This window comes from Paraburkholderia sp. BR13444 (assembly GCF_040948755.1).
Classification (GTDB): domain Bacteria; phylum Pseudomonadota; class Gammaproteobacteria; order Burkholderiales; family Burkholderiaceae; genus Paraburkholderia; species Paraburkholderia youngii.
Genome location: NZ_JBFPKM010000005.1, coordinates 450,802 through 534,129 on the forward strand (window position 1 = coordinate 450,802; position 83,328 = coordinate 534,129).

Annotated in this window: 71 protein-coding genes (1 of these 71 only partly in view); 30 read left to right on the forward strand and 41 right to left on the reverse strand. The window is 64.8% G+C overall.

Features of this window, described 5'->3' with window-relative positions:
• The 13 genes from AB3X95_RS17935 to AB3X95_RS17995 all read left to right on the forward strand — a co-directional run.
• Positions 1 to 1,145, forward strand: the 3' portion of a protein-coding gene (locus AB3X95_RS17935; RefSeq protein WP_368622067.1) for a SulP family inorganic anion transporter. 568 nt of this gene lie to the left of the window's left edge; the window shows 1,145 of its 1,713 coding nt (coding positions 569-1,713); its start codon lies beyond the left edge, outside the window; it ends in the stop codon at positions 1,143 to 1,145.
• Between the two features lie 130 nt (positions 1,146 to 1,275).
• Entirely contained in the window at positions 1,276 to 1,968 is a 693-nt protein-coding gene (locus tag AB3X95_RS17940) for a phosphatase PAP2 family protein (protein WP_176124744.1), read from the forward strand.
• A 141-nt stretch (positions 1,969 to 2,109) separates the two neighbouring features.
• A complete protein-coding gene (locus tag AB3X95_RS17945) occupies positions 2,110 to 3,708 on the forward strand; it encodes a methyl-accepting chemotaxis protein (protein WP_368622068.1) in 1,599 nt (532 codons plus the stop codon).
• A 118-nt stretch (positions 3,709 to 3,826) separates the two neighbouring features.
• Entirely contained in the window at positions 3,827 to 3,991 is a 165-nt protein-coding gene (locus AB3X95_RS17950) for an FmdB family zinc ribbon protein (RefSeq protein ID WP_018433560.1), read from the forward strand.
• 473 nt (positions 3,992 to 4,464) lie between these two features.
• The gene (locus AB3X95_RS17955; protein ID WP_368622069.1) at positions 4,465 to 5,085 is read left to right on the forward strand and encodes a hypothetical protein; all 621 of its coding nucleotides are present in this window, start codon (positions 4,465 to 4,467) and stop codon (positions 5,083 to 5,085) included.
• Between the two features lie 136 nt (positions 5,086 to 5,221).
• Positions 5,222 to 5,584 carry a hypothetical protein gene (locus AB3X95_RS17960; protein WP_368622070.1) on the forward strand — a complete coding sequence of 121 codons (363 nt, stop codon included), beginning with the start codon at positions 5,222 to 5,224 and terminating at the stop codon, positions 5,582 to 5,584.
• 77 nt (positions 5,585 to 5,661) lie between these two features.
• A complete protein-coding gene (locus AB3X95_RS17965) occupies positions 5,662 to 6,828 on the forward strand; it encodes a radical SAM protein (RefSeq protein WP_368622071.1) in 1,167 nt (388 codons plus the stop codon).
• A gap of 190 nt (positions 6,829 to 7,018) precedes the next feature.
• The gene (locus tag AB3X95_RS17970; protein ID WP_368622072.1) at positions 7,019 to 7,930 is read left to right on the forward strand and encodes an alpha/beta fold hydrolase; all 912 of its coding nucleotides are present in this window, start codon (positions 7,019 to 7,021) and stop codon (positions 7,928 to 7,930) included.
• Positions 7,931 to 8,126: 196 nt separating this feature from the next.
• Positions 8,127 to 8,330, forward strand: coding sequence for a hypothetical protein (locus AB3X95_RS17975; protein WP_368622073.1), 204 nt, complete (start codon positions 8,127 to 8,129; stop codon positions 8,328 to 8,330).
• Between the two features lie 94 nt (positions 8,331 to 8,424).
• On the forward strand, positions 8,425 to 9,930 hold the full coding sequence (gene glnA, locus AB3X95_RS17980; RefSeq protein ID WP_368622074.1) for a type I glutamate--ammonia ligase: 1,506 nt from the start codon (positions 8,425 to 8,427) through the stop codon (positions 9,928 to 9,930).
• A gap of 180 nt (positions 9,931 to 10,110) precedes the next feature.
• Entirely contained in the window at positions 10,111 to 10,749 is a 639-nt protein-coding gene (locus tag AB3X95_RS17985) for a 2Fe-2S iron-sulfur cluster-binding protein (protein WP_368622075.1), read from the forward strand.
• A 15-nt stretch (positions 10,750 to 10,764) separates the two neighbouring features.
• Positions 10,765 to 12,414 (forward strand): FAD-binding protein, encoded by a 1,650-nt coding sequence (locus AB3X95_RS17990; RefSeq protein ID WP_368622076.1) that lies wholly within the window; start codon positions 10,765 to 10,767, stop codon positions 12,412 to 12,414.
• A 20-nt stretch (positions 12,415 to 12,434) separates the two neighbouring features.
• The gene (locus AB3X95_RS17995; RefSeq protein ID WP_368622077.1) at positions 12,435 to 13,679 is read left to right on the forward strand and encodes an NADH-quinone oxidoreductase subunit F; all 1,245 of its coding nucleotides are present in this window, start codon (positions 12,435 to 12,437) and stop codon (positions 13,677 to 13,679) included.
• Between the two features lie 23 nt (positions 13,680 to 13,702).
• On the opposite strand, the gene AB3X95_RS18000 is transcribed toward AB3X95_RS17995, so the two are convergent.
• The 7 genes from AB3X95_RS18000 to AB3X95_RS18030 all read right to left on the reverse strand — a co-directional run bounded on the left by AB3X95_RS18000 (position 13,703) and on the right by AB3X95_RS18030 (position 21,633).
• A complete protein-coding gene (locus AB3X95_RS18000) occupies positions 13,703 to 15,511 on the reverse strand; it encodes an SLC13 family permease (RefSeq protein WP_368622078.1) in 1,809 nt (602 codons plus the stop codon).
• 87 nt (positions 15,512 to 15,598) lie between these two features.
• Positions 15,599 to 17,260, reverse strand: a complete 1,662-nt coding sequence (gene ggt / locus AB3X95_RS18005; RefSeq protein WP_368622079.1) for a gamma-glutamyltransferase — start codon at positions 17,258 to 17,260, stop codon at positions 15,599 to 15,601.
• A 112-nt stretch (positions 17,261 to 17,372) separates the two neighbouring features.
• Positions 17,373 to 17,591 carry an EmrB/QacA subfamily drug resistance transporter gene (locus AB3X95_RS18010; protein WP_176124777.1) on the reverse strand — a complete coding sequence of 73 codons (219 nt, stop codon included), beginning with the start codon at positions 17,589 to 17,591 and terminating at the stop codon, positions 17,373 to 17,375.
• 10 nt (positions 17,592 to 17,601) lie between these two features.
• Positions 17,602 to 19,236: an L-lactate permease gene (locus tag AB3X95_RS18015; RefSeq protein ID WP_176366692.1), complete on the reverse strand. Its 1,635-nt coding sequence runs from the start codon at positions 19,234 to 19,236 to the stop codon at positions 17,602 to 17,604.
• Between the two features lie 245 nt (positions 19,237 to 19,481).
• Complete coding sequence (locus AB3X95_RS18020) at positions 19,482 to 19,832, reverse strand: hypothetical protein (protein ID WP_184227301.1); 351 nt, start codon at positions 19,830 to 19,832, stop codon at positions 19,482 to 19,484.
• A 99-nt stretch (positions 19,833 to 19,931) separates the two neighbouring features.
• Positions 19,932 to 20,570: a LysE family translocator gene (locus AB3X95_RS18025; RefSeq protein WP_176366694.1), complete on the reverse strand. Its 639-nt coding sequence runs from the start codon at positions 20,568 to 20,570 to the stop codon at positions 19,932 to 19,934.
• A gap of 187 nt (positions 20,571 to 20,757) precedes the next feature.
• Positions 20,758 to 21,633, reverse strand: a complete 876-nt coding sequence (locus AB3X95_RS18030) for a LysR family transcriptional regulator (RefSeq protein WP_368622080.1) — start codon at positions 21,631 to 21,633, stop codon at positions 20,758 to 20,760.
• Positions 21,634 to 21,792: 159 nt separating this feature from the next.
• Here AB3X95_RS18030 and AB3X95_RS18035 point away from each other — a divergent pair, with 159 nt between their 5' ends.
• From AB3X95_RS18035 to AB3X95_RS18060, 6 genes are all read left to right on the forward strand, one after another.
• A complete protein-coding gene (locus AB3X95_RS18035; RefSeq protein WP_176107805.1) occupies positions 21,793 to 22,227 on the forward strand; it encodes a VOC family protein in 435 nt (144 codons plus the stop codon).
• Between the two features lie 411 nt (positions 22,228 to 22,638).
• Positions 22,639 to 25,917, forward strand: coding sequence for an efflux RND transporter permease subunit (locus AB3X95_RS18040; RefSeq protein ID WP_368622081.1), 3,279 nt, complete (start codon positions 22,639 to 22,641; stop codon positions 25,915 to 25,917).
• 23 nt (positions 25,918 to 25,940) lie between these two features.
• Positions 25,941 to 27,167, forward strand: a complete 1,227-nt coding sequence (locus AB3X95_RS18045) for an efflux RND transporter periplasmic adaptor subunit (RefSeq protein WP_184227297.1) — start codon at positions 25,941 to 25,943, stop codon at positions 27,165 to 27,167.
• Positions 27,167 to 28,732: an efflux transporter outer membrane subunit gene (locus AB3X95_RS18050; RefSeq protein WP_176124790.1), complete on the forward strand. Its 1,566-nt coding sequence runs from the start codon at positions 27,167 to 27,169 to the stop codon at positions 28,730 to 28,732. The genes AB3X95_RS18045 and AB3X95_RS18050 overlap by 1 nt, the downstream gene beginning before the upstream one ends.
• 103 nt (positions 28,733 to 28,835) lie before the next feature.
• The gene (locus AB3X95_RS18055; protein ID WP_013091374.1) at positions 28,836 to 29,522 is read left to right on the forward strand and encodes a heavy metal response regulator transcription factor; all 687 of its coding nucleotides are present in this window, start codon (positions 28,836 to 28,838) and stop codon (positions 29,520 to 29,522) included.
• Positions 29,519 to 31,009, forward strand: a complete 1,491-nt coding sequence (locus tag AB3X95_RS18060) for a heavy metal sensor histidine kinase (protein WP_368622082.1) — start codon at positions 29,519 to 29,521, stop codon at positions 31,007 to 31,009. The genes AB3X95_RS18055 and AB3X95_RS18060 overlap by 4 nt, the downstream gene beginning before the upstream one ends.
• Here AB3X95_RS18060 and dinB read toward each other — a convergent pair.
• A complete protein-coding gene (gene dinB, locus AB3X95_RS18065; protein ID WP_176366699.1) occupies positions 30,976 to 32,142 on the reverse strand; it encodes a DNA polymerase IV in 1,167 nt (388 codons plus the stop codon). The genes AB3X95_RS18060 and dinB overlap by 34 nt on opposite strands.
• 277 nt (positions 32,143 to 32,419) lie before the next feature.
• Between dinB and AB3X95_RS18070 the strand changes: the two genes are divergently transcribed.
• Positions 32,420 to 34,000, forward strand: a complete 1,581-nt coding sequence (locus tag AB3X95_RS18070) for an EAL domain-containing protein (RefSeq protein ID WP_368622083.1) — start codon at positions 32,420 to 32,422, stop codon at positions 33,998 to 34,000.
• Between the two features lie 32 nt (positions 34,001 to 34,032).
• On the opposite strand, the gene AB3X95_RS18075 is transcribed toward AB3X95_RS18070, so the two are convergent.
• The 3 genes from AB3X95_RS18075 to AB3X95_RS18085 form a co-directional block, all read right to left on the reverse strand.
• A complete protein-coding gene (locus AB3X95_RS18075; protein WP_176107812.1) occupies positions 34,033 to 34,614 on the reverse strand; it encodes a YceI family protein in 582 nt (193 codons plus the stop codon).
• A gap of 48 nt (positions 34,615 to 34,662) precedes the next feature.
• A complete protein-coding gene (locus tag AB3X95_RS18080) occupies positions 34,663 to 35,238 on the reverse strand; it encodes a YceI family protein (RefSeq protein WP_176124806.1) in 576 nt (191 codons plus the stop codon).
• 116 nt (positions 35,239 to 35,354) lie between these two features.
• The gene (locus tag AB3X95_RS18085; RefSeq protein WP_176124808.1) at positions 35,355 to 35,918 is read right to left on the reverse strand and encodes a cytochrome b; all 564 of its coding nucleotides are present in this window, start codon (positions 35,916 to 35,918) and stop codon (positions 35,355 to 35,357) included.
• Between the two features lie 262 nt (positions 35,919 to 36,180).
• Between AB3X95_RS18085 and AB3X95_RS18090 the strand changes: the two genes are divergently transcribed.
• Complete coding sequence (locus AB3X95_RS18090) at positions 36,181 to 37,431, forward strand: arsenic transporter (RefSeq protein WP_176366703.1); 1,251 nt, start codon at positions 36,181 to 36,183, stop codon at positions 37,429 to 37,431.
• Here AB3X95_RS18090 and AB3X95_RS18095 read toward each other — a convergent pair.
• A complete protein-coding gene (locus AB3X95_RS18095) occupies positions 37,420 to 37,866 on the reverse strand; it encodes a hypothetical protein (protein WP_255215048.1) in 447 nt (148 codons plus the stop codon). The two genes, AB3X95_RS18090 and AB3X95_RS18095, sit on opposite strands and share 12 nt — an antisense overlap.
• 170 nt (positions 37,867 to 38,036) lie before the next feature.
• Entirely contained in the window at positions 38,037 to 38,375 is a 339-nt protein-coding gene (locus AB3X95_RS18100) for a hypothetical protein (protein ID WP_176366704.1), read from the reverse strand.
• Between the two features lie 247 nt (positions 38,376 to 38,622).
• Between AB3X95_RS18100 and AB3X95_RS18105 the strand changes: the two genes are divergently transcribed.
• The 3 genes from AB3X95_RS18105 to AB3X95_RS18115 are packed head-to-tail and all read left to right on the forward strand — an operon-like array spanning position 38,623 to position 41,024.
• Positions 38,623 to 38,916 carry an EF-hand domain-containing protein gene (locus tag AB3X95_RS18105; protein ID WP_176107818.1) on the forward strand — a complete coding sequence of 98 codons (294 nt, stop codon included), beginning with the start codon at positions 38,623 to 38,625 and terminating at the stop codon, positions 38,914 to 38,916.
• Between the two features lie 27 nt (positions 38,917 to 38,943).
• Positions 38,944 to 39,657: a response regulator gene (locus AB3X95_RS18110; RefSeq protein WP_368622084.1), complete on the forward strand. Its 714-nt coding sequence runs from the start codon at positions 38,944 to 38,946 to the stop codon at positions 39,655 to 39,657.
• Entirely contained in the window at positions 39,654 to 41,024 is a 1,371-nt protein-coding gene (locus AB3X95_RS18115) for an ATP-binding protein (RefSeq protein ID WP_368622085.1), read from the forward strand. The genes AB3X95_RS18110 and AB3X95_RS18115 overlap by 4 nt, the downstream gene beginning before the upstream one ends.
• A gap of 36 nt (positions 41,025 to 41,060) precedes the next feature.
• On the opposite strand, the gene AB3X95_RS18120 is transcribed toward AB3X95_RS18115, so the two are convergent.
• The 9 genes from AB3X95_RS18120 to bcsD form a co-directional block, all read right to left on the reverse strand.
• Positions 41,061 to 41,327 carry a hypothetical protein gene (locus AB3X95_RS18120; RefSeq protein ID WP_176124817.1) on the reverse strand — a complete coding sequence of 89 codons (267 nt, stop codon included), beginning with the start codon at positions 41,325 to 41,327 and terminating at the stop codon, positions 41,061 to 41,063.
• 265 nt (positions 41,328 to 41,592) lie between these two features.
• Entirely contained in the window at positions 41,593 to 44,253 is a 2,661-nt protein-coding gene (locus AB3X95_RS18125) for a response regulator (RefSeq protein WP_368622086.1), read from the reverse strand.
• A 320-nt stretch (positions 44,254 to 44,573) separates the two neighbouring features.
• Complete coding sequence (locus tag AB3X95_RS18130; protein ID WP_368622087.1) at positions 44,574 to 49,226, reverse strand: cellulose synthase subunit BcsC-related outer membrane protein; 4,653 nt, start codon at positions 49,224 to 49,226, stop codon at positions 44,574 to 44,576.
• Positions 49,217 to 50,404 (reverse strand): cellulose synthase complex periplasmic endoglucanase BcsZ, encoded by a 1,188-nt coding sequence (bcsZ, locus tag AB3X95_RS18135; protein ID WP_368622088.1) that lies wholly within the window; start codon positions 50,402 to 50,404, stop codon positions 49,217 to 49,219. The genes AB3X95_RS18130 and bcsZ overlap by 10 nt, the downstream gene beginning before the upstream one ends.
• 19 nt (positions 50,405 to 50,423) lie before the next feature.
• A complete protein-coding gene (gene bcsB, locus AB3X95_RS18140) occupies positions 50,424 to 52,997 on the reverse strand; it encodes a cellulose biosynthesis cyclic di-GMP-binding regulatory protein BcsB (RefSeq protein WP_368622089.1) in 2,574 nt (857 codons plus the stop codon).
• Between the two features lie 3 nt (positions 52,998 to 53,000).
• Positions 53,001 to 55,208: a UDP-forming cellulose synthase catalytic subunit gene (gene bcsA / locus AB3X95_RS18145; RefSeq protein ID WP_368622090.1), complete on the reverse strand. Its 2,208-nt coding sequence runs from the start codon at positions 55,206 to 55,208 to the stop codon at positions 53,001 to 53,003.
• Complete coding sequence (bcsQ, locus tag AB3X95_RS18150) at positions 55,205 to 55,993, reverse strand: cellulose biosynthesis protein BcsQ (RefSeq protein ID WP_368622091.1); 789 nt, start codon at positions 55,991 to 55,993, stop codon at positions 55,205 to 55,207. Before bcsQ ends, bcsA begins: the two co-directional genes overlap by 4 nt.
• A complete protein-coding gene (gene bcsP, locus AB3X95_RS18155; RefSeq protein ID WP_368622092.1) occupies positions 55,990 to 56,892 on the reverse strand; it encodes a cellulose biosynthesis protein BcsP in 903 nt (300 codons plus the stop codon). Before bcsP ends, bcsQ begins: the two co-directional genes overlap by 4 nt.
• Positions 56,893 to 57,066: 174 nt before the next feature.
• Positions 57,067 to 57,522: a cellulose biosynthesis protein BcsD gene (bcsD, locus tag AB3X95_RS18160; RefSeq protein WP_176124829.1), complete on the reverse strand. Its 456-nt coding sequence runs from the start codon at positions 57,520 to 57,522 to the stop codon at positions 57,067 to 57,069.
• Positions 57,523 to 58,020: 498 nt separating this feature from the next.
• Between bcsD and AB3X95_RS18165 the strand changes: the two genes are divergently transcribed.
• Positions 58,021 to 60,336, forward strand: a complete 2,316-nt coding sequence (locus tag AB3X95_RS18165) for an EAL domain-containing protein (protein ID WP_368622093.1) — start codon at positions 58,021 to 58,023, stop codon at positions 60,334 to 60,336.
• A gap of 56 nt (positions 60,337 to 60,392) precedes the next feature.
• Here AB3X95_RS18165 and hpaI read toward each other — a convergent pair whose 3' ends face one another.
• The 7 genes from hpaI to AB3X95_RS18200 are packed head-to-tail and all read right to left on the reverse strand — an operon-like array spanning position 60,393 to position 66,355.
• Positions 60,393 to 61,196, reverse strand: coding sequence for a 4-hydroxy-2-oxoheptanedioate aldolase (gene hpaI / locus AB3X95_RS18170; protein WP_368622094.1), 804 nt, complete (start codon positions 61,194 to 61,196; stop codon positions 60,393 to 60,395).
• Positions 61,197 to 61,206: 10 nt separating this feature from the next.
• Positions 61,207 to 62,010 carry a 2-oxo-hept-4-ene-1,7-dioate hydratase gene (gene hpaH, locus AB3X95_RS18175; protein WP_368622095.1) on the reverse strand — a complete coding sequence of 268 codons (804 nt, stop codon included), beginning with the start codon at positions 62,008 to 62,010 and terminating at the stop codon, positions 61,207 to 61,209.
• Between the two features lie 6 nt (positions 62,011 to 62,016).
• A complete protein-coding gene (locus tag AB3X95_RS18180; protein WP_368622096.1) occupies positions 62,017 to 62,415 on the reverse strand; it encodes a 5-carboxymethyl-2-hydroxymuconate Delta-isomerase in 399 nt (132 codons plus the stop codon).
• A 19-nt stretch (positions 62,416 to 62,434) separates the two neighbouring features.
• Complete coding sequence (hpaD, locus tag AB3X95_RS18185; RefSeq protein WP_176124834.1) at positions 62,435 to 63,298, reverse strand: 3,4-dihydroxyphenylacetate 2,3-dioxygenase; 864 nt, start codon at positions 63,296 to 63,298, stop codon at positions 62,435 to 62,437.
• 30 nt (positions 63,299 to 63,328) lie between these two features.
• Positions 63,329 to 64,786 (reverse strand): 5-carboxymethyl-2-hydroxymuconate semialdehyde dehydrogenase, encoded by a 1,458-nt coding sequence (hpaE, locus tag AB3X95_RS18190; protein ID WP_368622097.1) that lies wholly within the window; start codon positions 64,784 to 64,786, stop codon positions 63,329 to 63,331.
• Positions 64,787 to 64,826: 40 nt separating this feature from the next.
• The gene (locus AB3X95_RS18195) at positions 64,827 to 65,585 is read right to left on the reverse strand and encodes a fumarylacetoacetate hydrolase family protein (protein WP_368622098.1); all 759 of its coding nucleotides are present in this window, start codon (positions 65,583 to 65,585) and stop codon (positions 64,827 to 64,829) included.
• On the reverse strand, positions 65,582 to 66,355 hold the full coding sequence (locus AB3X95_RS18200) for a fumarylacetoacetate hydrolase family protein (RefSeq protein ID WP_368622099.1): 774 nt from the start codon (positions 66,353 to 66,355) through the stop codon (positions 65,582 to 65,584). The genes AB3X95_RS18195 and AB3X95_RS18200 overlap by 4 nt, the downstream gene beginning before the upstream one ends.
• Positions 66,356 to 66,556: 201 nt before the next feature.
• Between AB3X95_RS18200 and hpaR the strand changes: the two genes are divergently transcribed.
• Positions 66,557 to 66,964 carry a homoprotocatechuate degradation operon regulator HpaR gene (gene hpaR / locus AB3X95_RS18205; protein ID WP_368622100.1) on the forward strand — a complete coding sequence of 136 codons (408 nt, stop codon included), beginning with the start codon at positions 66,557 to 66,559 and terminating at the stop codon, positions 66,962 to 66,964.
• Between the two features lie 9 nt (positions 66,965 to 66,973).
• Here the strand turns inward: hpaR and AB3X95_RS18210 are convergent, their stop codons facing one another.
• From AB3X95_RS18210 to AB3X95_RS18220, 3 genes are all read right to left on the reverse strand, one after another.
• The gene (locus tag AB3X95_RS18210) at positions 66,974 to 68,122 is read right to left on the reverse strand and encodes a DSD1 family PLP-dependent enzyme (protein WP_176124840.1); all 1,149 of its coding nucleotides are present in this window, start codon (positions 68,120 to 68,122) and stop codon (positions 66,974 to 66,976) included.
• 34 nt (positions 68,123 to 68,156) lie between these two features.
• Entirely contained in the window at positions 68,157 to 68,831 is a 675-nt protein-coding gene (locus AB3X95_RS18215; RefSeq protein ID WP_176124842.1) for an HAD-IA family hydrolase, read from the reverse strand.
• Positions 68,832 to 68,931: 100 nt separating this feature from the next.
• Positions 68,932 to 69,837, reverse strand: a complete 906-nt coding sequence (locus tag AB3X95_RS18220) for a LysR family transcriptional regulator (protein ID WP_176124843.1) — start codon at positions 69,835 to 69,837, stop codon at positions 68,932 to 68,934.
• A 117-nt stretch (positions 69,838 to 69,954) separates the two neighbouring features.
• On the opposite strand from AB3X95_RS18220, the gene AB3X95_RS18225 reads away from it, so the two are divergent.
• On the forward strand, positions 69,955 to 71,034 hold the full coding sequence (locus tag AB3X95_RS18225; RefSeq protein WP_368622101.1) for a hypothetical protein: 1,080 nt from the start codon (positions 69,955 to 69,957) through the stop codon (positions 71,032 to 71,034).
• On the opposite strand, the gene aroQ is transcribed toward AB3X95_RS18225, so the two are convergent.
• The 3 genes from aroQ to AB3X95_RS18240 are packed head-to-tail and all read right to left on the reverse strand — an operon-like array spanning position 71,031 to position 74,045.
• Complete coding sequence (gene aroQ / locus AB3X95_RS18230; protein WP_368622102.1) at positions 71,031 to 71,468, reverse strand: type II 3-dehydroquinate dehydratase; 438 nt, start codon at positions 71,466 to 71,468, stop codon at positions 71,031 to 71,033. The genes AB3X95_RS18225 and aroQ overlap by 4 nt on opposite strands.
• Positions 71,469 to 71,520: 52 nt before the next feature.
• Entirely contained in the window at positions 71,521 to 72,591 is a 1,071-nt protein-coding gene (locus AB3X95_RS18235) for a Gfo/Idh/MocA family protein (protein ID WP_368622103.1), read from the reverse strand.
• 50 nt (positions 72,592 to 72,641) lie between these two features.
• A complete protein-coding gene (locus tag AB3X95_RS18240; protein ID WP_368622104.1) occupies positions 72,642 to 74,045 on the reverse strand; it encodes an MFS transporter in 1,404 nt (467 codons plus the stop codon).
• 283 nt (positions 74,046 to 74,328) lie between these two features.
• Between AB3X95_RS18240 and AB3X95_RS18245 the strand changes: the two genes are divergently transcribed.
• Positions 74,329 to 75,285 (forward strand): LysR family transcriptional regulator, encoded by a 957-nt coding sequence (locus tag AB3X95_RS18245; protein ID WP_176124848.1) that lies wholly within the window; start codon positions 74,329 to 74,331, stop codon positions 75,283 to 75,285.
• 39 nt (positions 75,286 to 75,324) lie between these two features.
• Here AB3X95_RS18245 and AB3X95_RS18250 read toward each other — a convergent pair whose 3' ends face one another.
• The 4 genes from AB3X95_RS18250 to AB3X95_RS18265 form a co-directional block, all read right to left on the reverse strand.
• Entirely contained in the window at positions 75,325 to 76,674 is a 1,350-nt protein-coding gene (locus AB3X95_RS18250) for an MFS transporter (RefSeq protein WP_368622105.1), read from the reverse strand.
• Positions 76,675 to 76,733: 59 nt separating this feature from the next.
• The gene (locus AB3X95_RS18255) at positions 76,734 to 77,300 is read right to left on the reverse strand and encodes an isochorismatase family protein (protein ID WP_176124851.1); all 567 of its coding nucleotides are present in this window, start codon (positions 77,298 to 77,300) and stop codon (positions 76,734 to 76,736) included.
• 45 nt (positions 77,301 to 77,345) lie between these two features.
• Positions 77,346 to 77,798: a MarR family winged helix-turn-helix transcriptional regulator gene (locus tag AB3X95_RS18260; protein WP_176380971.1), complete on the reverse strand. Its 453-nt coding sequence runs from the start codon at positions 77,796 to 77,798 to the stop codon at positions 77,346 to 77,348.
• A 120-nt stretch (positions 77,799 to 77,918) separates the two neighbouring features.
• The gene (locus AB3X95_RS18265) at positions 77,919 to 78,566 is read right to left on the reverse strand and encodes a VTT domain-containing protein (protein ID WP_176124853.1); all 648 of its coding nucleotides are present in this window, start codon (positions 78,564 to 78,566) and stop codon (positions 77,919 to 77,921) included.
• 151 nt (positions 78,567 to 78,717) lie between these two features.
• Here AB3X95_RS18265 and AB3X95_RS18270 point away from each other — a divergent pair, with 151 nt between their 5' ends.
• Positions 78,718 to 79,245 (forward strand): GNAT family N-acetyltransferase, encoded by a 528-nt coding sequence (locus AB3X95_RS18270; protein ID WP_368622106.1) that lies wholly within the window; start codon positions 78,718 to 78,720, stop codon positions 79,243 to 79,245.
• A 92-nt stretch (positions 79,246 to 79,337) separates the two neighbouring features.
• Here the strand turns inward: AB3X95_RS18270 and AB3X95_RS18275 are convergent, their stop codons facing one another.
• A complete protein-coding gene (locus tag AB3X95_RS18275) occupies positions 79,338 to 80,396 on the reverse strand; it encodes an alkene reductase (RefSeq protein ID WP_368622107.1) in 1,059 nt (352 codons plus the stop codon).
• An 83-nt stretch (positions 80,397 to 80,479) separates the two neighbouring features.
• Positions 80,480 to 80,782: a helix-turn-helix transcriptional regulator gene (locus AB3X95_RS18280; protein WP_176107853.1), complete on the reverse strand. Its 303-nt coding sequence runs from the start codon at positions 80,780 to 80,782 to the stop codon at positions 80,480 to 80,482.
• Positions 80,783 to 81,994: 1,212 nt separating this feature from the next.
• Between AB3X95_RS18280 and AB3X95_RS18285 the strand changes: the two genes are divergently transcribed.
• Positions 81,995 to 83,328, forward strand: a 1,334-nt coding sequence (locus AB3X95_RS18285; protein ID WP_368622108.1) for an ESPR-type extended signal peptide-containing protein, incomplete at its 3' end; no start/stop codon positions are given.

The window sequence follows — 83,328 nt, forward strand, 5'->3', positions numbered from 1 at the left end:
TCTCGCTCTTCGTGGTGGCTGCGATTCTCGTCTGCAAGCGTTTCTGGCCGCGTCTGCCGGTGCCGTTGATCGCGGTCGTCGGAGGCATTGCCGCAAGCGACCTGTTCGGATTCGCCGCGCACGGCATCTCGATTCTCGGTCCGGTGGAGGGCGGCTTGCCGCCGCTGCGGGTTCCGTCGGTGACGTGGCAGCAGATGCTCGATCTGGTGCCGGTCGCGGCGTCGTGCTTCGTGATGATCGTCGCGCAAAGCGCCGCCGCGAGCCGGGTGTTCGCCGAGCGCTATCACGAGGTGGTCGATACCAACGCGGACCTGCTCGGCATCGCGGCCGCCAACGCGGCGGCGGCGTTTTCCGGCGCGTTCGTCGTCAACGGCAGCCCGACGCAGACCGCGATGGCCGATCGAGCCGGCACACGCAGCCAGTTCGCGCAGCTCGTGTTCGCTGCGGTCGTGGTGATCGTGCTGCTGTTTTTCAGCCGCTATCTGCAGTATTTGCCCCACTGCATTCTCGCGAGCATCGTGTTTACGATCGCGGTCGGCCTGATCAACGTGCAGTCGCTCTTTTCGATTCGCCGCGAAAGTCCCGGCGAATTCGCGCTAGCGTTGTTCACGGCGGCGGCGGTCGTGCTGATCGGCGTCGAGCACGGCATTCTGGTCGCGGTCGCGTTGTCGTTGCTGCGCCACGTCCGACACAGCTACCGCCCGCACACGATGATGCTCGCGCCCAACGGCGACGGCATGTGGGTGCCGGTGCCGGCGGTGCCCGGCATCGAGACCGCGCCGGGGCTGATCGTCTATCGGTTCGGCGCCGACCTGTTCTACGCGAACGATCATTTTTTCGTCGACGATGCGCGCCGCCTGATCGAGCACGCACCGAATGCCGTGCGCTGGTTCGTCGTCGATGCGAGCGCGATAACGGATGTCGATTATTCGGCGGCGCGCTCGGTGGGCGAGTTGTGCTCGGCGCTCAAGCGCGATCGGATCGAAGTGGTCTTTGCGCGCGTGAATCGTTATTTGCGCTCGGATATGGATCGGCATGGCATCACGCCGATCGTCGAGGAGCGCTGCATTTTCGGCACGCTGCATGAGGCGCTGAGCATGGCGGGGGTGGAGAAGCCGCATGAGCAGGTGAAGGGGGCGCCATAACGGGGAGGGCCCGTGCGGTATCGGAACGAGCAAAAAGTTGGTAGCAAACGTTGTCTGCGCCTCATTTCTTGTCGCCTGGTTGGATTAGGCTGATGTTTCGCTGCAATTAGCAGATATTAATTACAAAAACATGAACAGCTTCGACTCGACCATCGAAACATATCTGTCCAGCATACGCTTCGGTCATTTCACGACCCAATCGATACAAGCCATTGCCGACCTGTACTCCTTTAAAGGCTTGGTATTGATTCCGGTGCTTTGGTGGATCTGGTTTCAACGAGACGAACGCGCCGCATGGCGGCGCGAAATCGTGCTCGCGACGCTTCTCAGCGGTGTCGTGGCGCTCTTCGTCGGAAGGCTGCTGGCGCACTGGTTGCCGTTTAGAGTGCGTCCCATCTATAACCCCGAACTTCATCTGCAGTTCGCAAGCGGCTCGACCAAGGCTGCGCAGTTGTCGGATTGGAGTTCGTTCCCGAGCGATCACGCGATGCTATGGATGGCAATCGCCACCGGCATCTTCCTCGTGTGGCGGGGCATCGGCGTGCTGGCGCTTCTCTATACCGCGCTGTTCATTTGCCTTCCGCGCGCCTATCTCGGCTTTCACTATCCGACCGATTTGCTGGTGGGCGCCGCGCTGGGAATCGGGATCACGTTGATCCTGACGCGCGATGCGATTCGCAAGCGCTACGCGACCCCGGTGCTGCGATGGATGGAACGCTATCGGGGACCTTCGGCAATACTCGCCTTCCTTCTGTGCCTTCAACTCGTCACGCAGTTCGAAGAGTTGCGTGCTCTGGCGAGCGGCGTGTTCAAGCATCTATGACCCGCCCGGCGCCTCACTTTCAGTGAGCTGAGATTAGCGAGCACCCTCTATTGCCATCTCATGCAATATTCTGTCTAATGAAATCAAAATAAAACGTCCGATTCATTCGAATCGCTGACACAGTCGACGGGGGTTCACTTCATGTACTCTCTGCTGCCGCTCAAGGCCCAGGTGTGTCGTCACGCGCGAACGCTCGCCGGGTATTTTCCAGCTCCATTTACACGCGACGAATCAAGCGGTGTCGACATCCTCGGTGTGATGACGCCGAGGCTGCTGAACGGGACCACGCTGCTGAACCTCAACTATGGCGAAGTTGACCGCTTCACCGACAAAACCCGCGCGACGGGCACCTTGTTCGTCGCGATAGGCGACGACTTCGTGCGCGTCGCCACTTCGGTCAAAAGGCAAACCGGCGAGCGGGCCGTGGGCACGGTACTCGACCGCTCGCACCCCGGCTATCGGATGCTGCGCAGCGGGCAGCCCTACACCGGTTACGCGACGCTATTCGGCAAGCAATACATGACACGGTACGAGCCGATCCGGGACAGTTCCGGCGACGTAATCGGCGCGCTATACGTCGGCCTCGATGTCAGCGAGGTGTGGAACCTGTCGATCGGAGCCAGGCTCGCGCTCCTGACCCTCGCCGCGAATACCGTACTCCTGCTGGGCTATGGTCGGCTGCTGCAGGCAGTGATCCTCCCGGACCAGGCGAGCCCCGTGGCGGCGTCGCCGCCTTTCCTGCCAACCGCGGTGATCGGCTTCGGGCTGCTCGGCGCGCTGCTGGTCAGCGCGCTGGTCTTCGTGACGACCCGGCGCGGTCTCGGCATGCAACTGCTCGAAGCGAAGGCCGCCGCGGAAAAATTGGCGGCCGGCGACCTGACCGCACAAGTGCATGTCAGCCGGCGCGACGAACTGGGCCAGTTGATGCAGGCGATGAACGGCATCAGTGTCGGCCTCGCCTCGGTAGTCGGCAACGTGCGACGCGCGTCGGATATGATCGCGCTGGGCGCGCGCGAGATTGCCGCCGGCAACGCGGAGCTGTCGTCCCGCACCGAGGCGCAGGCCGGCTCGCTCGAGCAAACCGCTTCGACGATGGAGCAATTGACTGCGATGGTCCGCGCCAATGCCGAACGCGCTTCGCACGCCAACCAGCACATCGCGTCGGCCTCCGATCTCGCGGTCAAAGGCGGCACCGTGGTGGGCCATGTGGTCACCACCATGTCGCTGATCCGCGGCAGTTCACACAAGATCGTCGACATCATCAGCATGATCGATTCGATCGCCTTTCAAACCAATATCCTGGCTTTGAACGCGGCCGTCGAGGCGGCGCGCGCCGGCGACCAGGGGCGCGGCTTTGCGGTCGTCGCCGCCGAAGTGCGCAGCCTGGCCCAACGCAGCGCGACGGCCGCCAAGGAAATCAAGGCGCTGATCACCGACTCGGTCGGCAACGTCAACGCAGGCGGAGAACTGGTCGACCAGGCTGGCCGGGACATGACCGAAATCGTTACGGCGGTCGATAGTGTGGTCACCTTGATGGGTGAGATCACCCACGCGAGCAACGAGCAAAGTACCGGCATCGGCGAAATCAATCGCGCGATCGGACACATGGACGAGATGACCCAGCAAAACGTTGCTCTGGTGGAGCAGGTGGCAGCCGCGGCGGCCAGCATGCAGGAACAGGCGTCCACGTTGGAGGATGCCGTGCAGGTTTTTCGGCTGGTAGGCGACGGGCCAAACTGATCATCGCGGTTAGTGCCGCAATCAGCGCCCGCACTTTCCTGCACTAGAATGGGTTATTGCCGACGTCGTAAACGCATCTGGTCGGCACGACGTGCAGGATTCTCGTTGGAGGAATGCCATGCCGACTTACCGGTACAGGTGCGAGAAGTGCGGTGAGATGTTCGAACATGCCGAGCATCTTGCTGAACATGAAAACGCTCATCCCGCTTGCCCGAAGTGCGGAAGCGAGAAGGTCCAGCACATACCCACGCCATTTGTGCCGAAAACGTCCCGAAAAAGCTGAGATCTGTCTTCGCGGTTCTCAGGGACGTTCGAACGTCGGTTCTCGCCTAACGACGGATCTTCGCTCGCCGATTCTCGCCGTCGCCTCGTGGAGATTGGGGGACCTGGCTGGGAGCGTGCAAATCTGGCAACAGCTGCGGTGTACGCGCGCAAGTATCGTGCCGCCGATCGCATGGAAGCCCGTAGCGGCCGCCCGGCAGAACTTGCTATGAATTGATCCCAGACTTTGCAGCCACAGTATCTGCTTACCGCTCAAGCCGCACGACCGTGGTGGCTGCCCCAGAGCCGCAAAGCGGAAGCAGTGCTTCAAATCCGAGGACCCGTTGAAATAGCCCTCGAATTGCCGAGGGTAGAAAAGAGTTCTGCACGAAAGCCCAACGGACGAAAAGAAATCACTTTCCCACTCCCGACCTTCTGCAGGGGGCTGGGCCGACGTATGCTGGAAATCCAGGTGACTCGACTCTAATACTCGCCATGGATACGCGAGATGCGTTCGATATATCGCTAAGCGAAGTCGATTCGGCGTTCGAGGCCTTGGAACTAGCCCGTGCGACCTCGGGCGAGGATTCATTCGCTTACACCGAGGCGTGCGAGCGGTATCGGATTACGATTCTCAGGTGGAAGTCAATTTACGCGTTGCTGGCTGCAAATGGAGCGCGAACCATGATGCCAAACGTTGGTAAGGGACGGCGCCTGCTCGTCCTCCGCAGAGGACATGAGCCGATTGCCGAATCCATCTTCGTGATCGCCCGGGTGCGAGGCTTCGTTTCCACGCTTGAGTCGTGCGCTGATGCGGTACGGGGGCAAATCGTGAGCGACGCGCAACTGACGGTGCTTGACGGCGACTGCCATCTTGCATCGAAGTTAAAAGCGATCGAGTTGATCAACAGGTACTGCCCGCAATGCCGCGTCGCGGTTCTGTCCAGTACGCTGTCTCCTTTCGCAGAGTGGCCGGGTGTCGATGCGGTCATCGACCGTGGCGCATCGCCAAAGCAGATGCTCGAGTGTTTCTGCCAACTGATTGATTCCTCCCGGCTCGACGACAGCGCTGTTCTTGCGCCCCCCCCCCCCGATATTGGCCTATGGTCGGCATGATTCATAGCGCGCTTGGCAAGCACGGATTCAGTCAGGCGTTTCGTGTGGTCCGCTGAAGTGACCACTTCGACTTGACCATGGCAATCGAGATGCGCTCGCCGTCGCAAAGCCGAAGAATGAGTCGGCGAGCGAGCCCGTGCATCACCACGCCAGCCTGCGAGCCATGCTTCCTCTGCTGGCGTTCACTGGGCTCTTCGTGCTGGTCTACGCTGGGGAGCCGGTGAAGTACGGATTCCTGCTGATCTATATGGAAGAGCACCTGAAGCTGAGTCCGGCCGTACGGGGAGCGGTCATCGGTGTGCAGCCATTCATCGAGCTACTCATCATGCCCTTCAGCATCGGACTGGGCCGCCGGCTCGGCAACGTGTGGTTGATGTGCATCGCGGCCGCCTTGGGAGTGTTTGCCAACCTTTGCTTTGCGCTGTGGCCGTCCGCAACGGGCATGTTCGCCGGACAGGTTCTGATGACGGCACGCACCGAAACCCGACGGCAGGCATAACAATGCATCACGCTCAGCAGGTTGAGCGTATTCTATGAAGCCTCGTGACGAATTCGTCGGCAGGTCGTGAGGGTCTCATGGATACGACAGAGCGAATCATCAAGTGGCGCAATCTGCGGCATGTAGGCGGCGCCGTCAGCGAACCGCGCAACCCGCTGCCCGCGGTGTGCGACGTATCGGTGACGAACGTTTGCAACGCCGCATGCGACTTCTGCGGGTTCTCTCGCGAGAAGAATCTGGCGGGCCCACGTCGCTATCTCGATCCTGAGGAATTCGCGCGCGCACTGCCGATCCTGCGCAGACGCCGGATTCGTTACATGACGCTGCAAGGGGGCGAGCCGCTGGTTCATCCCCAGATCGCATCGCTGGTGGCTTCGGCCACCAGGGCCGGCATTCAGTGCGGTGTAATCACGAACGGCTGGTTTCTGCCGCGCCACATCAAGCAACTAGCGGAGGCCGGCCTCAAGCGTCTGCTGATTTCCATCGATAGCGCGGACATGCGCGAGCATGAGCGCAATCGCGGCCTGCGCGGTCTCGAGGCCCGCATCCGAGAGGGCATCACTCAGGCCCATTGCTTCGGCATCGAGGTGTGCGCATCGATTACGGTGAGCCGTCTGGTCAATTACGAATTGCTTCCCGAGACGCTCGAGCGGCTTGGCTTCGATGCGGTCGTTTTTTCCTATCCGCGGCGCGAGGCGTTCGGATCGACATCGCTCGTGTACGACGAAGACTCGAAACTCGTCGACCTGAACACCGACGAACTACTCGAAGCGTTGAGCGCGATCGCGCGCCTGAAGAAGCACTTCCGTGTGATGGACCCGAGCGCCGCACTGGACGAGGTCGCGCGCTTCGTGCGCGGTGAACCGCAACTGGTTCCATGTATCGGTGGCAGCAAGTACTTTTATATCGACTGGAACCTCGATGTCTGGCGTTGCGAGGCGTGGCCCGAGCCGATGGGCTCCGTGTTCGACCTCGACCGTCTGCCCGATCAACGGGAGCCCTGCAATGCCTGCATGATGGGATGCTACCGGCATGCCAGCATTCTGATGCACGGCGCGATCGCCGTGACCGATTCGGTGTACGCGCTGGGCCGGGGGCAGCTTCGCGACGCTGTCAGCTTGTTGTTCCGGCGCAGTGTCGCGTATTCGCTGTGGGCGCTTTCGGTCGAGGAATTACCTCGAGCGTCGCTCATGTCGCTCGCAAGACGGACTGGCGGACGCCGTTTCACGCCGCAAAGTGGATAGGGCTCGCCCATTCGAACGCTGGTCCGCGTTACTCGAGCGGCGGAATCGTGCCTTCCGACAAGGTCTTCATCTGGCTCAAGCGACGCCGTTCGAGATCCGCGATCTGACGATCGATGGCTTCAAGGCGTTGCTGGCCGAGTTCGTCAGTTCCGTGTGGGGGGAATGACGCGCGCTTTCATGAGGACGAATCATGGCACCCGAAATCGAAAGAGTTGCCGCGGAGGACTTCTTTGCTGGCTTTGCGAGGCTCGACATCGAAACTGACGACGTCGCGTTTCGAGGCGTCATCGGCGGAACCGGATCGCCGGTGCTGCTGCTGCACGGCTATCCGCAGACCCACGTTGCATGGCGATTGATTGCTCCGACGCTCGCGAAATCTCACACCCTCGTCGTGCCCGACCTGCCGGGATACGGTGCCAGCCGGAGCCGCAACGATCAGCGGCGATGGACCAAACGCCGTATGGCCAGTGCGCTCGTCGCGTTGATGGCGCGGCTCGGGCACGAACGATTCGCCGTAGTCGGGCACGATCGAGGCGCTCGCGCCGGATACCGGCTTGCGCTCGACCACCCGCGGCGCGTCACTGCTTATGCATCGCTGTGCGTCGTGCCCACGCTCGATGCTTTCGCGACTGTCGATAAGACCTTTGCGCTCGACGCCTGGCACTGGTTTTTTCTGGCGCAGCCCGCGGACCTTCCAGAGCGAATGCTGGCGGCCGATCCTGACGCTTTCATCGACGCCGCGCTTGCGAAGATGGCCGGAGGACTCGAGCGAATCGATCCTCGGGCGCTCGATGCTTATCGAGCCGCATTCCGGAATCCCGGCGTGCGGCACGCGATTTGCGAAGACTATCGTGCCGCTGCTTCAGAGGATCTGGAACACGACGCGAGCGACGCAGCGGCGGGCCGAAAGCTTGCCTGTCCGGTGCTGGTGCTGTGGAGCGAGAAAGAGCAGAGGGCGAGGAAGGCTTCACCCACAGACACCTGGTCCAGGTGGGCAGAAAACGTGACCGGCAGGGGTCTGCCCGGTGGCCATCTGCTGCCCGAGGACGCGCCGAACGAGGTGTTGAACTCCCTGCAAGATTTCCTGATCGAACGGCTTTAACTGGCTGCTGGCACCGCGCTTTTGCGGCCGGACCCAGCGGCTGTGCTCGTCATCGGAAGCGAGAAAACCGTCAAAGGACCGATTCGATTGCCTAAGATCAAGGTACGCGCTCCGCGAGGAATGCACCGCGGCTCGCGAGCGTCTTAATCGTCGCGCAGCCGTTTCCCGCGCGCGACTTTTCCACAAGGAGGTCACGATGAAATCAAACGACAAGGGCGACGTGCGCGCTTTCGTGCAAACGGCGGAGCAGGGTGGCGAGCATGTCTGGGTAATCACGCTGGTCGACTTCGCGGCCCGTGAGGTCAGACGCTCGCTCGTTTCGGACGAGACATATGCGACCGCCGCCGCTGCCAGAGATGCGGGGCAGGCCCATTTGAAGGGTTTGGAGCAAGACCGCTAGGTCCACTCACCGCCGCCTTGTTTTCGCCCACGGAAGTACTAACGTTGGACTATAAGTAAACCGGTGGTAACGGGGGCGCAAGAGGGCAAAGCTCATGGCCAGTACGCAAGGAAGCACCGGATCGCCGTTTGCGGCGTCCGTCGAAGCGGGCAGCTATCGCGTCACGCGACCGCAGAACGCAAGCGATGTGATCGACCTGCTGCAAAAGCGCGATATTCAGATCGTCGATCTGAAATTCACCGATCTGCCCGGACTCTGGCAGCATTTTTCGATCACGCTCCCCGAAGTTCACGACGACCTGTTCAGCGCCGGCATCGGTTTCGACGGTTCATCGATCCGCGGCTTTCAGGAGATCCACGAATCGGACATGCTGCTGCGGCCCGACCCGGCAACCGCCTTCGTGGACCCGGCTTGCGGCACGCCGACGCTGTCGATCATTTGCGACGTGGTCGATCCAGTGCTGCGACAGCCCTATTCGCGCGATCCGCGCTACGTGGCGAAAAAGGCGGAGAACTACCTGCGGCAGACGGGCATCGCGACGACGTGCTATTTCGGGCCGGAGCTCGAATTCTTCATCTTCGACTCGATCCGCTTCGGCCAGGATCAGCACTGCGGCTATTACTACGTCGAGTCGGCCGAGGGCGACTGGACCACCGGCCGCGACGAGGGCGCCTACGGCGGCGGCAACCTCGGCTACAAGCAGCACTATAAGGAGGGCTATTTCCCGGTGCCTCCACATGACACGCTGCAGGAGATCCGCTCGGAAATCGCGCTGACGCTGCAGCAGGCGGGCGTGCAGATCGAAGTGCATCACCATGAAGTCGCGACCGCCGGACAGAACGAGATCGACATGCGCTTTGCAACGCTGACCCGCATGGCCGACAACGTGATGATCTACAAGTACATCTGCAAGAACGTCGCGCGTCGGCACGGCAAGGTTGCAACCTTCATGCCGAAGCCGCTGTTCGCCGACAACGCGAGCGGCATGCATTGTCACCAGAGCCTGTGGAAAGACGAGCAGAACCTCTTCTACGACGCGGGCGGCTGGGCGCTGACTTCCGACACGTGCCGCTGGTACATCGGCGGATTGCTCCAGCACGCGCCCGCGCTGATGGCCTTTTGCGCGCCGACGACGAATTCGTACAAGCGCCTCGTGCCGGGATACGAGGCGCCCGTCAATCTGGCGATGTCGCAGCGTAACCGCTCGGCCGCGGCGCGCATTCCGATGTATTCGGATTCGCCGAACGCGCGGCGCGTCGAGTTCCGCTGTCCGGACCCGTCGGCCAATGCGTATCTGGCTTTCGCCGCGATGCTGATGGCCGGCCTCGACGGCATCGAAAACAAGACCGATCCTGGCGAGCCGCTCGATCGCAACATCTATGATCTGCCGCCCGAAGAAGCGCGCAACATACGGCAGGTGCCGGGTTCCCTCGAAGCGGCGCTGGCGGCGCTCGAAACCGACAACACGTTCCTGCGCAAAGGCGATGTCTTTACCGACGACGTGATTCAGACATGGATCGACTACAAGCGCAGCCGCGAGATCGACACGATCAAATTGCGCCCACATCCGTGGGAGTTTTATCTGTACTTCGATATCTAGAAGACAGGCCTCAAACCTCAAAGCAGGATCGGCGCGCAAATCAATAGAAATGCCGCAGCCTTGCAGACAGTTTTCGTGCCATGACCCATTCTCATAACCGTCCTTGTGCTAAGGTTTATATGACCTTTTTTGCGCGTTCGCCAGTGAAGTGCTCACGGCATGCAAGGAGAGTACGAGGCCATGGTTCGCGTGAGTATCGAAGGGCGCGAGATTCAGGCGCCGGGCAATTGCTCGATTCTGCAGGCCATGGGGCATGCGGGGCAGACTCTCGTCGAGGGTGTCGGCTGCATGTCCCAGGGCGTGTGCGGCTCGTGCCGTGTGATGGTGCGGCGTAGCGGCGAGCAGGAAGTCAAAACCGCGCTCGCCTGCGAGACCCTCGTCGAAGAGGGCATGCAGGTCGCCTTCCTCGATTACTTCACCGAGTCGGAACGTCACCTGTATCGAATGGAAGAGATCAGCGACAGCTGGCAGGCGCTCGGCAAGATCGCCGAGATCTTCCCCGAAGCGGCGCATTGCCGTCATTGCAGCGGCTGCGATCGCGCCTGTCCGAAGGGGCTGGACGTGCAGCGCGGCGTGAACCTGGCGGTCGAGGGCAATCTGCCCGCATCGAGCCAGGTGTTCGACGAATGCGTGATGTGCAACCTGTGCACGCTCGCATGCCCCGAGCATATCCGGCCCAACCATCTGGGGGTGTTCGTGCGCCGGATGATCGCGTCGCTTTCGCTGCGTCCGGCCAATCTGATGCGACGGCTGCAGCAGATCGAGAGCGGCGAGATGAAGATCGACTTCGATGCGCCTGGCGCTCAACCGCCGCGCTGAGCGGAGCGAATCGTCATGTCCGCCGGCATACCCTACGAAACCGCGCGGCGGCGCTACCGCCCCGGGATGGCGGCCACGCTCCGCGGCGACGACGTTCCGGTCGATGAACTGCTGAAGGCTTATCACCCCGATCATGGGCCGCATGCGCGGGTCGCGCTGAGTGTCGGGGTCAATCGCGGCGAGCCGTGTCAGCCCGATCTCGCGCGGCATCTGCAGGCCAACGCGCTGATCGACGATGTCGATATCGCCGGCGCGCAGTTGATGACGACCGACGTGCTGGTAATCGGCGGCGGCGGTGGCGGCTGCGCCGCGGCGCTCACGGCGGCGAAGCAGGGCGCGCGCGTGATCCTCGCCACCAAGCTGCGTCTTGGCGACAGCAACACCGTGATGGCCGAAGGCGGAATCCAGGCGGCCATCGGCGAGGACGACAGTCCCCAACTGCACTTCGAGGACACGCTTCGCGCCGGACACTTCTGCGGCGAGCCCGAACTCGTGGCCCAGATGGTGATGGACGGCCCCGACGTGATTCGCTGGCTGATCCAGCTCGGCATGATGTTCGATCTGGAAGAGGACCAGCCGATCGGCGGCAATCTGCTGCGCAAGAAACCCGGGGGCGCGTCGGCGGCGCGCATTCTGTCGTATCGGGACTATACGGGCCTCGAAATGATGCGCGTGCTGCGCGAGGCGGTGGACCTCGACCCGGGCATCGAGTTGTGGAACCGCTGTCCGCTGGTAGAGCTGCTGTCCGACGAGCACGGCGGCTGCGCCGGCGCGGTGATCTACAACCTGGAATGGCGTAGCTTCGTGCTGGTGCGTGCGCGCGCGGTGATCCTCGCCACTGGCGGCTCGGGGCGACTGCACCTGAATTCGTTTCCGACCTCGAACCACTACGGCGCCACCGCCGACGGCCTCGTGCTCGCCTATCGGATCGGCGCGCGCCTGCGCGAGCTCGACTCGTTCCAGTACCATCCGACCGGCATCGCCTACCCGCACCATCTGTCGGGCGGCCTGATTTCCGAGGCGGCGCGCTCCGCGGGAGCGAGACTGCTGAACGGCGCAGGTGAACGTTTCGTCGACGAACTCAAGCCGCGCGACGTGGTCGCGTCGGCGGTCCTGCGTGAGTGCGCATTAGGCCGCGGGATCGAGCGCGACGGCCAGCTCGGGGTGTTCCTCGATACGCCGACACTCGAACTCGAGCACCCGGGCATTCTGGCCAAACGCCTGATCACGCTTCGCCATCTTTCAGACAAGTGCGGCATCGATGCGGCGCAGGAGCCCTTCCTCGTTTATCCCACGCTCCACTACCAGAACGGCGGCGTCGCGATCGACAAAAATGGCGCCACCAATGTCCCCGGCCTTTTCTGCGTCGGCGAGATGACGGGCGGCATCCACGGCCGCAACCGTCTGATGGGCAACGCGCTGCTCGACATTCTGAGCATCGGCCGCCGTGCCGGCGCGAAGGCCGCGCAATCGAGGGAGTGGGTGATGACGAACCGCGCCGGAATCGGTCATGTGCACGCGTGGCAGAGAGAGCTCACGCTGGCGGGACTGCCGCTTCACGTGAAGGCGCCGCAGCTCTTTCCCGCCTATGCCCATTTCGATCTGCGAGTCGATGCGGGATTGCGCACGAGCGCGCGGGGTCGCGTGATCGGCGGCATCCGGTGACGGGAACCACGGAGCACGCGATGCAAACGCTGAATCAGTGCTTGATGAGGGACGATTTCCGTGTCGGCGCCGACCTCGATGCATGGTTCGCGCGCGGCGGCGGCGAGGGACTCGCCAAAGCGCTCGACGAGCCGGAGGCGATTATCGCCGAGCTCGCCCAGGCCGACTTGCGTGGCATGGGCGGCGCTGGTTTCCCCACGCATCGAAAATGGGCGCCGGTTGCGGCCGCCCCTGACGGCGACAAGTACGTCATTTGCAATGGCAACGAAGACGAACCGGGCACCTTCAAGGATCGCTTTCTGCTCGAACACACGCCGCATCAGGTGATCGAGGGCGTGCTGATCGCCGCGGTGGCGACGCGGGCCAATCATGTCGTCTTGTACGTGAATCCGCATCAGACGGGCTCGCTCGCCGCGACTCGCGAGGCGGTCAAGCAGTGGTCGGGGCACGCGCAATTCGCCGCTATCGAGCGTTGGATTGGTGCGCCGCTGTCGCTTGCAGTCGTACCCAGCTCGGGCTTGTACATCGGCGGAGAGGAGACTGCGGTGATCGCCAGCGTCGAAGGCGGCTTTCCGTTTCCTCGGCGCAAACCGCCTTTCCCGGCCGAGCAGGGCGTGCACGGCGCGCCGACCATCGTCAACAACGTCGAGACGCTGGCGCACGTGCCCGGGATTCTGCGCCACGGCGCGCAGTGGTATCGCGACCTCGGAGCGGGGAGCGCGGCCGGAACCAAGCTCTATTCTCTTTCCGGCGACGTGCTGCGTCCCGGCCTGTACGAACTGCCAATGGGCACGAGCCTCGAGACGCTGGTGTTCCAGCACGGCGGCGGCATGCTGCAGGGCAAGGAGTTCAAGGCGGTCTTCACGGGCGGCCCATCGAACACGCTGCTGACGAAGCGCGATCTCGACGTGGCACTGGACTTCGACTCGGTGCGTCAACGCCGTTCGCGTCTGGGGACGGGCGCGATGATCGTCGTGTCGGAAGGCACCAGCATCGTGCGCAAGGTCGCGGACTACGTGAGCTTCTTCGCCCAGGGTTCGTGCGGGCAGTGCCCGCCTTGCAAGGGCGGAACGTTTCAGATGATGCGGCTTCTGAACCGGCTCGACACGGGCCGCGGCGTGCGTGCCGATCTGGATGCACTGGAGAATCTGTGCCGCGTTCTTCCCGGCAGCGGGCGTTGCGGTTTGATCGATGGCGCGGTGACGGTGGTGGAGAGTTCCATCGATCAGTTCCGCGCGGAATATGAAGCGCTGTTGATGGCGTAGGGGCAGGGCGGCCGATATCGCGGCTAGAACGGCCAATACAACGGCGCAATGAACACGACCACCGCCATGGACCACAACACGATCAGCAGGCCGATCTTCCAGTAGTCGCCGAACTCATACGCGCCCGGGCCGTACGTGACGAGGTTGACCGGCGTGCTCATCGGCGTCATGTGCGCCGCGCCCGCACCGAGCGCGACAGCGACCAGGAACGGCGTCGCCGACACGCCGAGTTCCTGCGCGGTGGCGACCGCGATCGGCACCGTCACGAGCGCCGCCGAGTTGTTCGAGATCACCTGGGTCAGCACCGCGGCCACGCAGAAGAGTCCCGCCAGTACCGCGCGCGGACCGCCCGAGCCGACCGCCTGGATCACGTAATCACCGATCTGATACGCGAGTCCGGTGTTCGACATCGCGGTGGCGAGAGGAATTAGCGCACCGACCAGCACGCAGGTATTCCAGTCGATCGTGTACAGCTGGTTCAGTGTGATCACGCGCGTCAATACCATCGCGGTCACGCAAATCAGCGTCGCCACCGCGGGCGGTACCGCGTTCGTCGCGAGCAGGATGACCAGCACCGCGAGGATCGCGAGCGCCTCGCGCGCGCCGCGACTCAGCGCGATGGTCTGGCGCCGTACCATCTGCGGAGAATCGACCATCAGTATCTGCGGGTCGGAGAAGTGTTTGTCGAGCGCTTCCCATGTTCCCCTGAACAGCAGATGGTCGCCCGCGAGCAGCGTGGTCGACGGCTCGGGCACGTTGTTGCCGCCGCGCTGTATTGCGAGCACGATCAGATCGCCTTCGTGCGTCGCCATGCCCGGAAACACGGTTTGTCCGATCAGCCCCGAGCGCGGTGGTATCACGACTTCGGCGAGACCCGACGAGCGATTGAACAGCGCATTCGTGACCGCCTGCGCTTCGGCGAGCGGCTCGCGAATCGCGAGATGCAAGTCGTTCGCGAGCCGGGCGATGCCTTGCGCGTCGCCGCGCACCAGCAGGTGATGGCCCTCGCTCGCCTCTTTCTGCGCGAGTTCGGCGCCTTCATCGTCGGTCAGGCCGAGCACGCTGACACCGGGGTATCGCGACAGATCGATGCTGTCGAGCGTCTTGCCGATCAACGGCGAGCCCGCGCGCACGCGCAGCCGGAACACGCCGTCCGCGAGCCGGTATTGCTCGACCAGCGTGTGCGCGTGCTGGCTGAAATCGGCCGGCAGCGAATTCGAGCTGCGCCTGGGCAACAACAGCGGGCCGAGTATCAGAATGATCGCAAGGGTGCCGGCGAACAACGGCAGACCCACGATCGACCATTCGAAGAAGCGGATCGGCGCGCCACCGAGCGCATCGGCCGCGCTCGATGCGATCACGTTGACCGGACTGCCGAGCAATGTGAGCTTCGCGCCGGTCAGGCACGCGATCGACACGGGCATCATCAGTTGCGACGGCGCGAGCTGGGTCCGCACGCAGATGATGACCGCGATCGGCAGCATCGCGACGACGGCGCCGTTCATGCCGATCAGCGCAGTGGATATCGCGGACAGGATCAGCAGCGACGCGATCAGTCGCTTGCGGCTGCTGCCCGAGTGGCGAATCAGCCACTGTCCCGCCCATGTGCCGACACCGGTCGTTTCGAGGCCAATGCCGATGCCGAGCAGCGCCGCGATGAAAACGATCAGCGGATCGCCGAAGCCGCTCAACGCCTCGCGCATCGTCAGCACGCCGGTCAGGTACAGCGCGATCAGCGACATCACCGCGACGACGGCGGCCGGCACCTTGTTCCAGATGAACAGCGCCATCGTCACGGCGAAGACCAGCGAGGTCACGATCATCGGGTTCATCTATTTTTTCCCGTCGTATGGAGCCGCGCTGCGCGAGCGCGGCAGCCCCAACTGTCGGCCGTTTGCGGGAGCCGATATCAGTCCTCCTCAGTACCCGAGCGCGGCCCCGTCGCCGCGCGGATCGGCGCCCCCTTCGTAAAAGCCCTGTTGCCGATCCACAGCGATCGCGTGCGCGTGCCCCATGTTGTCGTTCCAGTCGGTGACCATCTGCACCGGCTGGCCGCGGCGCTTCAATTCGCGCACGACCTCGTCGGAGATGCGCCCCTCGAGCGACATGTTGCGCGACTTGGTACCCCACGTGCGGCCCATCAGCCAGCGCGGCGCCTCGATCGCCTGCTGCACGTCGTAGCCGAAGTCGACGATGCGGGTGACCAGCGCGGCCTGGGTTTGCGGCTGACCTTCGCCGCCCATCGAGCCGAACGCGAGACAAGGCTTGCCGTCGCGGGTCATCAGTGCCGGAATCAGCGTGTGGAAAGTGCGCTTGCCAGGTTGCAGGCAGTTCGGGTGATGCTCGTCGAGCGAGAAAAACGCGCCGCGGTTCTGCATGATGATGCCGGTGTCCCCGCCGAGCACGCCGCTGCCGAAGTCGTGATAGATGGACTGGATCAGCGACACCACCATGCCGTCCTTGTCGGCCGCGCAGAAGTAGCAGGTGTCGCCGTCCGGCGCGCGGCGGTCGTGCGGATGCTGATAGGTGATGCCGGGCGGGACCGTCGAGATGTCGAGCGCGCGTTCGGGGTCGAGCAGCTTGCGGCGTTCGTCGCAGTAGGCCTTCGTGATCAACTGGTCGACCGGAATCGTGACGAAGCGCGGGTCCGTCAACCACTCTTCGCGATCGGCGAACGCGATCTTCACCGCTTCGGCGAGGTGGTGATAGTAGTCCGCGGTGCCTTCGCCCCACGCGGTCACGTCGTAGCCTTCGATCAGGTTCAGGATCTGCAAGGGCGTAAAGCCCTGCGTGTTAGGCGGTAGCTCGTAGACCGTATGACCGCGATACGTCGTGCTGATCGGCGTGACCCATTCCGCGCGGTACGCGGCGAAGTCGACCGTTTGCAGCGGCGAGCCGGCGGCACCGACGCCGTCGCAGATACGCGCCGCGAGATCGCCTTCGTAGAAGCCGGCGCGCGGGCCCTGATCGGCGAGTTGCTGCAACGATTGCGACAGCGCGGTTTGCACGAGCTTCTCGCCGTCGGCGGGCACGCGGCCGCCCGGCATGAAGATCGCGGCCGTTTCCGGGTAGCGCGCGAGGATCGGCACGTCCTGCACGGTCCAGTCCGCGAGCGAGCGGGAGACCGGCACGCCGTCGCGCGCATAGCCGATTGCCGCCGCAAACAGTTCCGCCCAGTGCAGGCGCCCGAAGCGCTCGTGAGCGAGACGCCAGCCGTCGATCGCGCCCGGCACGGTCAGCACCGCCTGCGGGCCGCGCGCCGCGATTTCGTTGTCGATGGCGATGCCGCGATAGTGGGCTAGTGTCGCGCCTTGCGCCGCCGGTCCGCTCGCATTGATCGCGTGAATCTGTTCGCTGTTGCCGTCGGCGATCAGCCAGAAGCCGTCGCCACCGAGCCCTGCCATGTGCGGATAGGCGACGCACAGCACCGCGTTCGCGGCGATCGCGGCATCGACCGCGGTTCCACCGCGTTGCAGCATCTCGACACCGGCCTGACTGGCCAGATAGTGCGGTGTGGCGACCATGCCATGCGGTGCGCGCGTGGGTGGGCGACCGGTACGAGGCCCATTAGGATGACTCATGGTGAAAAGCTCCCCTGAGGATGAGCCGCCACAGTGGCCCCGGCGCCTGATGCTTGCCGGGAGTGTGCGACGGCAAAGCAACTGCGGCGAAGGAACGGGCGCGCCGCTTCGATCAGGAAGCCCGATCGTCGAATTCGACGCCCGCGTCCCTGATCTTGTCGTTCGAGTGATCCATGAACCGCGTGATGATCGGCAACGCTCCGCCGGCGATCACGCAGAGCAGCCCCAGCCCCAACAGCAGCATGTTGCCGGTGACCGAGCCCCTGCTGGTGAGCGGAAAACCCGCGAACATCAGAAGCAGCGCCAGGGTTTCCGCAACGAGCTTGTCCATACGGGTCACCTCACGCGAATATGACGAGAAGGATCGTGCCGATGCCGGTCAGGATGGCGACGATGACCGTCCACGGAAGGGCGAGCTTCATCACAGCGCCCTCCTGTCCTTTGATGCCGCTGATGCTGGTGCCCAGCACGATATTGGCCGGGCCGATCGCGTTGCCATATGCGCTGCCGGCCGCCTGCGCGGCGATGATCGCTTCGGTCGGCAGCGAATGCAGTTGCGCGACATCGCTCTGCAGGCCGCCGAACAGTACGTTCGACGCGGTGCTGCTCGACGTCATGAAGGCACCCAACGCGCCGATCACGCTCGCGATGCCCGCATAGACGAGCGGCGGCGACACATCGGCGATACCGTGCGCGAGCACCTGGGTCTGGCCGCTATGGTCGAGCACCCGGCTGGTGACGAGGAAAGCGATGACCGGCACCGATGCGGGCACGCCGTCGACGATCAGCGAGCGCCCCAGATTCTCGCCGCCATGCCGCGATTGCCACGCGCCGTAGAAGCCGTTCACGCGGTACACGATCCACACGACGATCGCGGAGATCAGCAGCATCGTCCCCGGGTGGGTGAATGGCGAGAACGGCGCGTAACGCTCGACGGCCGCGTTTCGCACGCCAAAGCCCGTGGTCACTTCGGGGAACGGCAGGCCGATGCGGAATTGCCGCATCGCATCGTTCAATGGGCCAATAAGCAGAATGCCCAAGGTAACGACCGTCAGCACGACATACGGCAGGAATGCCATGCCGAGACTCATCACCGGCTCTTCGGTTTCGGTCTGCATGCCGACGGCGGCCGGGTCCATCGCGGGACGATCCGGGACCTCGGCGGCGGGAACCGGCTCCCTGAACCGACGCCAGCGCGAAAGCGGATACAGGGCGACCATCGCGACGGTTGCGGCGAGGAACGTCGACAGTTCAGGGCTCAGGAACGCGAAGATCAACTGGCCGAAGCCGAGGATCGTGCCGAGGATCAGGACCAGCGGCCATCCGTGGCGCACCGCTGCCCAGCGCCCGTATAGCCACACGATCAGCAGGCCACCGAAGTACGTCGGAATAAGCAGCAGCACACACGATTCGAAAGCGGCGCGTCCCACGTCCTGAATGTCGGCCACCTGCAACGTCGCGAGCCAGCCGACACCGAGGGTGCCGAAGAAGCGCGCCCACGCGTGCGCGATGATCGAGATGGCGGCGGCATGGACCGGTCTTACACCGATCGCGAGCAAAAGCGGGGCGACGACTGCAATTGGCGCGCCGAAACCCGCAATGCCTTGAAGAAACGACGAAAATACCCAGCCGAGGCCGAGAATGACGAATAAATCATTGCGGCTGAAACGGGAAATGCCGTGTCGAAGTGCGTCGTAGCCGCCGGCCTGTTTGGTGATCTGATAAAGCAGGAGCGCCGGCCACATTACATAGAGAATGAATATGGCATCCCATACGCCTTTGCCACTGGCGACAGCCAAAGTCGTGATCGGGGTGCGGAATGCGAATACGGCAATCAGGCCGGCAACGAACATCGCGCCAGGGCCTGCCTCGGGCGCCCGCCAACGCAGCGGAACGAGAAAGACAAGCAAGGCGATGATGGAAAGTGTTGCCAGAATCCAGTGAATTAGATCGACCGGAAGGGTGATTTCATTCATCGTTGTCCCTCTCGCAGTTGATACGCCTCGAATGCTGTGAGGGGGCACTATTCGGTATGGCCCGAACTAATAATAGTTCGTTTTCTTAATGCCGCAAGTTGACTGCAAAAGCGTGGATTTATTGCGCTGCGGAATTTATTGCTGGTCTATTGCGGCGGAATTCTGTCTGAAGGCGAGGCGCTGCATTTGAATAAACGATAATTAACGTTTTTAAATCGTCGTCGCGGATGCGATCGTTTCGGGGTTCAATCGTCGACCAAATAACGACCGATGAAGAAACAGCCGGCCGCCAGCGCAGCGCCCAGCGCCGCGACCGTATAGGCAAGCCTGACACCGTGCCACAAGCTATCGAACCATTGATGCAACTGCGCCATCAGCACTGCCGCGTTGCCGCCTATTTGCTGTAGCTCGATCAGATAGCGCGGATCGACGATGCCGTACATCGCGACCGCGCTATCGGGCGGCGGCACGCTGATGTAGATCAGCACCGCGGCGATCAGGCTGACGACCAGGATCGCCGCACCGCAGAGATAGAGCCGCTTTTGCAGCGGCGAGCGTTGGGTGGAGGAAGCTGCGTCGTGATCGTTGCCGTTCATCGTTGCGTGGGTGGGTGCGCTAGCAGCCGTCGTGGAGGAAGCCGAGCCGCCAGTATCGCAGAGCGTGGACCGGGGGCGGCCACGCGCGCCCGGGCCACGTCAGCTCTTCGACGTCAGCAACTTGATCCCGGCAATCCCGAACATTACCGCGAGCGAGCCATCGAGCCAGCGCCGGATCGCCGTATAAACGCGCCGCGCGGATGCCGTCGAAAACAGCATCGCGTAGCTGCTGAATACCGTCGCGCCGATCACCATGCAGCCCAGCACGACCGGCATCACATGCGCGGCGCCGTGTACCGGCGACATCGCGAGCGACACGATCGAAAGCCACACGAGGACCGCTTTCGGGTTGGTCAGATGCAGCAAAAGGCCACGCAGATAGAGCCGCCCGAGCGGTTCGTCGACGCGCGCCGCGCTCGCGGCCGGCTTGCCGGCGCTCAACGCCGAGCGCGCGGACTTGAAGCCGAGCCACAGCAGATACAGCCCGCCCGCGATCCGGATCGCCACGAGGCATTCCGAGTAGGTGGCGAGCACCGCCGACAGCCCGAGCGACGCGAGCAGCGCCCATGAGAACGAGCCCGATACCACCCCGAGCGCGAACACCAGCGCCGCGCGCCGGCCCGCGCTCATCGCGAGCGACATGATCGCGAGATTGCTCGGACCAGGACTCGCGGTGCCGACGAAATAGGCGCTGTAGGCGATCAGGACATCGGCGGTGAGCACAGGGCTGGCGATCATGGCGGGCAAATGTAAGGGCGGGGTGCGTGTTCGGCAATGCGATGCAACGCACCACACGGCCGGTTGAATGAAGCAACGATTCTGCGCGCCGTCGCGCGCCGCTCACAGATACAGTTGCGCGTCCGTATGGCAGCACACTCGGTTCGAAGCCGAATCGAACGTGCGTTGAACGCGCTGCGCCAAGCGCTCAACCGCGCGCCGCGCTCGCAATACACTCCGCCAACGCATCGGCGACCACCGGCCGGCTATGCCGCGGCCGCAGCACGAGTCCGATCTCACGCTCGAAAGTCGCATCGCCGAGTTCGAGTGCCACGACGCTCGCCGGCCATTTGCCGAGACTGGCCGTGTTCGGAATCAGCGCGACTCCCATGCCGCGCGCGACCAGTTGCACGATCGCCTGCAATTCGTCGAGCTCGACCGCATCGCGCACGCCAATGCGCGCGCGCCGCAGAAAACGATCGACGAGCCGCCCGCCAAACGACGCGCGGTCGTAGCGGATGAACGGCTCGCTGCGCAGCAGTTCGCGCCACGTGCGGCCGCCGCGCGCGAGCTTTTTCGGCGCGAGCAGCACGAACGGTTCGGCGACCAGCGTGCGCCATTCGAGCTCCGACGGCAGCGCGAACGGCGGTTTGATGATGACGGCCAGATCGAGTTCGCCCGCGTCGACCTGGCCGAGCAGCGCCAGCGACACGCCCGGCACCACGCGAATCCGCCAGCCGGGACGGTCGACGCGAAAGCGCGCGAGCGCGTCGGCCAGCAGCGCCACCTGCGCGGACGCGATCGCGCCGACCCGCAACATGCCGCTTTCGGCGGCGGCGCCGCTGCGCTCGGAGAGCCGCGCGTAGAGCGTCATCATTTCCTCGGCGAGCGCGAGCGTTTCGCGGCCCGCCTCGTTGAGCGTCGCCGAGCGGCCGGTGCGGTCGAACAGCGGGAAGCCGAGTTCCTGCTCGAGCCGCTGCATCTGCGCGCTGACCGCCGATTGCGTGAGCCCGATGCGCGCGCCCGCACCGGAAAACGTGCCGTACTGGCTGACGGCGATGAAGGTTTTCAACTCGCTGAGCATGATCGATCAATCGATTTTGGTGATGGTCAGGTCAAATATATATCGTTTCTCAACATTTTTATTCATGGTTAGACTTGGCTTTATCTGAGCCGATTGCCTGCCGTGCGAGTCATGCCAGTCGTAACCCAATCCCCACACCACCCAGCGAGTCTTCCTATCATGAGCGTTGCCGAAACCGCTTTGCCGCCGTTCCACCTGGCGTTTCCTGTTCATAGCCTCGCCGCCGCGCGCGAGTTTTACGGCGAATTGCTCGGCTGCCCGGAAGGGCGCAGCTCGGACGCGTGGGTCGATTTCAATTTCTACGGCCATCAGATCGTCGCGCATCTGGCGCCGGATGAAGTCGGTCACCGTCATACCAGTGCCGTGGATGGCGACGCGGTGCCGGTGCGCCACTTCGGCGCAGTGCTGTCGATGGAGCAATGGCAGGCCGCCGCGGATAAACTGCAGAAGGCCGGCGTCGAATTCATCATCGAACCGCATGTGCGCTTCAAGGGCGAGGTCGGCGAGCAGGCGACGATGTTCTTCCTCGATCCGTCGGGCAATGCGCTCGAGTTCAAGGCGTTCGCCGATATGTCGTCACTGTTCGCCAAATAAGCGTCGCTGGCGTTGACGCCGGCACACGGATAGCTGCAAATGAGAAGGCCGGTCGACCATTCAGGTTGACCGGCCTTTTTCGTTGAAGGGGAAGGACCGCGCGAAGCAGAATCGACTCGTGTTGCGAATAAAACTGAAAGCATGTTTCACAATATTTCGAACGAAAGCCCTGCCGTGAATCAGCAAACGTTCCATTAACTGCGCGTAAATTTATTCAACAAACGTTTGCCTGGCGCCTAATTCGCTGCAAATCCGGCGATTGCTTTTCGCCTTCAAAAATGGCGCATTTGCTTTCAACAAGCTTCCTGACAATTTCGCCATTCTCGCGCCATGCAGGCGTTGGTGCTACCGATCTAGCATAAGCGGAGATTCAATCCCTCCCTCCACCCGCATTTTCTCTGGCCCGTTTCAATGTGGATCGTCAACGTAGCGCTTAAGCGGCCATACACGTTCATCGTGATGGCGATTCTGATCGTGCTGGCGACGCCCTTCGTGCTGTTCACCACGCCCGTCGACGTGCTGCCGGAAATCAACATTCCGGTCGTCAGCATCATCTGGACGTACACCGGGCTGTCGGCCGAGGACATGGCCACACGCATCACGTCGGTCAACGAGCGCAGTTTGACCACGACGGTCAACGACATCGAACATATCGAATCGCAGTCGCTGCCCGGCATCGCGATCCTGAAGGTGTTTTTGCAGCCGAACGCGAACATCCAGACGGCCATCGCGCAGACGGTCGCCGTCGAGCAGGCGCAGTTGAAGCAGATGCCGCCGGGCGCCACCGCGCCGCTCGTCATCAGCTACTCGGCTTCGAGTATTCCGGTGATCCAACTCGGACTGTCGAGTCCGAAGCTCTCGGAGCAGGACCTGAACGACACCGCGCTGAACTTCCTGCGTCCGCAACTCGTGACGATTCCGGGCGCGGCCGTGCCGTACCCGTATGGCGGCAAATCGCGGCTGATCTCGGTCGACCTCGATACGCGCGCGATGCTGGCCAAGGGCCTGACGCCGGCCGATGTGGTCAACGCGTTCAACGCGCAAAACCTGATTCTGCCCACCGGCACGGCCAAAATCGGGCCGAAGGAATACACGATCGACATGAACGGTTCGCCGCCGACGCTGGAAGGCCTCAACGATATTCCGGTGCGTACCGTCAACGGCGCGACGACCTATCTGCGTGAAGTCGCGCATGTGCGCGACGGCTACTCGCCGCAGACCAACATCGTGCGGCAGAACGGCCATCGCGGCGTGCTGATGTCGGTGCTGAAGAACGGCAACGCGTCGACGCTGTCGATCGTCGATACGTTGAAAGGCCTGTTGCCGGCCGCGCGCGCCGCGCTGCCGCCGGATCTGCAGATCACCGCGCTGTTCGACCAGTCGGTGTTCGTGAAGGCGGCGGTGCAGGGCGTGGTGCGCGAGGCGCTGGTCGCGGCCGCGCTGACCGCCGCGATGATCCTGCTGTTCCTCGGCAATTGGCGCAGCACCTGCATCATCGCGATCTCGATTCCGCTGTCCATCCTGTCGTCGCTGATCGTGCTGCACGCGCTCGGGCAGACCATCAACATCATGACGCTGGGCGGCCTCGCGCTCGCGGTCGGTATCCTGGTGGACGACGCGACCGTGACGATCGAGAACATCGAGCGGCACCTGCACATGGGCACCAATCTGCACGACGCGATTCTCGACGGCGCCGGCGAAATCGCGGTGCCGGCGCTGGTGTCGACGCTGTGTATCTGTATCGTGTTCGTGCCGATGTTCTTCCTGACCGGCGTCGCGCGCTATCTGTTCGTGCCGCTCGCGGAAGCGGTGGTGTTCGCGATGCTCGCGTCGTACATCCTGTCGCGTACGCTGGTGCCGACGCTCGCGATGCTGCTGATGGGCCACGCGCACAAGCCGAAGGCGGGCGCGAAGCCGGGTCTGTTCATGCGTCTGTATCACCGCTTCGACGCTGGCTTCGAGCGCATGCGCGCGGCCTACATCATGATCCTGAGCAGCCTGCTCGTGCGCCGCAGGATGTTCGGCACGCTGTTCCTCGGTTTCTGCGTGCTGTCGATGGGCCTGTTTTTTGCGCTCGGCGAAGACTTCTTCCCGAGCGTCGACGCGGGCGACATCCGTCTGCACATGCGCGCGCCGACCGGCACGCGGATCGAGGAAACCGCGCGGCTCGCCGACGAGGTCGAGAAGGTGATCCGCGAAGTCGTGCCGCAGAAGGAGTTGGGCACGATTCTCGACAACCTCGGCGTGCCGTATAGCGGCATCAACCTGTCGTATAGCAATGCGGGCACGATGGGCACGCTCGACGGCGAGATCCAGATCGCGCTGAACGAAGGCCACGAGCCGTCGCAGATCTACATGGACAAGCTGCGCACGATCCTGCCGCAGCGTTTCCCGGGCGTCGAGTTCTTCTTTCAGCCCGCTGATATCGTCACGCAGATCCTGAACTTCGGCCTGCCCGCCGCGGTGGACGTGCAGATTGCCGGCGCGAATCAGCAGGGCAACCTCGATGTCGCGCGCAAGCTGTTGAAGCAGGTGCGCCTGATTCCCGGCACCGTCGACACGCATATCCAGCAGAAGCTCGACGAACCGGTGCTCGGTCTGAACATGGACCGTACCCGCCTGCAACAACTGAACCTGACCGCGAACGACGTCGCGCAGAACGTGCTCGTTTCGCTATCGGGCAGCTCGCAGACGTCGCCGGGCTTCTGGGTCAACAACAGGAACGGCGTCGAATACAGGGTCCAGGTGCAAACGCCGCAGTACCAGGTGTCGTCGATCGACGAACTGCTGCGCACCCCGGTGTCGGCCACGATGAACGGGCCGACGCAACTGCTCGGCAACCTCGTGCAGGTGTCGCCGAAGAGCCAGTTCGCGGAAGTCACGCATTACAACATCCGGCCGGTGATCGACCTTTTTGTGAGCGTTGAAAAGCGCGATCTGGGCAGCGTGGCGAATCAGGTCGACAGGATCGTCAACGAGGTGCGCGGTACGCTGCCGCGCGGCAGCACGATCACCGTGCGCGGCCAGGTACAGACGATGCGCAGTTCGTTCTTTGGGCTCGGCATCGGCGTCGCGATGGCGATCGTGCTCGTGTATCTGCTGATCGTCGTGAACTTCCAGTCGTGGGTCGATCCGCTGATCATCGTCAGCGCGTTGCCGGCGGCGCTCGCGGGCATCATGTGGATGCTGTTCCTGACCGGCACCCACTTGAGCGTGCCGGCGCTGACCGGCGCGATCATGACGATGGGCGTCGCGACCGCGAACAGTATTCTGATGGTCGCGTTCGCGCGCCAGCGGCTCTCGGCCGGCGCGCCGCCGCTCACGGCCGCGCTCGAAGCCGGCGCGAGCCGGATCCGTCCGGTGCTGATGACCGCGTTCGCGATGATCATCGGCATGATTCCGATGGCGCTCGGTCTCGGCGAGGGCGCCGAGCAGAATGCGCCGCTCGGCCGCGCGGTGATCGGCGGCTTGCTGTTCGCGACCGTATCGACGCTGTTTTTCGTGCCGCTCGTGTTCGCGGGCATTCACTCGTGGCTTGCGCGCCGTCATAGCAACGGCGGCGGCAACAACGGCCGCGATGGCGGTGGAACAGGCGGCAATGGCGGTGGAACAGGCGGTGATGGCGGTCGAAGCAGCGGCCATAGCGACAGCTCCGCGCCGGAACACAGCAGTGCGGCGACGCCCGCGTAAAAGTTAAACGATGGTTGACTGAGATGACCGAAAAAACTCATGCATCGCTAGCGATCCCCACGCGGGAAACCGAACAGGGGGAACACCTGCTGCCGCCGCGCCATCGCGAATGGAAGCGCGCGAAGATCGCGATCCTGATCGTGCTCGTGCTGCTCGCAATCGGCACGCTGCGCACGGTGATCGCGAACGTGATGCAAAACCGCGAAGTCACGGCGACCGCGCAGCAAAACGCCACGCAGTACGTGAACGTCGTCACGCCACAGCAGACCGACGGCGGCGGCAACACGCTGCTGCCGGGCACGTTGCGCGGCTATGTCGAATCGCCGATCTATGCGCGCGCGACCGGCTATCTGCTGCACTGGTACGTCGATATCGGCGCCCGCGTGAAGCAGGGGCAATTGCTCGCCGAGCTCGATACGCCGGAAATCGATCAGGAACTCGCGCAGGCGCTGGCGCAGCGTCAGCAGATCAATTCGAGCCTCGCGCTCGCGAAGAGCTCGCTGGAGCGCTGGCAGCAGCTTCGTCAGCGCGATGCGGTGTCGCAACAGGAACTCGACGAACGGCAAAGCACCTACACGCAGGACCTCGCGAATCTCGCCGCTGCCGACGCGAACGTCAAGCGTCTGCAGCAGCTCGAATCGTTCAAGCGGATCGTCGCGCCGTTTGCGGGCGTGGTCACGCAGCGCAACGTCGACGTCGGCGATCTGATCGACGCGGGCAGCGGCACGAGCCGGGCCCTGTTCGCGCTCGCGCAGTCGGACCCGTTGCGCGTCTATGTGCAGTTGCCGCAGGCCTACGCGCAGAACGTCGCGGTCGGGCAGAAGGTCGTGGTCACGCAGGCCGAGCTGCCGGGCCAGCAGTTCAACGGCACGATCACGCATATGTCAGGCGCGATCGACGTGCCCACGCGTTCGTTGCAGATCGAAGTGACGCTGCCGAATCCCGACGCCAGGCTGCGCCCCGGCGCCTACGTGCAGGTCGAGGTGCCGGCCGCCGCGCACGAGCGCCTGACGGTGCCGGGCAACGCATTGCTGTTTCGCGCGGAGGGTCCGCGCCTCGCGGTCGTCGATGCGAAGGGCAACGTGAGCCTGCACAAGGTCGTGATCGCGGTGGACCTCGGACAGCAGCTCGAAATCGAAAGCGGTATCTCGCCGACCGATCGCATCATCATCAATCCAAGCGACTCGATTGCCGACGGCGATCACGTTCAGGTGCAGCCGCTGCCGAAGAACGGCAAGGAGGCGTCTTGATGTTCGCGGCTTCCCGCCGGGCGCGCCCACGCTGCACCCCGTTCACCGCGCTGGGCGCTTGCGCCGGCGCGGCCTTGCTCGCCGCTTGCACGGTGGGTCCCGACTATCAGCGTCCGCAAGCCGAGGTGCCGCCCGAATGGCACACCGATTCGTTCTGGCGCGTCGCCGCGCCGTCGCATGCGCCGATTGCGCCGGACTGGTGGACGGGCTTCGCCGACCCGACGCTCGCGACGCTCGAAACCCAGGCGCTCGCGCAGAACCAGACGCTCGCCGCGGCGAGCGCGCACTATGAGCAGGCCAAGGCGACACTCGCGAACACCAGCGCGCAGCGCGTGCCGGAAGTCAATTTCTCGGCCCAGGCCTCGCGCTTTCGCATTTCGCACGACCGGCCGCTGACCAACTACGCGACGCCGACTCAATCGACGGTACAGAACAACATCCAGCTCGGACCGACGCTCAGCTACGACACCGATCTGTTCGGCCGCATCCGTCGTGAGGTCGAGGGCGCGCAGGCGTCGGCCGAACAGTCGGCGGACGATCTCGCGAACGCACGCCTCGTGCTGACGACCGATCTCGCCACCGACTACTTCTCGCTGCGTGAGCTCGACAACGAGATCGACGTGCTGAACCAGTCGGTGAAGCTGCAGCAGAAGGCGCTCGACTACGTGAACACCGAGCATGATCTCGGTTCGGTATCGGGCCTCGACGTGCTGCAGCAGAAATCGCAGCTCGATGCGACGCGCGTGCAGGCGCAACTGCTGCTGAATCAGCGCGCGCAATTCGAGCATGCGATCGCCGCGCTGGTCGGGGTGCCTGCGCCGCAGTTCGCAATCGAGCCGAAGGTGCTCGACATCAAGCCGCCGACGGTGCCGCTCGGCGTGCCGAGCGACGTGCTGCAGCGGCGGCCCGACGTCGCATCGGCGGAACGCGCGATGGCGGCCGCCAACGCGCAGATCGGCGTGGCCAAGGCCGCGTTCTTCCCGAGCCTGACGCTGACGCCGGGCATCGGCTGGGAGAGCACCGAGTTCGCCAATCTGCTGAGCGCGCCCACGCTGATGTGGACGCTCGGCGCGGCGGTCGGCCAGGTGATCTTCGACGGCGGGCGGCGCGCGGCCAACGTCAAGTTCGCGAGCGAGGGCTACAAGGCGACCGAGGCGAATTATCGGCAGACGGTGCTAAGCGCGTTCCAGCAGGTGCAGGACGGCATCACCGGACTGTCGGTGCTCGATGGCGCGGCGAAGCAGTCGCGCGAGGCGGTCGAGGATGCGCAGCGGCTGCTGTCGCTCGCGAACGATCGCTATTCGGGCGGGCTCGTCGCGTATCTGAACGTGATCGACGCGCAGGAATCGCTGCTGACGAGCGAGCGCACGGATGTGCAGATTCATGGGCAGCAGTTGACGCTGTCGGTGGCGCTGGTGAAGGCGCTCGGCGGCGGTTGGGATGGCGGCGCGCAAGGCAGTGCGATGGCCGCGAACGAGGCACATGCAACCGACGCTGCGGCGATGCCGCAGCAAGCGCCCGCCGGCGACGCGCAGCAGAAAGACATGCCGGCTCCTGCACGCTGAATCGCCGCGGCCGAGCTTCCATGCCGACGCAGTGGGATCGGCGCGAAGAATCGAGGGCGTTCGTATAATGCAAGGTTGACAGCCACTAGTGGCGGGGACACGGATGAAATTGCTGATTGTTGAAGACGAGCACAAGGTGGTGGACTACCTGCGCTCCGGTTTGACAGAGCAGGGCTGGGTCGTCGACGTCGCGCTCGACGGCGAGGAGGGCACGCACCTGGCCACCGAATTCGATTACGACGTGATCGTCCTCGACGTGATGCTGCCCAAGCGCGACGGCTTCAGCGTGCTGAAGGCGCTGCGCATGCGCAAGTCGACGCCGGTCATCATGCTGACCGCGCGCGACCACGTGAACGATCGCGTGCGCGGCCTGCGCGAAGGCGCCGACGACTACCTGACCAAACCGTTCTCGTTCCTCGAACTCGTCGAGCGTCTGCATGCGCTCGCGCGCCGCACGCGTTCGCAGGAGTCCACGCTGATTTCGGTCGGCGATCTGTTCGTCGATCTGATCGGCCGCCGCGCGACTCGCGACGGCGTGCGCCTCGACCTGACCGCGAAAGAGTTTCAACTGCTCAGCGTGCTCGCGCGCCGCCAGGGCGACATTCTGTCGAAGACCGCGATCACCGAGCTCGTATGGGACGTCAATTTCGACAGCCACACGAACGTCGTCGAAACCGCGATCAAGCGGCTGCGCGCGAAACTCGACGGCCCATTCCCGTCGAAGCTGCTGCACACGGTGCGTGGCATGGGCTACGTGCTCGAAGTGCGCGAAGAGGCCGAGTCATCATGAACCGCTCGATTGCCCGCCGCCTTGCGTCGATGTTCGCGCTGGTGGCGCTGTTCGTTTTTACGCTCGTCGGCAGCGGGCTCTTTCTGGTGCTGCGCTCGCAGCTCGAACATCATCTGCGCGAGTCGCTCGACGATCGCACGCAGATCGCGCGCATCATCGTCTCTCACGCGGTGACGCCAGAAAAATGGCGGATGGCCCGCGAAAAACTCACCGACATGACGCCGCACGACCGCAGCACCATGTACTCGGTGACGAGCGCGGAGCCGAACTTCCACTTCGGCACGCCGGTGCAGGGAACGGTCACGAAGAGCTGGCCCGGCGGCTACGCGCGCATCGCGCCGGAGGGCGGCGGCCCCGACATGCTGACCTCGACGGTGATCTTGCCGGCCAATGGCGCGCGGCCGGCGGTGCAGTTGCAGGTCGCGGCGAGCTATTCGCCGAACCTGCGCACGATGCGCGTGTTCGGCTCGGCACTCGCGGCGCTGTCCGCGCTCGGCAGTCTCGCGGTGCTGCTGCTCAGCTACTCGGTCACGCGCATCGGCCTCGCACCGCTCACGCGTCTGACGCGCGACGCATCCGCGGTCAGCCCGAACAACCGCTCGCAGCGGCTCAATACCGCGTCCTTGCCGCTCGAACTGAACGATCTCGCCAACTCGTTCAATGGTGCGCTCGAACGGCTCGACGGCGCCTACGGCCGCCTCGAATCGTTCAATGCGGACGTCGCGCATGAACTGCGCACGCCGGTCACGATCCTGATCGGCCAGACGGAGGTCGCGCTGACGCGCAACCGCTCGGTCGACGATCTGCGCCACACGCTGCAATCGAACCTCGAAGAATTCGAGCGGATGCGCGCGATCATCAACGACATGCTGTTCCTCGCGCGTGCCGATCAGGGCGAACGCGCGACGGGGTTGATTGAGGTGTCGCTCGCGGCCGAAGTCGCGCATACGCTGGAATTTCTGGAGATTCCGCTCGAAGAGGCGCGCGTGCATGCGAAGTTGCAGGGCGATGCGTTCGCGCGCGTGAACCGGTCGCTGTTCGGCCGCGCGTGCACGAACCTGCTGATGAACGCGATCCAGCACTGCGAGCCGGGCGCGACGATCAACGTGACGATCGCGCGCGGGGAAGGTGCGATGCGCGACCAGGTGCGCGTCGTGGTGGCGAATCCGGGCGCGCCGATCGCGCCGGACGTCCTCGAACATCTGTTCGACCGTTTCTATCGCGCGGAAGTCTCGCGTACCAATAGCCGCGAAAACCACGGGCTCGGACTCGCGATCGTGAAGGCGATCGCCGAGATGCATCGTGGCACCGTATCCGCGCACAGCGCGAACGGCATCAACACGTTTTCGTTTTCGATGGCGGCGTCGGTGATGTCCACTTCGGGCGATATACCGGCCGCGCGTGCGAGCGCGAATGCCAATGCGAATGCGGCCGGCGTCGCCGCCGATACATCCTATTCGTCGCTCGCGAAAGGCAAGTCGGCCTGAACCGGCAGGCGCGGCTTCAGCGCCTGTTCGCTGGCCGAGCTCAGCGTGCTGATGCGCACGCCCAATAGCCGCAGCTTGCGGTTCAACTGCACGCGTCGCAAACATTCGGTCGCCGCGCGGCGGATTTCGGTCGCGTCGGCGGTCGGTTCGTCGAGCGTCAGGTCGCGCGTGACGGTGCGGAAATCGTCGTAACGCAGCTTGATGCCGATCGTGCGGCCCACGTAGCCCTTGCGCACGAGATCGTCGGCGACACGCACGCACAGCCCCGTAAATGCGCTAGATAACGCCGGCCGATCGTGACGCGGATGCAGATCGCGTTCGAAGGTGGTCTCGCGGCTGATCGATTTCGGCTCCGATTCGACCACCACCGGCCGCTCGTCGTGACCCTGCGCAACTTCCATCAGCCACGCGGAATAGCTGCGCCCGAAATTGTCCTGCAACAGCCCGGCGTCGGCGGCGGCCAGATCGCCGACCGTCGCGAGGCCGAGCGCGCTCAGCTTCTCCGCCGCCTTCGGGCCGATGCCGTTGACCTTGCGCACCGGCAGCGGCCATACGCGCAGCGGTATGTCGGCTGGCGTGAGGATCGTCAGGCCGTCGGGCTTGTCGAGTTCGGAGCCGATCTTCGCGAGCAGCTTGTTCGGCGCGACGCAGATCGAACACGTGAGACCGGTGGCCTGATGAACGGCATCCTTGATGCGCCGCCCGATATCGGCCGGTTCGCCCGGCAGCTCGGTCAGGTCGATATAGATCTCGTCGATGCCGCGATCCTCGATGCGGTCCGTGAACGTCCTGACGGCCGCCTTGAAGAGGCGCGAGTAGTGGCGATACGAATCGAAGTCGGTCGGCAGCAGGATCGCGTCGGGCGCGAGCGCGGCGGCCTTCATCATGCCCATCGCCGAAAACACGCCGAGCGCGCGCGCCTCGTACGTCGAGGTGGTGACGACGCCGCGGCCCGCGTAATCGCGCAGCTTCGCGAAGCGCTTGCTGCCGTCTTCGAGCAGTTGCGGCGCGCTGTTGCGGCCGCCGCCGATCACCACCGCGCGGCCGCGCAGTTCCGGATAGCGCAGCAGTTCGACGGACGCGTAAAACGCGTCCATATCAAGGTGCGCGATGCGGCGGGATGGCGAATTCATGGAAATTGAAGCGGGCGATGGGAATGAACGAAAGCGGTGACGGCGCGCGTCGCGACGCCGCCAGGCCGTAATGGTACCTTGCCGGGCGCGCCACCGGTCAGGGTCGCCGCGGCTGGCCGCATGCGTGGCATTCAACGGAATGTTGAAAAAGCGGCTCCAGTAACTATTCTTCACACTGAAATCCGCAGGTTGCGTGGCGGGTCCAGGCGGGGCCGCAACCGCTGCAGCCGAATTCGCCGCGACCGTCCACCACCGGGCTCGACAGATGATCAAGCGCATGTCGCTGATTTCGGCGTATATCGCACTCGGCTGCGCCGCAATGGTGCTGCCGGTCCTGATCAGCATCTATATCGCGAACGAAGACGTCGCCCGCCGCGAGCAGCGAGATCTGAGCCTTTACGCGGAGAAGGCCATGATGCGCACGGAACTGGTCACATATCAGGGCTTTGCCGCGATCGCGGACCTGCAGGCCGAGCACGCCGAGCCGTGCTCGCCGGAATACCTGAAACGGGCCGCCCATGTGATCTTCAACTACCGCTACGTGCGGGACGCGGGCGCGTACGGCGACGGGCGCTATCTTTGCTCGCCTCTTCTGGGCGAGGTTCGGACCCAGGATGTCGAACTGCCGCCGCCGCGCTGGCGCAGCAACGACGGCTACCTGGTCTGGTTTCAGCAAAAGAATCCGCTCAGCGACTTGCGCGAGGATATCCAGATCGGGCGCAACGGCGAATACGTGTCGATCGATCCCCAGTCATATGTCGATGTGATGGATCCAGCGGGAAGGGCGATCGCGACGATCAACACGGAGTTAAATTCGATCGTTGCACTGTCGTCCGGCGCGGACCCCGACGAGATGCTCCATGCATGGAAGCAGGCGGGGCGCGTCGATAGCGATGAATGGAACTACGCGGTGGCACGCTCGGAGACGCGCGCCCTCGGTGTCGTCGTCAAAGGCCGGCGCACCAGCCTGCTCAGGGACTGGCCCGGGCTGCTGGCGACGTGGCTATCGTTCGGCGTCGCGATGGGCGCCGCGTTCGGCTGGTTCGCGTTCAAACGGATCTCGCGGCAGGTGTCGTTCCAGGCCTCGCTCGAATGGGCGATCTCCCACAAAACCATCGACGTCGTCTATCAACCGATCGTGAATCTCGCGACCAGCGAATGCGTCGGCGTCGAAGCGCTGGCCAGATGGAATCTGAACGGACGCGATATCTCGCCGAATATCTTCATCGCATTGGCCGAGCAGCATGGCCTGATCCAGTCGTTGACCGACCTCGTGTTCGATCAAGCGCTGCAAGATCTGGCAGAGCTATTGCGTTCGCGGCCGTCGTTCTACGTGTCGGTCAACGTCAGCGGCGAGGATCTGCGCACGCCGCGCTTTCTGAACCTGATCAACGCGAGGCTCGCCGGAACCGGCCTGCGTCCCGCGCAGATCAGGATCGAAGCGACGGAGCGCAGTTTTCTGAACGCCGATGTAACCCGGCAGACGATCGCGGCCTTCCGAAGCGCCGGCCACCCGGTTTATATCGACGATTTCGGCACCGGCTATTCGAGCCTCGCCTATTTGCAAACCTTCATGATCGACGTGCTGAAGATCGACAAATCGTTCGTGGACACGATCGCCCAAGACGCGGCGTCGAGCATCGTCGCGCCGCATATCATCGAGATGGCGCACGAATTGGGGGTGGAAATCGTCGCGGAGGGGATCGAGCGCAGCGAGCAGGTCGAGTATCTGGTGCGCCGGGGCGTTCAGTATGGCCAGGGCTGGCTGTTCGCGAAGGCGATGCGTCGCGAGGAACTGCTCGCATGGCTCGAGGCGCGCCGCGCGTCGCATGCGCCGGCACAGCCCGCGATCCAGTAGTTCAGCGCCCGGCCTGGCCGGGCGCGATGCGCTTACTGCTTGATGCCTTCGGCCTGGATATGCAGCGTGGTCTTCATGTTGAAGCCGTACGCCTTGCCGAAGTCGATGCCGAAATCGTCGCGATTGAACGTCGCGACCGATTCCGTGCCGCACACTTCGCGCTTGAGCATCGGGTGCTGGATGCACTTGAACGATTCGATCTTCAGGTTGACCGGCTTGGTCACGCCGTGCAGCGTCAGCGTGCCGATCACTTCGACCGGCTTGTCGCCGTCGAAGCGGATCTGCGTGCCCTTGTAGGTCGCGGTCGGGAACTTCGCGGTGTCGAAGAACTTGTCGCCGACCAGTTCCTCGTTGAGCTTGTCGTTGCCGATGCCGACCGAGCTCAGATCGATCGTCGCCTCGACCGTGCCGGTCTTCGCCGCGCGATCGAGCACGACGGTGCCGTTGGCTTTCTGGAACTTGCCGCGCCAGATCGACAGGCCGCCGAAGTGGTCGGTCTCGAAGCTCGGCGATGTGTGCGTCGGATCGAGCAGGTAGGTCTCGGCGGCAGCCATCGCGTTGAACGAGCATGCGGCGGCGAGCGCGCCGGCGGCGAGCAGGAAGGATTTCTTCAAGTTGGACTCCAGGGGTCTAAAGGTAATGCGGTGCTGCTGTGTTGAACGTTATTTGTTTGCCGCGACCAGATGAAATTTGATGACGACTTCGTCGGCGACCACCGACGTGTCTTTCCATTCGCCGGTGCCGACGTCGAACTGCGTGCGCTTGATCGGCAGCGAGCCGTCGAAGGTTTGCGTGGCGCCCTGGCTCGCGATCACGACCGGCACGACGACCGTTTGCGATTTGCCCTTGATCGTCAGCTTGCCGGTCACCTTGTACTGGTTGCCGCCGGCCGGCGCGATCGAGCTCGACACGAAGGTCGCGCTCGGGAAGGCGCCGCTGTCGAACCATTCCTTGCCTTGCGCCTGCTTGTTGTAGTCGTCCGCGCCGAGGTCGTAGCTCGCGGTGTCGATCGACACGTTCGCGCTGCCCGCGGCCGGCTTGGCCGGATCGAAGTTCAGCTGCGCTGAGAACTTCCTGAACTTGCCGTCGACGGGCACGTTCATCTGTTTGGTCGTCGCGATCACGCTGCTTTTCGCGAGGTCGACGTCGGCGTGGGCGAGGTTCGCGCCGATGAGCGCAAGCGCCGCGAAAGAAGCGAGCGCCGCGCGATGAGCGGAGAGATAAAAGGGTGTCTTCATGATGGTACGCATCCTATCCGAGCTTCGCGGCGTGATTGCACACCGCGAGGAATTTGATTGCCAACCAGTCGTAACCAATCGACAGGCGTTGTGCCTTTCTTCAAGCTGTCATGTCGTTATGCATGGGTCTTCAGAAACGGCACCATGCGCGCGAGCAGGCCGTCACGATCGACGAACTGATGCTTGAGCGCCGCGAGCACGTGCATCAGCACCAGTGCGAGCAGCGTGTAATTGAGCAGCACGTGCACGGTGCGCAGCGTGGCCTTCAGCGCCTGATCGGGACCGATGATGGTCGGCAGCGGCACGACGCCCAGATACACAACCTGAATGCCGGCCGCCGAGCTGTAGAAGTAGCCGGACAGCGGAATCGCGAGCATCAGCAGATACAGCAGGCCGTGCACCAGATGCGCGGCGGCCTTCTGCCATGCGGGCGTTGCGGCATCGAGCGCGGGCGCGCGGTGCGTCGCGCGCCACAGCACGCGCAGCAGCGCGAGCGCGAACACGGTCACGCCGATCCATTTGTGCCACGAGAAGTATTTGAGCTTCGTCGGCGTGAAGCCTGGGATATCCGTCATGATCCAGCCGATGTAGAAGCCGCAGATCATCAGCGCGGCGATCAGCCAGTGCAGCGCGATTGCGGCGCCGTGGTAGCGCGTGGGAGCGGAAGCCTGTGTTTGCATCGTTCTCTATCCGTTGCTCGCGATAAGCCGCGTGGAAATGCGGATAGTAGGGAGGTCAAGAGAAACTGAATAGGGGGTGCGCGGGAACAGATTGTTTCTTCGTTGACGTTAATTGTGTTGAAAGGCTTGCGCGTGACAAGGCACGCCGACTGCCGTGGACCGGTCGCTGCGGCAACCGCTGTGGTAACTTGTGGCCCCGAACAACAAGGTTGCGCGCGCTTTGCCCAGCCACCGACATAACCCATTATCCGGGCCTTAAGCTGTGAATTCCGTTTTTCTTTCCTGGGGCATTGCCGCGGCCGCCACCGCCGGTGTGATCACACGGCCGTTCAAATGGCCCGAAGCCGTGTGGGCCGTCGCGGGCGCGGTGATGCTCGTCGTGCTCGGCCTGTTGCCCTTGCATCTGGCGATCGAAGCGATCGGCAAGGGCACCGACGTCTATCTGTTCCTGATCGGCATGATGCTGCTATCCGAAGTCGGCCGTCGCGAAGGGCTGTTCGACTGGGTCGCGGTGCTCGCGGTCAATCATGCGCGCAGTTCGCCGCGCAAGCTGTTCGTGCTCGTGTATCTGTTCGGCGTGGTGATCACCGCGTTTCTTTCCAACGACGCCACCGCCGTCGTGCTGACGCCCGCCGTGTTCGCGGCGGCGAAGAAAGCGAAGACGCCGCCGCTGCCGCTGCTGTTCGTCTGCGCGTTCGTCGCCAATGCGGCGAGCTTCGTGCTGCCGATTTCGAATCCGGCCAACATCGTGCTGTACGGCAATCACACGCCGCCGCTGGGACCGTGGATGCTGCGCTTCGCGCTGCCGTCGGTGCTGTCGATCGGCGCGACCTTCGTGATGCTGCGCTGGACACAACGCGACGCGCTGGCGGGCGTCTGCGAGGCGAATCTCGACGCGGTCGAGCTGTCGGCAAGCGGCAAGGTCGCACTCGCGGGCATCGCGGTGACGGCCGGCGCGCTGCTGACGGTCTCCGCGTACGACATCCAGCTCGGCATGCCGACCGCGATCCTCGGCACGCTGACCGCGCTCGTCGTGCTGATCAAGGAACGCAAATCACCGCTGCCGATGATCCGCGAAATTTCGTGGAATGTGTTGCCGCTCGTCGCCGGGCTGTTCGTGCTGGTCGAGATGCTCGATCACACCGGCGTGATCAGCACGTTCGCGGGTGCGTTGCGGCGCGCGACCGAGCACAACGAAATGGAAGCGGCCGCGTGGGCCGGCACGAGCATCGCGGCGCTCAGCAATCTGATCAACAACCTGCCGTCCGGACTGATCGCGAGTTCGACCGTGATGCAGGCGCAGAGCCCCGAGCGCGTGATCGACGCGTTCCTGATCGGCGTCGACCTGGGGCCGAACCTGTCGATCAGCGGCTCGCTCGCGACCATCCTGTGGCTCAACGCGATTCGCCGCGAAGGCGAAGACGTCGGCTTCATGAAATTCCTGAAGGTCGGTGTGCTGGTGATGGTGCCCGCGCTCGTGCTGGCGCTTGGGGCACGGATTCTAACGGGCTGAACGGACGGCTGACCGGTCCTTCCTCCGCGGGCTTGCGCGGGACCCGCGGCGTGCGGCGCCGGCGAGCTGGTCCAGTTGCGCGCCGACCGAGCGCAGCCTCGCTTCGAGGTGAGCGACGCGCTGACGTTGCGCGGGCACCATCGAAGATCGGTTCAACGCATGCAGCCGGCGATGCCAGTACGACAGCGGAAAACGGTCGCGCGCTGAAAGTGCATTGAAAACGACTTCGAGGTGGGCAATTTCCCTGTCGATATCTTGGTAACTCATCACAAAGGTCCAGGAAAGATGTGGGGATAGGGGCGCGCGAACCTGAAAGGGACAGCAAGCTCCGTTCCATCCCGCCTTTATGTAGTCAAAATCAGCCGTGACGGCGCAAAGCGCCACATGGGAGCGCGCCTGGCGCGCTGCGCGATGGTAAGAAGCGGCAAAGTCCATGCAAGCTTTACTGGCGGCGCCCCCGCGCGCCGCGGCGGCGCTCCACCTTTCAACCAGACAACGGGAATTCACCAGGCGTGCGCGCCAGGCGCGTGTCCTATGCTGAGTCAACGGCGTGGCCCGGCCGTGTGCGATCGAAAACCGCCCGCGCGGGGGCCCGCAACGCGCTTTCAATGCGGCACGATCACCAGCGGTTGCGCATAGCTGACGGTCGGCGCGGGCACCACCGCATAGTTGGGCGCGGGCGGCGCGACCGCGGCGGCGGTGGCGGAAGAGTTCGCCGGCTGTACGGGCGGCGCCGCGACGATGGTCGCGGCCGCCACCGGAACGGCGACAGGCGGCGCCGACACGTACACGGTATTGATCGGCACCGGGTAGTAGACCGGCCGTGGCGGCGGCGCGTAGACCACGGCGGCGGGCAGATACACGACGACTCTCGCGTAGGCAGTGGAAGAACAGGCGAGACCGATGGCGGTGAAAGTCGAAGCACAGGCGAGACGGATACTCATTTGGGACTCCTGATGCGTGAAAGCCGACAGACGGCAGACGGAACGATACGCAGCAGGTCCGCGAAGCGAAACCGCAAACTCATTTCATTCGATGTCACGCGGCACCGGCACTGGGCGCCGTGACATGATTCGACATGATTCTTGAATTGCGGTCGCGCAGCGTCTGACCAAGAATTCGGCCTGTCATCGAAACGGATCGCGGCACCCAGCCAGGCGACGGTCGATGTTCCAACCGAAGGAGTCAGTCATGAAGAAGTTGCTCGCCACCGTGCTGCTGTGCTGCGCGTCCACCGTCACGTTCGCTCAGGCCGCCGCGCCGCAAGGTATCAGCCAGCAGCGCATGGAGCGCATGGAGCAGCAGTTGCAGACGCGCTTTTCAACCGCGAATACCACGCACGACGGCAAGCTGACCCGTGACCAGGCGGCGGCCGGCATGCCGATGCTCGCGCGTCATTTCGATGAGATCGACACGCAGAAGGCCGGCTACATCACGCTGCCGCAGATCGAGGCGTTCATGCAGGAACGCGGCGCCGCACACTGAGCGGCTCGGACATCGAGGAGCTTTCGGATGGAACGCCCCGCCAGGATCATCGTGCTCGACGACGAAGCCGAGTTGCGCAACATGCTGCTGCGCTTCCTGCGCGGCCACGGTTTCGACGTGCGCGCGGCCGAGGACGGCAAGCGTCTGAACCGCTACCTGGAGCGAGAGCCGTTCGATCTGCTGATACTCGATCTGATGATCGGCGAAGAGGACGGCCTCGAGATTTGCGCGAAGCTGCGCGCGCAAGGGCAGACCTTGCCGATCCTGATGCTGACCGCGAAGGGCGATCCGCTCGATCGCGTGACCGGCCTCGAAACCGGCGCCGACGACTACCTCGCGAAGCCGTTCCTGCCGCGCGAGCTGGTGGCGCGAATCAATGCGCTGCTGCGCCGCCAGAAGATGGCCGCCGGCGACGTCACGGTGACCTCGCAGCGCGTGCGTTTCGGCAACTTCACGCTCGACGTCGGCAAGCAGGAACTGTCGCGCGCGGGCGAGCCGCTCGAGATTCATTCCGCGCAGATGCTGCTGCTGATCGCGCTCGCGTCGTCGCCGAATCGCGCGGTGAGCCGCGACAACCTGCTCGCGCGTGCGCGAGGGCGCGACCACGATGCGCTCGATCGCAGCATCGACGTGCAGGTGCTGCGGCTGCGGCAGATCGTCGAGGACGACCCGTCGAAGCCGCGTTTCATTCGTACCGTCTGGGGCGTCGGCTATATGCTCGTCGCCGATGTCGAATCATGATGCGCTCGCTGTCGCGCAGGCTGCTGCCGCGCACGCTGCTCGCGCGCAACATCGCGCTATTGATCGCGCTCGTGATGCTGAGCCAGATCTGCTCGATCGTCGTGCTGCTGCATTACGTGCAGCGGCCACGGGTCGAGCGCGCGGCGGCCGTGTTCGCGACCTACGTGACGACGCTCGACAACCTGCTCGCGGCCACTCCGCCCGCCTCGCGCGCGGCGCTGACCGCACGACTCGACGCGCGCGAGCAATTGCCCCCCGAAGCGACCGACACGCCGCCGCACGATCTGTTGCACGCGTATCGCACCTATCAGCGCGGCGTGTTCATCGACAGCCTGCAAAAGCATTTGCCCGCCGATATGCCCGCGCGCTGGCAGACCGAGGGCGCACAGCGGCTGTGGATTCGCATGCATGGATCGCTTGCCGGCGCCGGCAACGCGGCGGGCTTGGCGAGCGCGCCATACTGGATTGCGCTGCCGGTTCCCGAGGACGCGCAGGGCAGCGGCCTCGAAGTGGCAATCTTCCTGTCGTCGGGTCTCGCCGTGCTTGCCGCGCTCGCCGGCTACGCGATCCAGCTGCATCTGAACGAACCCTTGCACGAGCTCACGCAAGCGGCGCGCCGCGTAAGCGCCGGCGATCTGCCCGCACCGGTGCCGACCGACGGCCCCGCCGAAATCGCCGCCGTGGGCAGCGCATTCAATCAGATGACGCGCGCGTTACGGGACGCCGAAGCGACGCGTGCGTTGATGCTCGCGGGCATCTCGCACGACATCCGCACGCCGTTGACGAAGCTGCGCCTGTCGATGGCGATGGCGATGCCGCAAGGGGCCGACAGCAGCTTCGTGATCGCCGCCGAATCGTATCTGGACCAGATCGAGACGATCCTGCAGCAGTTCATGGACTACGCGGGCAGCGGCGAGCGCGAGGAAGCGCAGCCCGGCGATCTGAACGCGCTGATCGAAAGGCTCGCGGGCGACTTCGCTGGGCTCGGGCATGAGTTCGAACTTTCGTTGGGCAGTTTGCCGGCCGTTCCATATCGGCCGATCAGCATGATGCGGCTGCTGATGAACCTGATGCAGAACGCGATCGTCTACGGCGGCAGCGGGCTTGCGGTGCGCACGTGGGCGACGCAGGAAGCGGTGACGGTCGCGGTCTGCGATCGCGGCAAAGGTTTGACGGCGCAGGAGTTGGAAAAGCTGAAGGCGCCGTTCCAGCGTGGCCGCAATGCGCGTGCGCACAGCGGCGGCACGGGGCTGGGTCTGTCGATCGTCGAGCGGATCGCACGGTTGCACGGCGGCGGCCTGCAGTTTCATCCGCGCGAAGGGGGCGGCCTCGAAGTGTGGGTCGTATTGCCGGTCAAGGCGGCATAACCGCCAAACGGGAGCAGGGCGCGGTGTTGCTGCCGCTCACTCGCGATCGAGCCACGCGTCGAGCCCGACGCGAAACGCGACGCCCGCGATCACTGGCACGGTCAGCATCAGGATGATGCCGAAGTTCGGGATCTCGTCGCCGTACATGATCGGGTTGTACAGCACGACGCCCGACACGATCGCGAACATCACCACGCCAATGGCGACCATCAGGAGATTGCGCACGGACAGGGACAGCGTCCTGCGCTTCGGCTTGTCGTTCGTGTCGTGAGCGCCGGGTGCTTCGTCGTGTTGGGCAGGCATGATGGTTCTCGTGACAAAAGACGCGGCATCGGAAGCGGCCGCAGTGGACACCGCGCCCGGCATCATACCCGCGCGCGCACGGCTGATGCAGTTGTCCGCGCCGTTGCGGGTACTCATCCTTACCAACAATATATGCCATTCCAGTCTGCGATTTCAGGCGTCGGCTTGCGACCTCGCGGGAAGCGCCATTGCAGCCACCTGATGTAGCACGTCTGAAGCATCATGAAGACACCTACGCCACGGCGGCAGAGGTTCGGTGTTTGGACTAGGACGCCGCTTCAGTGTGATCGAGCCATTGCGCGAACTCGTGCCGCAACTGTGCGATATCGAGCGGCTTGCCGAGGAGCCGCGCACCCGGAATCGCCGCCCCGATCTCCGCGCTGCGACCGTAGCCCGACACCAGCAGCACGCGGATTGCGGGCTGCACTTGTCGCACGGCGCGCGCGAGTTCATCGCCGGACATACCGGGCAGCGTGAGGTCGGTCAACAGCACGTCGTAGTGTTGCGTGTTCGCGAGCGGCAGCGCTGCTTCCGCGCTCGCGACCGCGGTGCACGCGAGACCTAGCGCGCCGAGCAGTTCGCCAAGCGCCTCGCGCGATTCGGTGTCGTCCTCGACGAACAGCACGCGTGCGGCTTCCTGGGACGCGCGCGGCTGGGCCGCCTTTTGCGGCCTTTTCTTCGGCTCTTTTTTCGACGTTTTCTGCGGCGCCTTCGTCGCGCCATACGTGTCGACGGTTTCGTACGCCGCGGGCGGAACGCATGCGGCGATACGCGCTTCTCGCATCTCGGCCGCGCGGTCCGCGCGGGTGGCGCCCGAGCGTAGAACGTTACGCACCAGACGCGCGAGATCGTCGCGCCGGTACGGCTTCGACAGCAGCGTGATGCCCGCGTCGAGCTTGCCGTGGTGGACGATTTCGTCGCGCGTATAGCCCGATGTGAACAGCGTGGGCAGCGGCGGCGTGCGCGCGGCCGCGCGTTGCGCGAGTTCGACGCTCTTCAGCTTGCCGGGCATCACGACGTCGGTGAACATCAGATCGATCGGCACGTCGCTGTCGATGAACTCGAGCGCCGCGTCGCCATTCGACGCGGTCAGCACCTTGTAGCCGAGCTGCGCGAGCATTTCCACCGCGGTCAGCCGCACGTCGGCATCGTCCTCGACGACGAGTATCGTTTCGCCGCCGCCGACCGATGCCGCGGTGCCGTCGACGGTCTCCGGCGTCTCCGCCTCGCAGCAGCGCGGAAAGAACAGCGACACGGTCGTGCCGCGTCCCACTTCGCTTTCGATCGACACCTGTCCGCCGCTTTGTCGCGCGAAGCCGAACACCATGGACAGGCCAAGGCCGGTGCCGTGGCCGTCGGGCTTGGTCGTGAAGAACGGTTCGAACACGTGTTGCAGGACTTCGGGCGGCATCCCCGAACCGGTGTCGGCAACCGAGAACTCCACGTACTCGCCGGGCGACAGGTCGGGTTTGCCGCGGCAGAACGCGGCGTCGAGCGTGCGGTTGGTCGCGCGCACGGTGAGCACGCCGTCGCTGCGCATCGCGTCGCGTGCATTGATCGCGAGATTGAGCAGCGCGTTTTCGAGCTGATTGCGATCGACCTGTACGTTCCACAGATCGTCGCTGAGCACCGTGTCGATCCGCACCGTTTCGCCGAGCGCGCGGTGCAGCATCTCGCTCATGCCGGTCAGCAGGCGGCGCGGATTCAGCACGGTCGGCGACAGCGGCTGACGCCGCGCGAACGCGAGCAGATGCGCGGCGAGCTTCGCGCCGCGTCTGACGGCATCGGTCGCGGCGGATAGACGCCGCTGTGTGACGGGGTTGTCGTCGGCGTCGGCGGCGAGCATCTGCAGATTGCCGTTGATCACCTGCAGCACGTTGTTGAAGTCGTGCGCGACGCCGCCCGTCAGGCTGCCGATCGCTTCCATCTTCTGCGCCTGGCGCAGCTGCTCCTCGGCGAGCGCGCGCGCCGCGATCGAATCGGCGACGCGCTGTTCAAGTGTTTCGGTCAGCTGAAGAAGCTGCTGTTCGGCGATCTTGCGCTCGTGAATGTCGATCAGCACGCCCGGAAAGCGCGTTGGTTCGCCGTGTTCGTCGAACTGGCAGCGGCCGTTCGCCTGCACCCACATATAGCCGCCGCCGGGACGCCGGATCCGGTATTCGGCGCGAAACGGCTCGCCGCTGCGGATCGCTTCGGCGGTCAGGCGGTCGTAGAGCTCCTGGTCGTCGGGATGGATGATCTGCGTGGCCGCATCGCGCGCGACGCCTTTCGACGCTGTACCGCGCCCAAATGAAAAGGTGCGCGCGAAGCGTTCGTCGCCGGTAACCTCGCCCGTGCGCACGTCGAGCACCCAGGTGCCGAGCACCGCGCCGGTGTTCAGTGCAAGTTGCAGGCGCTCGTTGGTCTCGTGCAGTTCGGTTTCGGCTTGCTGGCGCAGGCGCTCGGTGAGCACGCGCCCAGTGGTTTCGACGACCGTCGAAAGCACGCCGGCCGGCGCGCCGCTGTCGCCCGCGACCGGGCTGTAGTACAGGTCCATCCACACGTCTTCCGGCTTGCCGTCGCGCAGCAGCACGAGCGCCTTGTCGCGATACGACAGCGTGCCGCCGGCGAGACAGGTGGCCATTACGTGACGATTGAAGTCGGCGACTTCGGGCCAGCCGTCTTCGACCGGACGGCCGAGCAGATACGGATGCCGGCCGCCCGCGAAGACCGCATAGGCGTCGTTGTAGATCATGTAGCCGGGCTCGTCCCACAACAGCACGAGCGGCATCGGCGACGCGAGCATCGTCAGGACCGTCGAGGTCAGACTGCGCTGCCAGTTTTCGATCGCACCGAGGCTGGTCGCGCGCCAGTCGAATTCGCTGATGCGTCGCGCCATCTCGCCGCGCCAGCCGGCGCAGCCGTAGTCTTGTGCCGGAAAAGGCATGCAGCGCTCCACCTGAATTCACGTCGAAAATGGTCGGCTCGGGACCGAAGCTTCGCAGGCTTCGCGCAGTCTCGCGAGCTGCAATTATTGTATGGCACATCGCCGTACCGTTGACGCTTCGCGGACGCTATTCGGGGTTTTGCCGGGTAAGCAGCCCTGTCCGAAAACGTACCGATTCGGCACATCGTTCGATGCACGGGCAACATTTACCGCGAGGCGCGTTTGCAGCGCAGCGAAAGCGGAAGAAGCGCCCGCATTTCCGGCATGGATCGATACGCGACGTACGCGCCACGCGAGGGAATGCGAATGAACGTGAGGCGTCAGTTGGACAACGACAGATACTGCGACGTCAACGGCACCGGCGGGAACGGCTGCAAGCCGGTCTGCTTGTTGAAGCTGTAGCGCACGTACACGGCCGCGAGCCACTCGCGATACTGATAAGCGTTGCCGAGCGACGCGGTTGCCCCGACCGCGAGCTGCGGCGCTAGCTGATATTCGCCGACGCCGCTGATCGAATACGACACGCCGGTCTTGCTCTGGCCCGGGTAGACGGCGGTCAGACCGTTGCCGAGGGACTGCGCGGCGGCGGCCGCGTCGCCCTGGCGTGACGAGCCGTCGTTCAGCGGGAAGTAGTTCGACGCATCCTCGCGGTAATGCTGCACGCCGATCGAGCCCTTCACGTCGTACGTGAACAGGCCTGCGCGGCCCGACCATTCGACCGGCAGATTCAGGATCACGTACTGCTGCGGACTGAAGTAGCCGCCCTGGCCGTACGTGAAGAACGACAGATTGCGGTTGTAGCCCATGATCGTCGTGTTTACGCCGACCGTCAGCGTCTGGTCGGCGTCTTTCAGCAGACGCGTGTAGACGCCTCCGCCGCCCTTGACCGCGTTGTTGCTCGGCACGTTGGTGCCCATGTAGTGCTGATACGCCGCGTTCACGTACAGGCCGCTGGTGCCGTCGTCCCACGTGAGGCTGGCGCGCACGCCGTTCGACGTGACGCCGCCCCATTCGAGGCCGGCGGCCGCATCGCGCGCGCCCGCGTACGACAGCAGGCTGTCGGTCACCGCGCGCCGCGCGACCGCGATCGAGTACGACACCTTGTCGGTGATGCCGCCGTTGTACTGCGCGCCGCCGACGATGTTGGTCTCGCGGAAGCCGATCGGTGTCACGCCGATATCGCCGCTGATGCTGCGGCTGTCATAGCCGACCGACAGGCCCACGCCGCTCGCGGTCTGGCTGCCGTAGTTGTTGGTGCCGTTCACCGCCGCCGATTCCGACGACGCGGTCGAAAGCCCCGCGCCGAAGCGCGCCAGCGTCGACGTGCTGTTCGACGCGGTGCCGGCGTCGAGCGTGACCGGGGTCGCGGTCACGACCACGTGACCGTTGCCCGCCTTGATGCGCCCCTCTACCGGCGCCTCGATGTCGGTCAGCGCCGACAGGCCGTCCTCGCCGACGCGATTGCGGAAGATCAGGCCGCCTGACACGGTGCTCGACTGCTCGCGATTGATCTGCGCGAGCTCCTCGGCGACGCCGAGCGTCTGCGCGTTCGCGACGTTCGGCTGCGGGTTGTTGCGCGCGTTGCTGCCGGGCGGGTAGTACGGCTGCGCGTAGCCGGCTGGCGGTTGCGGAATGTACGGCTGCTGCGCGTAGTAGCCCTGGTTCGGGTAAGGCTGCTGCGGTTGATAGGGCTGCTGCTGCGGGTACGGCTGATATGGCTGATACGGCTGCGCATAGCCCTGCTGCTGCGGATAGGGCGGCGGTTGCTGCGCATAGACCGGCGCCGGTTGGCTCGTTTTCGCGGTGCTCTTCTTCGTGCTCTTCTTCGCGCTGGTGCGTGTCGATCCGTACGGCAGCGGCGTCGTCGACGCGGCGTTGGCCTGCGCTTCACGCGCGGCTGGCGACATCGGCCATGGTGTGGCCGCATAGCCGTCCTGCGCGCCGTAGGGCTGCTGCGGATACGCCTGCTGCTGCGCATAAGGCTGCGGCTGCGGATAACCCGCGTTGTACTGCTGCTGCGGCATCGGCATCGGCTGCATGGGCGCCTGGCCTTGCCCCGGATAAGGCTGCAACGGCGCGCCGGACTGGCTCGAGCCGTAGGATTCCTGGCCGTAGCCGCCGACCTCGGCGGCGGAGCGGGGTGCTCCATACGGTGCGGCGACGGGCGCGGGCTGCGCGGCAGGCGCGTTATAGGGCGTCGCGGCGGGCGCCGTATAAGGCGCGACATACGGCGCGGGCGGAGGGGGCGGCGGATAGTTCGGCACGGTCTGCGTCGGCGAGGAAGACTGCGTGTTCAGGAACGGGAGCGCGGGACGCGCGGCATTATCGGCGTCGCTCGAAGTCGCGATCGCCGTCTTGCCTTCGAATGGATTGGTGCCCGGTAGCGGCGTCGCGCCGATCTGGCTCATCGCGGCTTCCCAGCCGCGCGGCACGTTGCCGCCTGCGGTACGGGGCGCATTCGCCACCAGCGGCGTATTGGCCGCGACCAGCGAGCGTTGCAGATAGGTCGACGCGAGCGACAGATTGCCTTGGGCGCGATACATGCGGCCCACGGTCGCGAGCACGCCCGGATCGTTGGGTGCGAGGGCGAGCGCCTGGTTCGCGAGCGTTTCCGCGTAGCTGAACTGCTTCGAGCCGGCCGCGGCCGAGATCGCCGCCTGCAGCAGGCTCAGGTCGTCGGGGCGGCGCTGCAGCGCGACGCGGAAGCTCGTGAGCGCGTTGCGGTCGTCGCCCGCGCTCGCATACATGCGCCCGAGCGCGGCCTGCAGGTCGGGGTTGTCGGGCATCGCGGCGAGCCACGGCGCGATCACCTCGTAGGCGCTCGCAAGATCGCCGCGCAGGCGTACTGCGTCAGCCTGTCGGATCACGATGCCGAGATTCAGGTTGTTGAAGTCGGTGCGCTGCTGCGGCGTCAGTTGCATGCTCTGCAACTGGCGCATCACATTGCCGAGCTCGGCCTGCTGCCCTGCCGCGGACAGAATGCCTGCGTATTGCAGCAGCAGATCGGTGTTGCCGGGCGCCGCGCTCATCGCTGCGCGCACGAGACTCAGCGCGCGAGTCGGATCGCCGGCCTGCTGGTACGCGCTGGCGATCACGCCGATCAGCTCGGGATTGTTGCCGGCCACCGGCTCGGCGGCGCGCAAGGTCGCGATGGCCTGCTGCGTCTGGCCGTTCTTCGCCATGCGCGTCGCGAGATCGGCCTGCTGATGCACCCACAGCCGATGCTGCAGCGTCGTCATCGCGTCGGTGCGCTGCGCGGGCGCAATGCGGTCGAGCTGCGCGAGACCGGTCGACCAGTCCTGCGTTTCCGCCGACAGCAACGCGCTCGCGTACAGCGCATCGGTCATGTCCGGATGGGTGGCGAGCAGGCCGTCCATCATGCTGCGCGCATTCGCGACCGCGCCCTGGCGCACGTAGATGCGCGCGAGGTCGAGCCGCAGCCACGGATCGTCGGGCTTGTTCAGCAGCGCGTCCTCGAACAGGCTGCGCGCGGTGCCGAGATCGCCACGCGCTTCGGCCGCGCGTGCCTGCGCCGCCTGTGCTTCGCCGCGCAAACGGTCGATGCCGCCGACCTTCGCTTGCTGCTCCGCGTTCAGCTGATTGGCGAACTGCAGCGCCTCGTCGGCGCGGCCCTGCGCGGCGAGCGCGCCGACGAGGCCGCGAATCGCGTCGGGGTTGTCGGCCTGGCGGCGCAGCGCCATCCGGTACGCCTGCTCGGCGCCGGCCGGGTCGCCGGTCTGAAGCAGCATTTCGCCGAGCTGCACCTGCGCGGTCACGTCGGACGGATTCAGCGCGATCGCGCGCTCGAACAGCGCCTTCGCCTTCGCGAACTCGCCATTGCTGCGCGCGCCGATCGCTTCGCTGGTGTAGGTCCAGTACGTCGCGCTGTCGAGCGCGGTTTTCCAGCGCGCCGGATTGGGGCCGCGCGAGGCGCGCTCCAGGTAGTTGCGCGCGTCGGCGAAATGCTCCTGCTTCAGCGCGGCGATGCCCATGCCGCCTAGCGCGTCGGTATCGTTAGGACTGTTTGCGAGCACCGACGAGAACCTGGCGCGCGCGGTCACGATGTCGTCGCGGTCGAGCGCGGCGAAGCCCTCGGCGATCACGCGGCCGCGCGCGTCGGCGGCGGCGTTTTGCTGCGCGCGGGCACGCGCCGCGGCGTCCTGCTGCACCATCGATTCGTAGCGTGCCTTCACGGCGGCATCTTCACCGGCGGTCTGGAAGAACGACTCGTACAGCGCGGCGTCGGAGGGTCGCGCGTCGAGCCATAGCAGCGCCTGGCGCCAGCTCTTTTTCGCCGCCGCGCCGACCGAGGTGTCGCCCGCGAGCTTCTGCAGCCGCGCGATACCATCGCGCCGCGTGACGTCGCGATAGGTCAGATGCTGCGCGTACGCGAGCGCGAAGCGCGGGTCGTTCGGGTTGTCGTGCGCGAGCTGTTCGAGGCCGCGGCGCGCTTCGTCCCAGCCCTGCGGCGTGGCCGACAGCGCCTGGTAGTACTCGAGCTGCAACTGCGACGTGGCGGGCTTGCCGGTCAGCGCGCGCTGATACTCCTGCGCCGCGCTCGCGCTCTGTCCGGCTTGCGCGAGCCGGCGCGCTTCGTTGATCGTCTGATCGCGCGGGCTGGTCTGGCCCAGCCGGCGGCCGAGCTCATCGAGATTCGGATAGTTCGGCGCGGCCGCCTTCAGCCGCGCGAGGTATTGCTGCGCGCCGGCCGCGTCCTTGCGGTCGGCCAGCACCATGCCCATGCCGAACAGCGCGTCGGGCTGCTTCGGATCGATGCTGAGCACCTTCTGCCACGCCTGCTCGGCGAGGTCGCCGCGCTGATGCGACTGCCAGTACTTGCCCTGATCGATCAGCACGCTCAGCGGATCTTTGCTCGCCTGCGCGAGCGCGTCGGGTGCTGTCGCGGCCGCGCAGAGCACCGCGCCGACGGACAGCGCGATACGCAGCGACACGGCGAGAGCGTTCAATCGCATGCGGCCCTCCAGGCGGGCACGAGGCTGCCGGCTTCATCGAAGCGGTAGCGGCCATCGATGAACCCTGTGCCGAACAGACCGAGCACACGATCGTAGTACACCGGTTCGCGGCCCGGCACGCTCGCGTCGAGCGCGGCGAGCCGCGTGCGCGCGAGGCCGAGGCCATGCTCGTCGCCCAGCGTCTTGAAGTAAGGCGCGAGCGCGCCCCAGTAGCTGAGCGGGCCTTCGCCGCTCGACGCGCCGGTGGTCGACGACACCTTCTCCGGCGGGAAGCCGTTCTGCGCGACCTTCGCGCGCATGCCGCCGAGCGCGCCGAGCCACGGCTTCGCGAGCGGATCGGCGGGCGACGCGAGGCCGGCCCACAGATAGACGCGGATCGCGTCGTAGCTGCCGACGTCGCCGTGCTTCGGATCGACGACGAAGCGGCCGTTCTGCCACGCCGCCCAGTCGGGCGCGAAGCCTTGCGGCGACACGGTTTTGACGAACTGATAGGCGTTGTCGGCGAGCTTGGCCCACGGGCCGTCCGGCACCTCGTGCGCGAGCGCGCGCAGCAGCGGCAGCGGCAGATAGCTCGGATTCAGGCGCGTGACGCCGCCGTTCCTGAAACCCTGCGCGCCCGGCAGCAGCATCGGCCCGAGACCGGACAGATTCGCGACTTCGTCGTGCGCGATGCGCTCGGCGAGCGCCTGCCCGAGCTGCGTGTAGGCGGGGTTGTGCCACAGGCGGCCGGCCTGCAGCAGGTCGTAGGCGATCCAGAGGTCGGAATCCGATGCCGAATTCGGATCGAGCACGCCGTACGAGCCGTCCGGTTTTTTGCCCCATTGCCACGCGGGCAGCCGCAGGTTCTGCGCGTCTAACTGGTCGCCAGCGAGATTCGCGCGGGTCCAGCCGAGCAGCTTGTCGAAGGTCGCGCGGTCGTTGGCGACCAGCGCGAAAAAGAGCGCGTAGGACTGGCCTTCCGAGGTGGTCTGCTGGGTCGGCGTCGAGTAGTCGATCACGCGGCCGTCGGCCTGCACGAAGCGTTGCACGAAGGTTCGCCACGCACTCCAGTCGCCGCAGGCGGCGCCGTTCTGCGCGGCCTGAGCGGGGCTGCTCGAAGCCGCAAGACTCGCCGACGCCGCAATGCCGATACTGAGCGCCAGCGCAAAAGAGGTTCTTCTGCCGATCCGAAACCGCATACGAGTCATATCCGTTCCATCAGTCCTTCAGTCGACGCGCGGCAAGCGCGCGCAGCGTCCGGTAGCACAGGCCCGCGATGATCAGCGCGGCGAGTACGCCGCCGAACAACAGCAGCAGCGGATGCGATGACAGCGCCCAGCGCAGATACTCCTGCGGCGACAAATGGCCGACATAGTATGCGGAGCCGTTCGACGTGACGGTGACGTCGCGGCCATGGATCACGGCCATCGCGCCTTGAATCTTCGGCAGCACGTCGGCGTCGAGCAGCGCGGCGGACAGGTCGGCATCCGACGGGCCGGCCGCGCTGATCAGCGCAACCGCGCTGCGGCCGCTCTGCAGCGGCGACTCGAAGCCGGTCAGCAGCGCCGCGCCGTTTGAGCTGACCATCGTCAGATCGGCGCGCGCGGGCGTGCGCTCGACGCCGCGCTCGCCGTGCCACCAGTCCCGCAGCTTGAACACGAGGTCGGTGAGCTGGAACGTGTGCGCGTCGCCGTTGCTGGAGAACGGCATCGACTTCGACCAGCGCTGCAACAGCGGCTGCTTGCCGGGCGCGCCGAACACCAGCAGGTCCTTGTCCGCGAAGTGGTCGACGTCGGCCGCGTGGGTGACGGTCACGCCGGCGACCGGAAAGCCGGTCGATTCGCCCATCCGGCCCATCGTCAGCAGATACAGGCCATAGTCGCTCGCGTCCGGGTCGTCCGGCAGCACGACGGCGGTCTCCGAGAGATCCGCCATCCGTGTGAACGGGAAGCCGCTGTTGGCGAACGCGGCCAGGTCGGGCAGCGCCATGTAGTGCGGGAACGACGACAGGTCGATCGTCGAGTTCGGATCGATCGCGCCGACCACGTTCTGCAGCAGGCGGCCCGCGCATTCGCCGGTGTTCGGGATGTCGTAGTAGAAGTGCAGGCGCAGTTGGGTGCGCGGCGTCATCAGCAGCGGCGGGATGCGGATGTTGCGGCGCGCGTCGGCGGTGCCGTCCGGCATGATCAGGCTGAAGTAGCGGCTCAGCTCGAACACCGACGTCGAGCGTGCCGGAATCGGCAGCGCCTGCACGAAGCCGTTGTTCACGCTGATGTTCAGCGACGAGCGGTCGCGCTTGGGTCGCACCGTGTAGCGGTAGCGCAGAGCGATCGGCGCGCCGCGCGTGTGCCACATGAACAGATCGGGCGCCACACGCATGTTGATGCGCACCGCGTCGGCGTCGTAGCCGAACACGGTCAGGTCTTTCGGATCGGCGAGTTCGCCGAAGCGCACCGCGCGGTCGGTCGCAAGCCAGTTCGGCGCGTCGTACGGCACGCGCGGCGTGATCTCGTTCAGTGCCGTGATCGTCGCGCTCGCGCCGGACAGCGTGCTATGGCCGATGCCGAGCGACTTCGCGGCGGTCTTCAGCTCGGCCTCGTCGCGGCCGAGCACGAGCAGCAGCTTGCCGCGCGCGTTCGCGTCGCGCTCGACCACCGCGATGGTCGGCCCGGTGATCTCGGGAATCGTCACGCCGGCCGGATGCTGGTCGCTGGTCGCGAACACGACCGCGTTGCCCGACAGCGGCGGGTTGTCGAGTTGGGTCGGAAACAGCGCGCCGCGATAGCCGGCGAGCGAGCCGAACCACGACGCGACGATGCCGGCGGCTTCGAGCGTGCCGTTGCCGGGTTTCTGCGCGAATACGAATGGCAGTTCGAGGCGGCGCACGTCGCGGCGGTCGAAGAACGGCTGCGGCAGCGCGGCCAGTTCCGCCTTCGTCGCGAGCGACGAGTAGGTCAGGTCGAGCGAGCTCGCGTTGCTGATCGTCGCCCACAGCGACGAGTTCGCGGGGTCTTCGCAGGCGGTCGTGTAATGGCCGATCAGTTGCAGGTTCAGGTGGTTGAAGTCGGTGATGAAGCGCGGATCGATCGTGATGTCGCGCGCGACCAGCATGCCGGCCTGCTCGTGCGGCAGCGGCAGCGTCGCGGCGACCTCGCCGTTGATCAGCACCTTCAGTTGCGACAGGTTCGCCAGCAACGCGGGCGAGTAGCTGTAGATCAGATGCAGCGTCGCGCCGGTCACGACCTCGTCGCCGCGCACCGAGAACGCGATGCCGTTCTGGCCGTCGACGCCGCGCAGTTGCAGCGGGTCGAGCGCGCCGAAGTCGGCAAACGTCAGCGTCTGACGGCGGCCTCCCGGCACCAGCGTGCCGGGCTCGGCGGTGGTCGGCGTGCGCATGCCGAGCGCCTTTACCGACGATGCCGCGAGCGCGGGCGTCGGCGTGGCGAGCTGGTCCTGGGCGATCGCGTTCGGATCGAACGGCACCGCCGCGCTCGGCGCGGGCACGTTGCCGACACCGGTCGCGACTTGCGGGCTTTGCGCCGCGCCGGCGGTTGCGGCGGCGGCCGGGGCCGGTTTGGTGGTGGCTGCCGGGGCAGCAGCCGGTGCAGCCGCGTAAGCGAGCGGCACGAACGACGCCAGCGCGGTCTGCAGCGCAAGCCAGCAGGCGACGCCGCGCATGATTCGCCGCGAGCGCTGTGAGCCGTGGCGGGCTAACACGCGCGATTGGGGGCCAGTGCTGTTGCGCCCGTTAGCCGGGTGTTCGATGTTGTCCTTAGGCATCCGGTAGCCCATAGATCAGTCTTTCGTTTTTAGCTTCTTGACATCCGCGGGACGGCTTTTGATCGAACTGCGCAAGTCGTCGTACAGATGCTCGAACAGCCCCGCGATGCCACGCACGCCGACCTTCAGCACATGCGACAGGCCGCGCAGCGGCGTGTCCGTCTCGCGTCCCTCGGCCCAGCCGGTCCACGCGTCCGCGCGGGCGAAGGTGGTCTTCACGAACTCGTACTCCTGTTCAGGCGACAGCGACGAAAAGCGCAGGCCCACGCGGCCAGGCTCGGTAAAACTGACGGTGGCGGGAAACGCGTACTCTTCGTCGCCGCGGAACAGCGACACGGTCACGGGTTCCTGCATCGGCACTTCGATCATGCTGGGCAGCGCGACACCAACGCCGCCTTCCGAGTAGTCGATCGTTTCGCATGCGAGCGTGCGGCCGGTCGAGAACTTCAGCATCACCGGCATCTTCATCGCGACGCGGGGCACCGCGCGGATCTGGCGACGCTCGCTCGCGGCGGCCACGCTCGCGCCGAGGATCAGCATGTTGTAGCTGGTCCACGCGAGATTGAGCAGCGTGGTCTCGACGATGCTGCGCACGTGCCAGTTCAGATAGATGTGCACGAGACCCGCGAGGAAGCCGAGCAGGTTCAGGAGCAGCAGGAACAGATACGGCCGCGAGATCGACCAGTCGAAGTAGCTCTTCTCGATCACGCCGCCCTTGGCCGTCACGTTGAACTTGCCGAGCTTCGGATTGATCAGCGCGAGCAGCGTCGGCGCGGTGATGTACGACGCGAGCACCGACTCGTACACCTCGGCCCAGAACGAATGGCGGAACATGCGCTGCATCCGCGAGTTCGTGATGCTCGCGTGCATCATGTGCGGCAGCGCGTAGATCGCGATCGTGCTGGCCGCCGCTTCGATCACATGCGCGCCGAAGAACAGGTACGACAGCGGCGCGGTCAGGAACACGAGACGCGGCACGCCGTAGAAGAAGTGCATCATCGCGTTCAGATAACAGAGCCGCTGGCCGATCTTCAGCCCCTTGCCGGTGAGCGGATTGTCGATCCGGAAGATCTGCGTCATGCCGCGCGCCCAGCGGATACGCTGGCCGATGTGACCCGACAGGCTTTCGGTCGCGAGGCCGGCGGCCTGCGGAATCGCCAGATACGCGGTGGTGTAGCCGAGGCGGTGCAGCTTCAGTGCGGTGTGCGCGTCTTCGGTCACGGTTTCCACTGCGATGCCGCCGATCTCCTCGACCATGCTCCGGCGCAACAGCGCGCACGAGCCGCAGAAGAACGTCGCGTTCCACAGATCGTTGCCGTCCTGCACGAGGCCGTAGAACAACTCGCCTTCGTTCGGCACCTTGCGGAAGGTGCCGAGGTTGCGCTCGAACGGGTCGGCGGAGAAGAAGTGGTGCGGCGTTTGCAGCATCGACAGCAGCTTGTCGCGCAGGAACCAGCCGAGGCCGATCTGCAGGAACGAGCGGGTCGGAATGTGATCGCAGTCGAAGATCGCGAGGTACTCGCCGCTCGTGATCTTCATCGCCTCGTTGATGTTGCCGGCCTTCGCGTGACGGTTGTGCGTGCGGATCGTCCAGTTCACGCCGACTTCCTCGCAGAACGCCTTGAACTCGGGGCGGCGGCCGTCGTCGAGCACGTGGATCGACATCTTGTCGGCCGGGTAGTCGAGCGCGAGCGCCGCGTAGACGGTCGGCTTCACGACGGCGAGCGGCTCGTTGTAGGTCGGGATGAACACGTCGACGGTCGGCCATTCGTCGCGATTGGCGGGCAGCGGCATCGGCTTGCGCTTGAGCGGCCACGCGGTCTGGAAGTAGCCGAGCATCAGCACGAGCGTCGCGTAAACCTCGGCGGAGACGAGCAGCAAACCCCAGGCGGCGTCGAGCGGCTGCTCCCAGCCGGTCGTTTCGGTCAGACGCCAGTACATGTAGCGGCCCGACGCGACGATCGACAGCATGATCATCACCATCGTCGCGTAGCGGCCGGGCAGACGCCGAAAAATCAGCGCGAGCACGAAGCACAGCGTCGCGAAGGTCAGCTGCTGATAGAACTCGAGCGGCACCGTGAACACGAAGTACAGCATGTACAGCGCGAGCAGCGTGACGAGCCCGGTGACGATGCGGCTGTTCCAGAAGTTCGCTTCGATGAAGCGTTCGAACCGCGAAGGCTCGCCGCCCTCGGGTTCGCGGGAGGAGGCTGGGCTGCTCATGCGACGTTCCTCGGCTGGGCGGCGATCGCGTCGAGCGCCGCCATGAGCCACGCGCCGCACGCGCGCAAATCGGCGGCGGCCTGGCTCAGTGGATCGTAGTGGATCAGCGTCGTGTCGCAGGCGAGCGCTTCGCTGACGCCTTCGTCGAGATGGATCACGCCGGGGAACACCTTGCCGGCGAGCATCTGGCGCAACACCTTCAGCACGTCCTTGGTCAGCTGGCGCGACTGGTCGATCTGGTTGACCACGTAGCCGACGCCGCCGAAGTCCGCGCGCGGCGCCGCGTAGGTTTCGATCAGCCGCTCCATGTGCGGGATCGCCGCGTACGACGCGGCGTCGGCGAGCACGATGTTCAGCGCGAAGGTGGCCGCGCTCAGCGCGGTTCGCGCGTAGACCGACGAGCCGGGCGGCGTGTCGATGATGACGATGTCGGACGCATCGAGCCGCAGGCTCTGCAGCGACTGCGCGAGCCATTGCGGATGCTGGTCGATATGCGCCTCGAGGCGGCGGCGGTCATCGTCCAGCAGCGCGCCATAGGGCAGCACCGTCACGCCGTCGATGCCGTCGAACATCACCGTTTGCCACGGGTTGCCGGAGAGCGTTGCGCGCGACACGCCGTCGATGCTGTCGAGCGGCACGCCGAAGTGCAGACGCAAGGCGTTCTGCGGATCGAGATCGAGCGCGATCACGCGCCGGCCGCTGTTGGCGAGCACGGAGGCAAGATTGGCGGCGAGGGTGGTCTTGCCGACCCCGCCTTTGGCGGATACCACGGCAATGACTTTCATGGTCGACGCGAACCGTTGGTGAGCCAGGACGGGAAGCCGCCGCGCGCGGGACCGCCGGATGGCTGGGCGCCTTGCACGGGCGTGCCGCGCAGACGGTCGAAGAGCGAGTTCAGCGACGTGGTTTGGGGCGCGGGCACGGCAGCTTGCGGCGGCGCGGATGGGTTCTGCGCGGCAAACATCTTGCCGAGGATCGACGGTGGTTGGGCTGGTTGCGCGGGCGGGACAGCGTAGGTAGGTTGCGTGGCCGGTAACGGTTGCATCGGCGCTGCCGGTGCGGCGCTGACGCTGGGTGCGACCCATGCGGGCGCGGTCGGTGGAACCGAAGCTTGCGACGCTGCCGGAGCCGGTGCCGGGATCGGCGGGATCGGCGCGATAGGCGCGATAGGCGCGATAGGCGCGATAGGCGCGATAGGCGCGATAGGCGCGATAGGCGCGGGTGGGGCAGCAGCCGGCACGCCCGGCGCGGCAGCGATGCCCGATGACGCGACGCCCGCCGCCGCGCGCGCGGCAGCCTCGTCGGGTTCATCAGGGGTACTGAAGCGCGACGCGCCACTCGGCGCCGCCGGCTGCGCGGGACTTACCGGCACCGGTGGAATGTCACGCCGGTGAGGGCGCGTGAACAGCGGCGCCTTCGCGCGCGTCACCGATGCCATGTCTTTCGGTGTCGTGTCCTCATGGACGGCTACGGGCCGTGGCGCCACGCTCGCCGGCGGCTGCTGTTTCGGGTCGCGAAGCTGGCCGATCGCCGGAATGGCGGGCTGGGTCAGTTCGAGCGTGACGAGCAGCGGCCAACGGGTGCGCGCGGCGCGCGCGTCGTTTTCGCGACCGATCTCCTGGTACGCGTTGGCGTCGCCGCCGAATTGCTCGAACAGTTTTTCGATGTCGCTCGATGAACTCATGATGCTGTCGTCTGGTACATACCGTGCATTGCCCCGAGCCGATGTCTCGGAGCGCTGTTTTATTTGAACTGCCTTTCCTGCTTCCACGCGTCGGCTGTATCGACGTCGCACATTTTTTGCACTACTACCGCACTGTCTTGAACCTGGTATGTCGTTCCGCAGAGCCGCTGATGCTCAGGCGGGATGACGGCCGAGGCGGAATTCGAGCGAGCTGTCCTCGCCGAATGCGCTCGTCTGCACGACCGCCAAACCCTGCGCGCCCAACGCGCTCAACCACGTCTGATAGGCGCCTTCGAGAAACGCCGGCGTCCAGGCGAGCGCCGAATCGCCGAAGGCCGGCAGCGGCGCGCAATAGTGAATGATGCGCAGCGACTCCGCCTCATCGGCGAGTGCGACATAACCCCAATCCATCTGTTCCCAGTGAGCGTTCAACACCTGCTCGAGCTCGGCCGTCGATGAGCAGGCGGGCAGCGGATGCGCGAGCGCGAAACGATTGCCGACGCGATGCATCAGCTGACGCAATTCGTCGCGGCCGATTTGCGCTTCGAACTCGCTCGCCAGTGCGCTCAGCATGCCGCGCCACTGCGGTGAGATCTGGCGTTCGAGCAGATATTCGAGGATTGGGACCATGTTTTTCGGAAGTGGTCGCTGCCCGTTGCGCATTCGCAAACGTTTGCCCAATTGAGCAGCGGAGTCGTTCGGCAATCGTACGCCGCGCCATTTACGTCATTTCTGCCGGAATGTCTAGCGTGTCCGGCACACTCGTCAGAAGTCTACTTAAGACAGTGACTTTTAGCCAATTTCCATTGATGCGCATTCGAGACACATGAATTACGTAATTTTTGCTGATTCAAACTAAATTGAAACGTTTGCCTTCGCTTCATGCAAAAAGACTTGCGCAACATAGAAATCATGCATTCGGCGAGTGGTAATTCGCGCGAATCGAATTGCGGCATTGCCTGAAATCGTAATGAAAGTTAATCGTCGCTTGCCGGCAATGGCCGAGAACGATCTTCGATTCAAAACGATTCGTAATGGGTACGCGGCGAACGTTAGCCATAAATGTTTATCGAACGTTTGCCGATAACCATTGGCGGAGTGACCGGAAACCCAGCCTGATCAGCCTTTATGTCTGCCATCCCAACGCAGCACCTGTCCCAGCCGAGTATGCGTGAGCGCTTTCACCGGCGCTCGCTCGAGCATCAGCGGCCGCTTGCCCTCGTGAAGCTGGGCTTCACGGTGCTTGCGTTCCTGTCGATGGTGGCGGCGCGCGAACTGGTCGGCGCACCGGCCGCGCCGCTCGGGTACCGGCTACTGTGCGCGTTCGTGCTTGCGCTGCTGGTACTGGCGATCCCGTCCACGAAATCGACGGCGCTGTTCGGCGCAATCTGTGTCGCGTACGAGCTGGTGCTGATCGGCGGGCTCGTGCTGAATGCGCAAGGCCTGGCACAGCCGTTGCCGTGGCTCTTGCCGGCGTTCGTCGTGATACCGATCTGCGCGGCGCCGATATGGCTCACGCCCGTGCATTTCGCCACCGGCAGCGCGCTGTTCTACGCGGTGGCCATCGCGCTGCTGCGCGGCAAAACTCATGCGCCCGAGGTCGACGTGGCCGTGTGGACGTGGGTCATCGCGATCGGCGCGCCGACGACGGCGGTGTTCCATTTCGCTTTCTACCATTTCCGGCGCAATCACTTTCTGCTCGAAAGCCAGCTCGCCCAGCTCGCCGCAACCGATTCGCTGACCGGCCTGCAAAACCGCCGCTCGTTCGTCAAGCACGCGGAGGGACGACTCGAGACGCTGGCACCGGGCGCGCAGATCAGCGCGATCTTCCTCGACATCGACAGCTTCAAGTCGCTCAACGACCGCTTCGGCCATGCGGTCGGCGACCATGCGCTGTTTCAGGTCGCGCAGGTGCTGAAGGACGCGGTCGCGCTTTACCACAGCGTGAGCCGCATCGGCGGCGAAGAGTTCGCGCTGCTGATCGACGACGACCTCACCGGCGCGCTGCAATTCGCCGAGCGGCTGCGCCTCGACATCGCCGCGATCGAACGGCCGGACGGCAATCTCACCGCGAGCTTCGGCGTGGCCGAGCACCGGCGCGGCGAAAGCTTCATGGTGCTGCTCGATCGCGCGGACGAAGCGTTGCTGCGGGCGAAGCAGACGGGCCGCAACCGGGTCTGCGCGGAGCGCGCGCTACCGTTCGACGCGCTGCAGCCGCCGCTCGACGACGTGCTTGCGCCGCGTTACCGCTGGGAAGACTTCTATCTGATCTCGCACTTCCAGCCGCTCTACAGCCTGTCGCATCAGAAGCAGGTCGGTTTCGAGGCGCTGCTGCGCGGCGAGCACGACGACGGCACGCTGGTGCCGCCGGTCGTGATGTTCGCGCCGAAGCCGTCGAGCGACGAAGGCGCGCTCGACCGCGTGAGCCACGCGGTGCATCTCGGCAACGCGCGCGGCGCGCTGCCCGGCGATGCGTGGCTGTTCCTGAACATCCTGCCGTCCACCTTCGTCGCCGACGGCTATGCCGACCAGTTGACGAAGATCGTGCGCGCCGCGGGGCTCGAACCCGAGCGCGTGATTCTGGAGATCCTCGAATCGCATGGCGGCAGCGTCGACGAGATGTCGCGCGCGGCGGCGCGCTATCGCCAGCACGGCTTCCTGATCGCCGTCGACGACTTCGGCGCGGGCCAGTCGAACCTCGACCGGCTGCTGCGGATTCGGCCGGACATCGTGAAGCTCGACGGCGAGCTGATTCGCGCGACCACGCACGGCACGCAGCAGCCGATCCTGCCGAAGCTCGTGTCGCTGCTGCATCAGGCGGGGATGCTGGTGGTCGTCGAAGGTGTCGAGACGACCGACGAGCTGATTCTCGCGGTCGAGTCGAATGTCGATTTCGCGCAGGGCTATCTGCTCGGGCGGCCCGCTGTCGAGATCGCGCCGCCCGAGTCGGTGCATCGCCAGATCGACGATGCATTCGACGTGATCGCGCAGGGCCGCGCGCATCAGTATGCGTTGTTCGAATCCGAGCTGGAGCCGTACCGGGTCGAACTGCGGCGCGCGGCCGACGGCTTGCGCGCCGGCGTCACGATGGACGACGCGTTCGCGCTGATCGCGACCTTCAAGCGTTGCATCAGCTGCTTCCTTCTCGACGATACCGGCCGCCAGATCGGTCATGAGGTGCGCGGGTCGGCATGGTGCAAGGACGCCGCGTCGCTGCAGCCGGTCGCGAATCCGCGCGATGCGCGCTGGGATCATCGGCCGTACTTCCGCAATGCGGTGCTGCTGCCCGGCGAGGCGATCACCAGTAATCCGTATCTGTCGCTCGCGAGCGGGCGGCCGTGCATCGCAGTGACACTGGCCGTGCAATTGGCGAACGGGCGCTGTGTGATGGGGGTCGAGCTGGATTGGTCGGCGCGAGGTTTGCCCTGGCCGGCGGGGGAGTAGGGGAAGGCCGCGTCCGCGGATGGGGGCGGCCCGCGGCTTTTGCGTCCGCTTTTGCGCTAATACCCGCCTTTGACCTGCGGTGCGATCGCCGCCGTGTTTTTGTACGACGCGGCGAGGTCCGCGGCTGCCCGACTCAGCAAGCCGGTGTCCGTGCCGACCGCGACGAAGCTCGCGCCCGCTGCCAGATATTCGGCCGCCAGCGCGGGATCGGGTGCGAGCACGCCCGCGGCCTTGCCAGCGCCACGCACGGTATCGATGCCGCGGCGAATCGCGTCGCGCACGCGCGCATCGCCCGGTTTGCCGAGCAAGCCCATCGACGCGCTCAGATCCGACGGCCCGAAAAACACGCCATCGACGCCATCCACACGCACGATCTCCGCGAGCCTGTCGAGGCTCTGCACGGTTTCCGCCTGCACGATCACGCACAGTTCGTCGGCGGCGGTGTTCAGATAGTCGGGCACACGATTCCAGCGCGACGCGCGCGCGAGCGCGCTGCCGACGCCGCGAATGCCCAGTGGCGGATAGCGCGTGGCCGCGACCGCATCGAGCGCCTGCGCGGCCGTGTCGATCATCGGCAGCAGCAGCGTTTGCGCGCCGATGTCGAGCAACTGCTTGATCAGCGCGGCGTCGCTCTTCACCGGCCGCACGACCGGATGCGACGGATACGCGGCGACCGCCTGCAACTGCGACAGCGTGCTGCGTACGTCGTTCGGCGCGTGCTCGTTGTCGATCAGCAGCCAGTCGAAACCGGCGGTGGCGAGCAGTTCGGTCACATAGGCGTCGGCGAGCGCGGCCCACAAGCCGAACTGCGGCCTGCCGTCAGCGAGTGCGCGTTTGAAGGGGTTGGTCGGCAAGGACATGTCGTTGCTCTCAGATGAAATTCAAACCGATGCCGCCCAGCGGGCCATAGTCGACGTGGAACGTGTCGCCCGCGCGGGCCGGAATCGGGCTCGTGAATGAGCCGCTCAGGATGACGTCGCCCGCGTTCAATGATTCGTCGTACGGAGCAATCTTGTTGGCGAGCCACGCGACGCCGGTGGCCGGATGGTTGAGCACCGCCGCCGCGAGCCCGCTTTCCTCGACCGCGCCGTTCTTGTACAGCAGCGCGCCGACCCAGCGCAGGTCGACGTCGAGCGGACGCACGGGCCTGCCGCCGAGCACGACGCCCGCGTTGGCGGCGAAGTCGGAGATCGTGTCGTAGACCTTGCGCGGTGCGCGCGTTTCGCGATCGAACTGCTCGATGCGGGCGTCGATGATTTCGATGGCCGGCGTTACATAGGCGGTCGCGTCGAGCACATCGAACAGCGTGACGCCTGGCCCCTTCAACGGTTTGTTCAGCACGAACGCGAGTTCCACTTCGACGCGCGGCGCGATGAAACGATCCGCGCGAATGTCCTCGCCGCTGTCGATGAACATGCTGTCGAGCAGCGGCGCGTAATCGGGTTCGTCGATCTGCGACGAGCGCTGCATCGCGCGCGACGTCAGGCCGATCTTCCTGCCCTTGATGACATGGCCTTCGGCGAGTTTCAGCTTGACCCACTCGCGTTGAATCGCGTAGCCGTCCTGTACGGTCATCTGCGGATACTGCGCGGAAAAGTGGCGTAGCTGCGTGCGGGTCTTTTCCGCGTGATCGAGTTGCGCGGCGAGGTCGCGAATGGTTTGTTCGTCTAGCATGATGTGTCAGCCCTTGAGCCGCGCATGCAGATTGTTGTGCTTCCAGGTGCCAGCTTCGCTGAACTCGTTGATTTCGAGCGACAACGCGAGCCCCTGCCTTTCGAACTCAGCGGCGAAGCACTGCTTGATCAGCGCGAACAGCGCGTCGCCGGTCGCCTTCTTGACGGCCTCCGAGCGACCCGCGCCGATCTTCAGGTTTGCGTGCAGGAACGCGGCGTCGGGACGCCCATCGGCGATGCAGTACTGTTCGCAGCGCAGCGCGCGCACGCGAATGCCGCCGAGAGGATAGACGCGCTCGCCGTTGTCGCGCTGCGCGTCGAGGCACTGCGCGAGGTCTTTGCAGAGTTCGCCGAGCCGTTGAGCATCCGCGAGGTTGGCGCTGTATTCGAGTGTCAAGTGAGGCATGGCGATTTCCTCGCGAGTGTCAGACGGGTAGCGGCGTGACCGGGAAGATCGCGTTGATCTGACCGGTGCCCGAACTGCCGAAATAAGGCGTGATGACTTCGACCTTGCCGTCGTAACGATCCCAGCCGAGCGCACCGAGCAGCATCGCGGTATCGTGCATGCCGCCTTCGCCCCAGCATTTCTCGTTGTAGAGCGGCAGCATGTCGCAGAAAGTCTTCCAGTCGCCGGCTTCCCATATGCGCACCACGCTGCGATCCATCTGTTCGAGGAACGGGCTCCAGACTTTGTGCAAGAACTGATCGGCGGTGCCGTTGTTCGCGAAGTGATGCGACAGCGAGCCGCTCGCGAGAATGGCCACGGTACCGTCGTAGCATTCTTCGATGGCCTTGCGCACCGCGAGGCCGAAGCGCGCGCTGGTTGCGAGGTCGTGCCACATGCACCAGCCCGCAACCGACACCGTCTTGAAGTGCTGATCGCCGTTCATATAGCGCATCGGCACCAGCGTGCCGTATTCGAGTTCGAGCGTGGTCTCGCTGTGCGCGCGGCTTTTCACGCCCATTTCGTTGGCGACTTCCGCGATCAGCTCACCGAGCCCGACATTGCCCGGGTACGCGTACGGCATGTTCCTGATGAAGTGCGGCAGCTCGTTGCTCGTGTACACGCCTTCGAATTTCGGCGCGCAATTGATGTGGTATTCGCTATTCACGAGCCAGTGCACGTCGAACACGACGATCGTATCGACGCCGAGTTCGCGACAGCGTCGGCCGATTTCGTGGTGTCCGTCGATCGCGGCCTGACGGCAACCCTTGTGCGGACCGTCCAGCTCGGATAAATACAACGACGGCACGTGTGTGACTTTTGCTGCCAGCGCGAGCTTGCCCATCGCGGTCTCCCAGTCTTTTCGATGTCGCGGTTAGACGCCCCAGCGCGGAATATGATGCGAGCCGAGCGACACGCAGACGTTCTTCGGTTCGAGGAATACTTCATAGCTCCACGTGCCGCCTTCGCGGCCCACGCCCGACGCTTTCGTGCCGCCAAACGGCTGACGCAGATCGCGCACGTTCTGGCTGTTCACGAAGCACATGCCGGCTTCGACGGCGGCCGCCACGCGCAACGCGCGGCCCGTGTTCTCGGTCCAGATATAGCTCGACAGACCATACGAAATATCGTTGGCGAGACGGATCGCCTCGGCTTCGTCGTCGAACGGAATCAGGCACGCGACCGGTCCGAAGATCTCTTCCTGCGCGATGCGCATGCGGTTGTCGACGTCGACGAACACGGTCGGCGTGACGAAGTTGCCGTGACGCAAGGCGTCGGGCAACTCGGGCGTATCGAGGCCGCCGCACGCGAGCGTCGCGCCCTCCTTCGGGCCGAGTTCGATATAGCTGCGTACCTTCGCGAGATGCCCCTGGCTGATCATCGGGCCGACGATCGTGCCGTCCGCGAGCGGATCGCCGACCGTCAGACGCTTCGCGCGCTCGATGAAGCGCTCGGCGAAGCGCGCGTAAATGGAGCGCTGCACGAGAATGCGCGAGCCCGCGGTGCAGCGCTCGCCGTTGTTCGAGAAGATCATGAACACCGCGGCATCGAGCGCGCGTTCGAAGTCGGCATCGTCGAAGATCACGAACGGCGACTTGCCGCCAAGCTCCATCGAGAACTTCTTCAGGCCCGCGGCTTGCACGATGCGATTGCCGGTCGCGGTCGACCCGGTGAACGACACCGCGTGCACGTCGCGATGCGCGACGAGCGGTTCGCCCGCTTCCTTGCCGTAGCCGTGCACGACGTTCAGCACGCCCGCCGGAATGCCCGCTTCGAGCGCGAGCTTGCCGAGCATCGACGCGGTCAGCGGCGACAGCTCGCTCATCTTCAGCACGGCGGTATTGCCGAACGCGAGGCAGGGCGCGACCTTCCAGGTTGCCGTCATGAACGGCACGTTCCACGGCGAGATCAGCGCGCACACCCCGACCGGATGAAACAGCGTGTAGTTCAGATGCGAGTCGGTCGGGTACGTGTGGCCGTCGACGCGCGTGCACATCTCGGCGAAATAGCTGAAGTTGTCGGCCGCGCGCGGCACCAGTTGCTTGCGCGTCTGCGAGATCGTCTGACCGGTGTCTTTCGTTTCGGTCTCCGAGATTTCCGGTACGTGCTTCGTGATCAGCTCGCCGAGCTTGCGGATCAGCTTCGCGCGTTCCGCGGCGGGTTTCGCGGCCCAGGCGGGGAACGCGCCTCTGGCCGCTTGCACGGCCGCATCGACTTCTTTCGCCCCGCCGCGCGCGACTTCGGCGAGCACTTCCTGCGTGGCTGGATTGACGGTTTCGAAGTAGTCACTCGAGGTGCACATCTCGCCGTTGATCAGATGGTCGATCGGCATTGCCTTGTCCTTTTGCTGTTCGCTGGGTTTTTGCTGTCCATCAGGCGCGGCCGAAGTCCGCGTCCGATGCGATCGTGTTGATCAGGCGGCCGAGGCCGTCGATCTCGCAGACGACTTCGTCGCCCGCGTTGACTTTGACGATGCCTTCGGGCGTGCCGGTCAGGATCACGTCGCCTGGAGCAAGCGTCATGAAGCCGCTCAGGTATTCGATCAGCGCGGGGATGTCGGTGACGAGATCGCGCGTATTGCCGCACTGCTGACGCGTGCCGTTGACGAACGTGCGCAGCTCGAGCTGCGTGACGTCGGCGATGTCGGCGGCGTCGACGAACCAGGGGCCGAGCACCGTGCCGCCGTCGCGATTCTTCACGCGCAGATTCGGGCGATAGTAGTTTTCGAGGTAGTCGCGAATCGCGTAGTCGTTCGCGATCATGTAGCCGGCCACGTGCTGCATCGCGTCTTTACGCGCGACGTTCTGCGCGGTTCGCCCGATCACGACCGCGAGCTCGCACTCGTAGTGCATGAACGTGACGTCGGCGGGGCGGCGCGTAACGCCGCGATGGCCGAGTACCGTGCCCGGTCCCTTCAGAAATACCAGCGGCTCTTCCTGCTTGCTGAACTGCAGTTCCTTCGCGTGCTCCGCGTAGTTCAGGCCGAGCGCGAAGATGGTGCCGACTTCGATCGGCGCGAGCCAGACCACTTCGTCCTCGCGACACACGCGGCCGTCGGCGAGACGGACACCCTGCGCGTGCGGATACGCTTCGTGAATCGCTCCCGCATAGGCAACGCGGCCGCGCATCATGATTGTTCTCCGTGGTGTTGAGGGACGCCCACGAACGAGACGGTCAAGGGCGGCAGCGTACCGATCGACAGCGTGGCGGTATCGCCGACTTGCGCGACCGGCGAGCCGTGCCGCACGCCGAGCGCGAGCACGTCGCCCGCGTTCAGCGTCATGAAGTCGGTGACGTCGGCGAGTAATTGCGCGACGTTGCGCACCGACGATGCGGTGCTCGCCACAAACGGTTCTGCACCGTTCAGCGAGACGGCGATGTCGAGCCGATCCGGCGCGGCGACATGGCGCGCGGCGACGAGCGCAGGTCCGATCACGCAGAAGCCGTCACGTGTGCGCAGCCGTACGTTCGGGCGATACACGTTGGTATGCGGCACGCTCAGATCGCCGACCAGCGTATAGCCAGCGATATAGTCCGCCGCGCACTCGACGCCGACACGCGTCGCGGTGCGACCGATCACGATGCCGAGCGACGCGCCGACCTCGACGCCGAGCGCGTCATCCGGCACGACCACGCGCGCCCGATGCCCGGCGAGCGTATTGCGCGGCTTCAGATACAGAATCGGCGCTTTCGGCGGCGCCTTGTACGGTGCCGCATGCATTGCGTCGCCCAGCGCGTTCAAGGCGGCGCGATCGTTAAGCAGGACTCCATACACCGCGCCGCTGACCGGCGCGCGACACGCGACGCCCCGCGCGAGCAACGCGGCCGCGGTGTGCGCGTCCACGTCGCGAGGCAGCGCGTCGCCTTCGGGATGCAATAGATGATCGGCAAGGGCAAACATAAGTGCGCAGCCTCGTGACGAAATTTCGGCGAGAGTTCGGCGAAAACACTAAGATGTTAGTAGTATCCTGCTTGATATGATTGACGGTCAATAGGCTGTCAGTTGATCGCGGGTTTTCCCGTAAGCTTCGACAGCTTTTCTTTCCGATTCCTTGCCAACATGTCCGCTGCGTCCACCCGAGTTTTGCACCGCAATCTGCCGATGCTGTTATTACGCGCTCGCGAAAAAATGATGGAGCGTTTTCGTCCGTTGATCACCGCGCACGGACTCACCGAGCAGCAATGGCGAGTGATTCGTGCGCTCAACGAGCACGGCCCGATGGAGCCGCGCCAGATCTCCGACATCTGCACGATTTCGAGCCCGAGCATGGCCGGCGTGCTCGCGCGTATGGAGAGCATGGAGCTCGTGACGAAGGAACGTTTCGCGGACGATCAGCGGCGCGTACTCGTGTCGCTGACCGATACGAGCATCGAACTGGTGCGGGTGATTTCGAAGGATCTCGAGGCGCACTATCGCGAACTCGAGCGCAAGGTGGGACCGGAGATCGTCGAGCGCGTGTATCGCGCGGTCGACGATTTGCTGGCGGGGTTGTCGGAAGAGGATGAGTGACGCGGCGGCTTACCAGCCGTAAAACCTCTGCCACGCGACGCTGCTGCCGTCCGGTGCGACCGCGTGATATTCGGGAAACTGTGCGCCGGTCGCGCACGCGTGGTTCGGCAGGATGCGCAGTTTCATACCGATCGGAAAGCGCTGCGCGATGTCGTTGCTCTGTGCATCGGCGTGCGGATCGGCCTGAGCCGCCGCAAGAATCCCGTGCTCCTGGTTGGCGCCGCTCACGACATAGCCCGGCAGCAACGTGCCATTGAGCAAACACGGCTGCCCATAGCCGAAATCGTGCGACTGCCGCGAGGTGCCGCGATCGCGGCTTAGCGCCATCCAGCCCGCGTCGAGAATCGCCCAGCCTTTGTCTTCCTGATGACCGATCACGGTCGTGAGTACGCTGAGCGCGATGTCGTCGAGCGTGCAAACGCCCACGTTGTGCATGACCAGATCGAACAGCACGTAGACGCCGGCCCGCACCTCGGTGATGCCTTCGAGATTGCGTGCGGCGAGCGCGGTCGGCGTCGAACCGACGCTGACCGCCGGACACGCGATGCCCGCTTCGCGCAGCCGCTCGGCGGCGCGCACGCAGCCGGCGCGTTCCTGCTCCGCGAGCGCGGCGAGCGCTTCAGGGGTATTCAACTCATAGCTCGAACCCGCATGGGTCATCACGCCGCCGACTTTCACACCGTTCTCGTGCAGAATCCGCCCGACGTCGAGCAGCGTCTGCTGTTCAGGCTGGATTCCGGAGCGATGGCCGTCCGTATCGACCTCGATCCAGACCTCGAACGTTTCGCCGTGCTGGTCGCCGAACCCGGCAATCGCCGCGGCGGCGGTCGGGTTGTCGACCACCAGCTTCAGATCGCAGCCCTGACGACGCAGCGCGAGCGCGCGCGGCAACTTCGACGGAACCATGCTGACGGCGTACAGGATGTCGTCGACGCCGGCCGCGAAGAACGCTTCCGCTTCCTTCAGCGTCGACACCGTGATGCCGCGCGCGCCGGCGGCGATCTGCGCGCGCACGACGTCGATGCACTTGGTGGTCTTCACATGCGGCCGGAACGCGACGCCGAGCGCATTCATCCGCCCTTGCATCCGCGCGATGTTCTTCTGCATCCGCGCGACGTCGATCAACGCGGCCGGGGTTTCGATCTGTTCGAGTTTCATGTTTGCACCTGAGGAACGAGGTGAGGTTCCAGGGTCAATGACGACGATCGCGGCCAAAGCTTGCGAGCCACGGCACGAGCCCGTCGAGCGATGCCGCTTCGACCTCGGGCGCTTGCGCACCCGCAACGAGCGGCAGGCCGACCTGGTTGTGCCAGTAGGTCCGCAGACCCACGGCCGCGGTGCCGAACATGTCGTAGCTCGACCCGGCGACGAAGGCGGCGCGCCGCGGTTCGACGCCGAGCTTGTCGAGCGCGAGGCGGTACGGGAGCGGGTCCGGCTTGTAGACGCCGGCTTCCTCGGCGGTCACGATCGCGTCCCACCGCACAGGCAACAGTGCGGCCGCCTGCAAGCCGAGCCGCGTCGAGCAGTTGGTGACGACCGCGAGCTTGCAGTGCGGCGCGAGCGCGCGCAATGCATCGAGCGCGCCAGGCCACGGCTTCAGGTTGAGCCAGTCCGTTTCGAGCGCGTTCGCGGCCGCCTCGGACAAACCGACTTGCGAGGCGGCCTCCCGCACCAGTTGTTCGTAGGGAACGTACCGGCCGCAGCTGTACGTGAGCCGCAGGTAGGCGGCACGCCATGCGCGGCCCGCTTCGTCGGAGCCTGCCGCGCGGTTCCACGAGGTCCACGAGTCGAGCAGGGCGGTGAGCAGGTCGAACAGCACCGCGTCGGGGTAGGCGGGGGTGTCGGTGGCGTGGGCGGCAGCAGTCATGATTGCATGTGGGCCGGCTGTTGACGATGAGTCGATTATAGGTTTTTCGACAGGTCGTCAGCGTTCAGATGGGATGAGTCTTAGATTCAGACCAACTGAATCATCGTCGCCAGGGTGGCAGCGGCCTGAAGCGGCTTTGCAGATACTGCATGAAATGGCGCGTGCGCGCCGGCAGCCCCGTGCGCTGATGCGTGAGGGCGATCACGTTCGCATCCGGCGCTTTCCAGCCCGGCAGCAGACGCACGAGTTTGCCCTTCGCAAGGTCGTCTGCGACGTCCCATTCGGAGCGCAGAATCACGCCGCGTCCCTCGCAGGCCCATTGGCGGATCACGTCACCGTCGTTGCAGCTCAGATGCGCGGACACGCGCACGCTGCGGCGCGTGCGGCCCTTGCTGAACTGCCACAGCGACACGTCCTCGTTGTTTTCGCGCAGCACGATGCAGGGCAGCCGGCTCAACGCTTCCGGCGATTCGGCTTGGCCGATTCGCTTGACGAGCGCGGGCGCCGCGCAGACGAAACGCGCGTTCGGCGCGATCGTATAGCCGATCAGGTTCGACAGCGGCAGCTCGCCGATATGCACGACGATATCGAAGCGATCGAGCGTTTCGGTCAACGGCCGGTCGGACAGCGTCAGCGCGACGTCGATATCGGGGTTCTGGTGCTGGAACTCGCCGATCAGCGGCGCCAGATGGCGTCGTCCGAAACCGAGCGGCGCATTGATCTTCAGCGTGCCGACGAGGCCGCCGCGGCGAGTTTGCAGATCGTCGAACAACGCGTCGAACTGCGCGATCAGCTCGGCGCCGCGCTCGCACAGCAGCAGGCCTTCGTCGGTGAATTGCAGGCGGCGCGCGCTGCGGTTCACGAGTTGCGCGCCGAGCTTCTTTTCGAGTTGCTGCAGACGCTGCGTGACCGCCGACGGCGACAGCGCGAGCCGCCGCGCGGCGGCGATCAGGCTGCCGCTCGCGCGCAGTGTGAGCAGGAAGCGGATATCGGCCGAATCGTTCATGAGGGGAGGTGGGTGCAATGGCGGAGCGTGGAATCTCGCAGCATAATGCGTCCCGATCGATCACAGGGTAAAGTGGCGCTTCCGGTCTATCGATTCAATCATTGGAAGAGAAGTCCCATGTCGTTGCCTCATGAGTCGTCCGCGAACGACGCAGCGCGCAATACTCCGCTGAAACAGGCGGTTTTTCTGCATACGGGCTGGCGCAGCGCGGGCACGTGGGTGTGGTCGCGGCTGCGCGAGCTCCAAGGCGCGGCCGGTTTCTACGAGCCGCTCAGCAACGTTCTCGCCGATCTCAAGCTCGCCGACGTGCCCGCCTCGCGGCCGACCTTGACCTCGGGGCACCCGCCGCTCGCCGCGCCATACTTCGACGAATACCGGCCGTTTTTGCGCGAAGACGCGCGCGGCGTCGCGGGTTACGACCGGCGCTTCAGCATCGATCGCTTTACGCGCGAGCCCGATGCGACATTCCCGTCACTGCAGGCCTATTTGCGCGCGCTGAGCGCACACACGATCGAGCAGGGCCGCGTGCCCGTGTTCAAGTTTTGCCGCACGGGCGGTCGTCTGCCGTGGCTGAAGCGCGCGTTTGCCGAGGCGCTGCACGTGGGTGTGCTGCGCAATCCCGCGTCTCAGTTCGCGTCGGGTTGGCTGCTGCGGCAGCAATGGAGCAATGCGTTTTTTGTCGCCGCGCCGTTTCGCGTGCTCGGTCTGAATCAGATCGATCCGCTGGTGAGCGAGGCGATCGGCGGGTGCGGCGTGCGCCTGCCGCCACTGCCGCCGATGCCCGATGACGCGTATGCGCTCGCGTGCGAGCAGTTCGCGCGCACGGTGGACAGCGACAACGCGTATCGCGCGTTCATTGCGTTGTGGATTCTCTGCGCGCTGCGCATGGGTGAGGGCGTCGATCTGCTGATCGATATGGAACGGCTCGGCGAGTCGCGCGACTACGCGACCGGTCTGAGCGCCGCGTTCGACGCGCGATGCGGCTTGGCACCCGACTTTACGAGCGCGCGCGATCTGGTCGTTGAAACGCGGCGCAGCGCGGCGCGCATGACGGGCATCGACGGCGGCGCGTTGCGCGCCGTGCACTCCGCCGCGCTGAAATTCCTGAAGGCGCAGCCGGGTATCGACCCGGCCTTCGTCGAGGTGGTCCGCCAGAAAATGGTGCTGGCCAACGAGCTGACCGAAACGTGGCGCTAGCCCGCGGCCGACACCGCCGCGCGCAGCCCGAGCAGATAGCTGTCCACGCCGAAGCCGCAAATCTGCCCTTTGACGATCTCCGCGAACACCGAATGATGCCGGAACGCCTCGCGCGCGTGAATGTTCGACATGTGGATCTCGACCACCGGGACGGTCAGGATCGCGAGTGCATCGCGAATGCCATAGCTGTAGTGCGTCCATGCGCCGGCATTGATCAGCACGCCGTCGGCGTTGTCGGTGAACGCCTGGTGAATGCGCTCGCACATCGCCGCTTCGCTATTGGTCTGAAAGCTGTCGACCCGCACGCCGAGCTCGTCGCCGAGCGCGCGCAGCCGTGCGTCGATTTCTTCGAGCGTGATGGTGCCGTATTGCGCGGGATCGCGCTTGCCGAACATGTTGTGGTTGATGCCGTGCAGCATCACGAATGTTTTCATATAGCCATCCTGAGTGATCAACTGAGTTGTATCGACGCGACTTCAGCTTGTTTTAGTGGACCGCCGCCGCGACGGCGCGGGTCGTATCGACGACCGCGCCGGTCTTGGCCGCTTCGACGATCGCCTCGGTGATACGCAGATTCTGCAAACCGTCCTGCGCGCTGACGAGCGGCGGCTCCTTGCCGTGAATCACGCGCACGAAATGCTCGAGCTGCAGCTTTAGCGGATCGTCGCGCGTCATGTCGGCGACGCTGACGTCGAACGGCTTCCACCACGAGCGGTCCGCGGCTTTGGCGTAGGTCTTCAGACGCATCGTCGGTACCGCGAGCGAGCCGAAGGTGCCCGCGATCACGTAGCAATCTTCGTCCGGATACGACGGATAGGCCTTGTTCTCTTGCGACGTCTGCTCCCAGCTGCGCGCACTCGCGGCGGTATCGGACAGCATGAAGCTGCCGAGCGCGCCGTTCGCGAAGCGCAGGTTGATCGCGACCGTATCCTCGACCGGAAAGCCGCGCGTGGCATGCGACGAGAAGGCCTGCACGGCGACGATGTCGCCGCACAGCATGCGCAGGTTGTGCACCTCGTGAATCATATTCAGCAGGATCGGACCGCCGCCGGGCTGGCGCCGCCAGTCGGCGTCGGCGAAGTACTCGTCGGGTTTGAAGAACACCGCGCTGCCCATCACCGCGACGAGCTTGCCGAGCCGTCCCTCGTCGATCAGCTGCCGCGCGCGCGCCATGATCGGACTGTGCGCGCGATGATGACCGATCAGCAGCGGCACGCCGCTGCGCTCGGCGTCGGCGGCGAGCGTTTCCGCTTGGTCGACGCTCGGCGCGATCGGCTTTTCGAGCAGCGTCGGCACGCGCGCCGCGAGGCAACGCGACGCGTGTTCGACGTGCAGCTGGTTCGGCGTCGCGAGAATCACGCCGTCGGGGCGATCGCGTTCGAGCAGCTCGTCGAGCGTGCGGAACAGCGGCACGCCCGCCTCGGCCGCGAGCGCGGCGGCCGCGGGCGACGGATCGACGATCGCCGACAGCGTGCACGCGTCGCTTTGCTGCGCGACCGCCATATGAGCGCGGCCGATGTAGCCCGCGCCGGCGACGGCGATCCGGGTGCTGGTCATGAGCGGGTTCCCTGAAAGTACTGATTAGACGCGCTAACCGGCAAGCGGGCTCAAGCAACGGCCTTTTTCCCGGCGGCCATGCTTTGCGCGCGCAGCGCGTCGTAGCTGAGCTTGTCCATCGGCACGACGTTCTTTTCGCCGAGGTCGCTAAGCCGCACACGGAAGTTCTCGCGCGCGCTCCATGCGGAAATCGCGCAGACGATCGTGATGCCGAACGTGATCGCGCCGATCGTCAGCGGCACGTTGTGCGATCCCGGCGGCGCGACGTAGGCGAACAGGGCCGGCAGCAGAGCGGTGATCGTCGTGCCGATGTTCTGGCCGATCGCCATCGCGGAGACGCGTGAACGCGTCGGGAACAGTTCCGGGTAGAAGCTCGGGAAGATCGCGTTATAGCCTTGATAGATGACGCCCCACATCAGGATCGACATCACCATCGCGAGCGGCACGTTGTGGATGCTGATCGCGTACAGATACGCGAATGAAAGCAGCCCGGCGCCGAGCGCGCCGACGATGATCGGCAGACGCCGGCCGATCCGGTCGGACAGATTGCCCACGTACGGAATCACCAGCACCGCGACGATATTGCCGATCACCGGAATCCACAGATACAGGCTCTTCGAAAAGCCGATCCCGTACGACGGCTGCACCGCGTACGCCGCGCCGAAAATCGTCGCGACGACCGGGATCACGTTCATCAGCGAGCACAGCACGACGCGCAGCATGTCGCGCCAGTTGTACTTGAACGCTTCGATGATCGGCGAGCGCGGCACGCCGCCGCTCGCGCCTTCCTTCTCGAACGCCGGCGTTTCGTGGACTTCGCGGCGGATGATGTAGCCGGCGATCAGCACGATCGCGCTGAGCAGGAACGGAATGCGCCAGCCCCACGAGTTGAACGAGGCGTCGTCCATGTAATACGCGAGCGGCAGGAATACCGCGGCGGCGAGAATCTGCCCGGCCTGCACGCCTTGCAGCGTGAAGCTCGCGTAGTAGCCGCGTCGTCCGAATGGCGCGTGCTCGAGGATCATCGAGCTGGCGCCCGAGATTTCACCAGCGACCGCGAAGCCCTGGATCAGCCGCAGCACGACGAGCAGCACCGGTGCAAGAAAGCCGATCTGGTGATAGGTCGGCAGCAAACCGACCGCCATCGTCGACAGACCCATCAGGAACATGCAGAGCAGCAGTACGTTCTTGCGGCCGTGTGTATCGCCCCAGTGTCCGAGCACGATTGCGCCGATCGGCCGCGCGACGTAGCCGACGCCGTAGGTTGCGAGCGATGCGACGATCGCGATCTTGGGGTTGCCGGAAGGGAAGAATAGTTGAGGAAAGATTAGCGCGGCGGCCTGCGCATAGATGAAGAAATCGTAGTACTCGAGCGCCGAGCCGATCCAGCCGCTGGCGGTTGCCTTGCGCGCCTGCGAGCTATGCCCGCTACTTGCCGATGCGTTCGTTTGCATGTCGTCTCCTGAATGGGAAATGTTTTTGTCAGCTTCTGCGGCTGAATCATTGGCGCTTTTAAACGGGCACCGCGCAAGCCAGGATTTTCCTGATCTCGTTGCCGCGGTGCAGCACAACGGCATGGATCGACGCGTGTCATACGCCGTCGCGGCGCACTGCGGGTTAACCATGTCTCAGTGCGCGGGGCATTGCATTCAGACCGGCATACAAACGACCGGCCCTTGCCCAACCAATCCGTTGGAGCTAGGGTAATAGCGTTATGCGCCGACACAATGCGTCCAGATGCAAAATCAGAATGCGCTCACAGCCACGAATGAATCCTTCCTGCGCGATCTGCAGCTGTTCTGTCATATCGCGCGGCGCGGCAGTTTTGTCGCGGCCTCGACGGAGATGGGGCTGTCGCCGTCGCATGTGAGCAAGCGCATCGCAATGCTCGAAGCCGGTCTGGGCGTGAAACTGTTTCAGCGCACCACGCGCCGCGTCAGCGTAACGAGCGACGGCGAAGCCGCGCTGCAATGGGCGCAAAAAATTCTCGATGACGTGCAGGGCATGGCCGACGCGTTCGCCGATCGCCGCACCGAGCTGAGCGGCCTGTTGCGCATCAGCACGAGTTTGCGGCTGGGCCGCAAGCACGTGTCTCCGATTCTCGCGATGCTGCGCGAGCGTCACCCGAACCTCGAAGTCTGGCTCGAACTGCTGGATCGGCGCGCGGATGTGGTCGGCGAGAACTTCGATATCGACGTGCGCGTGGGCGAAGTGCAGGAGCCGCATCTGATCGCGCACAAGATGGTGGAGAGCGCGCGCATTCTGTGCGCGTCACCGGCTTATCTCGAGCAGCACGGCGCGCCGGTCGAACTCAACGATCTGACCGGCCACGATTGCCTGCTGTTTCGCGGCCGCGACGACCGCTTCGGGGTCTGGCGTCTCAGTGGGCCGCACGGCGAAAAGAGCGTGAAGGTGACGGGCACCGTCGCGTCGAACCTGAGCGACATCGTCGTGCAGTGGGCGAAGCAGGGCTACGGGATCGTGATGGTGTCGGTCTGGGACGTGGCCGAGAGCCTGCGCGCGGGCGAACTGGTGCGCGTGCTGCCCGACTATCAGCAAGCCGCCGATGTGTGGGCGGTGACGGCCGAGCGCTTGTCGTCGTCGGCGCGGATTCAGGTGTGCATCGAGTTTCTCAGGGAGCAGTTGACACGCGGACCGTATGCACTGGTGACGCGCGGCGTGGGCGGACTCTGAACAGCGCCTGCCTGGGTCCGGCGCTCACCGCTTGCGTGTTTACACGCTCGAAGCCGTATCCTCTTCCGCCGCGTCGAGCTCGCTGCGCTGAAGCGTCGTGATGGAGTCGGGAAACACCGTGGCGGCCGTGACGGGCCGCGGGTCTTCGATGCTGTAACGCAGGCGCCAGCCTTCACGATAGAAGCGCAACTGCCGGTATCGCATCAGATAGACAAGACCGACGAGCGCCGCGCCGAAGCCCGATGCCGCGCCGACGCCGAGCGCCCAGCGCGGGCCGAAACGGTCGGCGACCCAGCCGACCACCGGCGCGCCGAGCGGTGTGGTGCCGAGCGCGATTGCGAGCAGGATCGCGATCACGCGGCCGCGCATCGCGGGCTCGGTGGTCAGTTGCACGAGGCTATTGGTCGAGGTGGTGAAGGTTTGCGTCGACACGCCGATCACGACCAGCACGATGCCGAATAGCACATAGTTGGGCATCAGCGCGGCTGTCGTGCAGCCGATGCCGAATATCGCGCCCGCGCCGAGCAGCAGCCCGATGGTGGGCCGCGCGCGGCGCGCGGCGAGCAGTGCGCCGGTGACCGAGCCGATCGCCATCGTCGAACTTAGCAGCCCGTACTCGCTGGCGCCGGCATGGAACGCGGTGACGGACATCGTCGAGATGAAAATCGGGAAGTTCAGGCCGAAGGTGCCGATCAGGAACAGCATCAGGAGCGCCGCCTTCAGATCGGGACGCGTCCACACATATTTGAAGCCTTCGACGAAGCTGCCGCGCGAGCGCACATTGCGCGGCTTGATATGCAACTGGTCGAGCCGCAGCATGCGCAGCGCGCCGAGCACCGCGACGAACGACAGCGCATTGATCAGAAACACCCAGCCGCTGCCCACCGACGCGATCAGCAGACCCGCGACCGCTGGGCCGAGCATACGGGCGGCGTTGAACGACGTGGAGTTCAGCCCGACCGCGTTGGCGAGATCGCGTTCGCCGACGAGGTCGGATACGAAGGTCTGACGCGCGGGGGAATCGAACGCGGTCACGCAGCCTAGCAGCCCAGCGAACACGTAGACCTGCCATAGCTGCACGAGCCCCGTGACCGTGAGCAGACCGAGCGCCAGTGCCAGCGTGCCCATCGCCGTCTGCGTCGCGAACAGCAGTTTGCGGCGATCGAAGTGATCGGCCGCGTAGCCGGTGAGCGGCAGCAACAGCATCTGCGGGCCGAATTGCAGCGACATCACGATGCCCACCGCCGTCGCGTTGTGATGCGTAAGCTCGGTGAGCACGAGCCAGTCCTGCGCCGTGCGCTGCATCCACGTGCCGATGTTTGAGACGAGCGCGCCGCTCGCCCAGACACGATAGTTGAATATGCGCAGCGAACGGAACGTGGTGCTCACGGCAGGGGTGTCCTCAACGCGGGGTGGACTGCATGCGGGTAGTGACTCGCTTCAATTCGTTAAGCCCGCGAGCGTTCGAGCAGATCGAGCACTTCCTGCGTCGTGCCGGTTTCGCCGAGGCGCGGGAAGATGCGCGTGATGCTGTTGTTGTGCGCGTCGGGGTTCAGATCGGTCATCGCGTCGACGACGAGCGTGACGTTCAGGCCGGCCTCGCTCGCGAAACGCGCGGTCGATTCGACGCCGATGCTGGTCGCGATACCGACGAGCACCACTTGCGTGACGCCTTGCTGTTGCAGATACGAGGCCAGATCGGTGTTCGTGAAGGCGCCCCACGTGCGCTTCGTGACCAGATGGTCCGACGGCTGCTGCTTCAGTTCGGGCAGCAGATCGGCGAAACCGGCCGGGAAGTCGGCGGAGTGGCGACCCTGGTCGGTGCGGCCCGGTGCGCCGGCGGTGACGTTCACGAGCACGACCGGCAGGCCGTGGCGGCGGAACGCGTCGAGTAGCGTAACCGAGCGTTCGACGATCTCGCCGGCCGAATGGGGCGCGGTGGGCAACGCGACGACGCCGCGCTGCAGATCGACGACAATCAGTGCGGTTTTGGCATCGAGAGTAGTGAGTGCCATGAGGTGCTCCTGCGAGTGGCGAGACGCGCGTGCGCGCATCGCGAGTTACAAATCGACGAGGCGTTTCAGCAGATCGACGCCCGTCGCGAGCTGTTGCTGTTCGGCTTGCGTGAAGCGCGTTTGAATCGTGCGATACAGCCAGTCTTCGCGCGCCGCGCGGCTCGCCTTGACCTTCTTGCGAAAGGATGGAGTCAGCGATAGGACCGTCTGCCGTCCATCGTTGGGATCGGGCGCGCCGTTGACGAGCCCCGCGGCTTTCAATGCCGCGAGCGTTTCGCCCATCGACTGCGGACGCATGCCGTGCGCGCGCGCGAGCGCGGTGACTGTGGCCGGGCCTTCGCGTTCCAGCAAATTCAGCACCTGCACCTGCGACGGCGTGAAGTCGCCGACATGCGACTCCTCGCGCAGACGCCGGCGTAGCTTGCCCACCAGCACGCGCAGGTCTTCGGCCAGCGTATGGAGTTCTTCCGGCGTAACGGGGAGAGGGGATTTGCTCATGCGATGAGCTCGCGCGATGACATGATGTGAAGGTATCCTGCTAAGGCTACCTTCGTATTTCGCTCGGGTCAAGATTTGATGTGACGGGACGCCGTACGCGAGGGCGGCGCGACGAACCGCTTAACGCGCCCGCATCCGCCGGTTGAAAAAGCGCCATGCCGCGGCGCCGGCCAGCATCGCGCCGCCGAGCGCGAGGCCCAGCAACACCAGCGAACTCAGATGCTCGCGCACCACCGGCACGTTGCCGAACAGATAGCCGGCCCCGATCAGCGACACGATCCACAGCGCCGCGCCGGCGGTGACGAACGTGACGAAGCGCGAGAACATCATTTGCGACACGCCCGCGGCGAATGGCGCGAACGTGCGCACCACGGCGATGTAAGGTGACAGCAGGAAGGTCAGGCGGCCGCGCGCTTCGCTGAACGCGTGGGCGCGGCTCAGCGCATTGCGGTTGAGCCAGTAGTAATTGCGGGTGTAGACCTTGTCGCCGACCGCGTGGCCAATCGCGTACCCGACGATGCTGCCGGCCACCGTCGCGACGAACAGCAAGGGCGCGATGATCCACACGTTCAATGCACCGGTGGCCGCGAGCGATCCGCAGATAAAGATCAGCGGATCGCCGGGCAGAAAGAACAACGGCAGAAAACCGAATTCGACGAACACGACGACGAACAGCAGTGCGTAGATTGCCGTGCCGAATTGCACGATCAGCGCGCTCAGGTGCTGGTCGAGGTGCAGCGCGATCTGCAGCGCATTCATCAGGTTCATGTTGGCATGAGCCTCAGGTGGCGTTCGGATCTGATGAGTGTAGTCCCGCGAGCGTGGGTGCAGGGCGCTTGCGCGAGTTTTTGTCGTTTGACGCTTGTCGATGTTGCTGCGCCGATGTCAAACTCGGGTGGTCTTCATCAGATGCAACGCCATGTCGCACGACCCCGCCATCACCTTCCGTTATGCCGCGCCGCAGGAAGCGGAAACGATTCGTGCCATCGAATTCGAAGCGGGCCTGCGTTTCGTCGGCGTCGGCATGACGGGCATCGCCGACGCACCGCCGATGGCGCGCGAGGTCGTCGAGCGCAAGATCGAAGCGCGCGAGATCATCGTCGCGCTCGATCAGCAGGAGATTTGCGTGGGCTTCGTGATGTTCGAGCCGCAGCCGACGCGCATCTACGTTCAGGAGCTCGATGTACTGACCTCGCACGCGGGTAGGCGCATCGGCGCGGCATTGATCGAAGAGGTCGCGCGAATCGCGCGGGCGCGGCAATTGACGCAACTCGTGCTGTCGACGTATCGCGACGTGCCGTGGAACGCACCGTACTACAGGCGGCTCGGCTTTCGCGACCTCGCCACAGTAGAGCTCGACGCGTCGTTGCTCGCGCGGCGCGACGCGCATATCGCACGCGGGCTCGATGAGTCGAAACGGGTGTTCATGCGGCGCGATCTGGCCTAGCGCGCAAAAAAGCGGAGGGCGTGGCTGAAATTCAATCACGCCCTCCGCTTCATCATTTCATACAGCGGACATGAGCCCGCTGTCACTACCGATTACACCGCTTCCAGCGCCGGATAATCGGTGTAGCCGACTTCGCCACGCGCATAGAACGTCGCCGGAACCGGCTTGTTCAGCGGCGCATCTTCAGCGAAGCGGCGCACCAGATCCGGATTCGCGATGTACAGCTGACCCCAGGCCACCGCATCTGCTTCGCCGGCGTCGAGCACCTGCTGCGCGGTTTCCTTCGTGAACTTCTCGTTCACGATGTACGGGCCGCCGAACGCTTCCTTCAGCTGCGGGCCGAGGCGGTCGTCGCCGAGCGCTTCACGCGCCGCGATAAACGCGATCTTGCGCTTGCCGAGTTCGCGCGCGACATAGCCGAACGTTGCTGCCGGATCGGAGTCGCCCATCGTGTGCGCATCGCGGCGCGGTGCGAGATGTACGCCGACGCGGTTCGCGCCCCATACGCTGATGCACGCGTCGGTGACTTCGAGCAGCAGACGCGCGCGGTTTTCGATCGGGCCGCCGTAGGCATCGGTGCGCTTGTTGGTGCTGTCCTGCAGGAACTGGTCGAGCAGATAGCCGTTCGCGCCGTGCACTTCTACGCCGTCGAAGCCCGCGGCCTTGGCGTTTTCCGCGCCCTTGCGGAATGCTTCGACGACACCGGCGATTTCATCGAGCTCGAGCGCGCGCGGCGTCACGAACGGACGCTCGGGACGCACGAGGCTCACGTGACCGCCGGCGGCAATCGCGCTCGGCGCGACCGGCAGCTCACCGTTCAGGAACACCGGGTCCGAAATACGTCCGACGTGCCACAGCTGCAGGAAGATCTTGCCGCCCGCGTCGTGCACGGCCTGCGTGACGAGCTTCCAGCCTTCGACCTGCTCCTGCGACCAGATGCCCGGCGTGTCCGCGTAGCCGACGCCTTGCGGCGTGACCGACGTCGCTTCGCTGAGGATCAGGCCGGCGCTCGCGCGTTCGGCGTAGTAGCGCGCCATCAGCGCGTTCGGCACGCGAATTTCCTCGGCGCGCTGACGCGTGAGCGGCGCCATGATGATGCGGTTCGGCAGCGTGATATCGCCAATTTGCAGGGGATCGAAAAGAGTCGGCATGAGAGTTCACCTTTGGCGGCGGGCAGGGCCCGAGCCTCATAAAACTGCGTGAAAAAGGAAACGCGGCGATGCGAGTGCGGTGCTCAGAGCGTGGTGTTCATGTATTCGAGGAACGCCTGGATGACGGGCTCGTTGCGTTTGAAAAACACCCATTGACCGACCCGTTTCGACGTGACGAGCCCCGCGCGCTGCAATGCGGCGAGGTGCGCCGACACGGTGGACTGCGACAGGCCGCAGCGCGCGTCGATCTTGCCCGCGCACACGCCGTGGTCGAGCGGCAGCTCCTGATCGGCGAAATGCGCTTGCGGCTCGCGCAGCCAGCCGAGAATCTCCCGGCGGACCGGGTTGGCCAGCGCTTTGTGGATCGCGTCGAAATCGGGCGTCATGTGGATGGGTTCAGGGGGTTCGACAAGCGGCACGCTGGTTGGCGTGCGCGCAATTGCATCGCTACAGTACGAATCATATATCGTAATTTAGCGATATGGATGAAGGCACTACTGCGAATGGGGCGATAGGTTATTGACATGAAGCTTTGTTCGCGCTGAGTGGCAGTGCGCGGCGATTGACGAGCAATTACGAGTTGCAGCCTCGCCGTGCCGGCGCGATGAGTGCGTCACTGGCGCTGCCGTGTTGGATTCTTGCGGGCGTACAGGGGCTTAACGATCCCGCAGGCCCGCGAAGTCGAACAGGAACAGGCGCACTTCGCGCCATCATCGATCCGTTTTGCTCCCTGGCACTGATGGGTCATACAGCTCGACCTCGCGACCCTAACAGGCGGGGTCTGCAGCGAAACCCGCCAAGCCACGCGTACAGTCGAACTTGCCCCAATAGCGCTTCTTTCGAGGCGTCGATTCAAGGTCCGGCCGATCGTTGCGCGCAGCAATTTCAGATGAAACGGTAGGTCGCTCGATAGAGCACCGGCAGCGACGAACTCATCTGCCGCACCCAGTCGCCGTTGCCTCCTCTTTTGCGAGATCTGGCTCCGGTGCAGATTTAAACGGCGGCATCAGTTCGGCTCGCATCTGCTCGCTCTTGATCGTTCCGTCTTGAACGCCGCGAGCGCGTCCGTCGGGCTCACTTCGCGATCTTGCCGGTCCAGTTGCCTACGTTGTCGCGATTCACACTTGGCGAATTCTATTTCTACAGTCATCCAATTTTTTGCCCTATTTGTTGTTTTTCCTCCTTTTCCTTTTCATCGCGAAAAGATCCAAAAATCGATGGCAAAGCATTTGCCGATAAAGCCGAGCCTGCGGCTTTGTCCTATGTATTGTGTGGAGACTTTAGGACGAGGCTGATTATCTTGCTTATCCAAAAAAAATAAGATTATCCGGAACTTTAGTCGTGAGCAAGTCGTTTCGGTTTTTGTGTTCATAGGCAATTCTTTAATGCCTCAAATGCAAATTCTTTCATTCACACCCCCCATCGGGCGGGATGGCCGTGAATGATGCGCGGTATTGAGAAACGATTTGTAGGTAAGTGAAAGATTTCAGAGGAAAAGAAAAATTAACGTCTCTTTCGCGGCGGCCAAGGGCGACGACGAATAACGCGGACGTCGCAATCTCTGATGCCAAATTTTAGTTTTGAGAAAGGATTGGATTATGAATAAGTCGTATAAAAGTGTCTGGAATGAATCCCGTGGCACCTGGGTCGCAACTTCAGAGTTGACGACGTCTCGTGGTAAGCGAAGCAAGTCATCGGCGATTGCAAGCGTAGCTGCGGCCTTGTTTGTAGTGGGTCAAGGGCTTGTCGGCAGCGCGCAGGCTGAGACGGCGCATTATGCGGCCGGCGAAGGCGCGGTTGCCGGCGTGGAAAAACTGTGGGTGCACCCCTGCCAGGTCGGCGAGTGCGCAAACCCTTGGGAATTTGCCAATCCGAATTATCCTGCTCCGCCGAACGTCAGCAGTACTGCTGTCGGATCTAGCGCTGCTGCGCAGCTAGGTGGCGTCGCGCTCGGAGACCATGCGGCAGCCGAAGCTGGGTTCGGCGTGGCATTGGGCGCCTATTCGTTGGCGTCGGGTTTCCGCGCGACGGCGGTCGGTACGAGTGCTGTCGCCAGCGGAAGAGATACGACTGCAGTTGGACTCAATGCGTTGGCATCTGCTGATAGGTCGACAGTGCTCGGAAGCTGGGGTGTGGCATCTGGCGTCGACTCCATGGCACTTGGCCACAAGACCACTGCGACAGGAACTGACTCGGTGGCGCTTGGTGGTGAGGCTACTTCCTCGGGCCCGGAGGCAATTGCAGCTGGTTATCAGGCTGCTTCGACGGCAGATCTTGCTACGTCGCTCGGTTCGCGAGCTACGTCGTCAGCGTATGGCGCCACGGCACTTGGTGCTTCTGCTGCTGCGAATGGCGGTGTGGCCACCGCGGTTGGTGTGTACGCCGAGGCGTCAGGGGTTGCCTCGGTGGCGCTCGGTGCTGGCGCCGTTGCAACGTCGGACAATTCGGTGGCGCTGGGCGCGAACTCGAGGACGGCATCCGCGGTGGGCACGGCGGGTACAACCATCCGTGGGACGGAGTATACGTTTGCAGGTGCGAACCCGACGAGCACGGTGAGCGTGGGCAGCGTGGGTAACGAGCGGACGATCACGAACGTGGCCGCCGGTCGCCTGAGCGCGACGAGCACCGATGCGGTCAACGGTTCGCAACTGTATGCAACGAACCAGGCAATTGAGCAGATCAGCCAGGCGAGCAACGCAGGCTGGAACGTGAGCGCGCAGGGCGCGAACGCGACCAATGTGGCGCCGGGCGGCACGGTCGACCTGAAGAACACCGATGGCAACATCGCGGTGAGCAAGAGCACGGCCGGCAACGACGTGAACTTCGATCTGGCACGCGACCTGAAGGTCGACAGCGTGACGATGGGTGACACGGTGGTGAACAACGACGGCCTGACCATCAAGAACGGCCCGAGCATCACCACGGGCGGCAT

Bases quoted from the DNA above. Each gene is read 5' to 3' on its own strand.
- dinB (WP_176366699.1), bottom strand. From the start codon at position 32,142: ATGAATTCGCCATCCCGCCGCATCGCGCACCTTGATATGGACGCGTTT.
- AB3X95_RS18180 (WP_368622096.1), bottom strand. From the start codon at position 62,415: ATGCCTCACTTGACACTCGAATACAGCGCCAACCTCGCGGATGCTCAA.
- AB3X95_RS17965 (WP_368622071.1), top strand. From the start codon at position 5,662: ATGGATACGACAGAGCGAATCATCAAGTGGCGCAATCTGCGGCATGTA.
- AB3X95_RS18100 (WP_176366704.1), bottom strand. From the start codon at position 38,375: ATGAGTATCCGTCTCGCCTGTGCTTCGACTTTCACCGCCATCGGTCTC.
- AB3X95_RS17945 (WP_368622068.1), top strand. From the start codon at position 2,110: ATGTACTCTCTGCTGCCGCTCAAGGCCCAGGTGTGTCGTCACGCGCGA.
- AB3X95_RS18210 (WP_176124840.1), bottom strand. From the start codon at position 68,122: ATGAAACTCGAACAGATCGAAACCCCGGCCGCGTTGATCGACGTCGCG.
- AB3X95_RS18275 (WP_368622107.1), bottom strand. From the start codon at position 80,396: ATGCCGACTCTTTTCGATCCCCTGCAAATTGGCGATATCACGCTGCCG.
- hpaH (WP_368622095.1), bottom strand. From the start codon at position 62,010: ATGCTAGACGAACAAACCATTCGCGACCTCGCCGCGCAACTCGATCAC.
- ggt (WP_368622079.1), bottom strand. From the start codon at position 17,260: ATGAGTCATCCTAATGGGCCTCGTACCGGTCGCCCACCCACGCGCGCA.
- AB3X95_RS18130 (WP_368622087.1), bottom strand. From the start codon at position 49,226: ATGCGATTGAACGCTCTCGCCGTGTCGCTGCGTATCGCGCTGTCCGTC.
- AB3X95_RS17970 (WP_368622072.1), top strand. From the start codon at position 7,019: ATGGCACCCGAAATCGAAAGAGTTGCCGCGGAGGACTTCTTTGCTGGC.
- AB3X95_RS18000 (WP_368622078.1), bottom strand. From the start codon at position 15,511: ATGAACCCGATGATCGTGACCTCGCTGGTCTTCGCCGTGACGATGGCG.
- AB3X95_RS18055 (WP_013091374.1), top strand. From the start codon at position 28,836: ATGAAATTGCTGATTGTTGAAGACGAGCACAAGGTGGTGGACTACCTG.
- hpaE (WP_368622097.1), bottom strand. From the start codon at position 64,786: ATGCCGATCGACCATCTGATCAACGGCGAGATGTGCACCTCGAGTGAC.
- AB3X95_RS18080 (WP_176124806.1), bottom strand. From the start codon at position 35,238: ATGAAGACACCCTTTTATCTCTCCGCTCATCGCGCGGCGCTCGCTTCT.
- AB3X95_RS18120 (WP_176124817.1), bottom strand. From the start codon at position 41,327: ATGCCTGCCCAACACGACGAAGCACCCGGCGCTCACGACACGAACGAC.
- bcsP (WP_368622092.1), bottom strand. From the start codon at position 56,892: ATGAGTTCATCGAGCGACATCGAAAAACTGTTCGAGCAATTCGGCGGC.
- hpaR (WP_368622100.1), top strand. From the start codon at position 66,557: ATGCTGTTATTACGCGCTCGCGAAAAAATGATGGAGCGTTTTCGTCCG.
- AB3X95_RS18245 (WP_176124848.1), top strand. From the start codon at position 74,329: ATGCAAAATCAGAATGCGCTCACAGCCACGAATGAATCCTTCCTGCGC.
- AB3X95_RS18215 (WP_176124842.1), bottom strand. From the start codon at position 68,831: ATGACTGCTGCCGCCCACGCCACCGACACCCCCGCCTACCCCGACGCG.
- AB3X95_RS17975 (WP_368622073.1), top strand. From the start codon at position 8,127: ATGAAATCAAACGACAAGGGCGACGTGCGCGCTTTCGTGCAAACGGCG.
- AB3X95_RS17995 (WP_368622077.1), top strand. From the start codon at position 12,435: ATGCAAACGCTGAATCAGTGCTTGATGAGGGACGATTTCCGTGTCGGC.
- AB3X95_RS17990 (WP_368622076.1), top strand. From the start codon at position 10,765: ATGTCCGCCGGCATACCCTACGAAACCGCGCGGCGGCGCTACCGCCCC.
- AB3X95_RS18260 (WP_176380971.1), bottom strand. From the start codon at position 77,798: ATGAGCAAATCCCCTCTCCCCGTTACGCCGGAAGAACTCCATACGCTG.
- AB3X95_RS18060 (WP_368622082.1), top strand. From the start codon at position 29,519: ATGAACCGCTCGATTGCCCGCCGCCTTGCGTCGATGTTCGCGCTGGTG.
- AB3X95_RS18070 (WP_368622083.1), top strand. From the start codon at position 32,420: ATGTCGCTGATTTCGGCGTATATCGCACTCGGCTGCGCCGCAATGGTG.
- AB3X95_RS18030 (WP_368622080.1), bottom strand. From the start codon at position 21,633: ATGCTCAGCGAGTTGAAAACCTTCATCGCCGTCAGCCAGTACGGCACG.
- aroQ (WP_368622102.1), bottom strand. From the start codon at position 71,468: ATGAAAACATTCGTGATGCTGCACGGCATCAACCACAACATGTTCGGC.
- AB3X95_RS18125 (WP_368622086.1), bottom strand. From the start codon at position 44,253: ATGCCTTTTCCGGCACAAGACTACGGCTGCGCCGGCTGGCGCGGCGAG.
- AB3X95_RS18265 (WP_176124853.1), bottom strand. From the start codon at position 78,566: ATGAACCTGATGAATGCGCTGCAGATCGCGCTGCACCTCGACCAGCAC.
- hpaD (WP_176124834.1), bottom strand. From the start codon at position 63,298: ATGGGCAAGCTCGCGCTGGCAGCAAAAGTCACACACGTGCCGTCGTTG.
- AB3X95_RS18200 (WP_368622099.1), bottom strand. From the start codon at position 66,355: ATGTTTGCCCTTGCCGATCATCTATTGCATCCCGAAGGCGACGCGCTG.
- AB3X95_RS18240 (WP_368622104.1), bottom strand. From the start codon at position 74,045: ATGCAAACGAACGCATCGGCAAGTAGCGGGCATAGCTCGCAGGCGCGC.
- AB3X95_RS18255 (WP_176124851.1), bottom strand. From the start codon at position 77,300: ATGGCACTCACTACTCTCGATGCCAAAACCGCACTGATTGTCGTCGAT.
- AB3X95_RS17940 (WP_176124744.1), top strand. From the start codon at position 1,276: ATGAACAGCTTCGACTCGACCATCGAAACATATCTGTCCAGCATACGC.
- AB3X95_RS18045 (WP_184227297.1), top strand. From the start codon at position 25,941: ATGACCGAAAAAACTCATGCATCGCTAGCGATCCCCACGCGGGAAACC.
- AB3X95_RS18040 (WP_368622081.1), top strand. From the start codon at position 22,639: ATGTGGATCGTCAACGTAGCGCTTAAGCGGCCATACACGTTCATCGTG.
- bcsA (WP_368622090.1), bottom strand. From the start codon at position 55,208: ATGAGCAGCCCAGCCTCCTCCCGCGAACCCGAGGGCGGCGAGCCTTCG.
- AB3X95_RS18220 (WP_176124843.1), bottom strand. From the start codon at position 69,837: ATGAACGATTCGGCCGATATCCGCTTCCTGCTCACACTGCGCGCGAGC.
- AB3X95_RS18015 (WP_176366692.1), bottom strand. From the start codon at position 19,236: ATGAATGAAATCACCCTTCCGGTCGATCTAATTCACTGGATTCTGGCA.
- AB3X95_RS18110 (WP_368622084.1), top strand. From the start codon at position 38,944: ATGGAACGCCCCGCCAGGATCATCGTGCTCGACGACGAAGCCGAGTTG.
- hpaI (WP_368622094.1), bottom strand. From the start codon at position 61,196: ATGTCCTTGCCGACCAACCCCTTCAAACGCGCACTCGCTGACGGCAGG.
- AB3X95_RS18195 (WP_368622098.1), bottom strand. From the start codon at position 65,585: ATGATGCGCGGCCGCGTTGCCTATGCGGGAGCGATTCACGAAGCGTAT.
- AB3X95_RS17985 (WP_368622075.1), top strand. From the start codon at position 10,111: ATGGTTCGCGTGAGTATCGAAGGGCGCGAGATTCAGGCGCCGGGCAAT.
- AB3X95_RS18235 (WP_368622103.1), bottom strand. From the start codon at position 72,591: ATGACCAGCACCCGGATCGCCGTCGCCGGCGCGGGCTACATCGGCCGC.
- AB3X95_RS18025 (WP_176366694.1), bottom strand. From the start codon at position 20,570: ATGATCGCCAGCCCTGTGCTCACCGCCGATGTCCTGATCGCCTACAGC.
- bcsB (WP_368622089.1), bottom strand. From the start codon at position 52,997: ATGGGCTACCGGATGCCTAAGGACAACATCGAACACCCGGCTAACGGG.
- AB3X95_RS18115 (WP_368622085.1), top strand. From the start codon at position 39,654: ATGATGCGCTCGCTGTCGCGCAGGCTGCTGCCGCGCACGCTGCTCGCG.
- AB3X95_RS18225 (WP_368622101.1), top strand. From the start codon at position 69,955: ATGTCGTTGCCTCATGAGTCGTCCGCGAACGACGCAGCGCGCAATACT.
- bcsD (WP_176124829.1), bottom strand. From the start codon at position 57,522: ATGGTCCCAATCCTCGAATATCTGCTCGAACGCCAGATCTCACCGCAG.
- AB3X95_RS18020 (WP_184227301.1), bottom strand. From the start codon at position 19,832: ATGAACGGCAACGATCACGACGCAGCTTCCTCCACCCAACGCTCGCCG.
- bcsQ (WP_368622091.1), bottom strand. From the start codon at position 55,993: ATGAAAGTCATTGCCGTGGTATCCGCCAAAGGCGGGGTCGGCAAGACC.
- bcsZ (WP_368622088.1), bottom strand. From the start codon at position 50,404: ATGCGGTTTCGGATCGGCAGAAGAACCTCTTTTGCGCTGGCGCTCAGT.
- AB3X95_RS18280 (WP_176107853.1), bottom strand. From the start codon at position 80,782: ATGACGCCCGATTTCGACGCGATCCACAAAGCGCTGGCCAACCCGGTC.
- AB3X95_RS18085 (WP_176124808.1), bottom strand. From the start codon at position 35,918: ATGCAAACACAGGCTTCCGCTCCCACGCGCTACCACGGCGCCGCAATC.
- AB3X95_RS18095 (WP_255215048.1), bottom strand. From the start codon at position 37,866: ATGGACTTTGCCGCTTCTTACCATCGCGCAGCGCGCCAGGCGCGCTCC.
- AB3X95_RS18050 (WP_176124790.1), top strand. From the start codon at position 27,167: ATGTTCGCGGCTTCCCGCCGGGCGCGCCCACGCTGCACCCCGTTCACC.
- AB3X95_RS18165 (WP_368622093.1), top strand. From the start codon at position 58,021: ATGTCTGCCATCCCAACGCAGCACCTGTCCCAGCCGAGTATGCGTGAG.
- AB3X95_RS18270 (WP_368622106.1), top strand. From the start codon at position 78,718: ATGTCGCACGACCCCGCCATCACCTTCCGTTATGCCGCGCCGCAGGAA.
- AB3X95_RS17950 (WP_018433560.1), top strand. From the start codon at position 3,827: ATGCCGACTTACCGGTACAGGTGCGAGAAGTGCGGTGAGATGTTCGAA.
- glnA (WP_368622074.1), top strand. From the start codon at position 8,425: ATGGCCAGTACGCAAGGAAGCACCGGATCGCCGTTTGCGGCGTCCGTC.
- AB3X95_RS18105 (WP_176107818.1), top strand. From the start codon at position 38,623: ATGAAGAAGTTGCTCGCCACCGTGCTGCTGTGCTGCGCGTCCACCGTC.
- AB3X95_RS18035 (WP_176107805.1), top strand. From the start codon at position 21,793: ATGAGCGTTGCCGAAACCGCTTTGCCGCCGTTCCACCTGGCGTTTCCT.
- AB3X95_RS18010 (WP_176124777.1), bottom strand. From the start codon at position 17,591: ATGGACAAGCTCGTTGCGGAAACCCTGGCGCTGCTTCTGATGTTCGCG.
- AB3X95_RS17955 (WP_368622069.1), top strand. From the start codon at position 4,465: ATGGATACGCGAGATGCGTTCGATATATCGCTAAGCGAAGTCGATTCG.